The organism is Neobacillus terrisolis, from assembly GCF_051233475.1.
In the GTDB taxonomy this organism is placed as follows: domain Bacteria; phylum Bacillota; class Bacilli; order Bacillales; family Cytobacillaceae; genus Bacillus_BU.
Genome location: NZ_JBKFGH010000011.1, coordinates 173,015 through 271,726, shown reverse-complemented (window position 1 = coordinate 271,726; position 98,712 = coordinate 173,015). Strand labels below are relative to the sequence as shown.

General features: G+C 40.2%; 92 protein-coding genes, 1 tRNA gene, 1 riboswitch and 2 other annotated features. Of the genes, 9 read left to right on the top strand and 84 right to left on the bottom strand.

Going from position 1 to position 98,712, the window contains the following annotated elements:
* Window positions 1–326: 326 nt before the first annotated feature.
* The 6 genes from dtd to ACI48O_RS08505 form a co-directional block, all read right to left on the bottom strand.
* Entirely contained in the window at window positions 327–767 is a 441-nt protein-coding gene (dtd, locus tag ACI48O_RS08530; RefSeq protein WP_435561328.1) for a D-aminoacyl-tRNA deacylase, read from the bottom strand.
* 14 nt (window positions 768–781) lie between these two features.
* On the bottom strand, window positions 782–2,977 hold the full coding sequence (locus ACI48O_RS08525) for a RelA/SpoT family protein (RefSeq protein WP_435561327.1): 2,196 nt from the start codon (window positions 2,975–2,977) through the stop codon (window positions 782–784).
* A 509-nt stretch (window positions 2,978–3,486) separates the two neighbouring features.
* On the bottom strand, window positions 3,487–3,999 hold the full coding sequence (locus ACI48O_RS08520; RefSeq protein WP_435561326.1) for an adenine phosphoribosyltransferase: 513 nt from the start codon (window positions 3,997–3,999) through the stop codon (window positions 3,487–3,489).
* Window positions 3,990–6,356 (bottom strand): single-stranded-DNA-specific exonuclease RecJ, encoded by a 2,367-nt coding sequence (gene recJ / locus ACI48O_RS08515; RefSeq protein ID WP_435561325.1) that lies wholly within the window; start codon window positions 6,354–6,356, stop codon window positions 3,990–3,992. The genes ACI48O_RS08520 and recJ overlap by 10 nt, the downstream gene beginning before the upstream one ends.
* A 319-nt stretch (window positions 6,357–6,675) precedes the next feature.
* Window positions 6,676–8,940: a protein translocase subunit SecDF gene (secDF, locus tag ACI48O_RS08510; RefSeq protein WP_435561324.1), complete on the bottom strand. Its 2,265-nt coding sequence runs from the start codon at window positions 8,938–8,940 to the stop codon at window positions 6,676–6,678.
* A gap of 173 nt (window positions 8,941–9,113) precedes the next feature.
* On the bottom strand, window positions 9,114–9,410 hold the full coding sequence (locus ACI48O_RS08505; RefSeq protein WP_435561323.1) for a post-transcriptional regulator: 297 nt from the start codon (window positions 9,408–9,410) through the stop codon (window positions 9,114–9,116).
* A gap of 128 nt (window positions 9,411–9,538) precedes the next feature.
* On the opposite strand from ACI48O_RS08505, the gene spoVB reads away from it, so the two are divergent.
* The gene (spoVB, locus tag ACI48O_RS08500) at window positions 9,539–11,101 is read left to right on the top strand and encodes a stage V sporulation protein B (protein ID WP_435561322.1); all 1,563 of its coding nucleotides are present in this window, start codon (window positions 9,539–9,541) and stop codon (window positions 11,099–11,101) included.
* A 38-nt stretch (window positions 11,102–11,139) separates the two neighbouring features.
* On the opposite strand, the gene ACI48O_RS08495 is transcribed toward spoVB, so the two are convergent.
* Complete coding sequence (locus ACI48O_RS08495; RefSeq protein WP_435561342.1) at window positions 11,140–11,799, bottom strand: DUF421 domain-containing protein; 660 nt, start codon at window positions 11,797–11,799, stop codon at window positions 11,140–11,142.
* Between the two features lie 197 nt (window positions 11,800–11,996).
* On the opposite strand from ACI48O_RS08495, the gene ACI48O_RS08490 reads away from it, so the two are divergent.
* On the top strand, window positions 11,997–12,389 hold the full coding sequence (locus ACI48O_RS08490; protein WP_435561321.1) for a TIGR04086 family membrane protein: 393 nt from the start codon (window positions 11,997–11,999) through the stop codon (window positions 12,387–12,389).
* 49 nt (window positions 12,390–12,438) lie between these two features.
* Here the strand turns inward: ACI48O_RS08490 and yajC are convergent, their stop codons facing one another.
* The 7 genes from yajC to ACI48O_RS08455 form a co-directional block, all read right to left on the bottom strand.
* Complete coding sequence (gene yajC, locus ACI48O_RS08485) at window positions 12,439–12,705, bottom strand: preprotein translocase subunit YajC (protein WP_435561320.1); 267 nt, start codon at window positions 12,703–12,705, stop codon at window positions 12,439–12,441.
* Window positions 12,706–12,734: 29 nt separating this feature from the next.
* On the bottom strand, window positions 12,735–13,874 hold the full coding sequence (gene tgt, locus ACI48O_RS08480; protein ID WP_435561319.1) for a tRNA guanosine(34) transglycosylase Tgt: 1,140 nt from the start codon (window positions 13,872–13,874) through the stop codon (window positions 12,735–12,737).
* Between the two features lie 26 nt (window positions 13,875–13,900).
* Entirely contained in the window at window positions 13,901–14,929 is a 1,029-nt protein-coding gene (gene queA, locus ACI48O_RS08475) for a tRNA preQ1(34) S-adenosylmethionine ribosyltransferase-isomerase QueA (protein ID WP_435561318.1), read from the bottom strand.
* Between the two features lie 62 nt (window positions 14,930–14,991).
* Window positions 14,992–15,198 carry a DUF2905 domain-containing protein gene (locus tag ACI48O_RS08470; protein WP_435561317.1) on the bottom strand — a complete coding sequence of 69 codons (207 nt, stop codon included), beginning with the start codon at window positions 15,196–15,198 and terminating at the stop codon, window positions 14,992–14,994.
* A complete protein-coding gene (gene ruvB / locus ACI48O_RS08465; protein WP_435561316.1) occupies window positions 15,195–16,199 on the bottom strand; it encodes a Holliday junction branch migration DNA helicase RuvB in 1,005 nt (334 codons plus the stop codon). Before ruvB ends, ACI48O_RS08470 begins: the two co-directional genes overlap by 4 nt.
* A 29-nt stretch (window positions 16,200–16,228) precedes the next feature.
* On the bottom strand, window positions 16,229–16,837 hold the full coding sequence (gene ruvA / locus ACI48O_RS08460; RefSeq protein WP_435561314.1) for a Holliday junction branch migration protein RuvA: 609 nt from the start codon (window positions 16,835–16,837) through the stop codon (window positions 16,229–16,231).
* A 237-nt stretch (window positions 16,838–17,074) separates the two neighbouring features.
* On the bottom strand, window positions 17,075–17,611 hold the full coding sequence (locus tag ACI48O_RS08455) for a BofC C-terminal domain-containing protein (protein ID WP_435561312.1): 537 nt from the start codon (window positions 17,609–17,611) through the stop codon (window positions 17,075–17,077).
* Between the two features lie 189 nt (window positions 17,612–17,800).
* On the opposite strand from ACI48O_RS08455, the gene ACI48O_RS08450 reads away from it, so the two are divergent.
* The 3 genes from ACI48O_RS08450 to ACI48O_RS08440 are packed head-to-tail and all read left to right on the top strand — an operon-like array spanning window position 17,801 to window position 19,984.
* On the top strand, window positions 17,801–18,337 hold the full coding sequence (locus ACI48O_RS08450) for a type IV pilus modification PilV family protein (RefSeq protein ID WP_435561310.1): 537 nt from the start codon (window positions 17,801–17,803) through the stop codon (window positions 18,335–18,337).
* Entirely contained in the window at window positions 18,334–18,822 is a 489-nt protein-coding gene (locus ACI48O_RS08445; RefSeq protein WP_435561309.1) for a prepilin-type N-terminal cleavage/methylation domain-containing protein, read from the top strand. The genes ACI48O_RS08450 and ACI48O_RS08445 overlap by 4 nt, the downstream gene beginning before the upstream one ends.
* A gap of 13 nt (window positions 18,823–18,835) precedes the next feature.
* Window positions 18,836–19,984 carry a hypothetical protein gene (locus ACI48O_RS08440; protein WP_435561307.1) on the top strand — a complete coding sequence of 383 codons (1,149 nt, stop codon included), beginning with the start codon at window positions 18,836–18,838 and terminating at the stop codon, window positions 19,982–19,984.
* A gap of 43 nt (window positions 19,985–20,027) precedes the next feature.
* On the opposite strand, the gene ACI48O_RS08435 is transcribed toward ACI48O_RS08440, so the two are convergent.
* The 4 genes from ACI48O_RS08435 to safA all read right to left on the bottom strand — a co-directional run bounded on the left by ACI48O_RS08435 (window position 20,028) and on the right by safA (window position 24,291).
* Entirely contained in the window at window positions 20,028–20,774 is a 747-nt protein-coding gene (locus tag ACI48O_RS08435) for a YhcN/YlaJ family sporulation lipoprotein (protein ID WP_435561305.1), read from the bottom strand.
* A gap of 91 nt (window positions 20,775–20,865) precedes the next feature.
* Window positions 20,866–21,606, bottom strand: a complete 741-nt coding sequence (gene nadE / locus ACI48O_RS08430) for an NAD(+) synthase (protein ID WP_435561304.1) — start codon at window positions 21,604–21,606, stop codon at window positions 20,866–20,868.
* Between the two features lie 32 nt (window positions 21,607–21,638).
* The gene (locus ACI48O_RS08425; protein WP_435561341.1) at window positions 21,639–22,610 is read right to left on the bottom strand and encodes a phosphotransferase; all 972 of its coding nucleotides are present in this window, start codon (window positions 22,608–22,610) and stop codon (window positions 21,639–21,641) included.
* Window positions 22,600–24,291 (bottom strand): SafA/ExsA family spore coat assembly protein, encoded by a 1,692-nt coding sequence (gene safA, locus ACI48O_RS08420; protein ID WP_435561303.1) that lies wholly within the window; start codon window positions 24,289–24,291, stop codon window positions 22,600–22,602. The genes ACI48O_RS08425 and safA overlap by 11 nt, the downstream gene beginning before the upstream one ends.
* 206 nt (window positions 24,292–24,497) lie before the next feature.
* Between safA and ACI48O_RS08415 the strand changes: the two genes are divergently transcribed.
* The gene (locus ACI48O_RS08415) at window positions 24,498–25,034 is read left to right on the top strand and encodes a transcription repressor NadR (RefSeq protein ID WP_435561302.1); all 537 of its coding nucleotides are present in this window, start codon (window positions 24,498–24,500) and stop codon (window positions 25,032–25,034) included.
* A gap of 556 nt (window positions 25,035–25,590) precedes the next feature.
* Here the strand turns inward: ACI48O_RS08415 and pheA are convergent.
* The 33 genes from pheA to ACI48O_RS08250 form a co-directional block, all read right to left on the bottom strand.
* Window positions 25,591–26,442, bottom strand: coding sequence for a prephenate dehydratase (gene pheA / locus ACI48O_RS08410; protein WP_435561300.1), 852 nt, complete (start codon window positions 26,440–26,442; stop codon window positions 25,591–25,593).
* Window positions 26,443–26,494: 52 nt separating this feature from the next.
* Window positions 26,495–26,950, bottom strand: a complete 456-nt coding sequence (locus tag ACI48O_RS08405) for an ACT domain-containing protein (protein ID WP_435561298.1) — start codon at window positions 26,948–26,950, stop codon at window positions 26,495–26,497.
* A gap of 24 nt (window positions 26,951–26,974) precedes the next feature.
* Window positions 26,975–28,267 carry a GTPase ObgE gene (gene obgE, locus ACI48O_RS08400; protein ID WP_435561297.1) on the bottom strand — a complete coding sequence of 431 codons (1,293 nt, stop codon included), beginning with the start codon at window positions 28,265–28,267 and terminating at the stop codon, window positions 26,975–26,977.
* Between the two features lie 71 nt (window positions 28,268–28,338).
* Window positions 28,339–28,878, bottom strand: a complete 540-nt coding sequence (locus ACI48O_RS08395) for a Spo0B C-terminal domain-containing protein (RefSeq protein ID WP_435561295.1) — start codon at window positions 28,876–28,878, stop codon at window positions 28,339–28,341.
* Window positions 28,879–29,360: 482 nt separating this feature from the next.
* On the bottom strand, window positions 29,361–29,654 hold the full coding sequence (gene rpmA, locus ACI48O_RS08390) for a 50S ribosomal protein L27 (protein WP_435561294.1): 294 nt from the start codon (window positions 29,652–29,654) through the stop codon (window positions 29,361–29,363).
* 12 nt (window positions 29,655–29,666) lie between these two features.
* Window positions 29,667–29,996 (bottom strand): ribosomal-processing cysteine protease Prp, encoded by a 330-nt coding sequence (locus ACI48O_RS08385; protein WP_435561292.1) that lies wholly within the window; start codon window positions 29,994–29,996, stop codon window positions 29,667–29,669.
* A gap of 12 nt (window positions 29,997–30,008) precedes the next feature.
* Window positions 30,009–30,317 (bottom strand): 50S ribosomal protein L21, encoded by a 309-nt coding sequence (gene rplU / locus ACI48O_RS08380; RefSeq protein ID WP_435561291.1) that lies wholly within the window; start codon window positions 30,315–30,317, stop codon window positions 30,009–30,011.
* Between the two features lie 167 nt (window positions 30,318–30,484).
* Window positions 30,485–31,957, bottom strand: coding sequence for an Rne/Rng family ribonuclease (locus tag ACI48O_RS08375; RefSeq protein WP_435561290.1), 1,473 nt, complete (start codon window positions 31,955–31,957; stop codon window positions 30,485–30,487).
* Window positions 31,958–31,986: 29 nt separating this feature from the next.
* Complete coding sequence (locus ACI48O_RS08370) at window positions 31,987–32,853, bottom strand: site-2 protease family protein (RefSeq protein WP_435561288.1); 867 nt, start codon at window positions 32,851–32,853, stop codon at window positions 31,987–31,989.
* On the bottom strand, window positions 32,846–33,622 hold the full coding sequence (locus ACI48O_RS08365; RefSeq protein WP_435561287.1) for a peptidoglycan DD-metalloendopeptidase family protein: 777 nt from the start codon (window positions 33,620–33,622) through the stop codon (window positions 32,846–32,848). Before ACI48O_RS08365 ends, ACI48O_RS08370 begins: the two co-directional genes overlap by 8 nt.
* A gap of 157 nt (window positions 33,623–33,779) precedes the next feature.
* Window positions 33,780–34,583, bottom strand: a complete 804-nt coding sequence (gene minD / locus ACI48O_RS08360; RefSeq protein WP_435561286.1) for a septum site-determining protein MinD — start codon at window positions 34,581–34,583, stop codon at window positions 33,780–33,782.
* Window position 34,584: 1 nt separating this feature from the next.
* Window positions 34,585–35,265, bottom strand: coding sequence for a septum site-determining protein MinC (gene minC / locus ACI48O_RS08355; protein WP_435561285.1), 681 nt, complete (start codon window positions 35,263–35,265; stop codon window positions 34,585–34,587).
* A 95-nt stretch (window positions 35,266–35,360) separates the two neighbouring features.
* Complete coding sequence (gene mreD / locus ACI48O_RS08350; protein ID WP_435561284.1) at window positions 35,361–35,879, bottom strand: rod shape-determining protein MreD; 519 nt, start codon at window positions 35,877–35,879, stop codon at window positions 35,361–35,363.
* Entirely contained in the window at window positions 35,876–36,760 is an 885-nt protein-coding gene (gene mreC, locus ACI48O_RS08345) for a rod shape-determining protein MreC (RefSeq protein WP_435561283.1), read from the bottom strand. The genes mreD and mreC overlap by 4 nt, the downstream gene beginning before the upstream one ends.
* Before the next feature lie 109 nt (window positions 36,761–36,869).
* Window positions 36,870–37,892, bottom strand: coding sequence for a rod shape-determining protein (locus ACI48O_RS08340; protein WP_435561282.1), 1,023 nt, complete (start codon window positions 37,890–37,892; stop codon window positions 36,870–36,872).
* A gap of 155 nt (window positions 37,893–38,047) precedes the next feature.
* Window positions 38,048–38,737: a RadC family protein gene (gene radC, locus ACI48O_RS08335; protein WP_435561280.1), complete on the bottom strand. Its 690-nt coding sequence runs from the start codon at window positions 38,735–38,737 to the stop codon at window positions 38,048–38,050.
* Window positions 38,738–38,808: 71 nt separating this feature from the next.
* Entirely contained in the window at window positions 38,809–39,381 is a 573-nt protein-coding gene (locus tag ACI48O_RS08330; protein WP_435561279.1) for a Maf family protein, read from the bottom strand.
* Window positions 39,382–39,592: 211 nt separating this feature from the next.
* Window positions 39,593–40,675: an SPOR domain-containing protein gene (locus ACI48O_RS08325; protein ID WP_435561277.1), complete on the bottom strand. Its 1,083-nt coding sequence runs from the start codon at window positions 40,673–40,675 to the stop codon at window positions 39,593–39,595.
* Between the two features lie 143 nt (window positions 40,676–40,818).
* Complete coding sequence (locus ACI48O_RS08320; protein ID WP_435561276.1) at window positions 40,819–41,658, bottom strand: hypothetical protein; 840 nt, start codon at window positions 41,656–41,658, stop codon at window positions 40,819–40,821.
* A complete protein-coding gene (locus ACI48O_RS08315) occupies window positions 41,655–42,305 on the bottom strand; it encodes a fimbrial protein (RefSeq protein ID WP_435561275.1) in 651 nt (216 codons plus the stop codon). Before ACI48O_RS08315 ends, ACI48O_RS08320 begins: the two co-directional genes overlap by 4 nt.
* Window positions 42,306–42,307: 2 nt before the next feature.
* Window positions 42,308–43,300: a type IV pilus biogenesis protein PilM gene (pilM, locus tag ACI48O_RS08310; protein ID WP_435561273.1), complete on the bottom strand. Its 993-nt coding sequence runs from the start codon at window positions 43,298–43,300 to the stop codon at window positions 42,308–42,310.
* A 16-nt stretch (window positions 43,301–43,316) separates the two neighbouring features.
* Complete coding sequence (locus ACI48O_RS08305) at window positions 43,317–44,072, bottom strand: prepilin peptidase (protein ID WP_435561340.1); 756 nt, start codon at window positions 44,070–44,072, stop codon at window positions 43,317–43,319.
* Between the two features lies 1 nt (window position 44,073).
* Window positions 44,074–44,544 (bottom strand): prepilin-type N-terminal cleavage/methylation domain-containing protein, encoded by a 471-nt coding sequence (locus ACI48O_RS08300; protein ID WP_435561272.1) that lies wholly within the window; start codon window positions 44,542–44,544, stop codon window positions 44,074–44,076.
* 101 nt (window positions 44,545–44,645) lie between these two features.
* Window positions 44,646–45,857, bottom strand: a complete 1,212-nt coding sequence (locus ACI48O_RS08295) for a type II secretion system F family protein (RefSeq protein WP_435561271.1) — start codon at window positions 45,855–45,857, stop codon at window positions 44,646–44,648.
* Window position 45,858: 1 nt separating this feature from the next.
* Window positions 45,859–46,899 carry a type IV pilus twitching motility protein PilT gene (locus tag ACI48O_RS08290; RefSeq protein ID WP_435561270.1) on the bottom strand — a complete coding sequence of 347 codons (1,041 nt, stop codon included), beginning with the start codon at window positions 46,897–46,899 and terminating at the stop codon, window positions 45,859–45,861.
* Window positions 46,900–46,910: 11 nt separating this feature from the next.
* Window positions 46,911–48,572 carry a GspE/PulE family protein gene (locus ACI48O_RS08285; RefSeq protein ID WP_435561269.1) on the bottom strand — a complete coding sequence of 554 codons (1,662 nt, stop codon included), beginning with the start codon at window positions 48,570–48,572 and terminating at the stop codon, window positions 46,911–46,913.
* Window positions 48,573–48,594: 22 nt separating this feature from the next.
* Window positions 48,595–49,872, bottom strand: coding sequence for a VanW family protein (locus ACI48O_RS08280; protein WP_435561268.1), 1,278 nt, complete (start codon window positions 49,870–49,872; stop codon window positions 48,595–48,597).
* Window positions 49,873–49,918: 46 nt separating this feature from the next.
* Window positions 49,919–50,944, bottom strand: coding sequence for a hypothetical protein (locus ACI48O_RS08275; RefSeq protein ID WP_435561267.1), 1,026 nt, complete (start codon window positions 50,942–50,944; stop codon window positions 49,919–49,921).
* Window positions 50,945–51,235: 291 nt separating this feature from the next.
* Window positions 51,236–52,567 (bottom strand): pilus assembly PilX N-terminal domain-containing protein, encoded by a 1,332-nt coding sequence (locus tag ACI48O_RS08270; protein WP_435561266.1) that lies wholly within the window; start codon window positions 52,565–52,567, stop codon window positions 51,236–51,238.
* Window positions 52,568–52,575: 8 nt separating this feature from the next.
* Complete coding sequence (locus tag ACI48O_RS08265; RefSeq protein ID WP_435561264.1) at window positions 52,576–53,013, bottom strand: prepilin-type N-terminal cleavage/methylation domain-containing protein; 438 nt, start codon at window positions 53,011–53,013, stop codon at window positions 52,576–52,578.
* On the bottom strand, window positions 52,998–53,444 hold the full coding sequence (locus tag ACI48O_RS08260; protein ID WP_435561263.1) for a hypothetical protein: 447 nt from the start codon (window positions 53,442–53,444) through the stop codon (window positions 52,998–53,000). The genes ACI48O_RS08265 and ACI48O_RS08260 overlap by 16 nt, the downstream gene beginning before the upstream one ends.
* 196 nt (window positions 53,445–53,640) lie before the next feature.
* Window positions 53,641–54,945 carry a bifunctional folylpolyglutamate synthase/dihydrofolate synthase gene (locus tag ACI48O_RS08255; RefSeq protein ID WP_435561262.1) on the bottom strand — a complete coding sequence of 435 codons (1,305 nt, stop codon included), beginning with the start codon at window positions 54,943–54,945 and terminating at the stop codon, window positions 53,641–53,643.
* A gap of 477 nt (window positions 54,946–55,422) precedes the next feature.
* On the bottom strand, window positions 55,423–58,068 hold the full coding sequence (locus ACI48O_RS08250) for a valine--tRNA ligase (RefSeq protein WP_435561261.1): 2,646 nt from the start codon (window positions 58,066–58,068) through the stop codon (window positions 55,423–55,425).
* Window positions 58,069–58,321: 253 nt separating this feature from the next.
* Window positions 58,322–58,552: a binding site (T-box leader), on the bottom strand.
* Between the two features lie 205 nt (window positions 58,553–58,757).
* On the opposite strand from ACI48O_RS08250, the gene ACI48O_RS08245 reads away from it, so the two are divergent.
* Entirely contained in the window at window positions 58,758–58,952 is a 195-nt protein-coding gene (locus ACI48O_RS08245; protein ID WP_435561259.1) for a hypothetical protein, read from the top strand.
* Window positions 58,953–58,969: 17 nt separating this feature from the next.
* On the opposite strand, the gene ysxE is transcribed toward ACI48O_RS08245, so the two are convergent.
* The 8 genes from ysxE to hemA form a co-directional block, all read right to left on the bottom strand.
* Complete coding sequence (gene ysxE, locus ACI48O_RS08240; protein WP_435561258.1) at window positions 58,970–60,019, bottom strand: spore coat protein YsxE; 1,050 nt, start codon at window positions 60,017–60,019, stop codon at window positions 58,970–58,972.
* A 121-nt stretch (window positions 60,020–60,140) separates the two neighbouring features.
* Window positions 60,141–61,370 carry a stage VI sporulation protein D gene (gene spoVID / locus ACI48O_RS08235; RefSeq protein ID WP_435561257.1) on the bottom strand — a complete coding sequence of 410 codons (1,230 nt, stop codon included), beginning with the start codon at window positions 61,368–61,370 and terminating at the stop codon, window positions 60,141–60,143.
* Window positions 61,371–61,566: 196 nt separating this feature from the next.
* Complete coding sequence (hemL, locus tag ACI48O_RS08230) at window positions 61,567–62,856, bottom strand: glutamate-1-semialdehyde 2,1-aminomutase (RefSeq protein WP_435561255.1); 1,290 nt, start codon at window positions 62,854–62,856, stop codon at window positions 61,567–61,569.
* Between the two features lie 98 nt (window positions 62,857–62,954).
* On the bottom strand, window positions 62,955–63,935 hold the full coding sequence (hemB, locus tag ACI48O_RS08225; protein ID WP_435561253.1) for a porphobilinogen synthase: 981 nt from the start codon (window positions 63,933–63,935) through the stop codon (window positions 62,955–62,957).
* A gap of 15 nt (window positions 63,936–63,950) precedes the next feature.
* Window positions 63,951–64,733 (bottom strand): uroporphyrinogen-III synthase, encoded by a 783-nt coding sequence (locus ACI48O_RS08220; RefSeq protein WP_435561252.1) that lies wholly within the window; start codon window positions 64,731–64,733, stop codon window positions 63,951–63,953.
* The gene (gene hemC, locus ACI48O_RS08215) at window positions 64,730–65,665 is read right to left on the bottom strand and encodes a hydroxymethylbilane synthase (RefSeq protein WP_435561251.1); all 936 of its coding nucleotides are present in this window, start codon (window positions 65,663–65,665) and stop codon (window positions 64,730–64,732) included. Before hemC ends, ACI48O_RS08220 begins: the two co-directional genes overlap by 4 nt.
* Before the next feature lie 15 nt (window positions 65,666–65,680).
* Window positions 65,681–66,514 carry a cytochrome C assembly family protein gene (locus tag ACI48O_RS08210; RefSeq protein WP_435561249.1) on the bottom strand — a complete coding sequence of 278 codons (834 nt, stop codon included), beginning with the start codon at window positions 66,512–66,514 and terminating at the stop codon, window positions 65,681–65,683.
* A 14-nt stretch (window positions 66,515–66,528) separates the two neighbouring features.
* Entirely contained in the window at window positions 66,529–67,875 is a 1,347-nt protein-coding gene (gene hemA, locus ACI48O_RS08205; protein ID WP_435561248.1) for a glutamyl-tRNA reductase, read from the bottom strand.
* Window positions 67,876–68,239: 364 nt separating this feature from the next.
* Here hemA and ACI48O_RS08200 point away from each other — a divergent pair, with 364 nt between their 5' ends.
* Window positions 68,240–68,725 carry a LiaF transmembrane domain-containing protein gene (locus tag ACI48O_RS08200; protein ID WP_435561247.1) on the top strand — a complete coding sequence of 162 codons (486 nt, stop codon included), beginning with the start codon at window positions 68,240–68,242 and terminating at the stop codon, window positions 68,723–68,725.
* Window positions 68,726–68,769: 44 nt separating this feature from the next.
* On the opposite strand, the gene yihA is transcribed toward ACI48O_RS08200, so the two are convergent.
* The 24 genes from yihA to ACI48O_RS08080 all read right to left on the bottom strand — a co-directional run bounded on the left by yihA (window position 68,770) and on the right by ACI48O_RS08080 (window position 96,243).
* A complete protein-coding gene (gene yihA / locus ACI48O_RS08195; protein ID WP_435561245.1) occupies window positions 68,770–69,354 on the bottom strand; it encodes a ribosome biogenesis GTP-binding protein YihA/YsxC in 585 nt (194 codons plus the stop codon).
* Window positions 69,341–71,674: an endopeptidase La gene (lon, locus tag ACI48O_RS08190; RefSeq protein WP_435561244.1), complete on the bottom strand. Its 2,334-nt coding sequence runs from the start codon at window positions 71,672–71,674 to the stop codon at window positions 69,341–69,343. The genes yihA and lon overlap by 14 nt, the downstream gene beginning before the upstream one ends.
* Window positions 71,675–72,144: 470 nt before the next feature.
* Complete coding sequence (lonB, locus tag ACI48O_RS08185) at window positions 72,145–73,812, bottom strand: ATP-dependent protease LonB (protein WP_435561243.1); 1,668 nt, start codon at window positions 73,810–73,812, stop codon at window positions 72,145–72,147.
* Window positions 73,813–73,932: 120 nt separating this feature from the next.
* Window positions 73,933–75,198, bottom strand: a complete 1,266-nt coding sequence (gene clpX, locus ACI48O_RS08180) for an ATP-dependent protease ATP-binding subunit ClpX (protein WP_435561242.1) — start codon at window positions 75,196–75,198, stop codon at window positions 73,933–73,935.
* A gap of 470 nt (window positions 75,199–75,668) precedes the next feature.
* On the bottom strand, window positions 75,669–76,958 hold the full coding sequence (tig, locus tag ACI48O_RS08175; protein WP_435561240.1) for a trigger factor: 1,290 nt from the start codon (window positions 76,956–76,958) through the stop codon (window positions 75,669–75,671).
* 167 nt (window positions 76,959–77,125) lie between these two features.
* Entirely contained in the window at window positions 77,126–78,148 is a 1,023-nt protein-coding gene (locus tag ACI48O_RS08170) for a tetratricopeptide repeat protein (protein ID WP_435561239.1), read from the bottom strand.
* Between the two features lie 340 nt (window positions 78,149–78,488).
* Window positions 78,489–79,073: a 3-isopropylmalate dehydratase small subunit gene (gene leuD / locus ACI48O_RS08165; protein WP_435561238.1), complete on the bottom strand. Its 585-nt coding sequence runs from the start codon at window positions 79,071–79,073 to the stop codon at window positions 78,489–78,491.
* A gap of 64 nt (window positions 79,074–79,137) precedes the next feature.
* Window positions 79,138–80,550: a 3-isopropylmalate dehydratase large subunit gene (gene leuC, locus ACI48O_RS08160; protein ID WP_435561237.1), complete on the bottom strand. Its 1,413-nt coding sequence runs from the start codon at window positions 80,548–80,550 to the stop codon at window positions 79,138–79,140.
* A gap of 17 nt (window positions 80,551–80,567) precedes the next feature.
* Window positions 80,568–81,686: a 3-isopropylmalate dehydrogenase gene (gene leuB, locus ACI48O_RS08155; RefSeq protein WP_435561236.1), complete on the bottom strand. Its 1,119-nt coding sequence runs from the start codon at window positions 81,684–81,686 to the stop codon at window positions 80,568–80,570.
* A gap of 86 nt (window positions 81,687–81,772) precedes the next feature.
* Window positions 81,773–83,320, bottom strand: a complete 1,548-nt coding sequence (locus ACI48O_RS08150) for a 2-isopropylmalate synthase (protein ID WP_435561235.1) — start codon at window positions 83,318–83,320, stop codon at window positions 81,773–81,775.
* Window positions 83,307–84,326: a ketol-acid reductoisomerase gene (ilvC, locus tag ACI48O_RS08145; protein WP_435561233.1), complete on the bottom strand. Its 1,020-nt coding sequence runs from the start codon at window positions 84,324–84,326 to the stop codon at window positions 83,307–83,309. The genes ACI48O_RS08150 and ilvC overlap by 14 nt, the downstream gene beginning before the upstream one ends.
* Before the next feature lie 37 nt (window positions 84,327–84,363).
* Window positions 84,364–84,882: an acetolactate synthase small subunit gene (gene ilvN, locus ACI48O_RS08140; protein WP_435561231.1), complete on the bottom strand. Its 519-nt coding sequence runs from the start codon at window positions 84,880–84,882 to the stop codon at window positions 84,364–84,366.
* Window positions 84,879–86,597 (bottom strand): acetolactate synthase large subunit, encoded by a 1,719-nt coding sequence (ilvB, locus tag ACI48O_RS08135; RefSeq protein ID WP_435561230.1) that lies wholly within the window; start codon window positions 86,595–86,597, stop codon window positions 84,879–84,881. Before ilvB ends, ilvN begins: the two co-directional genes overlap by 4 nt.
* A gap of 83 nt (window positions 86,598–86,680) precedes the next feature.
* Window positions 86,681–86,936, bottom strand: a binding site (T-box leader).
* A 600-nt stretch (window positions 86,937–87,536) separates the two neighbouring features.
* Window positions 87,537–87,610: transfer RNA gene (locus ACI48O_RS08130), tRNA-Arg, on the bottom strand.
* Between the two features lie 123 nt (window positions 87,611–87,733).
* Window positions 87,734–88,258 (bottom strand): metallophosphoesterase family protein, encoded by a 525-nt coding sequence (locus ACI48O_RS08125; protein ID WP_435561229.1) that lies wholly within the window; start codon window positions 88,256–88,258, stop codon window positions 87,734–87,736.
* The gene (locus ACI48O_RS08120; protein WP_435561228.1) at window positions 88,255–88,866 is read right to left on the bottom strand and encodes an XTP/dITP diphosphatase; all 612 of its coding nucleotides are present in this window, start codon (window positions 88,864–88,866) and stop codon (window positions 88,255–88,257) included. Before ACI48O_RS08120 ends, ACI48O_RS08125 begins: the two co-directional genes overlap by 4 nt.
* A 30-nt stretch (window positions 88,867–88,896) precedes the next feature.
* Window positions 88,897–89,637: a ribonuclease PH gene (gene rph / locus ACI48O_RS08115; protein ID WP_435561227.1), complete on the bottom strand. Its 741-nt coding sequence runs from the start codon at window positions 89,635–89,637 to the stop codon at window positions 88,897–88,899.
* A 347-nt stretch (window positions 89,638–89,984) separates the two neighbouring features.
* Window positions 89,985–91,058 carry a GerMN domain-containing protein gene (locus tag ACI48O_RS08110; protein ID WP_435561226.1) on the bottom strand — a complete coding sequence of 358 codons (1,074 nt, stop codon included), beginning with the start codon at window positions 91,056–91,058 and terminating at the stop codon, window positions 89,985–89,987.
* Window positions 91,059–91,160: 102 nt separating this feature from the next.
* Complete coding sequence (gene racE, locus ACI48O_RS08105; protein ID WP_435561225.1) at window positions 91,161–91,979, bottom strand: glutamate racemase; 819 nt, start codon at window positions 91,977–91,979, stop codon at window positions 91,161–91,163.
* An 11-nt stretch (window positions 91,980–91,990) separates the two neighbouring features.
* Window positions 91,991–92,440, bottom strand: coding sequence for a MarR family winged helix-turn-helix transcriptional regulator (locus ACI48O_RS08100; protein WP_435561224.1), 450 nt, complete (start codon window positions 92,438–92,440; stop codon window positions 91,991–91,993).
* A gap of 153 nt (window positions 92,441–92,593) precedes the next feature.
* A complete protein-coding gene (gene gerE, locus ACI48O_RS08095) occupies window positions 92,594–92,818 on the bottom strand; it encodes a spore germination transcription factor GerE (RefSeq protein WP_009796032.1) in 225 nt (74 codons plus the stop codon).
* 218 nt (window positions 92,819–93,036) lie between these two features.
* Window positions 93,037–93,795, bottom strand: coding sequence for a succinate dehydrogenase iron-sulfur subunit (sdhB, locus tag ACI48O_RS08090; protein WP_435561223.1), 759 nt, complete (start codon window positions 93,793–93,795; stop codon window positions 93,037–93,039).
* Between the two features lie 2 nt (window positions 93,796–93,797).
* Window positions 93,798–95,558 carry a succinate dehydrogenase flavoprotein subunit gene (gene sdhA / locus ACI48O_RS08085; RefSeq protein ID WP_435561222.1) on the bottom strand — a complete coding sequence of 587 codons (1,761 nt, stop codon included), beginning with the start codon at window positions 95,556–95,558 and terminating at the stop codon, window positions 93,798–93,800.
* Between the two features lie 76 nt (window positions 95,559–95,634).
* Window positions 95,635–96,243, bottom strand: coding sequence for a succinate dehydrogenase cytochrome b558 subunit (locus ACI48O_RS08080; RefSeq protein WP_435561220.1), 609 nt, complete (start codon window positions 96,241–96,243; stop codon window positions 95,635–95,637).
* A gap of 387 nt (window positions 96,244–96,630) precedes the next feature.
* On the opposite strand from ACI48O_RS08080, the gene ACI48O_RS08075 reads away from it, so the two are divergent.
* Window positions 96,631–97,086, top strand: a complete 456-nt coding sequence (locus ACI48O_RS08075; protein ID WP_435561219.1) for a YslB family protein — start codon at window positions 96,631–96,633, stop codon at window positions 97,084–97,086.
* Window positions 97,087–97,127: 41 nt separating this feature from the next.
* On the opposite strand, the gene ACI48O_RS08070 is transcribed toward ACI48O_RS08075, so the two are convergent.
* Window positions 97,128–98,366 carry an aspartate kinase gene (locus ACI48O_RS08070; RefSeq protein ID WP_435561218.1) on the bottom strand — a complete coding sequence of 413 codons (1,239 nt, stop codon included), beginning with the start codon at window positions 98,364–98,366 and terminating at the stop codon, window positions 97,128–97,130.
* A 137-nt stretch (window positions 98,367–98,503) separates the two neighbouring features.
* Window positions 98,504–98,682: riboswitch (Lysine riboswitch) on the bottom strand.
* Window positions 98,683–98,712: the final 30 nt, after the last annotated feature.

Sequence of the window (98,712 nt, the reverse complement as noted above, 5' to 3'; positions counted from 1 at the left end):
TAAGTAACCCTACCGAAGAATCGTTAATTCAAACCGATCAATTTCAGGAACAAGCTGCCAACGGCATCTTCCAAGGCTTAGCGAAATATTTTAAGAAGTAATAAGAAAAGCGCAAGCGCCCGGGTAGCGCACGACAGGACTGGAGCACATCGACTGAGATAAAGGAAACACGAAGAGCGATAGCGATTCGATGTTGACTTATCGTAGGGAGGTGGGCGAAGTTCACTAGTCGCTGGGCGCTGGAGCTAGACACTCAACTAACTTTTATACTATCTTTAATTGGATAAAAAAAAGGCTGGCATGAAATGTTCATGGCAGCCTTTATATTATTTACTTTCTACAATTAATGTTACAGGACCATCATTGATAAGTTGAACATCCATCATTGCCCCAAATACTCCGGTTTCTACGTTAATCCCTTTTTCGCGCAAAAGCTGGTTAAATACTTCATAAATACCGATAGCATGTTCCGGTCTTGCTGCTTCCATGAAGTTTGGCCGCCGGCCCTTTCGGCAATCACCATATAAGGTAAACTGTGAAACGGATAAAACCTCACCACCTACATCTAACAGCGACAAATTCATTTTCCCGCCATCATCTTCAAAAATACGAAGATTGGCTATTTTATCAGCTAAAAATGCAGCATCTGCTTCCTTATCCTCATGGGTAACGCCGACCAATAAGACAAAGCCCTTGTCAATCGCCCCGACCGTCGCCCCGTCCACTTTTACACTAGCTGCTTTACTACGTTGTACAACCACTCTCATCCTTGCTATACTCCTTAATTCATAATCCGTCTGACTGCATACACATCAGGGATTTGCTTAATACGGTCAACAACCTTTTGCAGGTGTGCCACATTGTGAATGGCAATCGTCATAATAATGGTTGCCGCTTTATTGCGATCAGATTTTCCAGTTACGGCTGAAATATTGGTTTTTGTTTCATTAACCGCTTGAAGAACCTCGTTCAATAGGCCGCGGCGGTCATATCCAGTAATTTCGATATCAACATTGTACTCTTTTCGATCATTAAGTGCCGTATCCCATTCAACCGGAATTAAACGATCTTTAGCATCATCGGTATTTATATTCGTACAATCGGCACGGTGCACTGAAACTCCTCTGCCCTTCGTAATAAAACCAACGATTTCATCACCAGGAACAGGGTTACAGCAGCGAGACAGCCGAATTAGTAGATTATCTATTCCAGTAACTCGAACACCAGAATCACGTTTTTTACTAGGCGCGAATCCTTTTAGCTCCGAAACGGCTTTTGTAACATTCGTCGCCTGCTCCATATCACGCTTTTTCCGCCATTTTTCGGTTAAACGATTGGCCACTTGCAGCGCCGTGATCCCATTATAACCAACAGCAGCGTACATATCTTCATCACTGGCAAAGTTGAATTTTTCAGCAACTCGCTTCAAATTCTCTGTTGTAAGGATTTCTTTCACATCAAAATCCATATTACGAATTTCTTTTTCAACAAGCTCTTTCCCTTTTTCCACGTTCTCTTCTTTGCGCTGCTTCTTGAAAAAGGCTCTGATTTTATTTTTTGCTTGTGAAGTTTGGGCAAGCTTTAGCCAGTCTTGGCTTGGCCCATACGAATGTTTGGAAGTCATGATTTCAATGATATCGCCCGTTTTTAATTTGTAATCAAGCGTAACCATTTTTCCATTTACTTTTGCACCAATCGTTTTATTTCCGATCTCCGAGTGAATTCGGTATGAAAAATCGATTGGAACGGAACCGGCCGGAAGTTCAATGACATCGCCCTTTGGTGTAAAAACAAACACCATATCCGAAAACAAATCTACCTTGAGCGATTCCATGAATTCTTCTGCATCGTCCGTTTCATTTTGGAATTCAAGAATTTCTCTGAACCAAGTAAGCTTTTCTTCATAAGAAGAAAGTTCTTGCGCAGATTTCCCTTCTTTATACGCCCAGTGGGCAGCAATCCCGAACTCTGCAATTTCGTGCATTTCTGACGTTCGGATTTGAACCTCAAGCGGTTCACCCTTCGGTCCAATCACCGTTGTATGCAAAGATTGATACATATTTGGCTTTGGCATTGCAATATAATCTTTAAATCGGCCCGGCATTGGTTTCCAGCAAGTATGAATGATTCCAAGCACGGCATAACAATCTTTTATGCTGCTTACAATAATTCGCACCGCCAATAAATCATAGATTTCATTGAATTGTTTATTTTGCTGGTTCATTTTCCGATAAATGCTGTAAATATGTTTAGGTCTTCCGGAAATTTCAGCTTTAATGGCGACCTCGTTCATTCTTGCGCGCACTTCTGCAATGACTTCTTCAAGGTATTGCTCACGTTCAGCGCGTTTTTTCTTCATTAAATTAACAATTCGATAATATTGCTGAGGGTTTAAATATCTTAATGCCGTATCTTCAAGCTCCCACTTAACCTTCGAAATCCCCAACCGATGGGCAAGCGGAGCAAAAATTTCCATTGTTTCATTAGAAATTCTCCGTTGCTTTTCGTGCGGTAAATGTTTTAACGTCCGCATATTATGAAGACGGTCAGCGAGCTTGATAAGGATAACCCGCATATCCTGTGCCATCGCTACAAACATCTTTCGATGGTTTTCTGCTTGTTGTTCTTCATGTGATTTATATTTAATTTTCCCGAGTTTCGTCACTCCATCGACAAGCATTGCCACTTCATCATTAAACGCGGCTTTAATATCCTCTAGTGAAACAGAGGTATCTTCAACGACGTCATGAAGAAAACCTGCTGCAACCGTTGCGGGATCCATTTCTAAATCAGCCAGAATTCCGGCTACTTGAATGGGATGAATAATATACGGTTCACCAGATTTTCGATATTGTTCACGATGAGCATCCTTGGCAAATTCATATGCCTTTTTCACCAGCTCAACATGCTCTTCGTTTAAGTATGCTTTTGTTCGGTCGATGACTTGTTCGGCGCTAAGTACTTGATCGTTCGCCATGTAATCACCTTTGTATTGTGCGTATTTTGTGAAAATTCCACTTATAAAAAAGCTATCCGTTTTAAAATGATTGTTACTATTATCAAAAAAAAAACGGCAGATGTAAAGTGAAAGGATTGTTATTTTTCTGGAAGATTAAAATGAATTAAAATAAATTATAAAGTTCTAAAGTTTAATTATATTATAAGGTGGGCTTTCATTCAAAAACTTTGTTAAATTTATCGCCAAATAAACAAAAAAATATTTTTCCAATCACATTTCGATGTCACATTTATAATATTTGCTCTGATATATTTGTCTGTTGATTTCCGCTCCAGGTGCTCGCTTTCCGCGGGGGAGTCCGGGAGCCTCCTCGGCGCAAGCGCCTGTGGGGTCTCCCGTGACACCTTCTCCCGCAGGAGTCTCGCACCTTCCGCTCCATTCAACAGAGTGCTCAAAATCAGCATTGTTCTTTAACATAGCCATAATATTAATAAAGAGCACCCGCTTGTGGGGTGCTCTTTTAGTAATTAGTATTCTAGCAATGTCAAGATGTCATAGTTGCTTAATTTGTTGCGTCCTTCAAGGTAAGAAAGCTCAATTAGGAAAGCAATTCCCGCTACTACCCCGCCAAGTTGCTCAACTAGGCGAATCGTTGCATCAATTGTTCCACCTGTTGCTAATAAATCATCGGTAATCAAAACTCGTTGTCCAGGTTTAATAGCATCCTTATGGATCGTTAAGATATCTTTACCGTACTCAAGTCCATATTCTGCTTTAACTGTTTCTCTAGGCAGCTTGCCTTCTTTACGGACAGGCGCAAAACCTACTCCTAATGAATAAGCAACCGGGCAACCGATAATGAAACCACGTGCCTCTGGACCGACAACTAAGTCAATTTGTTTCTCACGTGCATAATTTACAATTTGGTCGGTTGCATACTTATAAGCTGCACCGTTATCCATTAATGTAGTAATATCCTTGAATTGAATCCCTGGTTTTGGCCAATCAGGAACGGTTGTAATATATTGTTTTAAATCCATGCTTTCATTTCCTCCTCATTATTTACCGACCCTTGAATGACGTTATCAAACCAGCCCTTTAACTGCAGATATGGCGAATATAACAAATCATTTTCAAGGGAAAATTGTGCCAATTTTAACTGATATGTTTTAGATTCTGTTAAATCCCGTTTACTTGCACTTGCCGTAAGCGAAATGAATCCATTGTTTATTTTAACAAAGTCCAATTCAAAAAACACCTGTGACATAAAGTCGATCGTTTCTTTTGTCCAACCGCGATGCTTTGCCAAATCATGACCGTGTTGTTTAATATTAAATGCTCCCTTTTTGGAAAGGAACGCGTAGAACCACTTAAAATGATCCCGCGTTGGAATAGTACTAAAAAAGTCGCTATCATTTTTATAAAATTGAACATAAATCCTATCAGGCTGTTTTCTGGTAAACAGATGCTCCACCATTTCCTTTGAAGGTGGCAAGTCTACTAACACAACATTTTTTTCCTCAATGTCACATATTTTAGCTTGCTCTATTGTTTCAACACATATAACATCCTGATTTTGATAGTCTGGGATAATCGAAACATTTTCTTGATTAAAAACAATCCATTTCCGGTTTAAAGCAGGGATGGCTTCAAGATATTTATCACGTTTTTTAACCCCGCGATAATCAAAGAGCTGCCAAGAAGATACGGCAAGGTCTGCAAGGAAGATTTGCGGTTTTCTAATATTATTCCATTCGTTTATCGCTAATTCTCCGATTACGGACAGCTTTGTATTGGGAGAAATATGATCAAATAAATGCCCCAGACCAAACCCAACCCCGTCAAGAGTTGCTTGGGACTCTGTTAATGTTAACTTAAGATGGTTTTGTTCAGACCCAATTTTCTTCAGTCCTGAAAGCCCAACATTTTCGATCATTACCTTTGGCTTCGGATTATCGACGCCATAAGGAGATAACATTTGCATTTCTTCAATTGAGGTCAAATCAATATTTTCTAAAGAGACAGCACTATCAATTTTGACAATCGGGATAAAATCCTCTGCTGTTAGCTGCTCGGCAGCAAGTGCATTAAGGCTTTTGCGAAGCTCCTCTACATCATCGAGTTTCAACGTCATTCCAGCAGCCATTGGATGCCCGCCAAAATGAGGCAGAATGTCACGACAGGTAGATAAATTTTTAAAAAGATCAAACCCGGCAATGCTTCGCGCAGAGCCCTTTGCCAAACCTTTTTCTTCATCAAAGCTAAGGATAATAGTTGGTCGATAATAGCGTTCCACGAGTTTTGAAGCGACAATACCAATTACGCCAGCATTCCATCCTGATTTTCCAATAACTAAGACTGAGTTTTCGGAGACCGGAAAATGATCGTCTACTTCCTTAATTGCTTCTTCAGTAATTTTATTAACTATTGCTTGACGCTGCTTATTGAGGTCTTCCATTTCTTCGGCGATCCGGGTAGCCTCGTCCATATCCTCTGTTAAAAGTAATTCAACGGCAATATCTGCACTTTCTAATCGTCCCGCAGCATTAATTCGCGGAGCAAGTAAAAAGCCAATCGTTTCTTCATTAATAGTCGTTGGATTAACCCCTGTTAATTTAAACAAAGCCTGAAGCCCTACACATTTCGTAGCCTTCATTTTGCGTATTCCGGCTTTTGCAATTAACCGATTCTCACCCGTCAGTGATACAAGGTCAGCGATTGTTCCTATAACAGCAATATCCAATAAATGCTCTGGAACAAATCCATAAAGAGCATGGGATAACTTAAATGCAACACCTACTCCGGCCAATTCGCGAAACGGGTAAGTGCTGTCAGCCAATTTCGGATGAATGATGGCTAATGCATCAGGAAGAACTGGGCCCGGTTCATGATGATCAGTGATAATTAAATCCATTCCTAATTCTTTTGCTACTGCCGCTTCATGTAAAGCGGCAATTCCGGTATCAACGGTAATAATTAAACGGACACCGCATTCTGCTGCATATCGAAAAGCCGGTTCATTTGGACCGTAACCTTCTGTAAAACGGTTTGGAATATAATATTGAACGTTTGCCCCAAGATCCTGTAACGTCTTCATTAATACTGCTGTACTGCTAACGCCATCAGCATCATAATCTCCAAAGACGAAAATCTGTTCCTGTTGTTCGATAGCTGTTTTGATCCTGGTGACTGCCTTCTCCATGTCTTTTAGTAGGAAGGGGTCATGAAATGATTGTTCGTTTGTGAATAAAAAGGTGCGGGCCTCTTCAACCGAATCAATACTTCGGTTGACAAGCAATGATGCCACAAGAGGAGAAATGGCCAGTTCTTTCTGCAGGTCCTGAATTTTCTCTTCGTTTGATTGGCGAACTATCCATCGCTTTTTTGATTTTAACATTCGTTTTCACCCCTCAACCTTCTTATTATACAAAAGCCTGACTTCGGATTCAATGAAAGTTCAAGATGATACGAATCGTTTTTTTAAAGAAAGCTGTGTTAAAAAACAATGTTGATTTTGAGCACGCTGTTGATTGGAGCGGAAGGTGCGAGACCCCTGCGGGAGAAGGTGTCACGGGAGACCCCACAGGCGCAATGGCGCCGAGGAGGCTCGCGGACTCCCCCGCGGAAAGCGAGCACCTCTCGCTGCAATCAACAGCCCAATTTAACACAGCCAAAAAGAAAAGACAATCCAAACGTGGTCTGGATTGTCCAAACTTTTAAACTTGTGGTTGATCAGAGTTTTTACGTTTTTCCTTATACGTAATAAGCACACCTTTTTTCTTAAGTTCCTTATGTTTCCATTCAACCCATAATTGAGCAGCAATGTAAATCGAGGAATACGTTCCAACCACTAATCCCACCGTTAGGGCAATTGAAAATGGTCGAATCGTTTCGCTTCCAAATATTAAAAGCGCAATGACAGTTAATGTAACCATTAACACCGTATTAATAGAACGGCCTAATGTTTGACGAATACTTGTATTAACAACGTCGACAATCTCTTGATATGATTTAATCTTTCTTCTCTTCATCATATTCTCACGCATCCGGTCGAAGGTTACAATCGTGTCATTGATCGAATATCCGACAATCGTTAACAGGGCAGCAATAAAGGTGATATCGACTTCCATTCTTGTAATACTAAAGACTGGTATGACAAAGAAGGTCGCATAAAGTAAGGCAATAACTGCCGATACCGCCATTGGCAATTCGAAACGGAATGTAACAAAAATGATCATACCGATTGATGATAACACTAAAGCAATTAGTGCATTTTTAGCTAATTCCTTACCAACCGTTGGCGTTACACTGCTCACGTTCGGCTCAGAACCAAATTCATCTTTAAAATGAGTTTTTAGTTCAGAAATTTCCTGTTTAGACAAAATCCCTTTAAAACGAGCCACACCAATATTTTTTTCTTCACCAGAAATGACAATATCGTCCGTCTCAAGGTTTAACTGTTTAAGTTCAGTTTTAAACTCTTCTTTAGTTATCTTCTCTTTAGAAAGAACCTCAATTCGGGTTCCGCTCGTAAAATCGATTCCTAAATTCAAGCCTAAAACTAATAAAACAGCGATTCCTGCAGCAAGGAAAGCAGCAGAACCGATAAAGAATCTACGACGGTATTTTACAAAGTCAACAGAATCAAATTTTGTTGGTAAATCCAATGTATCGATATTATCTGACAGACTATACATTTCACTTTTCTTAACACCAAACCAACTTGGCTTATTTTTAAGCCAATTGCTGTTTACCCATAATCCAAGCAACCATCTTGAAAGGTAAACATTCGTGATAAAGCTGACTAGAATACTGATAATAATTCCTGTCGCAAAACCTTTAACAGAGCTAGTCCCGTACACAAATAACACAACGCCTGCAAGCAGCATCGTCAGGTTCGCATCCGTTACAGTAGAGAAGGAGTTATCGTTTCCTGCATGAAACGCAGATTTAATCGATTTACCGACTTTTATTTCTTCTCTGATCCGTTCATAAGTAATGATGTTGGCATCAACTGCCATCCCCACCCCGAGAATTAAGGCTGCAATCCCAGGCAATGTAAGGACCACATCCATTAAATCAAAGATTAGAACAGTAATATAGATATATACAGTTAAAGTTAACGTTGCGATGAAACCTGGGAAACGATAATAGGCAATCATGTACAAGAATACGGCTAAAATACCGATAATCCCCGCTAGAACCGTTTCGTCCATTGCCTGTTCCCCTAATTTGGCACCAACTGAAGTTGAATAAATTTCATCAAGCTTTACTGGTAATGCTCCAGAATTTAACAAAGCTGAAAGTTCTTTTGCTTCTTCAACAGTAAATGTTCCTACAATCGAAACTTCATCCTGATTGAAGACCTCATTAACACTTGGTGCAGAAAGGAACTTCGGATTTTCTTTCAAAACTTCCTCTTTAAATGAGTCCTTTCCTTCTTCAAAATCAAGCCAGATAACAAGAACATTATTAGGAGCCATTTTCAAAATTTCTTCTGTTACCTTACGGAATTTGTCCGAATCTTTCAACTTAAGCGAAACACTCGGTTTTCCGTTTTGATCAAAAGTCTGACTGGCACCACCCTCAACTAAGTCGGTCCCATCCATCATTAATCGATCATTTGCATCACGGAAAGATAGGTTTGCCTCTGTCGAAAGGATTTCCCTAGCTTTGTTTTGATCTGTTACGCCCGCAAGCTGGACACGAATACGGTTTTCTCCCTCAATTTGAATATTAGGTTCGCTAACACCTAATACGTTAACACGTTTGTCCAGTGCTTCGGCCGTATTGGCCAATACCTTCTCTGTAATTTTTTGATCTTTCTCAGCGGGACTTACATCATATAAAATTTCAAACCCACCTTGAAGGTCCAATCCAAGCTTAATATTGCCTAATATGTTTTTTGATGTTATCCCCATCACTCCAGCAAATACAACGATGAAGATAAAAAAGGCAATGATGCGACTCCGTTTTACCATTATGTATAAATCCTCCTTAGAAAAACCTGCCGAGAACTTTGGCCTTTGTTAATCGCCTTCGAAATAAGAAAAATGATTAATAAAAGTCAATATTGTCATTATGAAACAGTTTATATTTTAAGTCAATTTCAATAGGAAAAAGTCAAAAAACGTTAATAATAGCTTAATAAAGCTTATTTAAGTAATTGTTGACGGTCTTCCTCGTTTTCAAAGGAAAAATCAGGCAATTTGAACGCCTCTACTGTGGCATAGCTCATGTATTGACCGATTTGGACGGATAAAATATCCTGGACAATTTCATATAAGCGGATCTCTTCCTTTGTTTTTTTCCACTTCTTGTTCGTTAAATACCCCCATAATTCTTGCTCCGTTACTTCCTGATAGCCAAGGATTTTAAATTCTTCCGCCTTACTCTTTAAAACTGGATTTACTAGTTCACGAAACCGATCATATTCATGATTTAATACCATCTAAATCCGCCTCCAAGCTTGGGTCAATTTTTATACTGTTAACGAAACAACTTGTCATGCTTTGTCCACATGAGTGCATATAGTTAATTGTATATGATATCAGCATGTTTGAGAAGGCAGGGAGTGGGATGTCGAAGTTTTTAAGGGGAACTATAATTTTACTAATTGCCGGGTTAGTGACAAGGGTATTAGGGTTTATCAATCGAATTGTGATTGCCCGATTTATAGGAGAAGAGGGAGTCGGCCTCTATATGATGGCATTTCCGACATTAATCCTGGTTATAACAATAACTCAGCTAGGATTACCTGTTGCCATTTCGAAAAATGTTGCGGAAGCAGAAGCTAATGGGGATTATGGAAAAATAAAAAAGATTTTAATTGTTTCTTTATCTATTACTATTTTATTATCGCTCATCTTTACACCAGTCCTTTTCCTGTTAGCCCCCTATCTTGCTGATACCTTATTTACGGACGAGAGAACGCATTTACCGCTGTTAGCCATTGCTCCTATTGTTCCGATAGTGGCGATATCCTCGGTCCTTCGTGGTTACTTTCAAGGCAGACAAAATATGAAGCCAACGGCGATTGCCCAAGTATTAGAACAAATCGTTCGGATTGCCCTTATTGCCTTCCTTACTAAAGCGTTTTTGCCTTATGGCATTGAATATGCAGCCGCTGCTGCAATGTTTGCCTCCGTGATCGGCGAATTGATATCACTCATCTATTTAGTGACTTCATTCAAAATAAAAAAACGATTTAAACTTCGAACGGACTTTTTTAAATTTATGCATTCCGGAAAAGAAACCTTTCATGAGCTGATGAGCGTTGCACTGCCTACAACCGGCAGCAGGATGATTGGTTCGATATCATGGTTTTTCGAGCCGATTGTGGTTGCACATAGTCTTGCCATCGCCGGGGTTGCGACCGTTACCGCGACCAAACAGTATGGTGCCTTAACAGGATTTGCGATGCCTGTCTTATTGCTGCCTTCATTCGTTACCTTGTCGTTATCCACTTCACTCGTTCCAGCGATCAGTGAGGCTAATTCTCGCAATGATAATAAATTAATTGAATACAGATTGCAGCAAGCCTTACGATTTACCTTCCTGACAGGCGGAATATCTGTTGTTCTGCTTTATGTATTAGCTGAACCGCTTATGAAAGTGATGTACGGTTCGGAGAGTGGCGCCAATTTTATCAAAGTTATGGCCCCATTCTTTTTATTTTATTACTACCAACAACCACTTCAAGCCGTCCTGCAGGCACTGAATCTGGCAAGAGCGGCGATGATCAATAGCTTTATTGGCGCCGTTGTCAAAACAGTTGTCATTTTTTTATTAGCGAGTCAGCCTAGTTTCGGAATCACTGGGGCAGCATTGGGGATTATTACTGGTTTTGTCCTGGTGACATTTCTTCATTTTGCGACAGTCCTAAAAAAGATTTCCTTTTCATTTTATGTGCGGGAATATTTGAAAACCTTTATTGTCATCGGGATAACTACATGGAGCGGGCTATGGCTTATGGACCATTTTACCGTCGTTGCTCCGCTGTCCATTAAGGTGTTAGTCGGAGCCATTGAAATGACGATTCTTTATATCCTCCTTTTATTTGTTTTCAAGTTAGTATACAAAGAAGACATTAAGCGGATTCCATGGATTGGGGCCCCTCTCGCCAAATGGGTCTTCCGATAGTGTAGACATTAAATAAGGCACTTGAAGACAGCAGTGCCTTATTTCTCATCTTTTATATCAATAAAAAATTCCCCATCTTGATAACTGCAAAAAGAAATGTCCTTTATGTGGTTATAGCCCTTTTTCTTCAATTGCTGCCTTAGCCACAAATTCGTCTTATTGATCATCATAAGGTTTTGCTCCTGAATTGTCCCATCCATAATCAATGGGATCGTAAAGCCTCCATTTTCTGTTTTACCGGGATTATTTTGTTTCTCAAAAACGGACAACTTTCCTGAACTCTCCAATATCGCAAATTCTACATCCGCTATGTTTCGGATATTTTTTTCTCTTAATTGCAGAAGGAGATCATCAAAGTTATAGCGCTGTTTTCTCATCGATTCCTCATCGATCTTTCCATCGGAGATAATGACGGTTGGTTTCCCATCGATCAAATCTCGAAACTTTTTACTTTTTATTGATATAAAGGCAAATAGAATTTGGATCATCATTAAAAGAGCCATCGGTAAAATCGTGCGCCAAATGGAGTCATCCGTATTTTCTATCGAAACAGCCGCCATTTCTGCTATCATCATAAAAACCACTAAATCCAATAAACTTAATTCGCCAATTTCTCTTTTCCCCATTAGTCGAAACAGCATTAAGATGAGCAAATAAAGTACGAGTGTTCTAATAATAATGATTAAATACTCTTCCATCATTGCCCCTCCTAGAAAAAATATAACCATCATAGTTTGTACAAACGGTACGGATTTATAAATTGATTATTTTACCAATAAATTCCCCTTTTTAAAGCAATTTTTCATTCTAATCATGTATGTTCGAGAATATGCTTGTACTAGAAACCTGTTAACCATGGGGGCAGTCATCCTATAGGTTAAGAAGAAAGGGGAGGATGAACATCGCATCCAAACAATTCGGCATATCTGTTGCACACGGATTAATTGCCATTTTTTTATTGGAGATTGTTGGCAGCCTTATTTTTTCACTTATTTTAAGATTTTCCTCGGTACAGGAATCATCTCTTCAAGTAGTCCTAACAGCAGCTTCCTTTATTTCATTATTTGCCGGCGGATTTATTTCTGGGGGGAAAGGCAAAGAAAAGGGCTGGATGCTTGGAGGAGTCACCGGTTTGCTGTACTCTCTGGTAATCTTTCTATTTCAATATCTTGGCTATGACCGACTATTTAATGGGGAACAGTTAATCTATCACACCTGCTTTATGCTGATTGCCATGATGGGAGGAATTTTAGGAGTAAATCTAACTTCTAAATCAAGGACTGCCTAATCCCGTACAAAAGAAAAAGGAAGCAAGCACAAGCTCGCTTCCTTTTTTACTATTTATTTTCAGTTACTTCGCGAATTGCGTTCCGGTCATATGTAAGTCGGCTGCCATCGCCACACTTAATGACAACAGTACCTTCATCAATTGAATCGATAAATCCATGAAGGCCGCCAATTGTTACAATTTTGTCCCCTTTTTTCAAATCAGCTTGCATTTGATTTACTGCCTTTTGCCTCTTTTGTTGAGGACGAATCAGTAAAAAGTAAAATAAAGCAAACATGACCACAAGAGGACCTGCTGTTCCTAGTATGTTTTCCATTCTTTCCCCTCCTTTCAAGGTTACAAGATTTAAAAGTTCTTTGCATCAGGCTTATTAAAGCCGTATTTTTCAAAAAACTCTTCTCTAAAGTCCCCTAAACGATCTTCGCGAATCGCTTGTCTGACTTGTTCCATTAATTTTAACAGAAAATATAAGTTATGGTAAGTTGTTAATCGTATTCCGAATGTTTCGTCACAACGAATAAGATGTCGAATATAGGCCCGACTGTAATTTTTACATGTATAGCAATCACAATTTGGATCTAATGGCCCAAAGTCTTTTGCGAATTTGGCATTTTTTACAACCAATCTGCCTTCACTTGTCATTAATGTTCCGTTTCGGGCAATTCGAGTAGGAAGAACACAATCGAACATATCCACACCACGGATAGCACCGTCGATTAGTGAATCAGGGGAGCCCACACCCATTAAGTATCTTGGCTTATGATCAGGCAGTAAAGGGGTTGTAAACTCAAGGACACGGTTCATAATATCCTTAGGTTCACCGACCGATAAACCTCCAATTGCGTATCCTGGAAAGTCTAAAGATACGAGGTCTTTTGCACTTTGCTTACGAAGTTCCTCATATTCTCCCCCTTGAACAATCCCAAATAAACCTTGATCTTGTGGTCGTGCATGCGCATTTAAGCAGCGTTCTGCCCATCGTGAGGTTCGCTCCACAGATTTTTTCATATATTCAAATGTAGCCGGGAATGGTGGACATTCGTCAAAGGCCATCATAATGTCTGAACCTAGATCATTTTGAATCTCCATTGCATTTTCTGGTGATAAAAATAATTTGTCTCCGTTTAAGTGATTGCGAAAGTGAACCCCTTCCTCTTCAATCTTACGAAAATCACTTAAGCTAAAAACCTGAAATCCACCTGAATCGGTTAGGATGGCGCGGTCCCAATTCATAAATTTATGAAGACCGCCTGCTTCTTTAACAATTTCATTACCTGGTCGAAGCCACAAATGATACGTATTGCTTAAGATAATCCCCGCACCCATTTGCTTTAACTCTTCCGGTGACATCGTTTTAACCGTTGCGAGCGTTCCTACCGGCATAAAAACTGGGGTTTCAAATGAACCGTGCGGTGTATGGACCCGTCCAAGCCTCGCACCTGTTTGTTTACACGTTTTAATTAATTCATATTTAATCGCAGACAATTGCTTGTCCTCCTTCTAAGTCGCTATTACAAAATCAACATGGCATCGCCAAAGCTGAAAAATCGGTACTTTTCCTCAACTGCAAGTTTGTAGGCATGAAGTACATTTTCTCTCCCTGCTAATGCACTTATTAACATGATAAGAGTGGATTTTGGGAGGTGAAAGTTTGTGATCATCCCATCAATTGCCTTAAACTCGTATCCAGGGTAAATAAATATATCTGTCCAGCCGCTGTCACGAACAAATTTCCCGTTGTGTGCTGATGCAATCGTTTCAAGTGTTCTCGTCGAGGTGGTTCCAACGGAAATAATCCTGCCGCCCTCAGCGCGGACCTGATTTAATAATTCAGCCGTCTCACCTGTTATCTGATAATACTCTGCATGCATCTCATGCTCATGAATATCATCCACACTGACTGGGCGGAAGGTTCCAAGCCCAACGTGCAATGTGATAAACGCAATATGGACGCCCTTCTCCCTTAATTCAGCTAACAATTCTTCGGTAAAATGCAAACCAGCAGTTGGAGCCGCGGCAGATCCTCTCTCCCGAGCAAAAACAGTTTGGTAGCGATCGCGATCGTCAAGCTGCTCCTTTATATAAGGTGGAAGTGGCATTTCGCCTAAAGAATCAAGCACTTCATAAAAAATACCGTCATAATGAAATTCAAGCGTTCTGCCGCCATGTTCAGAGACCCCAACACAAACAGCCGTTAAACGGCCGTCACCAAAGACAATTTTAGTTCCAAGCTTGATTCTCTTTGCAGGCTTAACCAGCGTTTCCCACCGATCATCACCTTCCTGCTTTAACAATAATACCTCTACATTAGCACCGGTATCCTCTTTTAAGCCAAATAATCGAGCGGGTAGAACTCTTGTATCATTCAAAACTAAACAGTCACCTGCACGAAAATATTCAGCAATATGTTTAAATATCTCGTGCTTCACTTCACCGGTCTCTTTATTTAACACCATTAACCGGCTATCACTACGATTGACAAGCGGAACTTGGGCAATCAATTCTTCTGGTAGATCAAAATCAAATAAGTCAACTTTCAAGTTGTCACCTTCTTTAACCAATTACATTTTTTACAAATCTAATGAAAAATAACAATGATATTTTAACGAAAGCGCCCGATGATGAAAAAAACCACCGATAACAAGACACTCAACAAAATGGAAGTGACAACCGGAAAATAAAAAGTGGTATTCCCCTTTTTAATGATAATATCTCCGGGCAGCTTTCCTAAATGAATAAAATTCATCATAAACCCAATTACAAAGACAATGGCACCAATCAACATAATTGTTTTGGACAGACCCGTCATTTTTTATCGGGCACCTCCATATGAAAATGATGATAGACTAAATCGGTTACGACTCGTCCGCGTGGAGTTCGTTGCAAAAAGCCAATCTGTAATAAATACGGTTCATAAACATCCTCAATCGTTGCTGATTCTTCACCGATAGACGCAGCAATTGTATCTAAGCCGACGGGGCCACCGCGAAACCTTTCAATAATCCCTTTAAGTAATTTATGGTCAATATGATCAAGACCTAAACGGTCCACCTGAAGCCGTTCAAGCGCTTCATTTGCAAGAGCTGTTTTAATTTTTCCATCGCCGCTTACTTGAGCAAAATCTCTGACCCTTCTTAGGAGGCGGTTGGCAATCCTTGGTGTTCCCCTTGATCTTCTTCCAATTTCTTCAGCAGCCTGCGGGTCAATTTCTGTTTCTAAAATTTCCGCTGTTCTCGTTACGATTTCGGTTAACTGGTCCACCGTATAATATTCTAATCTTCCCAATACCCCAAATCGGTCTCGTAACGGCGCCGATATCGATCCGGCTCTAGTCGTTGCCCCGACTAAAGTAAACGGAGGCAAATCCAAACGAACAGATCTGGCGCTCGGACCTTTGCCGATGACAATATCCAAACAAAAATCCTCCATCGCCGGATATAAAACTTCTTCTATCGAGCGTTGCAGCCGGTGGATTTCATCGATAAATAATACATCACCAGGCTCTAATGCAGTTAGGATTGCCGCTAAATCACCTGGTCTTTCGATCGCCGGCCCTGAGGTCGTTCGAATATTGACGCCCATTTCATTAGCAATGATGGTGGCCAACGTCGTCTTCCCAAGTCCAGGAGGTCCATATAATAAACAATGGTCCAAAGTCTCTTGACGCAGCTTGGCAGCTTTAATAAAAATATCAAGGTTGGCCTTAATTTTTTCTTGCCCTATATATTGGTTTAATGTTTGTGGCCGTAAGACACGCTCATAAGAATCGTCCCGATCATCCGCTTCGGCAGAAATAAGTCTTTCTTCCATGACTATCTACACCCTTTTATGTGATAAATCTATTTCAATAATTTTTGCAGTGCCTTCTTTATGTACTGATCCGTTGAAAGCTTTTCTTTTTGAAGCTCACCGGCAATTTTTCTAATTTCTTTTTCCGAATAGCCCAATGCCTTCAATGCTAACTCAGCTTCTTCCCATTCTGCTAAAGTTGGTGGACTAAAACGATCATCCTCGGCAGAGAATAGATCAGGAAAATAGTCAGGGACAACCGCTTTTAATTTCCCTTTTAAATCAAGAATCATTTGTCGTGCAGTTTTCTTGCCAACTCCTGGGAATTTTACAAGGAAGGACTCATCCTCATTTTCTATTGCAAAAATAACTTGTTCAGGATTTCCCGATGCCAGTATCGCGAGAGCTCCCTTCGGACCAATCCCTGACACGTTTAATAGCTTTGTAAATAAAGTCTTTTCTTCTCGTGATTGAAAACCATAAAGAGACATTATGTCTTCACGGACATAGTGATACGTATAAATACGGACTTCTTTGCCAATTTGTTTTGAGAAATGAAATGGATTTGGAGTAATTAGTTGAAAACCGATTCCCTGATTCTCAACAACGATGTATTCCGGACCCACAAATTCGACTGTTCCTTTAATATATTCAAACAAGTGCTTTCTCTCCCTATTTTCTTGTGCAAGCGGCATAGCCCCCAAAAGCGGCTTCCCCTGTCATTAAACTGATACTCATTGTATCATACCATTTTTTCGCTTATGAACAAAAAGTTCAATTTTTCATGACAAAGAGGCTAACTTAATGAGCCAGCCTCTTCTTTAATGAAATCTTTTTCTATTAATTAAGCGCAATTAGCCATGCGCAAAGTACTTTTCAAACAGTTTCTAGCTTTTTTAATTCCATTCTTCCACCGAATAGGGTTTAAAGGTTTCCAAGACTTGATGGTAGCGATCCTTCGTTTTAATGGGAATCCCTTTTATTAATTGTTGTTTTTTTCTGCTTTCAAGCTTCCCAACATCGATTTGAAAAAATGAATGAATCACCTTTGAATTTTTCGGTTTCCCGTTAAAAATTGTCAGAATCCCTTCCTCTGTAATCCCAAAGTAACCATTCGCCTTAAGTAGTGGTGAAATATCGTCCATTGGATACCGGAATTTTAGTACTTGTCCTTGTTGACTCACAAACTGCCACTGTTTATATTTTTCTTTAATTTCGGGAATCGTTTTAGAAGTTTCTGTAATATACTCCTCACTTATATCTCCATCTAAATAAACCCTTTGCAAAATAATCAATGTTTGCACCCGAGTTTCTTGAATCTCTGCCTCATGTCTTGTCACTACTTTTTCTTCTGCGCTTCCAGTCAACCCATCACAAAATAATAGTTGAAAACTGGCTGCTGCCGTAATTAGTACGGACATTCTGGCATTCATAGACGACCACCTCTTTTAAAAATAGGAAACCAAAAATGTCAATTCCCTTACATATTTATAGTGACCATTTTGAGAAAGATTATCCATTTTCTAACATTATAACTTCGAGAAGTGATATAATTAGTGTTGAAATATGTCGAAATAGTTCGAAATACATAGGAAACTACTTAAACTTTGCAGGTGATCTGAATGAACTTCATTAAGGGGAATGAAAAAGGAGTAACATTAATTGAATTACTAGTGGCCGCTTCTTTATTAACGATTGTGTTAATCACTTTCATCGCTTTTTTCACGAATTCATTTCGGTACAATACGAAAACATCTGAAAAGGTTATCGGCGTTAATTTTATTAGGGAGAAACAAGTATCACTTAATGATAGCCCTGCTTTCGCCAATTTCATTATTAATATATCCGACACCGAGGTTACGGCTAGTGATTTGTCCAAAGATAATTCATTATATGTTGGATTGAATTTAATGGAAGATATCATGATCAACTCATCAACGTCAAGACCCGTGACATTGACAGACGGTTCAATTATAAATGAATCATATTACTTATTAAAACTTAACTCCGACGGAAAAAAGTTATCCGTTTATGTTAAAGAAAATCCTGATTATAACAACCTATACCGTGTATACATTGAAACGTATGACAAAAATGATAAATTGCTTTCTGAATCGTATATGTACTATGAAAAAAAGTCGTCAGGGGATGGAACATGAACAACAGATACTTTAATCAAAATGGACTGACCTTGATTGAATTACTGATCACCCTTGCTATTATGGCGTTTGTTGGCACATTGGTTTTCAGTGTATTTACAAATGGAATCAAATACTCAAATACAGCGAAAACAACTGTTAACCTTCAACAGCAAGCCAATATTGTATTAGCCGAGTTAACATCGTGGCATGAATCTCATAGTACATATGATATCACCCTTGATAAAAATCCCTATGGGTCTACTATTACGTTAATTCCTTATAATGGTAATGATGTTAAATTGGAAGGACAAAAGAAGATTATTTCTGATTCACGGTTTGAATATGTCATTTGTTTTGAACTAGACCAGTCATTTTCTTCTTGCAATGTGTTGACACAAAACATAAAAAAGACTCAAAAAAACTTACCTATTAAGCTCATCGTAAGAGATAAGAAAGACCATAAGCAATCATTTGAGGTAAAAACCATTCTTTCGCGGATATAGGGAGGAATTCGTTTTGAAAAAGCATCTTACCAACGAAAAAGGGATGGCACTGCTCACTGTCATTCTCATGTTTACATTATTCACAGCAATCGGCTTGATGATTTTCACATCGATCCTTAATAATATGAAACAAATCAACAAAACAGAGGGAAATATTCAATCTACAGACATTGCCGAAATGGGCGCGATCTATTTTAAAACCAAAATCAACGATACTATTGCCCTTCAGAATAACGCTGGAGCAGAAACGATCAATGATTATTTTACTACTATCAATAATCAATTAAATGTTATTGAAACAAAAAAGCCGATATCAAAAGATGACGTTTATTTTGAAATCAAAACAATTGGAGACATTAGTAAATATAGTTTACCGCCTACAGCTACCATCAAACTGCTTCCCAATAATATGACTACCTATTTAAATAAAGATGCAAGAATCATTGGAATTTTATTAAATAGTAAAGGGATTAAGAAGAACGAAACACGCTCACTAAGTATTCATTTAAAATACCTTTATAAACTCGATACCAATGGGAATTATGCTATTGCTCATCCTGGCAGCATTACCTCTCCGATTAAGTGCGGCGATCCTAGTCAAATTTCTGGAATACAATGTCTTTATACAACCCCTCAATCCTTTGAAGGAGATCTTCAAAATATTAAAGATTCCACCTTATATTTTGAAGATGATTTTAACGTTAGCGGAACCATCGTCAATGTTCAAGGCGGAAAAATACATGTTGAAGGAGATTTTGTCGCCAGTGAAATCAACAACTTCCAAGATATTACAGAGGATAAAGTTTCCGTTCCTTCAGAACTAGAAGTTGAGGGCGATGCACAAATTGGCATTATCAATAATACATTCAATGATTTCAAGCTTTTTGTCGGTGGGGACCTTACTGTCAATCAAATAGGGAATAGTGTAAGGGATTCTACTTTTATCGTATTAGGTACGGCGACGATTAAATCCGGATTAGAAAATATTAATGGAGATTGTAAACTTTGTGCTTATAACGGAGTAACAGGATATGTAAATGATCCAACTGATAAAATTTATGTCCCGGAAGATCCGGATTTTAATACACAATGTAGTTTATACGGTGGTCCGACTAAATACATTCTTCAAACGACCCCGGATGAGATGGTTGAGTATCATTAAATTGCTGAAAAAGCAGACTGCCGAACACGACAGTCTGCTTTTTTTATCGCGTTTGATTTTGATTTGACTCTGTTATCCTTCTTAGATTTACATCAAAGCCTTCCCGAAGCCTGCCATTCTCAATGTTATTATTGATATCGCGAATTCGGGTAAACGTTCCTTCATCTGCCACGACTGTAACAGAACGCCCTTTTACATAAGGCTGAACAGCTTGACGAATTTTTTGTCTCGTTTCTTGTTCATTTGTAATATTCGCTAAGTCCACTGCTATAATGACGCTATTTTGATACACAAGCGAGTGAACCCCTTGCACATTGGCTACCTTTGAAGCTTCAGCATCCAGTTTATTTGCAAGGTTCACATCATAGACCGTATCATTCGCACTGCGAATTCTGCTTTCTTTGTTGTCTAAATGGCCATGATAATTAACATCACTTGTACTAAAGCGATTATCTCTTTGGAAAAAATTTCGATCGTATGTGCTAAGCGGTTTGGTTGGGTTTGCAGGGTTGCCATTTACATCTCCGTTTTCAAGCACTTTGGTTCGCCAATTTCGTTCATTTACACCTTCCTCACCAAATGAATGGTCCATTATTTCCGTAACAGGGCCATCGTTATCGTCAAGGATTCGTACATTGCCGCCATTATTATGATCCTCATTGGAATAATATCCAAATGGCTGTACGTTCTCGCTATTCCTATTTTGAACGGCCGATTCATCATTATCGGCACAACCAACTAAGCCGAATGTCAAACTAATCAATGGTACCAGGAAGTGTTTTTTATTCAAACGAAAAACCCCCTTCGCCAGCATCTTGAGCTTATCGCTCATTTTTAGCTTGCGTGCAAGGAGGTTTTTTCATTCTGTTAATTAAGGCCAATTAAAACTTCGGAGGAGCTGCAGCGAGATTGCGCTTATGTTCTGAAATCGCATGCATCCGGTCAATGATTTTTTTATCCGTCTCAGGGATCTCTTCACCCTTCAAGTAACGGTCAATCATATCATACGTGGTGCCCATTTCATTTTCATCTGTTTGCCCTTCCCAAAGGCCAGCGCTTGGTGCTTTATTGATTACTTCTTCCGGTACGCCCAATATTTTAGCGAGCTCGCGAACTTCCCCTTTTGTAAAATGAACTAATGGTACTAAGTCCACTCCACCATCTCCATATTTTGTAAAATAACCCGTATGCCATTCCGCAGCATTATCTGTCCCAGCTACTAAATAGCCAAAATTATTTGCAACGGCATATAAAGTTGTCATTCGAAGACGGGCTCTTGTATTGGCGTCACCAAGTTTAGCTCTATCTTCATTCCAATCACCTGATTCTTTTAGTTGCTCTTCAATTTTTGAAAAAAGAGTACGATGTGTTTCTGATAATTCAATCGTTAAGTGTTTGATGCCACAGCTTTCGATTACCTTTAAAGCATCTTCACGGTCCTTTGGATTGCTTTTCAGCGGCATAATGACGCCTAGTGAATTGTCGGGAAACGCCCGTTTTATTAAATGGGTAACGACTGCCGAATCAATTCCGCCGCTAACCCCAACGATTAAACCGTTCATTCCAGCATCTTTTACCTTTTGCTGTAACCATTCAACTAATTTCTCGATCTTTTGCTCCATCTGTGACTTCCTTTCAAGTGCATATTTTCCTGTTATTTTACCACATTTTTTAGTTCTTTAATGAATTGTTTTCGTAATTGAAATTGTTCTGTCGTTAATTCAAGGACGGGCAGTAATTTATTTGGAAGGATGTAGCTCTTTTCCTTAATAATTCGGTTCCATTCCCTGAATATATCACTAGGATACATGAGTGCAAATAAAAACGTCCGATTTTGTAAATATTGATCAAAAAGAGGATATTCCGATAGCTGGGTAAAAGACCAATTGATAAAGGGCAAAATTCTGTTAGCATATTGTAGCAAATCGATACTTTCAGGACCTATTGAAATGAGGTCGAAATCAATTAGAAATAATCTTCCTGAAGTGGAGCGTAAATAATTATGATGAGCAACATCCCCATGAAGGATTACGGGTGGTTCATCTTCAATCCGCAACGTTTCATTTTTAATCCCGTTAAGGGAATCATTCCCCCACTCGAGCAGTTCATTCATCATTTCTTTTGGCAAGTAATTTTTAATAATTGAGGAATTTATCGTAAAAAGTTTTTTTCGTTCCACCCATTTTTCATAAAGATTAAACTGAGGTAAAATCCTTTCGTACTTTTTAGATATTCGCTTCGTAGTAAGATGAAAAGTATGCAGCAGATTTAACCCCTCAAGACGATCTGCAGCAGTTAAATATGAAAAGCGTTCACGGTGTGGTTCAATATACTCGATCAATCCATAATACTTTTTATTAAAATAGATTGGATCCTCAGTAAAACGGTAAAAAGAGTATGAGTTTACAAAACCTTCGCTTTTTAAAGACGAAGTAAAAGCTTCCTGAACTTGTAAGCGTGGCAGCGATGAAAATCCTTTTAAAATAAACGTTTTGAAACCTGTTTCAAGCAGGAAAACGGAGCCGCGGATTTTTTTTATTTTCTTAATGGAAAAAGGGACACTTTTATTCAAAATGGAAAGGAGACGATTGTTTACTAAATCGTCTCCAGTGTATCTACCCCTCATATTCACTGCTTTCATCTCTCATTGGAAATCCGCTGCCCATCGCGCCAGGTCCAAATGGGTTCATATATGGTGGCTGGGCTAACCCCTGTTCACCATATGGCGGTATATATACTTGCCCTCCCTGAGGGAATGGCATCCCAGGTTGTTGATATGGCATTCCTTCTTGCGGGAACGGCATTCCGCTTTGCGGATATGACATTCCACCTTGCGGGAACGGCATTCCGCCTTGCGGATATGTCATTCCTTCTTGCTGAAACGGCATTCCACCTTGCGGATATGTCATTCCTTCTTGCTGAAACGGCATTCCGCCTTGCGGATATGTCATTCCTTCTTGTGGGTACGGCATTCCGACTTGCGGGTATGGCATTCCAACTTGTGGGTACGGCATTCCGCTTTCGATTGGAGCTACCGTTCCTCCACAACCACAGTCAGCTGTACCTGCGACAGGCGGAGGAGTTGGAGCAGTCATAGGTTGAGCCATCGGATTTGAATATGACATCATTTCAGGAGATTCCATCCCTTGTATCATTGGCTGAGCTTGAGTTTGAGGATATGGAAAGCCCTGCGGTGGAGTTCCGTATCCTGTTGGCATTTGTCCGTACGGAAGTCCTGTCCCCGGTAAAACTGGTGAGATTGGCACAAGCGGTCCCGCTGGATATGGAGAGTATCCATATGGAGCCTGCATCATAGGTGCAGCTTGTGGATACCCAGGATATCCCATTGGAGCCTGTGGCTGCATAGACGGTTGAAATTCCATACCTGCTACAGCTTGCGGTGCAGATTGTACAGGCATTTGTGGCATAAATGAAGATGATGATTCTTCATACATTTGTGGATTAAATACTGGTCCCCCCATAGCCGGAGCGGTCATTCCTGCAGGTGAATAGTGCATTGCATGATGATCATGGTGATAAGGATGAGACGGATATGCAGGTGGACATGGTAAGCCAGAACCCGGCAATACTGGTGAAATTGGATATAAATATGGTGGACACGGATAAGGATACATAGGTTGTATACACCCTCCTTGAATTGGTTGCTCCATAGGTGGAAGCTCAACACTTTCGACGGATTCTTCTTTCATTTCTGGGAGAATTTCAGGCTTTGGCGGTTGCGGTGGTGGTTGCGGCGGCTGCTGGACAGTCATGTTTGCCATATTCATCATATAGTAGTTGTTTATGTCAATTTCCGGAATAATCGGCAACGGCATTTTCGGAATAAAAGGAGCCTTCGGTACTTCTTTAATAGGTTGTTCCATGATTGGTGCTTCTTTTACCGGCATTTCCTTTTTTGGAGCCTCCATCACTGGTAATGGCTGCTCTTTTACAATCGGCTGTTCCTTTACGATCGGTTGTTGCTTTACAATCGGTTGTTGCTTTACAATAGGCTGTTCCTTTATAATCGGTTGTTGCTTTACAATAGGCTGTTCCTTGGCAATTGGCTGTTGAGATATCGGCATTTCTTTTTTAGCGCCCATATTGATTTTTGCCGGCGCTCCTCCGAACGGGGTTTCTTTTTTTATGGTTCCCCCAGAAGTTGGAACTTTTATTTTCATACCGGGCATGATCATATCAGGGTTACTGAGCTGGGTATTCATTTTTTTCAGCTCTTCAAAATTCACGCCGTACTTCTTGGCGATTTTCCAAAGAGTATCCCCTTTCTGTACGATATGGATCTTCACACTGATTTCCCTCCTAAGATGGCATAAGTCCATACATTGTATGTCGAAATGGGCATTTTGCTAATCATCAACAAAAAAAATTAAGCAATTTAGTAAATAATATGTGATTCATATTTTTTTCATTACTTTTTAAGGCATTCATACTTAAGCAAACGTTTGAAGTATGATAAAATTTGAAATCATCAGGAGTAAGGGTGAACCATATTATGAAAGAACAAAAAAGGAGTTTGGGAGAAGCACGCCGTGCCTATCTTCTAGACTTATTAAAAAAAAGCAGTGAACCGATTACTGGCAGTGAGCTCGCAGCAAATGCTAAGGTTTCTCGCCAGGTTATTGTCGGCGATATTACGATTTTAAAAGCCAAGAGTGAACCGATTATTGCGACTAGCCAAGGATATCTTTATTTGAAGCAGCACTCGACAGAAACACAGTACGAGCGAACGATAGCTTGTTCGCATTCTCCGGAACGAACTGAAGAAGAATTAAATATTTTAGTTGATCATGGGGTTACGGTTAAGGATGTGAAAATTGAGCATCCTGTCTATGGGGATTTAACCGCGTCGATTATGGTTTCAAACCGAAACGATGTGAAACATTTCATGGAGAAGGTGCGCTCAACGAAGGCTGCCTATTTGTCAGAATTAACAAATGGAATTCATCTTCATACGATTGCAGCATCATCTAAGGCTGCATTGGATGATGCAGTTGATGCCTTAAAAATGGCTGGATTTTTGATGGATTAATCTGGTGCCGTTTTTTTGTACACAAAAAATTTGGCCAATCTGAAACTGGGATTGGTCTTTTTGTGTGCAGGCGGGCAGAAAAGGTTGTGATCGTTACCGCCTCTTTTGCTTTGATTCGGGCACGTTCAGGCTCTGATCGTTCCCTCTACCTCCCTTTTTTCTTTGTTGCGGGCACATTCAGGCTCTGATCGTTCCCTCCACCTCTCTTTTTTCTTTGTTGCGGGCACATTCAGGCTCTGATCGTTCCCTCTACCTCTCTTTTTTCCATGTTGCGGGCACGTTCAGGCTCTGATCGTTCCCTCTAACACCCTTTTTTCTTTGTTACGGGCACATTCAGGCTCTGATCGTTCCCTCTAACACCCTTTTTTCTTTGTTGCGGGCACATTCAGGCTCTGATCGTTCCCTCTACCTCTCTTTTTGCTACATTTCGGGCACAATCACGCTCTGATCGTTCCCGCTAACTCTCTTTTTGCTACATTTAGGGCACAATCATAAAATTCGCATCCACTTCCACTAAACAAAAAAGAGGTCCGCCTCAAGACGAACCCCTACTCACCTATTCCACATGATAGGAAGGATAACTTCCTAATAAGTTAACACCGCAGCCAACAGCCTCTAACTCGGCCATGGCGCCTGGAATCATCACTTCATCCATTTTCATTTCAATATCAATAATGAAGAAATAATTACCGAGTCCTGTCTTTGATGGGCGCGACTCAATTTTTGATAAATTAAGCCGGCGCCATGCAAATGCCGATAAGACAGTATGCAAGACACCCGGATGATCGGATGGGAGTGTAACCATTAACGTTGTCTTATAGTTATGGAAATACGGATGCTCCTCCGGCAATGAAAATGGCTTTTTAGCCAAAATAATAAACCGGGTATGATTAAAATCAGCATCATGAATATCCGACTTCACAATCGTTAGACCAAATTCCTTTGCCGCTAATTCATTGGCAATTGCTGCTGCCTTTATTTCCGGATGCTCATTAATATACTGGGCAGCGGCAGCTGTTGATGTTGTATTCTCACAAAAAACACCTTTAAACTGAGTATGCAAAAATTTGTGACACTGGGCAATAGCATGAGAATGACTCATAATTCGGTCAGTCTCTGTCCAATTTTCCGCATTGTTCGGATGAACCATAAAATGCTGACGAATTGGCACGGTAATCTCACCAAGAATCGGGAGGTCTACCTCATGAACTAAATAATCCAGGGTAATATTAACGGATCCTTCCAAGGTATTCTCAATTGGAACAACAGCAAGATCCACTTCGCCATCTTCAACAGCATCCATACATGCTGGTATTGTTAAATACGGGACTCCTGTATACTCAGGAAACATTTTACGAACCGCCACGTCAGTAAAGGTCGCCCGCGGACCCAAATAACCTACCTTCACAATTTCTCCCTACCCTCTAAAAAATAATCAGGTGACAATCCGGTATTTGTTTTTATAGGCCGGATCCTAACACCTCAACTTTTTCGACAAACTCAAGCCGCTTTAGTTTCGTAAGCAGCTCATCAATTTCTATCCCCATTTGTGCAACATTTAATGAAAGTGTAACGTTTGCCCTTCCCTGAATCGGTATGGTCTGATGAATCGTCAGAACATTACAGCCTGAGAATGCGACTACACCTAACAGCTGTGACAGTGTTCCCGAGCGATCCTCCAATTGAAAAAAAAGCGTAATCAATCTTTCTTTTACAATAGTATGGAAGGGAAATACCGTATCTCGATACTTATAAAAAGCGCTTCTGGAGAGATCCACTTTATTTACTGCATCCCAAACAGACTCGGCTTTGCCGCGTTCAATCATTTCTTTTGCCTCAAGCGTTTTCTTCATCGCTTCAGGCAAAACGTCCTCACGAACTAAATAAAATTTTTTGTCGAATTTATCATGTCTCATTTCTCCACCCCGTCTTGCAAAGGTCTATTCAATAAACTCGAATTCATAGTTCATTAACTTAACGGTGTCTCCATCTTTTGCACCCTTTGCCCTGAGCGCCTCGTCAATACCCATGCTGCGAAGCTGGCGAGAAAATCTACGAACTGACTCATCCCGTGAGAAATCAGTCATCTTAAATAATCTCTCTACTTTTTCCCCGGATATGACAAAGCTTCCGTCCGGTTCACGGGTAATAAAGAATTCCTCTTGCTCGGCCTCGTGTTTGTATACGACGCGATGAAGACCTGTTTCTTCCTCTTTTTCATCTGTAAGTGGGAATTCAGGTGTTTCTTCAAGTTTATCAGCGATGGCAAACAATAAATCTCGCAATCCTTTTTTAGTTAGAGCGGAGATTGGGAATATTGGGTATTCCTCCGTCAGCTTTTCCTTGAATACTTTCAAGTTTTCTTCAGCATCCGGCATGTCCATTTTATTCGCTACAATAATTTGCGGACGTTCTGTTAACCGTAAATTGTATTGAGCCAATTCCTTATTAATCGTTAAATAATCCTCGTATGGATCTCGACCTTCTGTAGCTGCCATATCGATAACATGAACGATTACCCGTGTTCTTTCAATATGTCGTAAAAACTGATGCCCTAGACCGACACCAGAATGGGCCCCTTCGATTAGTCCCGGTAAATCTGCCAATACAAAGCTTCTCCCATCAGCCGTTTCAACCATGCCTAAATTAGGAACGATTGTTGTGAAATGGTATTCAGCAATCTTTGGTCTAGCCGAGGAAACAACGGATAGAAGGGTTGACTTTCCGACACTTGGAAAACCAACTAACCCTACATCGGCTAATAGCTTCAGTTCCATCATGATATTGCGTTCCTGACCTGGCTCACCATTTTCGGAGAGTTCCGGTGCTGGATTGGCAGGAGTTGCAAATCGTGAGTTCCCTCTTCCACCTCGGCCGCCTTTAGCAATGACTGCCCTTTGACCATGCATGGTTAAGTCAGCAATGACTTCCTTTGTATCCTCATCAGACACAACCGTGCCGGGCGGGACCTTAACGATAAGATCTTGAGCGTTTCTACCGTGCATATTTTTGCTCATCCCATGTTCTCCGCGAGGTGCTTTAAAATGGCGCTGATAACGGAAATCCATCAGTGTGCGCAATCCTTCTTCTACCTCAAAAATAACATCGGCACCCTTTCCGCCATCTCCACCAGCAGGACCACCTTTTGGGACATACTTTTCACGGCGGAATGCAACCATTCCATTTCCGCCGTCTCCACCTTTTACATAAATTTTTACCTGATCGACGAACATTCCTGTTCCTCCCGTCTGTTATTTGTTTCATACATTTTCTTTCAAGACGAGAATCGCTCTTTTCATACCTGTTAGCTTAATGGCATAAAAACCTCTATTGCGAGTTCCTGTTGAGAGAATTCTAATACTTTAACCGTTAGCTGCTCAGAAAAATTAAAGTCTAGAAACTGTTGTAATACGTCATTATCCTTTATTATTCCGCTAAAATCAAAAAAGAAACGAATTCCATTTTTTTGCGTTTCGATTGAGACAGAAAGATGATTATCACCGAAAGTATCGATTGCAGTATGTAATGATGTGAAAAAAGATTTTGTCCAGTCAGCTAGAAGTGTATCATTTATGTTTACTACTTTCGGATCATTTATGACTTCATATTCAAGTTGAAAGGGATGGGCTTCCCAGTTTGCTGTTAAAATCAAAGCGGCAAAAAGAGGAAGTTTTAAATTCGATAATTTTGCTTCCTGTTGGGCTTCGATAACGATCTCTTCAATTAATTGTTTAACCCGATCGGTTTTATTTAAATCAAGATTGCCTTTAATTAATTGGATTTTATTTAACCAGTCGTGCCGTGCATGGCGCAAAATATCGACTGTATTCCATTCTTTTCTCATACATGCACTCCCACACAGCATTTTATTGTTGAAAACTGCTTGCTGATAGTATATCAAAAAACCGACAAACCGTAAGCAAAAAATGAAAAATTTAGTAAACGGGGGCATTCAACTAAGTTATATGGAGTGCTATTTTTAGGGGTTAAGTGACCGGATCCTCAAAAAAAAGTTCATTCGGGGCGCAATGTGTTAGCCGCTATTAGATAGTGACCTGAATTCTGCGATGAATCATAAATTAGGGTACTAATCCACCTTTTAGTGACCTGAATTCTGCAATGAATCATAAATTAGGGCACTAATCCACCTTTTAGTGACCTAAATTCTGCATACCTTCACAAATCAGGGCACTAACCTCCACTTAATGACCTAAATTCTAATCAATCCTAACCCAGGGCACCAAACATCAAGCATGCAAACACAAAAACCGTCCCTAAAAAAGAAAACCCTAACCACTCGAATGGTTAGAGTTTTCGAATAAAAGCTTACGCTTCTTGTGCTGCAGGATATACGCTCACTTGCTTACGGTCACGTCCTACGCGCTCAAATTTAACAACGCCGTCAACTTTCGCGAATAGAGTGTCATCACCGCCGCGGCCAACGTTTGTACCTGGATAAATCTTAGTACCACGTTGACGGTAAAGGATAGAACCACCAGTAACGAATTGGCCATCTGCACGCTTAGCACCAAGGCGCTTAGCATGAGAGTCACGTCCGTTCTTTGTAGAACCTACTCCCTTTTTAGATGCGAACAACTGAAGATCTAATTTTAATAACATGAATTCCACCTCCTACTGGTTGAAGGTAATTTTTATGTGCTTTCCGTACTCTTCCTCAATCGATTGTAAAGAAATAACCATACCTTCGAGAAGAAGTTGAACTTTCTCATTAACGTCCTCCGGAAGTTCTTCCGGTATAACACAGCGGAGAAAGCCGTCTCCTTGTTCAATTTCTGGAGTGACACCTAAAAGGGCATGCACTGCATTAATTGTCCCAACCGATACAACGGATGCGCCTGCACAGACAATATCCTTGCCCCGGTCAGCAAAAAAGGCATGACCACTAATAACAAAAGAATGAATATTTCCGGTTTCAGTACGATTAATCGTAATGTTAATCATCTAAATCAAACCTTACGCGTTGATTGCTTCGATCACAACTTTAGTGTATGGTTGACGATGACCTTGCTTTTTGCGGTTGTTTTTCTTCGCTTTGTATTTGAAAACGATGATTTTCTTACCGCGGCCATTTTTCTCAACTTTAGCTGTAACAGTAGCGCCAGCAACTAGTGGGCTTCCTACTTTTACATTTTCTCCGCCTACGAAAAGAACTTTATCAAAAGTAACTGTTTCGCCTGCTTCTGCGTTAAGCTTTTCGATGTAGATAGCTTGACCAGCTTCTACCTTTACTTGCTTACCGCCAGTTTCGATAATTGCGTACATGAACTGCACCTCCTTAAAATTGGGGACTCGCCATAGACAGGCGTTTTGCATCTAAATGCAAAAGCTTACTACCTGAAATGTGCGGTTTGCTATAAACATAACATGAAAATACTATCATAATTTGCCTAGGGGTGTCAATCAAAAGTGTGACTAGTTTAAGTGTACAATTACTTGATTCTAGCCTCTAAATCTCTGACAGTCCCAAATTGCCGAATCTCGTAGAATGGCTTCGCCCACTCTTTAACAGTAAGAAAGATTTTAATACCTAACATTTCTTGAAGACGGTTAAGATGAACATCCTTTTCCCCTGAAAAAACCGTTCTGACATCCTCTGTAGCTTCAATCCAAACGGCATCATGATCTGTATTTCGGTGCTCCCAAAGCTCGCGCTCAAGGCGAAATGCCATCGTCTCCGGACTCAAAACCCTTCCTGCACCAGCACAAACGGGACATTCCACCATCAATGCTTCCGAAATCGCTTGCTTCGTCCTTTTTCTTGTCAGTTGAACAATCCCAAGCGCTGAAAAACCAAGTAACTTTGTTTGTTTTTCATCCACACTAATCTCTTTTTCTAATGTTTTTAACAGCTGCTTTCGGTCCTGTTCGCTTTTCATATCGATAAAATCAATCAAGATAATGCCGCCAATATCCCGTAACCGCAGTTGTTTTACCACTTCAACTGCTGCTAAAAGATTGGTTTGCAGAACGGTTTCAGCAAGCTTGTTTTTCCCGGAGAACTTTCCAGTATTTACATCAATCACGGTCAGTGCTTCTGTTTGATCAATAACCAAGTAAGCTCCATTGCTAAGCTTTACTTTTCTTAGTAAGGCTTGCTCCGTTTCATGCTCAATATGATGAGCAGAAAAGATATTCTCTTTTCCTTGATAATATGTAATCTTTGCATTAGGAATCTCGATTGCTTCGAGCTGTTGTTTGAGTTCTAAATGATCAACGAAAACCTCAAGTGATTGATGCGATCCGCATTCATCCTTGATAAGTTCGAAAAAGGAGTTGTTTTTCCTAATCAGCCCTGGCTTTTTTTGCAATTCTGCAGCTTTGACAAGATGGTGATACTCCATTCTTAGCTGTTCAATCTGAGTTATGACCGTTTCCTTTGCTTGACCCGCAATCGCAGTTCGAAAGATAAAGCCTTCCTTCTCAGCCTTAAGCTCGCGGGCCAACTTCTCCCATTGCTGCCGTTCAGCTTCATCAGCTATTTTCTTGGAAACAGATACTGAATTACCATTTGGAACGTAGATTACAGATTCTCCGTGCAGCTCAATCAGACCTGTCAGTCTTGGTCCCTTATCCCCTGTTTCATCCTTTTCCACTTGGACAAGAAGCTTTTCCCCTTGGAAAACAAAGCTGGACACAGACTTCAACTTCCTTGTGGCGATTGATTCTTGGGAACAGACAAAGGACGGCAGTTTATCCCGATGGAGAAAACCGTTTTTATCCTCGCCAATATCAACGAAGACGGCATTCATTCCAGGAAGCACTTTTGTAACCGTCCCTAAATATATATTTCCGACAGCAGACTGTTGCTGCGGCTGCTCAATCACGAGCTTTTCGACAACTGCCCTATTCAACAAGGCAAAACGTTTTTCTCTTAACGAATAATTTATGATTAATTTTTTCACAATCTGGCCTCTCTTTTTTGCTAGTACGATTAGTATGAATATAGTAAATCACGAATTTTGGCCGTTAACAATTTTTCTGCAAAAATAGCATGTAATATTTCATTTTCATCGAGGATTCCTTTTTCTTTACCATTTTCTTCGATAATGATTGGATGCTTGCAGCCCCGGCAAAATCGTTCGAGAACATGAACAACCAGCTCTTCTTCCGCAACCTTAAGCGGTCTTAACATACGAACATCACTATTTTTCCCATAATAGCGTTCCAACAAAAAGCGCATAAATACAAAACGATGCTGTTTCCATTCATAATAAAGCGAAAATAATAAAAATGCCAGGATGATCCAAACGTTCAGATTATTAGGCATATAAATAATCGTAAATAAAGTAAACAGCAGCATGCTTAAACAGGATGTATACATAGTCATTCGGTGCGCAGAAGGAAATGGTTTAAGATAGGACCAAAGTAAAAACACAAGCTTTCCGCCATCCAGCGGCCAAATTGGCAGCAAATTAAAGAGCAGGATCATCAAATTATAGGAAAGGAAGAGGGAAAAATGCTCACCACTTAGCCAAGAAAGTTGATAAAAACAAAAAGCGCCCCCGATCAACCACAGATGCTGCAAAGGGCCTGCTAAAATGACAATTGCCTCTTCTATTAACGGACGGTTTCCGTGCTCATCCATCTCTGCAACCCCGCCAAACGGCAGCAGAGTAATGTGTTTGATCCGCCATGAAAAGATTGTTGCTGCCGCTGCGTGTCCTAATTCATGAATCAAAATAATCGATAATAAAATTATCACTTCCAGAAAGCGTGCGGTCAAAACAGCCAGTGCAATAACAAGCCACAGGAGCGGGTGAATTTTCACTTGCGTTAATAAAATCGAGAGCTTATTCAAATTGGATCACCTGAATCGGATCAATAAAGTTTTCATCTTTTTTTATCGCAAAATAAAAAGACCCTTTTTCACTTGAATCGCTATTTGTCACGGTCCCTACCTGTTTCCCTTTTTCAATAAAATCGTAAAGGTTAACAGAGATATCGCTTAAGTTTCCATACCAGGACTCACTTTTATCCGCATGTTGGATGACAACCGTTTTTCCAAAGCCTTCTTTTTCACCAACAAAACGGACCATTCCTTCCCCCATCGCTTCGACAGAAGCATCTTTTGCCGTTTCAATCATCACTCGTTGACCACTTTCTTCAAAGTCTTCTAAAATTTTACCTGAAGCCGGTAGTGCATAATGGAGGCCGTTCTCTTCCTCTGCTTTATTACTTTCGCCGTTCGGTACTGGAAAAAGAGCAAGCGGTTTTCCAAATTTGCCCTCATACCAATCGGAAACGGCAGCAAACTGAAAATCTTTATCCAGTGACTGTTTGACAAAATTTCGAGCTGAATCTAATGATGAAGTTTCATTTCGAAATAAAATCGCTAGACCTAAAAATAAACAGGCTGCAGCTAACAATTTAAATAAAAAAACTTCCTTACGAAAAAGTGGATGATTCCCCTCACCAGGCCCTATCTCATAGCTTGGGAGCTGGTCAAAGCCATATCGTTCTTCCTCATCAGTATTAATCAAACGGCTATGAAGAGGTTCCACCTGCTTTTCCCGGCCTTTCCTTCTATTTGCAATTCTTTTTCGTACGTCATCCGCTCTGGAACGCATTTTCTCCCCACCATTTCAAAAAAACAATTTGTACAAGTGTATGAGTTGTCCAAAATAAGTATGACTACGAAATCATAACGAGAACACTTTAGCCATTGAACTGGGTACAAGAAAAATAAAAAGCCTGTTTTCGATAAAACTCGAAAACAGGCGGGGATTATTTTGCACCAAAGAACCGCTTTATTTTTGAAAAAACACCCTTTTCATCAACCTCAAGAGATTGAAGTGGAATGGACTCTCCTAAAATTCTTCTCGCTATATTACGGTAGGCAATCGATGCTTTACTGTTTGGATTTAGAGCAATCGGCTCACCATGATTGGAAGCTTTAATGACTTCATCATCATCCGCGACGATTCCAATTAAATCAACAGACAAATGAGTGGTAACCTCATCAACATCAAGCATATCACCATTTTTCATCAAATGATTCCGAATTCGATTGATGACTAATTTAGGTGATTCAATGCCTTCTTCTTTTTCTAATAAACCAATAATACGATCCGCATCCCGGACAGCAGAAACTTCAGGAGTCGTAACAACAATTGCCTTGTCCGCTCCAGCGATTGCATTCTTATAACCGTGTTCAATGCCGGCTGGACAATCAATAATAATATAATCATAGTCCTGCTTTAATTCAGTGATTAAATTTTTCATTTGTTCCGGAGTAACGGCAGTCTTATCAAGAGTTTGCGCTGCTGGTAATAAATAGAGGAGGTCATCAAATCGTTTATCTTTAACAAGGGCCTGGTGAATTTTACATCTTCCTTGAATAACGTCCACCAAATCATAAATAATTCTATTTTCAAGCCCCATTACAACATCTAGATTTCGAAGACCAATATCTGTATCAACTAAACATACACGTTTTCCTTGTAAGGCTAAAGCAGTTCCTACGTTCGCCGAGGTTGTTGTTTTACCAACTCCGCCTTTTCCAGAAGTTATGACAATTGCTTCTCCCATTCTAGCGTCCCCCTTCCAATCTTGTTAAGTTAGGTCTTAGTTGCATTAAAACTTGTATTCTATCAACGACAATTTGTCGATTATCATCAATATAAGCACATTCCAAAACTTTTCCTTCATTATCTAAGCTTAAATCGGGTGCTCTGTTGATTAATTCACTGATCCGAAGTTGTGACGGTTTCATGACTGCAGCAGAAATAACCGCTTGCTCATCACCGTAACAGCCAGCATGTGCGATTCCTTTTAACGTTCCCATAATAAAAATATTTCCGCCCGCTTTAACGGTTCCTCCAGGGTTCACATCGCCGACCAATAATAAGTCCCCTGGAACCTCCAATACTTGTCCAGAACGGATAATTCGGGAAACAGAAACGATCTCAGATTCTTCCTTCAGCCTTTGGGCTTCATCAATGGTTATGACATTCGTGACGATCTCTTCTACGACCAAGTTTTTTTTGCGCCGAATAAGGTCCTTGATTTCCTCATGCTGTTCTTCTGTTAAATATCGATTTCCCATTTGAACCTTTACGGAAATAAGCGGCTGCCCCTCATTTAGACGAGAATTAGCAGAGAGTTTCTGGTCCAGTTCTCTTTTAAGCTCTTGATAAGAGCATGAATCATCGAGATGCAGGGTTATTCCGTCTTTTGTACCTTTAATGGTTACGTTTTGCGTTTTTTTCATGGTAGAATGTTCACCTCAATGGAAAAAGAATTCGACAGGAACATGAAAAATCCTTTTTAATCTCACAGATAAGATTGTATTTTTCCCAACAAAGCTTATTCGTTCCGCAACTGGTCCGCTAATTGTTCAAATTGTCTCTTTAATGGATAAGCGACAATAATCGTGAAAACTAAATTTAACAGAAGAGTGGGAAGCAATCGAGATTGATTGAAACTTGAAAAGTCCATACTTGTCTTATGGATCAGGAAATTCATCTCATAAACCCCAAACTCTAACAGTGTGATTCCAAACAGAGTTACAACTGTCATAATCAGCAAGTTAGTTTGGAGCACCTTCATGATCTTTGAAACAATATACGAAATTAACGGAAACATGAAAATATAAATCCCAATAATTTCAGTGTATACGACATCAAATAAGAGCCCGAATATAAAACTGTAGATAATCCCTAAGTTTCTGCTGCCGTATATGGTTAGAAAAAAAAGCGTAATGATTAATAAGTGCGGGACCAAAATTCGTTCATGGCTAAAGAATTTAGATGGCATTAATTCTAGGAATATACTTTCAAAAATAAAGCAGGCTGTGAAAATAATCGGAAGAAGGAATCTTCTCACAGTTCCTCCCCCTTGTCATCAGCCATATCAGAGCTTTGCGGCTGGGCAATCACTCTTTCAATCACGATCACATGCTTAATATCATAAAAGTCAGCGCCTGGTTTAACATACGCTGTTTGGGTTAGCCCGTATTCATCCGGCACCACTTCGACAACCTTACCAATTGGCAGGCCAAGCGGAAACACACCACCCATGCCCGATGTTACGACACTCTGATCCTTGCTCACCTTTGCATCAGCAGGGATTTGTTTCACTAATAACAGCTCTTTTTTCTCATCATAGCCCATTAAAAGCCCAGAAATCTCGACATCTCCCCCCAAAATGGCGGCGGAAATACGATTTTTCGGATCATTGGCACTTAATAATTGAACCGTCGATGTGAATTGATTGACCGTTTTCACTTTTCCAATTAAGCCTTTGGCAGTAATAACAGCCATGTTTTTCGTAATTCCATCTGTTTTCCCTTTATTAATAATCACTTGTTCATGCCAGCGATCAGGGTTCCGAGCAATGACTGTTGCTTGAGTAGATTCATAATCTCGAAGAGTTTCCTCTTTGTCTAAAATTTCATTTAAACGCTTATTTTCTTTCTCAAGCAATTGAACCTCGGCTTCGAGGCGAGCGATTTGATCCACTCGTTTTTTTAATTCTTTGTTTTCATGGTATGTATCCTGTAAATCATTTAAGTTCTCGAAGAAGCCAGCAACATAATTGGCAGGCCTTGAAACAAGGGATTGCACAAATCCGGTTGTATCTTTCATGAACTGCTCTGGCCAAGTGAGTTGCTTTCTCTCCCTTAAAGAAAAACCAATCAATGCCACGAGAATAATCATGCTGACAAGTAAGATAATCAGTCTTTTATTTAGAAAAAACTGTGGCATGATCTACACCTCTTTTATAGTATCTTACTGCGGTAGTCTACTTCTTTAAAATACGTGTCGAATTTCCGATTTTTTTAAAAAAGTATGATTACCGCAGCCTAACAATTTTTTATCTAGAATCTCTGGCTTTATTTTTAAACAAATGAATGTGATCGAGCGCTTTTCCTGTTCCAATCGCTACGCAATCGAGTGGATTTTCAGCAATCAGAACCGGCATTTTTGTTTCTTCACTAATAACCTTGTCCAAATTGCGAAGTAATGCACCACCGCCCGTTAAGACGATTCCGCGATCCATAATATCAGCGGCAAGTTCTGGCGGAGTTTTCTCCAAGGTTACTTTAACCGCATCGACAATCGCGTAAACCGTATCATGAAGGGCTTTTGAAATTTCCGCTGCGGTAATTTCAATCGTCTTAGGAAGACCGGTTAACAAATCACGACCGCGAATTTCCATGTTATCGATTCCTTCTGGATCTCCTGCTGAACCGATTTCCATCTTAATAATTTCTGCCGTTCTTTCCCCAATCATTAAGTTGTAATTTTTACGAATGAAGTGAATAATCGCTTCATCCATCTCATCGCCGGCAACACGAATCGATTGGCTTGTGACAATCCCACCTAGTGAGATAATCGCAACTTCAGTTGTTCCTCCACCGATATCAACAACCATGCTTCCTGTCGGTTCCCAAACAGGTAAATTAGCACCAATTGCTGCCGCAAACGGCTCTTCAATGGTATAAGCATCACGCGCTCCTGCCTGACGAGTCGCATCAATAACAGCGCGTTCCTCAACAGCAGTAATGCCTGATGGTACACAAACCATTACGTACGGCTTCCCTGCAAACAGCCCCTTACTTTTTGTCGCTTGACGGATATAATATTTCATCATCGTCGCAGTTGTTTCGTAATCGGCAATGACCCCATCCTTCATCGGGCGAAGCGCCACAACATTACCAGGTGTACGTCCGATCATATTTTTTGCATCATTTCCGACAGCGACGATTTGTTTCGTATCAGTTTGAAAGGCCACAACTGATGGCTCCCGTAACACAATACTTTTCCCTTTAACATAAACAAGTGTATTAGCAGTTCCTAGATCAATCCCAAGATCCTTTGTTCCAAATCCAAACATGGTTGTATCTCCCCTTTTGAAAAGCAATGTAAAGATAAGCTTAACTATTTCACGAATATTTGCATATGATTTTCGTTATAATGTTCATTTTCTGCCTACTCGAGTCAAAAAATCATAAATAATATTATAACGTAACGATACCCAAAATCATAGTGCTATAAATAACCTTTTTCCTTCAAGCTGACATATTTATTTTCACCAATTATCAGATGATCTAAGAGGTCAATCCCAATTATTTTTCCACATTCAGCGAGGCGCTTTGTCACCTCAATATCCTCGCGGCTTGGCGCAGGGTCTCCGGAAGGATGATTATGCACGGCTATGATCGAAGCGGCCGAGCGGCGCAGAGCTTCTTTAAATACCTCGCGCGGATGAACGATCGAGGCATTTAGACTGCCAATAAAGACCGTTTGTTTATGCAACACTTGGTTTTTTGTATTTAGATAAAGACAAACGAAGTGTTCCTGAGTTAGAAACCGCATTTCGTTCATCATCAGCTTCGCACCGTCTTCTGGTGAGCGAATCACATAGCGATCCTCATGAACCAAGTTGGCAATTCTTCTGCCGATTTCCACCGCTGCCAAAATTTGAATCGCTTTGGCTGATCCAATTCCCTTAATAGCGGTGATCTCTTCTAATGTTGCATCCTTCAATAGCCTTAATCCTTCAAAGTGGGTCAACAATCGGTTCGATAATTGCAGCACTGATTCGTTCTTCGTGCCGGTCCGGAGCATAATCGCTAGCAGCTCGTGATTTGATAGACTAGTGGGCCCGTGTTGAATAAACCGTTCGCGCGGCCGCTCATCCTGTGGAAAATCGCGAATCATTAGTGAATCTGTTTTCAATAGGACTCCTCCCTTTCAAACGGGGAGCCTATGTTACGAGTCTCGATTATGTGGCGATATGGCCGAGCATTTTAATAAGGTAAAATATACCCAGCCTTTTGCAGTTCTCGAACTGTTTTTGATACAGGGAGGCCGACTACAGTAAAATAGTCACCGGAAATTTGCTTCACCAGCATGCTGCCAAAGCCTTGTATTCCGTAGGCACCCGCCTTATCAAACGGCTCCCCACTCCTAATATAGGCTTTTATTTCTGTTTCTGTTAAATTCCAAAACGTCACATCTGTTTTTTCATAAAAACGAACCAGTTGTTCATCATGCACAATCGTCACACCTGTATAAACCGAATGGGTTGTTCCTGAAAGCATTGTCAGCATTTCGGTAGCTTCCGTTTCGTCCTTTGGTTTACCAAGCACTTGATCGTTGGCAAACACGATCGTGTCTGCACCAATCACAAATGATGATTGATTTCTTGAGGCGACATCCTTTGCCTTCCGTTCTGCCAGGTCCATGACAATTTCTTCTGGTAGTGTTCCTGGAATAAAGCTTTCATCTGCTTCACTGCTGGAAATATCGAATGTTAAATGAAGATTTTCAAGAAGTTCTTTTCGCCGTGGAGATGATGAGGCTAAAATGAGGTGTTGCATGAATTCATCCTACCTTTCATTGCTTCAAATTGGGGAGATACAAGTTCATCGTACCAAAATTTGCTACCGCAAACAATTTTTATTCTAATAAAGTAATCAAATAGTTGAATTTAACATAAAAAAGGAGCCTGCCGTAACCATCCGAACAGACTCCTCTAGTATCAGTTATTCCCCGGAAAATATTCGACATTTTCCCACTCTTTTATTTTTGTCATAAAGCTTGATAGGCTGCCAAAATGGATAATAAATGCTGTTGCAGTGATGTAAGCTCTTTTTTGTCTCCGGACTTATGATAAGCATTAATATTTTTTACGGCTGCTTCAGTGTCCTTCATTATAGCTTTAATACGTTCGTTTTGAATGTCATCGGTGGCTTCGAGCTTCTTTGATTGCTCATTCACATTATTGACAAGTGTTTGTGATGGAGAATCTGCAGCCGCTGCTTTTGACATCGATTCAAAAAGAAGCGGTAATTGACTAAGGAACATTTTTTCTTGTTCATTTAAACCGGTTATCTCCTTGCCTCCTACACTCACTTCTTTTGGATAAGGTTCATTTTCTATCGAAACTTTTAATGTTGCCCCGATCTCTTTGGCGTGGTCCTTTGTATCCGCCACACTTAATAATAAGAAAGAACGCTCACTCGTTTCGAATACCGAAGCAGATAATCCCTTTTCCTTTAATGTTGCTTCCATTTGTTTGGCTGATTCTTTATTCGTATAGGCTCCTTCTTGTACGACCCAGGTGGAGATGGCCGGCAAAACTAAAGAGAGTGTACCGCTTTGATTCTGCACAGGATTTTTTTGCGTTTGAGGTTGAGTTGACGTCTCCTTGGCTGGAGATATTTCTGCAGGTTTTTCTATGAAAACGAGCTTAAGCATAGTAAATCCAAAGCTTGTCCCGAGTAATACCGCTAAGAAAACGGCCGTAAAAATCGTCGCAAACACACCGCGGTTCATTTTTAGTTTTCCGATTCCCGCTTTTTTTGCTGATTTTTTATTTTCTTTTTTCGGTTTGACCCCTAGTTTATTTTCTGTTGAATCTGGCTCTACTACTGATTCTGGAAGAATCCAGTCAAAATCGTCGTCTATTTTTTCTTCCCCGGCAGCCTCTTCTCCGTGAAGATTCGGCAGGGGAGATCCGTTTATCGTAACTCTTTCAAGTGGAGATTCCTCAACTCTATCATCTATTAACGGGCTCTTTTTTCGGTCTGATTTCTGTCGAGATTCTTCGAAAGCCTGATGTTTTCCGTTGATTTTAATCGTTATCGTTTTCCCAGTTTCCCGCTTTTCCACCTGTATCCCTCCTAACGCATGCGGTGAATTGGTTTCATCCTAACATATTGGACAAAAAAAATAACAAGACTTTTGTCGTCTTGTTATCGAATGCTTTCGCCAAATTTTTCACTAGATTTTGGTATTGATTTGGATATACCTTATTATTCCGTAACGTTTGGAAAGGAGGAAAACGGATACGTTTTATTCGCTGGAGGCGGTGTCACCAATTCCGGCAGCTTGTCTTGTAAATCTGTCAGTGCCGGCATATAAAAGGCTGAAATGGTTAAGGAATAAGATAGTTTCTTATTCTCAGAGTCTAAATTTGTTACTTCCCCTCCGCCGCTAAAGCCAACCGTTTCAATCACAACAGCACGCTGCAGATTTTCTAACGTTTCAAGAAACGCTTTTAGCTCATCATAATTGTCTGATTCTACTTGAAGCGTAACCGTAAGCTTTTTAATCCCTGCTGGCAGTGGAGTTGCCGCCACGGGCGCGGTGCCTGTCTGCCCGGTTTGGTCTGCCTGTTGATTAGTTTGATCTGTCTGTTGAGTTCCTTCTGCCTGCTGAGCGTTGTTCTGCTCATCAGCTTCTCCGTTTTCTTCACTTTTTGCCGCATCATTGTTACTTTGATTCGTTTCAGTTGTTTGTGGAGGAGTGGCTGCGGCCACATCTGCTTCGGCAAATGTCATATTTTTTATGACCGTTCCCGATACAACCTCTGCTTTTTCTAAATCAAGAATAAGCTGTTCCAGCTGCGCCTTAACCGGAACCTTACGCTGCAGGACTGCGATATTTTCAACGGTTAACGAACTTTTATCAGTTTGTTTTTGTTGAAGCGCAGCAAGCACATCCTGTTCTGATTTGAGCGATGCCGTTTTTGTTTCGACATCCTTTTGTTTCGGGTTCAGGTAATAAGTGTACCCCACGAAAATAAGTATTGCCGTTAACAATAGGGAAAGAACTAGAATCAAAATTTCCTTTTTTGTAAAGCGAAAGGTCATAGCTCATTCCCTCCCTGCCCGCCTGCTGAAGTATTCGTTAATCGTTCTTCCTGGTTGATGACATCACGATTAAGCTTTATTTCATATTGACCGGTATAGCGCGGGATATACTGTTCTTCATTTGTTGTATTATTAGAGTCCGTCTCGCTTGACTCTTTATTTTCAGTAGTATTGGTAGCCAAAGATGATAGTTTTGCTTCTGAAATCCATTTTGAATCTAGCAATGTTTTGTAAAAATAGGCAGCATCCCGACTCGTATCAAATTGAACGGTCAGGCTGATTGTTCCAACCTCTGCATAAGATATGGTTTGAATGAACCCACGTTGTGGTAAGAGCGCAATCACTCTTTTTAAAATTGGGGCCGATTTTAACGGTTCTTCATTAGCCCACTGTACGGCCGATTCAAGCACGGCAAGCGATTCGGTACTTTGACTTGTACTCGCTTGCTTAGCTTGTTCCACCTCGACAAGTTTCTGGGTTGTTTTAATCTGATTATTTAAACTGGTGATTTTACTTTCATAGCTGGTGCCCTGCCAAAAAAAGACGATTCCTGCTACCAGTATAATGAAAAGTGAACTGATTAAGATCACGAGAATGGCTATGTTTTTCGGTTCTTTTTTGGGTAACAGGTTAATTTCAACTAGCATGGCTACACCTCTTTTAAAGCTAGTCCAAAGGCCAGATAATGTGATCTTGGCAATGGTTTATTTTTCTCTGTTTCTAGCTTATTGACATCTAGTATTTCTACTTCAATTTCAAATCGAGTATGCAGTTGATTGCGAACCGTTTCAAGCAATGGATGGTCTCCAACTAATACAATTTTTGAAATTTCATTTTTTCCTTGGTGCAGAGAAAATTGATAAAATTCTATGAGCTTATTGATTTCTTTAAAGGCTTCAGTAAAATGCTCGTTTAATTCCTCTTCGTCCCCAATAAAGGAAAGCTGTTGGAAGCCGCTGCGTCCAATATAGATATCCCAATCTTTTTCGTTGTAAGGAAGATAGTGGTGACGCATAAAAAACGGTATTTCATTTTCAAAAATACTCATCACGACTAAATCTAAATCAAATTGAAGAACGAGAATTTTCTCCTCCGCTTTCTTCTTTCTTAATAAATCATATAAACGATAAAGTGCTAACGAAGATAGGTCTGCTGCCTCTGGTTTCAGTTTTAAATCTGCAAACAGATCAGAAAACTGCATGACATATTGCCGGTTTGCAGCAAATAAGAGAATTTCCCGCTTATCCTCTTTTTCCGGAAGAGCAAGATAATCAATTACAGGATCTTCAAACGGCAAGTGGATGGTTGAGCCCATCTCTAAATAAAGATAGCCAGTAATTTCACTGTCAAGGACATCTGTTGGTATAGTAATCTTACGGATCGTCACATAAGGATCAGGCGCCAAGAAGCGGACCTTCCGCCTACGGATTTTCCAAATATCAATACATTCATCAAGAATAACCGACAATGTATTTGCATCAATAATTTTGCCTTCCTTCACCACACCAGGAGGTAAATACCGTTCCCCCCATCGAAGTGGAAGGGGCGGATTACCGGGTTTCATTTCAATATAGCGGATACTATGATCATTAATGATCATATCAATTGGCCTGCTGCTAACTGTGAGGAGGGGTAGTGCCATAATGAAACCCCCTTTATTATGAAAAAAATAAATTGAGATAGGCTTGAATTAAATAATCCCCAAAGTAATAGGAAATCATCGTCCCTACTGCAATAAACGGACCGAACGGAATCGGCTTCCCTTTTTTAACAAGCTTGAACGCCATTCCAATGAGCCCAAACACTGCTCCGAACAGGGTCGATAAAAAAAATGATAAAAATAATAATTTGACCCCCACAACCATCCCGATGAGTGCGAATAGTTTAATGTCACCACCGCCCATGCCGCCTTTTGACACAATGGCAATGACGAGCAGGAGCGAAAAACCGATTCCTGCACCCAGTAACGAATCCCACCATGGGGTAAGGGGAATAAACAATCGTTCTAATAAAAAAAGCCCTGTGAAAAACAGTAAGACTTTATCAGGGATAATCATATAGGCTACATCTGATACTAGAATAATGATGAACAGCGAGATCAGGGTCAACGCCACAATTAGTTCACTGTTCCAGCCAATCACGAGCGGAGCCGTTGCAAACAAAACCCCTGTGAAAAACTCAATAATAGGATAAATGGGCGAAATGCCCGTCTTACAGACGCGGCATTTCCCCCCTTGAAATAGATATGATAATACAGGTATTAGTTCCCAGGCTTTTAGCTTATGTCCACACGACGGACAAGCGGAGCCTGGTGACACGATTGATTGTCCGGCTGGTACCCGGAGACCGACTACGTTGTAGAAGGAGCCTAGGGTAGAACCATAAGCAAAAAACAATATTATTACTTTCAACATATTATCGAATTTCGACTGTATCTCTTGAAACATCAGTTGGATCACTTGGATCTCCATCCAGTACCAAACCTTCTGCTGCATCAGTATCACTAGTTGTTAAATGAACGGTATAGTTGTAGGTACCTGAACCAGTTGAAACTTCAGATCTGGTAACAGTACTTTTAGATTTACTATAATCAGCAGAGCCTGGGCTTTTCACTGGCTCTAAATAGCCTGTATTTTCTAGTTCATCAAGTGTAACAGTGCTATCAGTATTCCAAATAGGATCATTAGCCGCAATAGAAGTTCTTGCAGCACTAATCATTTGTTCTGCATTAGCAATATGTGCATCCTTCTTTGAATTCCCAATAATTCCAGAAATAGCAGGAATTGCAATCGCTGCAATAATCCCTAAAATAACGATAACTGCTAAAAGTTCGATTAATGTGAATCCTTTTTGATTCTTAAGACGTTTTTTAATCTTTTTCAACATGATTTGTCTCTCTCCCTTTAAAGTTATTTTGTTTTTTCTATGTTACAAAAATAATTATACACGAATGTTCGACAAAGAAAAAATGAATATTTTACATCTTTCTACATTTGATCAACATGTTGGAACATATCAAACATTGGCATCATGATCGATAACACGATCGTCCCGACAATTGCTGCTAAAAAAACAATCATCACCGGTTCGATCAACGCTTTTAGGGCGTCCGTGCTGTTTTCTACTTCCTTCTCATAAAAGTCAGCTACCTTCGTAAGCATCGCATCCAATGATCCCGTTGTTTCGCCAATCAAGATCATTTGCGTAATCAGGGGTGGAAAAGCCCAGTGTTGACGCATCGGTCCCGTTAACGAATTCCCTTTACCAAGTTCTTCCCTTGAGGCAATGACTACTCGACCAATTACATCATTTTCTACGACCTTTTCCACCACTACTAAAGCCTGCAAAATTGGAACACCACTTGAAAATAAAGAACTAAGCGTTCTAGTTAACCTTGCTAACGCAGCTTTTTGCTGCATCTTCCCAAACAAAGGCATTTTTAAGATTGCATAATCTAAATAATATCTTGTTTTATCATTTCGCTTCAGGCCAATAAACCCAAAGATGATACCGACAATCAGCAAAATAACGAGCCACCAATACTTCTGCATAAATTCACTGGCGTTTAGCACAAATTTCGTAAGAGCCGGTAATTCTGCCCCCATATCGGCGAACATCGAGACAAAGGTTGGCACAACGGATGTTAATAAAAAGATCACAACAGCTACCGCAATAATCGCAATTGCTACCGGATAAGACATCGCTGATTTTACCTTTTGCCGGGTGTTATGCTGCTTTTCGAAGAAAACTGCTAATCGCTCCAAAGTATCCTCCATGTTTCCTCCTGCCTCACCGGCTTTGATGAGATTTATAAACATCGAGGAAAACACTTTCTTGTGCTTTTCAGCCGCTTCGGAGAACGGTCTTCCCATCCGCAGCTCACTTTCGATATCCAATAACGCTTTTTTCAGCACCTTGCTTTCGGTCTGCTCAGCAAGAATGCTGGTTGCATCGACGATCGTTACGCCCGCTTTGATTAAGGTCGCAAATTGCCGCAAATAAATAACTAAATGTTGCAGCTTAACCGGACTGCCGAACGAAATATCCTTTGTTAATGCCGTCTCAGCAACCTCGGTCATTTCAAGGACGCGAATCCCGTCGCCCCTGAGCTTTTCAATCGCTTCTCGTTTCGATTCGGCATTAATCATGCCGGTCCGTTTTCCTTTTCGGTCTCTCCCCGAGTATTTAAAGCGCGCCATTTTACATCACCGGATCCTTTAAGTAAGGCTGGGCTGCTTCTTTTGTAATCGCACCTGTTCGCACCAGCTCTTGTATACTAGCTTCAAGCGTCGTCATCCCTTGCGCCTTGGACGTTTGCATAACAGACTCAATTTGATGAACTTTATCATTCCGAATCAGGTTCCCGATCGCCGGATTATTGATAAGAATTTCCAGTGCAGCCCTGCGCCCTTTTCCATCCGCTGTTTTAAACAATCGTTGCGAAATAATCGCTAACAGTACGGTTGACAGCTGAGTACGAATTTGCGGCTGATGGGCCGGCTCAAATACGTCGATAATCCGCTCAATTGAAGCAGGTGCACTTGAGGTATGAAGTGTTCCAAATACTAAGTGCCCTGTTTCCGCTGCTGTAATCGCAATTTGGATTGTCTCCAAATCACGCATCTCACCGACAAGAATTGCATCCGGGTCTTGACGCAGCGCGGCCCGCAAGGCATTGGCAAAGTTTTTCGTATCGAAGCCAACCTCACGCTGATCAATAATCGAGTTCCCGTGTTTGTGCAGAAATTCGATTGGATCCTCAAGCGTAATGATGTGTTCCCGCATCGTTTGGTTCATATGGTTAATCATCGCAGCTAATGTTGTTGATTTCCCGCTTCCTGTCGGTCCGGTTACCAAGATCATTCCCTGTGGTTTTTCCACGATTTTTTTGAGGATTTCAGGCATGTTTAGCTCTTCAATCGTTGGAATTTTAGTTGGAATGGTCCGAATCGCGAGCGCTACACTGCCCCGCTGCCTAAAAGCATTGACACGAAACCGGGAAACGTTTGGAATCGAATAGGAAAAATCGAGCTCGCCCATTTCTTTGAATTGGGCCCACATTCCATCGGGAACAATCGATTTTGCCATTGCCTCCGTATCCTCAGGAGTAAGGATATCTTTACCGTATCGTCTCAGTTCACCATGAATCCTCATGACCGGCGGTACCGAAACCGTCAAATGGATATCGGATGCTTTCAGTTCAAAGGCAGCTCTTAATATATGATCCACTCTATCTTTCACTTTTTGCACCTCTATTCAGAAATTGCCACTCGTAATACTTCTTCAGTTGTGGTTAATCCTTGTTTTACTTTTAGAAGTCCATCATCAATAAGGAAAATCGTTTTATTTTTTATCGCGATCTGTCTTAGCTTCGGAATCGAATCATCCGTCATGATCGCTCTCTTCATTTCTTCGTTTACAACGACCACTTCGTGAATGGCAATTCGGCCGCGATAACCGGTCATATTGCAAGAAGCACAGCCTTTGCCGCGCATTACTTTGTCAATCTTTAAACCACGCCTTGCAAAAATGTCAATTTCCCGCTGTGACGCTTCATGCGGTTCGGCACAATCCCGGCACACTTTTCGAATCAAACGCTGTGCGACAATGCCTGATAAGGAAGTGGCAACGAGAAATGGCTCCATTCCCATATCGACAAGGCGGGTAATCGAACTTAACGCATCATTCGTATGAAGCGTGCTTAACACTAGGTGACCTGTTAAGGAAGCACGGATCGCCACCTCAACCGTTTCTTTATCACGGATTTCCCCCACCATAATAATATTCGGGTCTTGTCGTAGTATCGAACGCAGCCCTGTCGCAAAGGTCATGCCTACATTTTGATTGACTTGGATCTGGCTGATTCCTTCTAGCTGAAACTCGACCGGATCTTCAATCGTAATAATATTGACCGATTCATCATTTAAACTATTTAAAGCCGCATACAGTGTCGACGATTTTCCGGATCCGGTTGGACCCGTGATTAGAACGATCCCATTCGGCTTTTCAATCATTTGCGTAAACCGCGTTAAGTTGACCTTATTAAAGCCGATTTTATCAAGATCAATTAGCGCATTTCCTAAATCCAAAATCCGCAGCACTATTTTTTCCCCATATACGGTCGGCAAGGTAGATACCCGCAAATCGACCGGATAAAAATTTAGATTTACCTTGATTCGTCCGTCCTGCGGGATACGGTGTTCGGTAATGTCTAGATTGGCCATGATCTTAATTCTCGCTGTTAAAAAGCTTTGCATATTTTTCGGTAACACCCGTTCGACCCGCAACAAGCCGTCGACACGATATCGAACAACCACTTTTGTTTCCTGCGGGTCAATATGGATGTCACTTGCCTTTTGCGATACAGCGTTAGAGAGGATTTGATTTACAAGCCGGACAATCGGGGAATCCTCGTCGGTTATCGTCTCATCGCGTGACTTTTCCCCTTTCTTTCCGCCATCAAGCAGATCATCGAACTCTTCATCAATGTCATAGTATTTGTTAATCGCCCGAACAATATCGTCTTTCGTGGCAATAACGGCCTCAATTTGAAATCCTGTTGAGAGACGCAGGTCATCGATCGCAAAGAAATCCATCGGATCAGCCATCGCCACAAACAGCTTATCCCCGTCCTTCTTAATCGGAATTAACAAATTTCGCATTGCTGCTTCTTTAGAAACGAGCGAAAATAAATTCGTCTCGAACGGATAGCCATATAGGCTTATATGTGGAATCCCAAGTTGAACCTCAAGAACTTCAATAAGCTGCTGCTCTGTAATATAGCCTTTCAGTAATAAGGCATCCCCAAGCTTTTGACTAGGTGCTTTCTCATTTAAGGTAGCAAGAAGCTGATCTTCTGTAATCAGACCAGCTTCTACTAATAAATCCCCTAAGCGTTTTCTAGTATGTTTCATAACGGCTCACCCGCTTAAAATCTTATTTTGTTTCTTCGTTTGGTTTTCCATATAGGTCGTCTTCGGTGTTCGGTGCTGGTTGTGTTGGTGAAGTACTGTCGGTAGTACTTGTATTATTCGTTCCAGTATCGGTGGTGCCTGTATTGTTGGTTGTTGACTTCAGAGCCCGGACTTCAATTGTTGGAATCGGAGGATAGAAATCCTCTGAAATCAATTCATTGCTTAACCAAACATCATTTTCACCGAACACTTCCCGATAAACTTTAATCATCAGACCGTTTCCGCCACTTTGTTGAATTTTTACCTCGTCAGGCGATAAAAGCGGGCTGTATTGAATAATCGTTTTCGGCTTAAATTCCTGTTTATTCGAGAGCTTTACTTTATAGTTGTAAAGGAATGGGCTGCCTTTCAGCGTTGCTGTAAGGGTGTGATCCACTAATTTCAGCCCAATCTCATAATTCAAATCGTTCGGGTTAACAAACACGAAATCGAGATGGTTCGTATAATCAACTTTTGCTTCTAATCCTAACTCAGCATAATCCGGTAATACTTGTCCAATATGTTTTTCGACAATTGTAAAATTGCTGGCTAAAATAGTTTTAAAGATTACTGTACCAACCATACTCGCAGCCTCAGAAGGAAACGTTGTAAATTTACGTTTTTCTAATAGTTGTAAAAGAGATATTTGAGATTGCGGTTCTATTTTAATAGGCGACAGTTCCTCCACTAAAATCCCTAGCTCAATCGGGACAGTTGCAGGGGAAAGCGCAGCTTCACTTATGACTTCATTGTTATTCGCTACAGACAAAAACTTATCAACCTTTAGCAGATATTGATTCGGTGTTAAGTTAGCAGCATACATGATTAATTCAGAAACGAGCGGATCCATATCTACCTTCGAACTATCAAGTTTCGAGGACATTTGTTTCATATACTGATATAGATCTCCAGATTTAAAGGTTACGACAACGTCATTTTGATGACCATCCTTGGCATTTTCTACCGAGGCTTCTAAGTCAAATTGATATTGGGCAATATCCAATGGAACACTTTTCTCTTTATATTGGATCGTCACCTTCGTTTCCGAGCGCCATTTTTGTAATTGTTCATTTAATAAGGCAAGCGCCTCAGCTTTTGATTTATTCGAAACATCTATTTGGGCAATCGTTGTCCCTTTTTTAAATCCTGTACTATCCTCGGTTAAGGCATTATAAGCTTTTGCACCGAAATGGGAAAAACTAAAAATAAATGCTGTAGATAGCAATAAAACAATAAAGAGCTTAATTTCTCGTTTTTTCACAAACCCACCCCTATGCCAGCAGTTACATTTTATTAAATGAAGGATTTTATTGGTTTACGATTTTTTCTTCAAGTGCCGTTTTTGTTTCTTTCTCTGGCTCCTGTTCGTCGTCTTGATCAAAAAAGAAAAGTTCTTCAAGATCAAATAGATCCTCGTCTTCTTTTATCAAGTTGTTGTTGGTGTTGTCGGTTGTATGATTGGGAAGATCATCTAATTGTAATTCTTCCAGCTGAAATTCATCATCCAACAAATATTCTTGCTCTTCTATATTTCCAAGTGAAGTATTTTGTTCTGCATCGAACTCTAATATAAGTTCGATTGTATCTTCATTGCTTGCCTCTAAAATCGTGTCTTTTTTCATACTGTCAAAATCAATCTCGTCCACTTCTAATAATTTTTCAACTTCTGCTAAATAAGAATAGTCCTGTTCATCAGAGGACGGCATCTCGACCTCACCAGTCGGCTCTTCACTTTTAATGAAGGACTCCATATCCAATTTGCTTTCAACAGGTTTCTCCTTGGCAGAATCTTTCTGTAAAGCCCCTGTTTTGACAGTATCATTCATGACGATAACTGCCTCATCCAGGTCTTCTGACATATCGGTTTCTTTACTAATAAGCGAAATATCTTTTTCATTGTCGGAAACGAGTTTTGCTAGTATGCTGATTGGTTCGGATTTTTGTTTTGGATTGGATTGATGCTCTTTCTCTACAATCGATTTTTTCGGTGACTTGTCAGAGAAAGCTATATAGGAATAGGTATCTTTTATTTCATTTATTGGCTGTTCTTGCTTTTCCTCTTCAAAAACGAATGGCTGATTGTTCTCGACCAGATAAAGCCATTGTTTACCTGTCTTCATTAGTAAATAAGCAGAAGCAGTAACCAACAATAAGAGGATAAGTCCTGTTTGCCAAATCGGAAAAACAAGCGAGGCACCTAGCCCAACGAGGCTGAGCAAAAAGGAAGCAACAACAATAAAGACTTTGCCTTTGACGGTAAAGCCGATTGGTAGGAAATAAATTATCGGAAGCAGGATGAGCAATGAAATACCTGTAAAAATTAAATTCTCCATTTCTCCACTCCTGTAAATAGTTTCAATAATTCGACAAGAAAATTCTATAAAATTTGACAATATACGACTAATATTATTTATTTTATTATATTTACTACTATTTTTAAAGAATAATCTCGAGGAATTTGTGGAAGAAAAGATAAATATTATGAATTTTTTTCCAACAATTCAAAGATTCATACGTGATAAGCGTTTATTCCCTATTCAGCATCGGTAAACTTGACAAAACAAGGGCGCCTGATTGTCAAAATAGGCGCCACTTAATAAAGATTTTTTCTATTTTAGTAATACTTAATTTTCGCGAACAGGTTCTCCGATAATCATATCCCGTACCGGGGTAAGTCCCGATCCGTTATCAACAAACAAAGGTGAATTATCATAGTTAATTTGAACGAATTTGAAAATAAAATTATCATCATTACCGCTAGAGGATAGCGTTTTCGCAATAATTGAACCTGAAAAAGAGGCATTTACATTAACAACAGCATTCGGAGCATAAATCATCTTCGGCAAATTGGCGGTTCCAGCTCCCGTAATAGAAATAGAAGTTCCCGCCGTGATGATATGACCTTGGACACCCGATACATAATTATTAACAACCAAATTGGCATCTTTAGCAAACATCGAGCCTTGAATTAACCCAGCAATATTGGACGCCGTACCCTCCAAAAAGATATATACCTTTTCGATATCCCCGCCAGTATTAAGAATGCTTCCTGATGCCATCGTGATATTTTTGGCATAAATCGCAAGCTTACCACTTCCGATGATTTCAATTTTTGCACCACTCGCTAGATTAAGATTATTTACCACTATGTTTTTATTAATATAGCCAACGTCAATCTTTAATGTTTGATTGGCACCAACTGTTAGGCTGTTAAATACCATATCTTGTTCCATTACAAGTGAGTTGCTCGTATAGTTTACGCCATTCGTTGGAGCTGAGAATATCGGGAACTCCGGAATCGGCAAAGGGGTTCCGACATTCGTATAAACATTCCCCGTAACAATTGCCTTGCTTCCGTTTAAAGTGACTTCCGTTAACGAGCCATTTGTTCCGATTGATCCGTCAACCGGAACGTTCTTTAAGGTTAGGTTTTCTTTTACAAACAACACAGTACCTGCGGGAATGGTTACTCCGCTCTTCGGTTTCCAAGTAAGATAAATGATTTTCGTAACCTTCCGAGTACGGTTATTGATTATCCCTTTAGATGTAATTTTATATTTGTTACTATAAGAAACTACAGAATCATTAGGAAGTTTTTCGATCTTAATTTTTACCACAGGTTTGCTTCCAAACGATTCTTCAAAATAATTTTCGATAACCTTTTCTTGCCCTAATTCCATCAACCCTTCGACTCTGCTAAAAAAATCACTAGCCGATAAAGATTGACCATAAACAGAAGCAATTCTACTACTTATATCATTTATTTTGTAAGTAATGCCCGATTCAGCAATGTAATAGGATGATTGATAATTTCGTTCTGTAGAAGTCATTTTTATATTGTTGACAGAAAGCCCCATAACGGCTAACCCCAAAATAGAAATGACCACAAATGCTAATAATACGGCTACTAAGGCAATTCCTCTTTCATTATTTACTTTGAGAAACCATTTTTGCATTGAATCACCTATTTTCTTAAATAAATAGTCGTTGAAAGCGTTGTTTGTGGATGATTATTGGATGGTGTATTGGCAATTTTTACGGTTAGTTTTTCATCTGTTTTTGTTATCGTGAATTGTTGGATATTTGAAATCAACGTTTGGTTATTTTTTTTAAGAATATTATTTTCAAGCTTATAAACATCAGTCCCATTGATCGTCAACACATTATTTGCCACACTCACACTTGAAGCCTTCCTTATTTCCTTTGTGACAATATTCAACGCCAATCTTACATTCGATTGATTTTGAACTTCATTTGATTGGCTATTCATTTGTTTTTGGCCAAACAGGTGAACAGACGTTGCCATCAACAGTACCATGGATACAAGAGCTAGGGTAATTAATAATTCAAGCAGCGTAAGTCCTTTTTCATTCTTTTTAAGTAGGGTTACTGTTTTTTCCATGATAGTAAAATCTCCATTTGCGCTTTTTTGTCCGCTTTTGAACGATCCTTATAAACCTTAACTCGAACCTTTACTAATGAACTATTAGGGGTTGGAACTAATTCAATATATACATAGTGGCCCGCTTCATTTTTTTCAAAAAAGGCATTCGTGCTGGTCTTGCTTAATTGGGTATATCCCTTACTTGTAACCGCGGCTGTCGCGATATCATATGAAGTAGATGAAACCACAATATTATAGATTTCTTCCATATTTGCTTCGGCAACATAAGTGGCGTCCATCATATTTTTTGAAACACTGTTCGTACGGGATGATTGGATAAACATAGTAATGAGGGAAATAATAATTATAGATAGGATGACAATCGAAGCTAATATTTCTACTAAAGAGACCCCTTTATCAGAGGTATAATAAGAAGCCCATTTATTCATGCAAATACATCACCTCTAGGTTGCTTTGGATAAAATCTGAGATTTTTTTTACATATTTCGACCATTATCGACATACCATTAGTTTAACAGGCTAATAGACTTATTACAATAATCAAAGTGTTAACAGGATTAGACTGTTTATTATGATAAAAAAAGAGGATCCAACTTACTCTTAGTAGGTTAGATCCTCTTTTTGTTAATTTAGTAATTTTAGTAGAAATGGCTTTAAACTCGAAAGGAAGTAAAGTGAACCAGTAATGACCAAGAGTTCATTTTCCTTCATTTCAGGTATTGTTTTTGTTAAAAATTGCTGCCAGTTTTGCGCAATATGTTTATTTTCTGAAGAGCTGAGATCATATAATGATTGCGCTTGTGAGGCACGTGGGAAATCGAATTCTGTAAACGTAATCTTGTCCGTTACTCCATCCAAAAGATGAATCATCTTATTCAGATCTTTATCGGCAAGGGCGGTAAACAAGATTTGGATTTGTTTATTGGAGTAACGTGCCTTTAGCTCCTGTACTAATGCTCCAATTCCCTCTTCATTATGGGCGCCGTCCATCATAATGAAAGGCTGGTCTGAAATTAATTCCATTCTGCCTGGCCAGTATGCACGGTGAAGTCCTTTGCGAATATCATCTTCTTCGATTAAGAACGCAAAGTACTGTTTTAATATTTGTGCAGCCATAATCGCCAGGGAAGCATTCTCGACTTGATGCTGTCCCAACATTGATATTTGAATTTCCTGTAAGCTTTGAAAAATGGAACGGAAGCTAAATTCTTCGCCTCTCGTCAAAGATTTATGGTTAGACACGGAAAACTCTTTTCCCAATTGGTAGAGAGCTGCCTTCAGCTCCTTTGCTTTTGTTTCAATAACATTTAGCGCTTCTGGCTGCTTTACTGCTGTTAAGATCGGGGTTCCAGATTTGATGATGCCCGCTTTTTCAGTAGCTATTTTTTCATATGTATCTCCAAGAATATTCGTGTGATCCATGCCAATGCTGGTTATAATCGACAGCAGCGGGTGAAGAATATTCGTTGAGTCGAATCTGCCTCCGAGACCCACTTCGTAAAGCACGATGTCAACTGGGTTCTTTTTAGCAAAATAGTACAGTGACATCGCGGTGATCACTTCAAATTCTGTCGGTCCGCCAAGCTCGGTTGACTCCAGTTCATCTGCCAACGGCTTAATGATGTTGGTGAGTTCGAGCATCTCTTCATCAGAAATTGCCTTTCCGTTCACACTTATCCGCTCATTAAATTGCTCGAAAAATGGGGACGTAAACGTGCCCACCTTGCAGCCGGCTTCTTCTAAAATGCAGCGTAAGAAGGTCAGCGTTGAGCCCTTTCCATTTGTCCCGCCGATGTGAATCGTTTTAATTCTCCGTTCTGGATGGTTGAGACGCTCCATCATCCACTCCATTCGCGCGAGTCCTGGCTTGATTCCTAAGCGGAGCCGGGCGTGGATCCAGGTTAATGCTTGTTCATATGTTTGAAACATGGGAAGTTCACCTCCAAATGTTTAAGTAGTTTCGGTTTGCGTTTGTCGTTGGTTTTTATAATAAGTTTAATATACGGATAAAAGTGCTGAAGCCACGGATAGAACATCGAAATCTACGGATAACCGGACATAATTCACGGATAAAACTTCAAAATCTACGGATAAAGCGCCGAAATCCACGGATAGACCTAGAACAAAGCAGTCAACTTTAACGATTTCTTCATTTTTAGCAAGTTTTTATTCAACTTGATGCCGGTTTTAATCGTCTATTTGCCGATTTCGCCTGTTTATTTGCCGATTCTATCGTTTTATTTGCCAATTTCGTCTGTTTTTTTGCCGATTTCCAACTTCTATTTGCCAATTTCACAGTTTTATTTGCCAATCAACGAATTTCGGCGAGTTTCCGTAGTACTCATTGCACAAATGAAACGAACCCGATACACCGGGTTCGCTTTTTTTCACACATCACACTGTCAATTATAGACTCTTTAATTCATTTAAGCGCACTTCAACGGCAGCGCGTTTCTCCATATAATCCTGTTCCTTGGCACGCTCTTCTTCGATAACCTTTGCTGGTGCCTTGCTTACAAAGCCTTGATTGCTTAATTTCTTCTGTACTCGTTCAACCTCTTTAGTCAATCGGTCAAGCTCTTTCTCAAGACGAGCACGTTCTTCATCGAGATTAATCAGGCCTGCAAGTGGAAGGATAATCTCTGCTCCTGTTACTACAGCGGTCATCGCCTTATCTGGTGCTTCGAGATCCACTGCAATGACAAGCTCTTCAGGATTACAGAAGCGCTCGATGTAGCCGCTGTTTTTCTCTAGAACAGCAAGCACACCAGCATCCTTTGCCTTCAGCATGATCTTAATTTTCTTACTTAATGGTGTGTTCACCTCAGCACGGATATTTCGAACCGAGCGGATGATTTCAACCAACAGCTTCATTTCCGAAGCAGCTTGCTCATCAACCATCGCTGGATCCACTACCGGCCAGCTTGCGGTTGTAATCGATTCGCCGCTATGAGGAAGGTTCTGCCAAATTTCCTCGGTAATAAATGGCATGAATGGATGCAACAGGCGCATCGTCTGATCTAATACATAGGCTAAAATCGAACGAGTTGTTTTCTTTGCCGCTTCATCGTCACCGTACAATGGCAGCTTCGCCATCTCAATATACCAATCACAGAAATCGTCCCAAATGAAGTTGTATAACGCACGGCCCACTTCACCGAACTCATAGCGATCAGACAAGCGCGTTACATTTTCAATCGTTTCGTTTAAACGAGTTAGGATCCACTTATCGGCAACGGATTTTTCTCCGCTTAAATCGATCTCATCATAAGTCATGCCGTTCATATTCATTAACGCAAAACGAGATGCGTTCCAAATTTTATTAGCAAAATTCCAGGTTGCTTCAACCTTCTCCGTGCTATAGCGTAAATCTTGACCTGGTGAGCTTCCAGTCGATAGGAAGTAGCGTAAGGAATCTGCACCGTACTGATCAATAACCTCCATTGGGTCTACACCGTTGCCAAGAGATTTACTCATCTTACGGCCTTGTGCATCGCGAACTAGGCCATGAATCAATACATCATTAAATGGACGTCCGCCTGTGAACTCAATCCCTTGGAAAATCATGCGCGATACCCAGAAGAAAATGATATCGTAGCCTGTTACTAGTGCCGCGGTTGGATAGTAGCGTTTAAAGTCCTCAGCATCTGCATCTGGCCAGCCTAATGTTGAAAATGGCCATAGTGCTGACGAGAACCATGTATCCAAAACGTCATTGTCTTGAACCCAGTTTTCACTGTCTGCTGGAGGCTCGTTTTCAACGTAAATTTCACCTGTTTCTTTATGGTACCAGGCCGGAATCCGGTGACCCCACCAAAGCTGACGTGAAATACACCAGTCACGGATATTTTCCATCCAACGTAAATACGTCTTTTCAAATCGATCCGGTACGAAGTTAACCTTTTCCTCCTCTTGCTGAAGAGCAATCGCTGCATCTGCTAATGGCTGCATTTTAACAAACCATTGTGTTGAAAGGTAAGGCTCAACAACCGCGCCACTGCGCTCAGAGTGTCCAACTGAATGAAGATGCTCTTCAATTTTGAATAGAACACCAGCTTCTTGTAGGTCCTTTACGATTTGCTTGCGGCATTCGAAACGATCCATGCCTTGGTACTTGCCAGCACGTGCGTTCATTGTTCCGTCTTCATTCATTACTAAAACGCGCTCAAGATTATGGCGATTTCCTAACTCAAAGTCATTAGGGTCATGAGCAGGAGTAATTTTAACCGCACCTGATCCAAATTCTATATCAACATAATCATCCCCAACGATTGGAATTTCTCGGCCAACGATTGGTAAAATAACGGTTTTGCCAATCATATCCTTGTAGCGCGGATCCTCTGGATGAACCGCAACTGCCGTATCTCCAAGCATCGTTTCCGGACGAGTTGTTGCTACTTCAATATAGCCCGATCCATCGGCAAACGGATATTTCATATGGTAAAACGCACCTTGTACGTCTTTGTAAATAACCTCAATATCAGAAAGTGCTGTTTTCGTAGAAGGATCCCAGTTGATGATGTATTCACCGCGGTAAATTAACCCTTTTTTATAAAGGTTTACGAATACTTCTTTAACAGCATCTGACAGGCCTTCATCAAGTGTAAAGCGTTCACGGCTATAATCGAGTCCAAGACCTAGTTTCGACCACTGCTCGCGAATATGGCCGGCATACTCTTCCTTCCACTTCCACGTTTCTTCAACAAATTTCTCACGACCAAGGTCGTAGCGACTTTTTCCTTCTCCACGAAGCTTTTCCTCTACCTTCGCTTGAGTGGCAATTCCGGCATGGTCCATTCCAGGGAGCCACAAAACATCGTACCCCTGCATCCGCTTCATTCTTGTTAAAATATCTTGAAGCGTTGTATCCCATGCATGGCCTAAGTGAAGCTTACCAGTTACGTTTGGCGGTGGAATAACAATTGTATAAGGCAGTTTATCAACATCATCCTTGGCTTCAAAAAATTTCCCGTTTAACCACCAATCATAGCGGCCCTGCTCAATTGCCCGGGGATCATATTTGGTCGGCATTGATAGTTCTTTTGTTTCCATTACACTTTCCTCCATTTTTTAAAAAATAGATCCGTTTCGTTAAACGCATTTTTTTAGGCTCTGTTAACCTTGTGTTGATTTCCGCTTCAGGCACTCGCTTTCCGCGGGCAGTCCGGGAGCCTCCTCGGCGCTTTTGCGCCTCCGGGGTCTCCCAAGACTTGCTTTTCCCGCAGGAGTCTCGTGCCTTCCGCTCCAATCAACAAGTGCTCAAAATCAACAGCCTTTTTATAAAACAAAAAACTCCATTCGTCATGAAAAGGACGAATGGAGTATGCTTCGCGGTACCACCTTTTTTCCAATTAGAAAAAGACATAATTGGCGCTTAAAACAATAACGGATGCTCCGTCTCCAACTACTGGAAAAATCGTTCGCAGGAGATGCTCAAGGGCGACCTTCCAATGGTCTGTATAGGAAGCTCTCAGCAAAATGCTTCCCTCTCTTTAACACAGATTTACACTGTACTCTTCCCTATCTTCGCTTTTATTTTCAATTATTTTCGGGTAGGCTTTAACCCCAGCCGATGACTTTATTCATAAGCTATACTACCTAAAAAAGGGGACTATCGTCAATCATCTTTACCGATTTTTTTCTAGTATATACATTTTTGGAGGAATGTTTCATATCTTGATAGCACTTTTACAAGAAATTGAGCATAGAATAGTAAAACAAAGTTGTGTGAAGGGGGAAGAATGTTGAAGCGCAGATATAATCCATACAAACTTCCACCATGGCTTCGAACCGTTCGCAATGTGTGCTGCCAATTTGTCATCCCATTCTGTGTTTTTCAAGGGATCCGAACGATATTCCTGCCGACGACCTTTGATGTTTTGCTGTTAACCATTCTGATCTTATTAGCGCTAGCCTTTCAATTTGAATTTTTATGATAAAGAGAAGGAGCCCATTATCCATTCTGGGCTCCTTCTTGTTGTTGTTGGGCGGCTGCTTCTTGCTGTCTTTGAATTTCCACCAGCCTGCTCACAACATATTCTATGTTTTTCAAAAGCCAATATTGGCGTTGAAGCTGCTGCGAGAATTTCCTTTCCTTTTTGCGATTATTTCGTGTGTGATATTTTTGGACAACATTTATTAGAGAGGACGGATGAGTAAAATAGCTCAGCATTAAATGTCTTTCCTCCTGTTTAAGCGGAAAATATTTAAGATAAATAAGCAGCCATTCAATACAGTCTTCACTCCGTTTTGGAAATCCCTTTAATGCCTGGGTTAAATAGGGAAGAAGGTCTTGGTAAGGCGAACCTTGCTTCGCCCTTTCAAAATTCATAAAATATCCGTACCCTTTATCATCAAATAGGAAATGATCTGAGGAAAATTTTCCGTGAATTAAAACAGATCTTATTTTTTCCTCTTCCTTTGTTTTTTCATACCAAGCTTCAAGCTGTTCCTTAGAGAACCGGAGTGCTTGGGAAACATCATGATAATAAAGACAAAATTGTAATTCAAACGGAGACATATATGGTTTTTTTTCGCACTGTTCAAGAAATCCTTTTAAAAATTCCTCATCCTTTTCCAACAAAAGCAAAGTGTTTTCATAATGTTCTTTCCGGTCTTCTTTTTTAATTGGAAATTCATAAGTTGATAGTGTATGAAGACGAGCGAGTTCACGAAATAATTTTTTGTTTTTCTCGGACGGGTCATCCTTTACCTCACCTGCAAGCCAGGGCATTAAATAATACAACGCATTTTGATAAAGAACCGCATACCTTCCATCCAAAGTCGGATAAATGGGAACAACCCGGTTATAACCTTTTTGGTAGAGGGATTGGATGTGGCGGATAAACTCAGTCCCATAAGTGGGCGGCACCATTTTCAAGGCAAAAACGCCTTTATTGGAATAGACCTTCTTCACTTTTCCCATATCCTCTACAAAATATGGTTCAACCCCATAAGGACGAAGAATCGCTGAAGCCTCTACAAGAATCTTATTATTACTCATCAATTTCACTCTCTTTCGAAACGAAGAGCTGCATTAGAAAAACGCCTTTTCACTGAGCTAATACTCAGCGTAATCAAAAAAGCAGGAGAGCAGGCTATGAAAACCTGCTCAAGCAAATTTATTAACTGCTGGCTGTCTCAGGAATATAGAGGACTTGCCCCTCGTAAACATCCTGATTAGCCTCTAAATGGTTAACTCTAACGATTTGTTGCACGGATAAATGATAGCGACGGGACAGGCTATCAAGAGTATCCCCATTCTGAACGATACAAACTCTTAACTTTGCCTGCTGTTCATTTTCTGCCTTACGCCCTAGAAACTCAGCAATCGACATACTCTTTTTCTTCGTGAATTTCTTTAGCAGTCCTATTTGTGCTGGCGAGGAAGAGGATGACTCCTCATGCTCGATTCCCGACTCTATTGCCTTTTGGACGACATCTTGCCCACCCATTTCATAAACCGGTTCCAGAGCTTGTTCTGGTTCCTGTGGCGGGACATCGGACCGATTAGCCGCCAGCGTAAAATCAGGTATTTTTGGGATCAATTTTTTCTGTGTTGGATCGGGTACTCCCCAGGCGAACTCGGCAGATTCTTCTATATGCGGCTGTCTCTTCGCCTCAGCGGAGAATGGCTTAGAATATTCAAAATTACCCGATTCGTCATCCAATTGATTGCTATGAGATTCAATCGGGTTGGACAAGATAAAATTAGGTGTATACATTTGCGGTGCCTCTTGATTTTCCTCATGCTCTGAGCGATAAAGCGGCTCCAGTTCCGGAACTTCTTCCGTTTTGCTTTGGGCCGAATAGGATTCCTCCTCTTTACGGGCAGCCTCGACATCAATATTTATTCCCGCTACCTCTTCGGCTTCATTCCGTGGAACATCCAACGGAACCTCTTCCTCAATGGGAACATTTTGCTGCTCTCCATAGAGTCCTGAAATCGTTAAGTCAGCCACAAGCTTTAAACAGCTCCGCTCCGGGACAGCATAATCAAATGAATCGACTGTCACATCAATATCATAAACACTTTGGATGCGATTATTTGGGATGGTTATATCAACCGGAAAACGATGTAAAAATTCATAAATACCTTCTTCTCGTTCTTCGACGGATTGGACAAATTTTGGCGCAGATATAGCCTCTTCCTGTTCTGTTGTTTCATCTTCGAATCTCTTATATTCGCCTGTTAGTTCAAGCGAGCCGCGAATGGCAACGTACTGATCATTTTCGATAATGGTTATATTCGGATCCAAAGAGATCGACACTAATTCAGCGACTTCCTGTCCTTTTTGAAACCACACAGATTCTTCTAAGGAAAATCGTAGGTGCGATTGATTTTCTTGAGACAAAGCGACTCCTCCCTTCATATCCCTATACGTTAATCACCATGTCATTAACACTGTATGAAGTAGAAGATTTTTTTATGATAAAAATAAAAAGAAAGAAGTTGTTGTTGAGAAACTTAAATTCCGGACCTATCCAAAACAAAAAAACAGCCTCAAATCGGTAAAATACCAGATCCGAGGCTGTATTTTTTCTAAAATATTACCCGCGCAGCTTTGAAAATGCCACTTCAGCGGCTGCAATTGTCTTTTGAATGTCTTCATCGCTGTGTGCAGTCGATAAGAAGATTCCTTCAAACTGAGATGGCGGCAAGAATACGCCTTCGTTCGCCATTTCACGGAAGTAGTTCGCAAAAAACTCTAAATCAGAGGTCTTTGCTGTCTCGTAATTAATTACGTTTTCGTTTGTAAAGAAGAAGCCAATCATGGAGCCGGCACGATTACATGTTAATGGAACATCATACTTTTCAGCTGCCGCTTTAAACCCTGCTTCGAGCATGTCAGCTTTACGGCCAAACTCAACATAATTTTCAGGACTAAGCTGGCTTAACGTTGCAAGACCCGCAGCCATTGCCAATGGGTTACCAGATAACGTTCCCGCTTGGTAAATCGGTCCGCTTGGAGCGATCTGCTCCATAATTTCACGCTTACCGCCGTACGCTCCTACAGGAAGTCCGCCGCCAATTACTTTGCCTAAGCAAGTTAAATCAGGGGTAATGCCAAAATACCCTTGGGCACAATTATAACCAACGCGGAAGCCGGTCATAACTTCATCAAAAATCAATAAAGCACCGTATTGAGTCGTAATTTCGCGCAAGCCTTCTAAGAAACCAGGTTGTGGCGGAACAACACCCATATTGCCGGCAACAGGCTCAACAATGATACATGCGATATCTTCGCCAAATTGTTCAAACGCATATCGAACACTCTCTAAATCGTTGTAAGCCACCGTAATCGTGTTTTTTGCAACACTTTCAGGGACACCAGGGCTGTCAGGTAAACCAAGCGTAGCGACCCCGGAACCTGCTTTAATCAGCAAGGAATCACCATGACCATGGTAACAGCCTTCAAATTTCAAAATTTTATTGCGGCCAGTATAACCGCGTGCTAAGCGCAATGCGCTCATCGTTGCTTCTGTACCAGAAGAAACCATTCGAACCACTTCGATTGAAGGCACACGCTCGCGAACGAGCTTAGCCACTTCGTTTTCGATTAACGAAGGTGCACCAAAACTTGTCCCAAGTTCGGCAACCTTCTTTATCGCTTCGACCACTTTGTCATTCGTATGACCTAAAATAAGCGGTCCCCATGATAATACGTAGTCAATATATTCATTGCCATCAATATCATAAATTTTGGAGCCTTTTCCGCTTGCCATGAAAATTGGATCCATGTTAACCGATTTAAAGGCACGCACAGGTGAATTGACACCGCCAGGCATTAACGTTTTTGCTTCTTGAAAAGCTGCGATTGATTTTTCGTAAGAGCGCATGTTTATCTCCTTATTATCGTTTTTTAACCGCTGCGAAACGCAGACGAAATCGTACAAAATAGGATTATTAAAATTATCGTTTACTCAATAAACTAAAATTATTGCTCTCGCAACCACTTAGCTGCATCCTTAGCAAAATAAGTAATGATTAGGTCGCCACCAGCACGCTTCATGCCAGTTAGCATCTCCATTACTGTATTTTTTTCATCAATCCAGCCGTTTTGGGCTGCAGCCTTAACCATTGAATATTCTCCGCTCACATTGTAAATGACAACTGGTAAATTAAAGTTGTTCTTCACATCGCGGACGATATCTAAGTATGGCAGACCCGGCTTAACGATTAAGAAATCGGCACCTTCGATTACGTCTGATTCCGCTTCGCGAATCGCTTCAAGGCGGTTGGCTGGATCCATTTGATACGCTTTGCGATCACCAAATTGAGGTGTGCTTTCTGCTGCCTCACGGAACGGTCCATAAAATGCAGATGCATATTTAACTGCATAGGACATAATTGGAATATTTTCAAAGCCCGCTTCATCCAGGCCAGCACGAATTGCTGCAACAAAGCCATCCATCATATTAGATGGAGCAATGATGTCTGCCCCTGATTTAGCTTGGCTGACAGCTGTTTGAACGAGCAATTCTAAAGATGGATCATTCAATACGGTACCATTTTCAATCACACCACAATGACCATGACTGGTGTATTCACAAAGGCATGTATCAGCAACCACAATCACTTCAGGATAATGCTCTTTAATAAAGCGGGTTCCTTCCTGGACGATTCCGTGATCGTGGAAAGCACCTGTACCACATTCATCCTTTTCAGCCGGAATTCCGAACAGCAATACGGATTTAATCCCTAAAGCCACTACTTCATCCATTTCAGCTTTAAGATTATCAAGGGATAGCTGATAGATTCCAGGCATTGATGAAATTTCATTGCGAATATTGTTTCCTTCGATTATAAAAATCGGATAAATTAAATCATTCACGCTTAAATGATTTTCACGAACTAAGGCACGCATATTGGCACTTGAACGCAAACGACGATGGCGTGTGAATTGTAATTCTTTCATAAAAAAACCTCCTGTTTATCGAGTAGCTTGATTCAACTTATCAATAAGAGCTAGGATCATATCTTTGACGGTATATTCAGCGGGGGAGACATCAACAGTCAACCCTGCGGATAACGCTTTCTTCGTTGACACAGGCCCGATACAGGCAACCAGACAAGTCTTAATCTTTTCCTGCAATTGATTTTCAGTGACTATTTCCATAAAATGCTCGATCGTCGATGGGCTTGTAAACGTTAAGATATCGAGCTCGTCATTTTTTAACATGTCTACTAATTTAGATTTACTTTCTTCAGGTGCATAGGTTTCATAAATAATAGATTCAGTTACTTGTGCCCCTGCTTCCATTAATGAGGCAGCAATAAAGTCCCTGGCCAGATTTCCCTTCGGAATAAAAATCTTCATGCCGGGCGTGATCAAAGGCAGGAATTCCTTTACAAATCCCTCAGCAACATATTCGGTTGGTGTAAACTCAACCGAAATTCCTTTTTCCAACAAGACTTGCTTTGTCCTTGCACCGATTACCGCAACCTTAGGTAAACTCGGTTCTCCTTGTTGGCTCGCTAGACTGAAAAATGTATCGACCGTAACATTACTTGTGAAAATGATCCAATCATATGTATGAAGCACGTTAAAAACTTCTTTTAACTCAGCATTTACCGGGACAGGTCGAAATGCAATCATCGGAATTTCGACCGGAACCCCACCGTATTTTTTCACCAAATCGGAAAAGGGCTTTGATTGCCCTTTTCCTCTTGGAACTAATATTTTTTTCCCTTGCAAGGGGGATGGGTCCATCATTCCTGATCAAGCTCCTGCTTCACTTGGTCGATTAAGTCTTTTCCGCCCTTTGCAGTTAATCGTTCAGCAACAATCACGCCAACATCTTCTGGATTTTGGCCAGTTTCTTGCTCTTTATAAATAATATTTCCATCAGGAGAGGCAACCAACCCTGTTAAAACAATCTCATCTTGGTCATTAATATAGGCATAACCTGCAATTGGAACCTGACAGCCGCCTTCCATTTTTTGAAGAAAAGCACGTTCTGCGCGCACTGCACGTTCTGTATTTTTACAAGTAAATTTCTCGAATAATGCTAATAATTCCTCATCATCACCGCGGCACTCGATTGATAAAGCCCCTTGTCCAACAGCCGGTACACAAAGGTCAGCATCAATAAATTCAGTGATAACATCATCTGCCCAGCCTAAACGCTTTAATCCAGCTGCAGCAAGAATAATCGCATCGTATTCGCCGTTGTTTAGCTTTTCTACTCGTGTATCAATATTTCCACGGATCCATTTGATTTCTAAATCAGGACGCTTTGCTAGAAGCTGAGCACTGCGACGAAGACTGCTTGTGCCAAGAACCGCTCCTTGCTTCAATTGGTCAAATGGAACATTATCCTTAGAAATAAGGACATCACGATGGTCTTCACGGTAAGGAATTGAACCAATTACTAATCCCTCTGGGAGAACAGCAGGCATGTCTTTCATACTATGAACGGCCATATCGATTTCTTTATCAAGCATTGCTTGTTCTATTTCTTTTACAAATAGGCCCTTCCCTCCGACTTTTGAAAGAGTAACATCCAGAATGCGGTCACCCTTTGTTACAATTTCCTTTACTTCAAATTCGAAAGAAGGATCCAATTTCTTTAATTGGTCGATTACCCAGTTCGTTTGTGTTAACGCCAGCTTGCTTCTTCTTGAACCTACAATAATTTTTCTCATGACAGCCTCCTAGTATTATGCGTACCAAAAATGAAATGATGATAGCTTTCCAAAAAAGAAGAAATTTAATAACACAATTAAAAAAGCTCCAATATTCCAAAGCGCTAGTGTTTTGCCGTAAAGTCCTTTTCCGACACGTAAATACAAGTACACACTATATAAGCAAAGGACGATAAATGAACCTAATACTTTCGGATCATACCAAGTCATATTAGGTACTTTAATAAACGCCCATTGCAAGCCAAGGACTAAACCTAAAAACAGGATCGGAACTCCTATCACATTTAAAATATATGACAGTCGTTCAAGCTTTGAGAGGTCAGCAATTCTTAGCAGCCTCGTCCCCCATTTTTTCTGTTTCAATAAATTATATTGAATTAGGTACAATAGGGAAAATACGAAAGATAAAGAAAACGCCCCATATGAAAGGATCGCCATTGTAATATGAATCAGCAACAGTTCGGATATGAGCTGTTTTGCCATGATCACTGAATTATACTGAACAGGAGCAAACGTATGGATGGCCATAATGACAAAGCCAAGGATATTGGTAAAAAAGACGATAAAATCCATGCGCAACAACTTATTAATTCCAAGGGACAGCGACACCAGCACCCATGCATAGAAATAAAGCCCCTCAAAAACAGATAAGACTGGAAATCTACCTGTTTTTACAATATAGAAAAGGAAGAAACTTGTTTGCAACACCCATACAAATGCAAGTAACCAGAAGGCCACTTGATTAGCCTTCCGGTTATTTTGTACAAAATCAATAAAATATAAGAGCACACTTAAGGCGTACACAAGAACGGTTAGTTCGTGCAGCCGGGTCATATATAAGTCAAACATGGACAGAACCTCTCTTATACTTGGAAGGAAGCCTGTGGTGCGTGAACCTTTTCCTGTCTAGTTTCGGCTGCTTTTTTATCGAGTTGTTGTTCTACTAATTCCTCGATATTAAATATTTTCACAAAAAGATCCAGTGCCTCCGCTCCATTTGGTTCGCTCGCAAGCTCCTTCGCTTGAAGAATTGGATCCTTTAGCATTTGATTAATAATACTTTTTGTATGCTTATTGATCACTTTTATATCACGATCGGAAAGGTGGGACAGCTTTCTTTCCATGCTGTTCATCGTTTCCGATTGAATCATAATCGCTTTTTCACGCAAAGCAGAGATTACAGGAACAACTCCAAGAAGGTTTAACCATTGCTTGAAATCAACGATCTCTTTCTCGATCATCAGCATAATCTTTTCAGCAGCTTTTTTGCGTTCTTGAAGATTGGCCTCAACGATGCCTTCCAAATCATCAATATCGTATAAAAACACACTTTCAAGTTCTGCTATTTTCGGATCGAGGTCACGAGGAACCGCAATGTCCACCATGAACAACGGTTTCCCTTTGCGTAATTTCGTAATATTTTGCATCATGTCTTTTGTGATGACAAATTCAGTTGCTCCAGTTGAACTGATTAAAATATCAGCATCGATTAACGAGCATTGAAGCTCTTGAAGTGATTTTGCCTCACCAGCAAAACGATCGGCTAAATCCTGAGCCTTCTCAAAGGTCCGGTTAATAACCGTCACCTTGCTTGCTCCATTAGAATGGAGATTTTGAATCGCAAGCTCACCCATTTTCCCTGCACCAAGTACAAGTACATGCTTTTGTTCAAGCGTTCCAAAAATTTTCTTTGCTAGTTCAACAGCAGCATAGCTGACTGAAACAGCATTCGCGCCGATATCTGTTTCGGAGTGCCCGCGCTTTGCTAGGGTAACAGCTTGTTTGAAAAGCTGGTTGAACACAGTTCCGGTAGCGTTTTCTTGTTGGGCCAATAAAAAACTAGAACGTACTTGTCCTAAAATTTGTGTTTCACCTAATACCATGGAGTTTAGACCACAGGCTACTTTGAATAAATGCTCAACTGCGCCATCCTGCTCATAAATAAATAGGAATGGAGTGAACTCCTCCTGCTCGATATGGAACCATTCGGAGAGAAACTCCTTAATATAGTAACGGCCAGTGTGTAACTGATCAACGACCGCATATATTTCCGTACGGTTACACGTAGAAATAATAACATTCTCTAAGATGCTTTTCTTCGATCTTAATGTGTGCATAGCATCTTTGATATTTGCCTCATTAAACGTTAAACGTTCACGAATTTCTACAGGGGCAGTTTTATAATTAAGACCGACTACTATAATATGCATTTTCTAATTGACACCCCCAAGTAAAATTGCATATTTGCCTAACTCATTATAACATGTGTGTTTTTTTCTTCTGCTTAAGAAATGTGAACAGAAACCGAAAAAAGAGTGATAAAAATTGGTCTAAAAATCCCCTTTTTTTAGGACAATTTTACAGGATTCAATTCCCCTTAAACACTCTAAAATTCTTAAGCAAAGCTCGTTCTTATAAATTATAATTAAATTTATAATTGCAGTTGACCGATGATGTCCGGCAATGTACCTTAATGTTAGATAATGTTAGCTAAAAATCGACATATACTTTCTTTTGTACATTATCAAAAATTTGGATATTTTTCAAGTAACCTTTGTTGGAAGTGGTGGTAAAGTGAAACATCAACGATATTTTCCCGGAATTATTTTAATTGGCTTTGGAGGTTATTTTCTCCTTCAGCACACAAATATTTCATTCCTTCAACAATTTTCTGGATGGCCAACGTTAATGATGATTGTCGGGCTCGCGATGCTGTGGCAGGGATATGGGGGAAAAGAAAGCGAAATGATTTTTCCTGGTGTGATTCTTTTTGGCTTCGGTCTCCATTTTCATGTTGTCACAAACCTACATATTTGGCCGGATCATATCGGCATTTTTATTTTAATCGTTGCCCTGGCCTATATTCTTAAATACCAGAGAACCGGCGTTGGTCTCGGTTATGGTATTTTCTTCTTAATCCTCGCAGCGGTGCTACTGTTTCAAGACCGCCTTACGGGATGGTTAGGGACGCTTGAGTCAAGCACCTCGTTCATCCTTAACTATTGGCCCATCCTATTGATTGGATTTGGACTTTATTTTCTTTTAAAAAAGAAAAGATAAGAGGGCAGGATTCAATATCCATGCCCTCTTCCTTTTGGCTTTTGTCAGCGCATATAGCTTTCCAAAATTGCCCACGCTTTATCTTTACCTTCTCCCGTTTCGGAAGAAAACATAACTAACGGGTCACTCTCATGTAATTCCAATGTCTCTTTCGTTATTTTCACATGCTTTTGCCATTTTGACTTTGGAATTTTATCCGCTTTGGTCGCGACGATGATGCAAGGGATGTTATAATGCTTTAAAAAATCATACATCATCCGATCATCGGCTGTTGGTGGATGCCGTAAATCAACTAACAGGACAACAGCTTTTAACTGTTCTCGAGTTGTGATATACGTTTCAATCATCTTTCCCCATGCTTCCCGCTCTTTTTTCGAAACCTTCGCATATCCGTAACCTGGAACATCTACAAAGTGGAATTGCTCATTGATTAAGAAAAAATTTAGCGTTTGTGTTTTACCAGGCTTTGAAGAAGTCCTGGCCAAAGCTTTGCGGTTTAACATCTTATTGATGAATGACGACTTCCCCACATTAGACCTTCCTGCTAATGCAATCTCTGGAAGGGGTGTATCAGGATATTGTGCCGGTCTGACGGCACTAATCACTATATCTGCACTATTTACTTTCATTTCCTACCTCTTTTAATGCATGCTTCAGAACTTGATCGATACTCGATACAAGGACGAATTCCAGCTGTTCTCGAACACTTTCTGGAATATCATCGATATCCTTTTCATTATCCTTCGGCAAAATTATTTTCGTTAATCCGGCACGATGTGCACTTAATGTTTTTTCTTTTAACCCGCCGATTGGCAATACCCGTCCTCTTAAGGTAATCTCGCCAGTCATTCCAACCTCTTTACGAATTGGCTTTCCTGTTAGGGCAGACACAAGGGCAGTTGCGATCGTAATCCCGGCAGATGGACCATCCTTTGGAACAGCTCCTTCTGGTACGTGGATATGAATGTCATGTTTCTCGTGAAAATCTTGGTCTATTCCAAGCTCAACCGCTTTTGAACGGACATAGCTGAAAGCTGCCTGTGCCGATTCTTTCATGACATCCCCAAGCTTACCGGTTAAGACAAGCTTTCCTTTACCAGGGGAAAGTGATACTTCGATTTGCAGTGTATCGCCACCAACGGTTGTATAGGCCAATCCTGTCGCGACTCCGACCTGATCCTCCAACTCTGCTTGACCGTAACGGAAAATTGGTTTTCCAAGGAATTCCTCGACCACTTTATCTGTAACCACCACTTTTTTCTTTTCACCAGAGACGATAATTCTCGCTGTTTTCCGGCAGATGGTTGCTAATTGGCGTTCTAGACTTCTTACGCCAGCTTCCCGCGTATAATATCGAATGACCTTCATAATACCATCATCACGTACTTGAAGCTGGCCTTTCGATAAACCATGCTCCTTTATTTGCTTTTGCAGCAAGTGATCCTTGGCAATATGAAGCTTCTCTAGTTCTGTATAACCTGCAATCGTGATGATTTCCATTCTGTCCCGCAACGGACCAGGGATCGTTGATAAATTATTAGCTGTTGCGATAAACATAACCTTGGATAGGTCATAGGTCTCTTCAATATAATGATCACTAAAGTTATAATTTTGTTCAGGATCTAATACTTCCAGCATCGCAGCTGAAGGGTCCCCGCGGAAATCACTGGACATTTTATCAATTTCATCAAGCAGGAATACTGGGTTAATCGTTCCTGCCTTTTTCATTCCTTGAATAATACGGCCCGGCATCGCCCCAACATATGTGCGACGGTGTCCTCGAATTTCGGACTCGTCACGTACACCGCCTAGAGAAACACGGACAAAATTTCGATTTAGCGATGTAGCGATCGAGCGGGCAAGACTTGTTTTACCGACCCCAGGAGGACCTGCAAGACAAAGAATTGGGCCTTTTAAGGAGTTGGTTAACTTCTGTACTGCCAAATACTCTAAAACGCGTTCCTTGACCTTTTCTAAGCCATAATGATCTTGATTCAGGATTTTTTCAGCCTTATGAATATCAAGGTCATCCTCGGTAGCATTGGTCCAAGGCAAGGAAATGAGCCATTCTATATAATTTCTAATCACGGCGCTTTCAGCGGAGCTTGCTGGAACCTTTTCGTACCGATCCAATTCCTTTAACGCCACTTCTTTAATGTGATTAGTCATTCCGGCGTTTTCGATTTTCTCAGTGAGTTCAGCAATTTCGCCAGTTTTACCTTCTTTATCGCCTAATTCCTTTTGAATCGCCTTCATTTGCTCCCGCAAATAATATTCCTTTTGAGTACGTTCCATTGAACGTTTAACACGCTGACCGATTTTTTTCTCAAGATTCAATACTTCTTTTTCATTATGAATAATATCAATTACTCGGTTCATTCTCTCTTTAACATCGACAGACTCAAGAATTTCTTGCTTATCCTTTAGTTTTAAAGGAAGGTGGGAAGCAATGATATCGGCCATTCTGCCGGGTTCATCAATATCCGCAACAGAAGTATACGTTTCTGCCGATATTTTTTTTGACATTTTTATGTATTGTTCAAAATGTTCTAGCATCGTTCTCATTAAGGCTTGTGCTTCAACATCTTTATCCTGATCATCCTCAAACGTTTTCAAACTGGCAACATAATGATTTTCTTCATCTTGCAATAGTACAATCTCTGCTCGCTTTAACCCTTCAACCAGCACTCGTATCGTGCCATTTGGAAGCTTGAGCATTTGTTTCACCCGTGTTAGTGTTCCCATGTGATAAAGGTCTTCTTCGGATGGTTCGTCAATCGAAACATCCTTTTGAGTTGTTAAAAAAATTAAATGGTCATCTACCATTGCTTTTTCAAGGGCTTGCACCGATTTCTCCCGACCAACATCTAAATGAAGGACCATGGATGGATATACCAGTAACCCTCGAAGCGGCAGGAGGGGAACGATAAGCTCTTTTGTTTTCGTCATACAATAACACCTCCAAATGAAAAAATCTTTACCCACACATTCATCATAATTCAGATAAAGTCTTTGTACAATCTTAACGTATAAAAAATGATATGGAAAGCGAAAGCATCTAAAAAAGCCCAAGGAGATTGTTCATCGCTTCTTACCCCAAAATATACCTTATTTTCTGTACAAACTTCAAAGAAAAACTTCGGTTTGTCAGTGACGGCAAACCGAAGTCCATTTCTATTTTTGGGTGATTTCCGTTTCAGGTGCTCCCTTTCCGCGGGGGAGTCCGGGAGCCTCCTCGGCGCAAGCGCCTGTGGGGTCTCCCGAGACACCTTCTCCCGCAGGACGTGAATAATCATCCATGAATGAACACCGCACGATAAAATGCCTAAGCATTTTAGAGGAGTGTCGCACCTTCCACTCCAATCAAAATCAACATTGCTTCTTAACATAGCTCTTGTTAATAAAGAAAACATTTTCCTTTATACACTTTCCTTTTTGGAAAGATCGATTGTTGCGGTGATGATTTGGTCGCGGGATGTTTCCTTTAAGAATGCTCGCTCGAATACTTCGTGCAGTTGAGTGACTGGGATAATTTCAATTCCTTTAATCTCTTTAAGAATCGACTGCATATTTTCCTTTGGAATAATAACCGCCTTTGCTCCCGCTTTCTTAGCAGCCTTCACCTTCGGATACACACCGCCGATCGGCTTAACATTCCCGTGAATGCTGATCTCTCCTGTCATGGCAATCGTATGGTCAATCGGTATTTTATAAATTGCCGAATAAATACCTGTTGCCATCGCAATCCCTGCTGACGGGCCATCGACAGGAACACCACCCGGAAAATTCACATGTATGTCATATTCATCAGCTGGAACACCAATGGAGCGGAGCACAGTGATCACATTCTCGATTGAGCCTTTTGCCATACTTTTTCGACGGATCGACTTGCTGCGGTCACCAATGCTTTCCTCTTCTACAATTCCTGTAATATTAATGCTTCCCTTGTCCTTAGCAGGAATAACGGTTACTTCTATTTCTAATAATGATCCGGAGTTTGGACCATGAACAGCCAAGCCATTCACCAACCCGACCGTCGGGTTTGAATTGATTTTTTTCTCCATCCTTGGCGATAGCTGACTTGACTGAATTACCCACTCAAGATCATCATCTTTAATAAAGCTGCGATTTTCTTGAATGGCAATCCCGGCAGCGATTTGAATCATGTTAACTGCTTCCCGGCCATTACGAGCATATGAAGATAAAATATGTAAGCCATTTTCACTGATGGCTAGATTTACTTTTTCCGCCGCTTTTCTGGCAACACTCGTAATTTCCTCCTGAGTTAACTCCCTGAAGAAAACCTCCATACAGCGGGATCGAATCGCCGGAGGGATTTCATTAGGTGTTCTCGTTGTTGCCCCAATTAAGCGAAAATCCGCTGGGAGACCATTTTTAAAAATATCATGAATATGGCTTGGAATTTGTGGATTTTCCTCGTGATAATAGGCGCTTTCAAGAAAGACTTTCCGATCCTCTAAAACTTTAAGAAGCTTATTCATTTGAATTGGATGCAATTCGCCAATTTCATCGATAAAAAGAACGCCACCGTGAGCATTTGTCACGGCTCCTTGCTTTGGTTGAGGGATACCTGCCTGCCCCATTGCCCCCGCACCTTGATAGATGGGATCATGAACAGAGCCAATGAGTGGATCAGCAATTCCCCTTTCATCAAACCGAGCGGTTGTCGCATCTAATTCGATAAACACGGCCGCCTTATGAAAAGGAGATTTTCCATTTTTCTTTGCTTCCTCAAGGACTAAGCGAGCCGCTGCCGTTTTACCCACTCCAGGCGGACCATAAATAATCACATGTTGAGGGTTGGGGCCACAAAGAGCTGCCTTTAACGATTTGATTCCATCCTGTTGCCCAACGATATCTTCAAAGCTTGCAGGACGCACTTTTTCAGATAGAGGTTCAGTTAAGGAGATGGCTCTCATCTTTCGTAATTGCTCCATCTCCTTTCTCGATTCTCTATCTATTGAAATTTTTTGACTCCGCTGGTTTTTTAATAAATTCCAAAAATAAATACCGATTACTATGCCGAAAAAGAGCTGGATAAATAAGGCAATCCCCGTCCAATTCATCGTATTCCCTCCTGGAGTAATATACTTATGATATTAACTAGTATCCCCGAGGGTAAGACGGAATAAACAACAATTTAATGAAAAAATCCAACCGTAAATTATACAGTTGGATTTTTTGAACTATGCAGATGTCTTACGTTTTTCATTCACAATCGTGCCATCTTCAAGAACTAATTTTGGTACCTCGTTTTCAATAACCGTTTCGGCCGTAATAATACATTTAGAAATATCATCACGAGAAGGAAGATCGAACATAACATCCAACATGATTCCTTCAATGATAGAACGAAGTCCACGAGCGCCTGTTTTCCGTTCAATCGCCTTTTTAGCAATCTCTTTTAGTGCTCCTGGTTCAAATTCTAATTCAACATCATCAAGCTCGAGCATTTTTTGATATTGCTTAACAAGTGCATTTTTAGGCTTTGTTAAGATTTCAATCAATGCATCTTCATCTAATTGCTCTAAGCTCGCAATAACTGGAAGACGACCAATAAATTCAGGAATTAACCCAAAACGAAGCAAATCTTCAGGCAGTACCTTTGATAATAGCTCCTTTTGACCAATTTCCTGCTGTTTGATGTCCGAACCGAAACCAATTACTTTTTGACCTAATCGACGCTTGATAATTGGTTCAATTCCATCGAATGCTCCACCGCAGATAAACAAAATGTTGGTTGTATCAATTTGAATAAATTCTTGATGAGGGTGTTTTCTGCCACCTTGAGGAGGAACGCTCGCCACTGTACCTTCTAATATTTTTAGAAGCGCTTGCTGTACACCTTCACCGGATACATCTCTTGTAATCGAAGGATTTTCCGACTTGCGGGCAATCTTATCAATTTCATCAATGTAAATAATTCCTTTTTCTGCTTTTTCAACATCATAATCAGCTGCTTGAATCAATTTTAAGAGGATGTTTTCAACATCTTCCCCTACATATCCAGCCTCCGTTAAGCTTGTTGCATCGGCAATCGCGAAAGGAACATTTAAGATACGTGCTAAAGTTTGAGCTAATAAGGTTTTTCCGCTACCAGTCGGTCCAATCATACAAATGTTACTCTTAGACAATTCAACATCATCAATTTTACTGTTTGAATTGATCCGTTTGTAATGGTTGTATACCGCGACCGATAAAGATTTCTTAGCTTGATCTTGACCAATAACGTACTCGTCTAGTATTTCACGAATTTCCTTCGGCTTTGGAACGTCTTTAAATTCAACTTCCTCTTCGGTACCAAGCTCTTCTTCTACGATTTCAGTGCATAACTCAATACATTCATCACATATATATACACCTGGACCGGCAACTAATTTACGTACTTGATCCTGTGTCTTGCCGCAAAAAGAACATTTCAATTGCCCTTTTTCATCATTAAATTTAAACACTGACTTCACCCCTCGATAAAAACTAAAAACTATATAGTTTGGATCAAATCAATAGAACTTTGATTAGCCTTTTCTTAATATTCCTACAGTTATGTATATTGGATTGTAACACACTTTTTCTTCATACATGAAATAATAACACTTGAGTGGAAAAATTTTTCAATTTAGCGAGGCTAATCAAGGTTCAAAAAAGAAAATATGTACTAATTAAGCTTAACCATAATTCAACAACTTAAATCCGACCAACAGGAACTACCTAAAAAAAATTTATGGAAATTCCTTTTAAAAAAAGAAAATATATCGATTTCATAAAAGGAGTTTTTCCATACCTCTATTATAATATATGTATGTGTAATTTGTATAAAACAAGGCACGATAAAATCGCGCCTTGTTTTATTTAAATAAAGTACGTATAAAATTTTAATATGTGATTTAGAAAAGACTTTTACGTTACTTCTGCTTTTGAAAAATTATTCAGCCTTTGTTGTGCTATTTTCAACAAGGAATTCAACTGTTTTTCTTAGACGAAGATCAGCTTTAATTCCTTCAGCTCCACCAATTGCCTTTTTAATATCTTCAACAGACATTTTATACATTTCAGCCATTTTATCTAACTCTGCGTTAACATCTTCGTCAGAAGCTTCAATGTTTTCTGCAGTAGCGACTGCTTCTAATGTTAGGTTTCCACGAACACGTTGTTCAGCTTCACCTTTCATTTGTTCACGAAGAGCTGACTCATCTTGTCCAGAGAATTGGAAGTAAAGGTCAAGATTCATGCCTTGCATTTGCAGACGTTGCTCAAATTCATTCAGCATACGGTCTACTTCATTATTGATCATTACTTCTGGAACTTCCATTTCAGCATTAGCAGTTGCTTTTTCAACTACTGAATTTTGAATATGGTGCTCTTCTTGGTGCTTCTTGTCATGCTCAATACGGTTTTTGATTTTTTCTTTTAACGCATCAAGAGTTTCTACTTCATCATCTACATCTTTTGCAAATTCATCATCAAGAGCCGGAACTTCTTTGCCTTTGATTTCATGAATTTTTGTTTTGAAAACAGCAGGTTTACCAGCAAGTTCAGCAGCATGATACTCTTCAGGGAATGTAACTTCTACATCTTTCTCTTCACCTGTAGCAAGACCAACTAATTGCTCTTCGAATCCAGGAATGAAAGAACCTGAACCAAGCTCTAATGAATAGTTTTCAGCAGTACCGCCTTCGAATGCTTCGCCATCAACATAGCCAGCAAAGTCAATTACAACAGTATCGCCTAGTTCTGCTGTACCTTCTTCTTTAACTACAAGCTCAGCATGGCGCTCTTGAAGCTTTTTAATTTCAGCGTCAACTTCTTCGTCTGTTACAGTTGTATCAAATGCTTCGATTTCAAGGCCTTTGTATTCGCCAAGCTTTACTTCTGGCTTAACTTGAACAGTTGCTTTGAAAATAAAGCTTTTGCCTTTTTCGATTTGTTCAACATCAATTTCAGGGCGGTCGATTGGCTCGATACCTGTTTCTTCAAGAGCTTTTGTGTAAGCTTCAGGAAGAAGATAATCTACTGCTTCTTGATAAAGTGCTTCTACACCGAAACGCTTTTCAAACATTTGACGAGGCATTTTTCCTTTACGGAAGCCAGGTACATTTACTTGCTTTACTACTTTTTTGAATGCAGCGTCTAAACCTTCGTTTACTTTTTCTGCATCTACTTCAACTGTAAGAACCCCTTGGTTCCCTTCTAACTTTTCCCACTTTGCAGACATACTCATTTTTCCCTCCAACAATCTATTCTCATTTTTCATTCTTCACGAATATGTAGGAATCCTCTTGACGTACAAGTTTATCCCTTGAAATAAGCATTTTTTGTGTTTTATGCACATTACAACCACTACATTATAACATAGGATTCTTGTGTTTCAACAGCTAAGGCTTAATTATGGGCAAGAATTTCTTCTATTTTGCCGATTAAGTCTGCCGCTGTAGTGACCTCTGTTTCCTCTACATGATAGAGATCGATGATTTGATCAAAATCATTTTCCTGGCCAAAATAGGCAGATGCAGTATAATGAAATGCCGCCGCCCAGACCACTGGTTTCCCAGCTTCTATCCTTAGTGGATATAAAAGAAAAAAATAACGGTCAAGTAGTTGTTTAATGCTTTCAAATAATATAGGATTTTCATTTTCAACCACACCACGAACGCGATCTGTTATAGCAAGCAAATCAGGGTGCTCATGAACATCAAATAATTGATCTGGCGTGCACAATACTTGTCTAGCAAACTTTTCCACTAAAATTTCCTTTTCATAATCTTGTTCCTTTAAGACATTTAACAGCATTGTTTTAAAAAACGGATCTCCCTTTTCAGAAGAAAGAAATTCTGTTAACTCTGTCATATAGGCACGAACATTAGAATGTGATAGTTGTCCGGCAATTTGCACCTGCTCCCCAGGATCCGTGTATGAATACAAGTCCAGCTCAACATTTTCCACCTGCTGTTGCCGCTCATTTTCAAAACTTTCTGGTGCGGAATCGGCCATTTTCCGGCTGAATTGGAGCAATTTCATAAAATGATCGAGTTTATCTGTTGGAACTTGTTTTTCCTCCAATAATGCTTCAATCGTCATCACAATTTCATCATGCTTGTGTTGCTGAACTAAGATCATTATGTACATATCAACAATTTTGAAGTATTCACCGATACCTATTTGGAGCATTTCTTTGGCAAGCTGGTTTGCTTCGGTTAAATTACCTGATTCAAAGTAGGCAAGGACAAGCCCTACATTTACTTCCTCGCTGTCAGGATCTAGATATCTTGCACTCTGCAATAATTCGATTGCTTCACGATATTTCTTCTGTTTTAACCGATCGAGACCCTTTTCCAATAACCTTTTATCTAAATCGGGAAAGAGAATAACATTGTCTTCTTTTTTGATTCGCTCCCGTTTTTTCATCAAAATACTCCCCTAAACAAGTTTGAGGTTAGTTTAGCACGGGGTGAAGAAAAAAACAAAAAAGTTTAGACTACTAAATGGAAGCGTTAAAGAACAATAGTGATTTTGAACACGCTGTTGATTGGAGCGGAAGGTGCGAGACTCCTGCGGGAGAAGGTGTCACGGGAGACCCCACAGGCGCTATGGCGCCGAGGAGGCTCCCGGACTCCCCCGCGGAAAGGGAGCACCTGGAGCGGAAATCAACAGCCAAATTTAAAGTATTTTAATTAATTTTGATTTCCGCTCCATAGCAAAAAAGATTCACAGACTCTTCGCTGTGAATCTTTTCATGCTACAAATTCTAGAAATTAATCTTTTCATACTCAGCAATTTTATCGTCTAACTGAAGTGTGATTTCGATTTCATCCCAACCATTTAAAAGCATATGCTTCCAATACGGATGAATTTCAAATGAAGCGCTAAAGCCCTTTTCATCCTTCACCAATTGCTTTTCAAGGTCAATTGTCAAATTATAAGGCTGGTTTTTAGCTGTTTCTAATAAATACTTTATTTCCTCTGCAGTTAGCTTTATTGGTAACATACCATTCTTCAAACAATTTTGATGAAAAATATCGGCAAAAGAAGTTGATATTACGACTTGGAAGCCATAATCCAACAACGCCCATGGTGCGTGTTCACGAGAAGATCCACACCCAAAGTTTTCATTCGTAATTAATATAGAAGCCCCTTGATTTTCAGGGTAATTCAATTCAAATTCAGGGTTTAATTCGCCGTCAGACTTGAAGCGCCAATCGTAAAATAGAAATTGTCCAAACCCTGTTTTTTCGATTCTTTTAAGAAATTGTTTCGGAATAATTTGATCCGTATCAACATTTACTCGATCAAGCGCTACAGCTTTGCCATTTATCTCTTTAAATCCGCTCAAAATAGCGCCTCCTCTCAATCATTTTCTTCAGCAGTTTGCGTGCTTTTCAGCTTTTTAAATTGAATTAACGCACCTCAGAAGCGGCAAGATTACGAACATCTGCAAAATGACCGTAAATCGCTGCGGCAGCAGCCATAGCCGGGCTCACTAAGTGTGTACGCGCGCCACTTCCTTGTCTACCCTCGAAGTTACGGTTAGAAGTAGATGCACAATGTTCCCCAGGAGGGACAATATCCGCATTCATACTTAAACACATACTGCATCCTGCATGTCTCCATTCGAAACCTGCTTCAGTAAATACCTTGTCTAATCCTTCAGCTTCAGCAGCCGCTTTCACTGCCTGTGAACCAGGTACAACAAGGGCTCTTACGTTTGGATGGACTTTCTTACCTTTAATGACTTCAGCTGCGGCACGTAAATCTTCGATGCGCGAATTTGTACAGGAACCGATAAACACGTGCTGTACTGCGATGTCCTCAATGGATTGTCCTTCTTTAAGACCCATATATTGAAGGGCACGCTCAACCGCTTTGCGGCTGTTTTCTGTTTCGCATTCAGATAATAATGGAGTTCTACCATCTACCGGTGCCGTCATCGAAGGGTTTGTTCCCCAGCTAACCATTGGTGCAATGTCAGCACCATCAATTTCGATGATTTGATCATAGGTTGCATCCTCATCAGAAGCAAGAGCTGCCCATTTTTCCACCAATTGATTAAATTCCTCGCCAGCTGGTACATACTTTCTTCCTTTAAGATAAGCGAAAGTCGTTTCATCAGGACTAACTAGCCCAGCTCTTGCACCGCCTTCAATCGACATGTTACATACCGTCATTCTCTCATCCATTGACATATTGCGAATGGCTTCTCCGCAATATTCAATCACGTATCCAGTTCCAAATCCAATCCCATATTTTGCAATTATATAAAGGATGACATCTTTAGCGGTTACACCAAGTGCTAATTTGCCATTAACCTCTAGCTTTAATGTTTTTGGCTTGGTTTGCCACAATGTTTGTGTAGCTAGCACATGCTCTACTTCACTTGTACCAATCCCAAACGCAAGAGCTCCAAAAGCACCATGAGTAGATGTGTGGCTATCTCCACAAACAATGGTTTTACCAGGCTGAGTTAAGCCTAATTCAGGACCGATAACATGAACAATCCCTTGTTCTGGACTTTCTAAATCAGCTAAAGTAATCCCAAATTCTGCACAGTTGCGTTCTAGTGTGGTAATTTGGTTTAGGGCAACCTGATCTTTGATATCAAAAGGATTATCAGTCGGAACGTTATGATCCATCGTGGCAAACGTTTTGTCTGCTCTTCTTACTTTCCGGTTCTTTAATCTTAATCCAGAAAATGCCTGTGGAGAGGTCACTTCATGAACAAGATGTAAGTCAATATATAATAAATCCGGTTTTCCTTCTTCTTGATGAACGATGTGATTTTCCCAGATCTTTTCGATAATTGATTTACCCATGTACTTTCCTCCTCGCCTTATGAATAACAATTCTGGATTTTAAGAAGTGCTTCTGTATCAAGAATTGCCGCCTTAATTTCCTCAATCATTTCAGTTGTTGAAACCTTCTTAACATCAGTGCCTGCACCAGCAATATCAGCTGTACGATAACCACAATCAAGCACATGGTTAACAGCTGCTTCAATTGCATCAGCTTCTTTCGTTAACCCGAACGATACACGTATCATCATCGCCGCTGAAAGAATCGCACCGATTGGGTTAGCAAGATTTTGTCCTTCAATATCAGGTGCGGACCCGTGGATTGGTTCATATAAATATGGACCACTCTCAGAGATACTTGCTGAAGGCTGCATTCCAAGCGAACCTGTTAAAACAGAAGCTTCATCACTTAAAATATCACCAAACATATTTTCCGTAACGACAACGTCAAACTGTTTTGGATTTTTAATAATTTGCATTGCAGCATTATCAACAAGCATATGCTCTAATTTCACTTCTGGGAATTCCTTCGCAATTTCCTCAGCTACTTCACGCCATAATCTGCTAGATTCTAAGACATTTGCTTTATCAACAGAAGTTACCTTTTTATTTCGAGTACTGGCGAGTTCGAAAGCAGTGCGAACCACTCTTTCGATCTCTCTACGAGAATAGTATAAAGTATCCAATGCACCATCTTCGCCATCACGCTGTGTCCGTTCTCTTGGTGTACCAAAATAAATGCCGCCTGTTAACTCGCGAACCATTAAAATATCGATACCCTCAATGATTTCTTTGCGAAGTGGAGAAGAATCCGCTAAACTGCGATAATAGTTTGTTGGTCTTAGATTTGCATAAAGTTCTAATTCTTTACGAATTTTCAATAACCCTTGCTCTGGTCGAAGTTTCACTTCAATACGGTCCCATTTTGGTCCACCGACTGCTCCGAGCAAAACAGCGTCACTTTCTTTACAAAGCTTAATTGTTTCGTCCGGTAATGGAGTACCGTCAGTATCTACAGCATTTCCGCCAATTTTCCCATATGAGAAATGAAATTGATGATTGAACCGCTCTCCAATTGCATTAAGGACTGCAACTGCTCCGTTGGTTACTTCTTTACCAATTCCATCTCCAGGTAAAACCGCAATACGTTTTTCCACGGAAGTCCATCCCCTTTTTATAATATTTAAAATAGAAGGCGCCACCGACTATTTTCCGAAGAAGTCTATTTGCGGCGCCTTTCTTATTATCTTGAACCTTCAGTTATTACTTGAGATTGCTCTGCTAAATAAATAACACGATTAACTGCATTTAAGTATGCTTTTGCTGATGCTTCGATTACATCTTGCGCCAGACCGCGTCCACTTGATTCTTTGCCAGCATAATTTAATTTAACAAAGACTTGCGCCAATGCATCACGCCCCGCACCAACAGATTGGATGCGATAATCAAGCAAATGAACCTGCTCCTTAACACAGCGTTCCAATGTGTTATATAGCGCTTCAACGCTTCCTGCACCGTTTGCTGTTTCTTCAATAAGCTCATTATTCCGACCAGACAAGGTCACAGTAGCTGAATGAACTTGATCAGTAGGATTTTGAACTTGAACAGACTTTAATTGATAGAAATGATCTTGATCCTTTGAAAGTCGTTCATCTAGAACGATGGCCACTAAATCATCATCTGTCATTTCTTTCTTCCGGTCAGCCAGTTCCTTAAAGATACTAAATAAATGTGGAATATCCTCATCTGGAACATTTAGACCTAGCTCTTGTAAACGAATCTTAAACGCATGTCTGCCTGAATGTTTTCCAAGAACTAACGAGTTGGATTTAACCCCAACTAACTCTGGAGAAATGATTTCGTATGTTGATTTTTCCTTTAATACACCATCCTGATGAATGCCTGATTCATGAGCAAATGCATTTCGACCTACAACGGCTTTGTTAGCCGGAATTGGCATACCCGTCAACTTACTGATCAACGTACTAGTTCGGAAAATTTCATTCAACACAATCCGTGATTCTGCTTTATAGAAATCTTTGCGAATATACAGGGCCATAATCACTTCTTCAAGTGCAGCATTTCCTGCGCGTTCACCGATTCCGTTAAATGTACCCTCAACCTGTGTGGCACCATTTTCTACAGCCGCTAAGGAGTTGGCTACCGCCATCCCTAAATCATCATGACAGTGTGTTGACAAACTTACCTTATGAATCGATGGAACATGTTCGCGTAAATAGGCAAACATTTGACCATATTCTTGCGGTGTTCCATATCCGACAGTATCTGGCAGGTTAATAACATTCGCTCCCGCTTGAATCACCGCCTCAACGATTTCAGCAAGGTAAGGCAATTCTGTTCGGCTAGCATCTTCTGCAGACCATTGGATTATCGGAAACCTTTGCGCAGCATATTTAACAGCTGTAACAGCAGTTTCGATAACCTGCTCTTTTGTTTGTCTTAATTTATATTCCCGATGAATCGGGGAGGTTGCAATAAACGTATGCAACCTCGGTTCTGCTCCGTCCTTTAAGGATTCCCAAGCAGCATCGATATCGCTAATGACTGAACGAGCTAACCCAGTGACCGAACAACCTCTAATGGTTTGGGCAATTTTTTGAACAGAAAGGAAGTCACCCTTTGAAGCAGCAGGGAATCCTGCTTCAATAATATCTACGTTGACACGCTCTAGTTGCCTGGCAATTTCAAGCTTTTCTGATAGGTTTAAATTGACACCGGCAGATTGCTCTCCATCCCTTAACGTTGTATCGAAGATTTTAATTTTTTGCACCGGCAACCACTTCCTTATTCTTTTGGTTAACGAATGGCATCATTTTTCTTAATTCTTTACCAACTACTTCGATTTGGTGTTCGTTTTCTCTTCTATTGATAGAAGTAAATTCAGGACGACCAGCTTGGTTTTCTAAAATCCAGCCTTTAGCGAAGCGTCCTTCTTGAATATCTTTTAATACTTCTTTCATTTCAGCTTTAACAGCAGCTGTTACGATACGAGGGCCAGTTACGAAATCGCCCCATTGTGCTGTATCAGAGATTGAATAGCGCATGTTCGCTAATCCACCTTCGTACATTAAGTCAACGATTAATTTTAATTCGTGTAATGTTTCAAAATAAGCCAATTCTGGTTGGTATCCTGCTTCAACAAGAGTTTCGAAACCAGCTTTAACAAGTGCAGTAGTACCGCCGCATAGAACTGCTTGCTCACCGAATAGATCTGTTTCTGTTTCTTCTCTGAATGTAGTTTCTAGAGCACCTGCTCTTAATGAACCGATTGCATATGCATAAGCTAATGCTAATTCACGAGCTTCACCGGTAACGTCTTGATAAATTGCAAATAATGCAGGTACACCAGCGCCTTCAGTGTATGTACGGCGCACTAAGTGTCCAGGACCTTTTGGAGCAACTAACAATACATCGCTTTCTTTTGGAGCAACGATTTGATTGAAGTGGATGTTAAATCCATGTGCGAACATTAATGCTTGATTTGTAAGATTTGGTTTGATTTCTTCATTGTAAACCTTTGGTTGTAGCTCATCTGGAAGCAAAATCATAACTACATTTGCTTTTGCTGTTGCTTCACCAACTGATAATACTTCAAAGCCGTCTTCTACTGCTTTATCCCAAGATTTCCCTGGTCTTAAACCGATAATTACGTTAACTCCGCTTTCTCTCATGTTTTGCGCATGTGCGTGACCTTGAGATCCATATCCGATAACTGCTACAGTTTTTCCTTGTAAATATGATGGGTTTGCGTCTCCGTTATAGTACATTTTTGCCATTGTAATCTTCTCCTTTAATTTGTAAAATTTTTAGTTTTTATAAAATAGATATATTTTTTTGGCTATTAGAGGTCCGCTGTGTTCCACGAGGGAATGCAGTCGTTCCAGTTCTAGCTAATTCCTTAATTCCGTATGGTCGGATCAACTCGATAAATGCTTCAATTTTATCGGATTCACCAGTTATTTGAATCACCATACTATCCTTGCTGACATCAACCACAGCAGCGCGGAATGGTTCAATTAATGGATAAATCTCTCCGCGAGTGCTTGGGGTAGAAACCACTTTAATTAGTGCAAGCTCTCTTGATACAATTGATTGTTCGGTAATGTCCGTTACCTTAATAACATCAATTTGCTTGTTAAGTTGTTTCGTAATTTGCTCAATAATGCCATCATTATCAACATTTACAACACAAGTAATTCTAGAAATATCCTCCTGCTCTGAAGGGCCAACCGTTATGCTTTCAATATTATAGTTCCGTTTTGAAAACAAGTTGGTAATGCGATTCAGTACCCCAGGGCGATTCAAAACAGTTAATGAAATTATTCGCTTCATTCCTTAACACCTACCATTTCGTGAAGTCCTTTACCAGGTGCAATCATCGGATATACTTTTTCTGTTGGTGAAATTCGGAAATCTAACAGGACTGGTTCAGGACTGTTGATTACTTCCGATAGGATGCGCTCAGCTTCCTCCTCAGTTGTAATACTGTATCCTTTAATTCCGTATGCTTCCGCTAATTTAACAAACTCAGGCTGTTTTGGAATTTGGCTATAAGAATATCTTTCTTCATAAAATAACTCTTGCCATTGTTTAACCATTCCAAGTGACTGATTGTTTAGTAATACGATTTTGATTGGTAAGTTTAATTCTGAAATTACCATTAATTCTTGAGTACACATTTGGAAGCCGCCATCGCCACAAATCGACAATACGGTTGCATCACGATCGGCAAGCTGAGCTCCAATACTTGCTGGAAGTCCAAATCCCATTGTTCCAAGTCCGCCGGAGGTCACCCATTTATCAGCTTGATTAAATTTATAGTATTGGGCAGCCCACATTTGATGCTGTCCAACATCCGTAACGACGATTGCTTCACCTTTGGTTTTTTCATAGAGCATTTCAACAACTCGTTGTGGCTTTAATTCTTGATCCTTGTCGTAATGGTATGGATGCTTTTCTTTCCAAGCATTCAATGTATCGATCCATTCCTGATGATTTGGCGCGGTTCCGTTTTGTTCAATCAGCTGTTTTAACGCTTCTCTTGCATCTGCAACAATCGGAATTTCAGTCGGAACATTTTTACCAATTTCAGCTGGATCAATATCAATATGAGCGACCACTGCTTTAGGGGCAAAATGTTGCAGGTTCCCGGTTAAACGGTCGTCAAATCTTGCACCGATATTAATGAGCAAGTCTGACTCATATAATGCCATATTGGCTGTATAACAGCCATGCATGCCTCCCATACCAAGAAATAACGGGTGCTCTGCAGGGAAACCACCAAGCCCAAGCAAGGTGTGCACAATAGGTAATTGCTGCTGCTCAGCATATTCCTTTAAAAGTGATGATGCTTTTGAATGAAGGATTCCGGCTCCTGCTAAAATAACTGGACGTTTTGCGCGACTTACAGCTTCTGTTAACTTTCGGATTTGCAAATAGTTCGGCTGAAGATTCGGCTGATACCCAGGAAGATTTACTTCTTCCTCTGCTGGAATTTCCTCAACGATTGTTGCAGCGATGTCTTTCGGTACATCAATAACAACTGGACCTGGACGTCCGCTTGAGGCAATGTAGAAGGCTTCCTTGATTATTCTCGGAATATCTTCAATATTTCGAATTTGAAAATTATATTTAGTGATTGGGGTAGTGATCCCTAATATATCGGCTTCCTGAAACGCATCTGTTCCAATTACACTTGTTGCCACTTGCCCTGTAAAAACAACGAGTGGCAAGGAATCCAAAAACGCATCCGCTAAGCCAGTAACAACATTGGTTGCGCCTGGTCCGGAGGTTGCAATCACAACGCCTGGTTTTCCAGTAATTCTGGCATAGCCCTCAGCCGCGTGAATACCGCCTTGTTCATGTCTAGGTAAGATATGAAGAATGTTCGCATCGTAAAGTTTGTCGTAAATTGGAAGGACTGCACCACCTGGATAGCCAAAAATGACTTCAACATTTTCCTTTTTTAACGCTTCTAGTAAAAGATCAGCACCAGTTAACGTTTTTTTGTTTGCCCCTGTTTCTGTAAAGGCTGCTCCTTGCAACATCGTGAGTTGACCCCCTCTTTTCAAATCCTTTTTTTTCAATATAAAAAGCCCTCCCATCCCTCAATTCGCCTATTTTGTTTAGGCAAAGGGATGAAAAGGCTTTGCAACCTGTTCCACGGTACCACCCTTGTTCACGCTTTTATTCGCGTGCGCTTATGAACATTCTGTTCCTTTTTAGTAACGAGTGTGTGTGACACCCGATCATCCCTAATCGAATACTCTTTCAGGATGATACTCAGAGGTGAGTTCATTTTATGCGGAATTACTGGTTCCCAGCTTAACCCAGCTCTCTGTGAATTCCCTTTCCACAAAACTACTTATCCTCATCATCGTTTTCGTTTATTCAGTTATTCTTGATTGCCTATATAAACCCAATTAATGAAAATTCTGAAAATAACGTTTGATATATTTCTACAAATTTTTCGGTTAATTGTTTTAGGATTTAAAATATTTTGTTTATATATTTGAGGATTATCTTACGCCCATTTTACGCCTTAGTCAACACCATTTTAACTAATTTTTTGATAATTATAATTAGTCAAACGAAATGAATCCGCTTACATTGTTGGTATATTCACATTCTTCCGATTTTAAAAAAATTAGATTTTTTTTACTTATCTGTATAAATCGCGAGCTATTTTTTCTTTGTTTTACGGCTTTTAAAAATTTTTGTGTGTTCCTGTTTTTTTAAAATCCTCTTTTAAAAATTGTCTACAGGAGGGTCCCAAAGGAGATCTGGGTATAAGAAATACCCAACTTATTTATCACTTAAATGGTTTAAGAAAAACAGATGAAATATATAATAGAAGAAACACGTCGAAGTATGTGAGATTTCCTTACATAAACATGTTATTTAATCATAACAGAATATAATTAGTATTTTTAATTTGTAACACAAAAACGCCATGTCATAATTGACATGGCGTTTTCTTTTTTTAGCGTCCCAGGAGAGATTCGAACTCCCGACCGACGGCTTAGAAGGCCGTTGCTCTATCCAGCTGAGCTACTGGGACATGTTTAACTTCGCTAATGTAGCGAGGACATTTTTTATTATATGGGTTTAACAAACATATGTCAACACTATAATAAATATTTTTCAGAGGAAAGTTATACTCTTTCCTCTCTATTATAAAAAATTACTTTTTGGTGGAAAGCGGAAACCTTTGTCTTAACTCCGCGATTTCCCCTTTTTGCAGATCATACACCAATATTTCTACTTCGTCCTCTTTAAACTCTAATACACAATAGCTTCGTTCTTTTCTTCCACGAGGCAATCGGATACTGCCTGGATTAATAAACAGCATTCCATCAATCATTTCCATTCCTAGAATATGCGAGTGACCGAAGCAGACGATATCCGCTCCGACCTCCTTAGCACGGTAATAAAGGTTCATTAACGTCGACTTTACCCCAAAAAGGTGACCATGGGTAACATACACCTTAAAACCGTCGATTTCAACCTGTGCCTCTTCTGGAAACTGCTTTTCATAATCACAATTTCCCCTTACAGTTACAAAACCGGATATTTCTGGTTGATCCGCAGCTAGCTCTGAGTCTCCACAGTGGACCATTAAATCAACTTCTGCTACATGCCGTTGTTTAATTGCCTCCAATTCATCACTCCAACGGTGACTGTCACTTACAATGAGTATTTTCGTCATAGGCCATTTCCCTTTTCAAGGAGGGTATCCAATTGCTCTTCAAGTTTTTTCAGAGCCTTTCCCCGATGACTTATTTTATTCTTCTCCTCCGCTGACAGTTCAGCCATTGAACGATTTTCTTCTATTGAGTAAAAAATTGGATCGTACCCAAAACCGTTTGAACCCCTGCGTTCATGTAAAATCCTACCTTCACACGTTCCAAAAACCGTTACCGCTTCCTGACCTGGTAAAGCAATTGCTAAAGCACAATAAAACCGTGCCGTTCTCTTCTCATCCGAGACTCCTATCAACTCTGTTAACACCTTATCGATATTTGCTTCATCATTCTTAGCCTCGCCTGCATAGCGAGCAGAATAAACGCCGGGCTTACCGTCTAAGGCATCTACAACTAGTCCGGAATCATCCGCAATGACCATTCTTCCTAATTGTTGAGAAAGGGACTTTGCCTTCAAAACAGCATTTTCCTCAAAGGTGGTTCCCGTTTCCTCAATTTCAGCTATTTCGGGAAAATCTAACAAAGTAAGCACTCGAAACCCTCTCCATGCAAACATTTGCTCAAACTCCCGCGCTTTTCCTTTATTTTTCGTAGCGATGATTATTTCCTTCATTCTCGATCTCCCCTGTGAAAAGAGTTTGGTTTAGCCAATATTTTTCACAATACTTTCTCCTAGAGCAGATTTTTGAAATTCAACCAATTCAGCCAGTCCACTTTGAGCGGCTTTAATGAGTTCCTGTAACTGATTATAGCTGAAGGTTGATTCTTCTCCTGTTCCTTGCAGCTCGACAAATTCACCTTTGCCAGTCATGACTACATTCATGTCAACGCAGGCACTTGAATCCTCTATGTAATTTAAGTCTAAGATAACATTTCCATCAGGTAAAACGCCAACACTTGTAGCAGCCAAATAATCTGTTATCGGTAGTTTAGCCAGTTTTTTCTCCTGAAAAAGCTTGTTTAATGCAAGGGACATGGCTACAAAAGCCCCGGTAATCGAAGCAGTACGGGTACCGCCGTCAGCTTGAATGACATCACAATCAATCCAGATCGTTTTTTCACCTAAAGCCTCTAAATCGACAACCGCTCTCAATGCTCGTCCAATTAAGCGTTGAATCTCCATTGTTCTTCCTGTTACCTTTCCTTTAGAAGATTCTCGAATATTTCGTTGTTCTGTCGCTCGAGGAAGCATGGAATATTCAGCTGTAATCCATCCTTTTCCCTCTCCTCTCATAAATGGAGGAACCCGATCTTCGACGCTGGCGGTACAAATCACCTTTGTATCCCCAACTGAAATTAGCACCGAGCCTTCTGGGTGTTTTAAATAATTTGGTTCAATTGTTACCGGCCTTAGCTGGCTATTTTCACGTCCATCAAAACGCACTTGTTTTCCTCCTCAAAATCAACATTTTCAAGCATCACAACATTACGGAACCCTGTATGTTTCCGTAACAGGTCATTTTTAACTAAAGGCTCTGTTGTATTGATCTGTTGATTTCCGCTCCAGGTGCTCCCGCACCTTAGGGGGAGTCCGGGAGCCTCCTCGGCGCAAAGCGCCTGTGGGGTCTCCCGTGACACCTTCTCCCGCAGGAGTCTCGCACCTTACGCTCCAATCAACAGAGTGTTCAAAGTCAACACTGTTCTTTAACACAACCTAACTAAAAAAGGAAGGGTCAGCAAAAGATGCCAACCCTTTCCTATGCCACTATATAGTATATCAAAAATTGATTTTTAAAAACTACCAGTATTCACTTTTTCAGGACGAGCAACTGGTGCTGATAGTTTTTCGCCTTTTTCGGTCACGAGTTCCGCCTTTCCTTTAACAAGGATGGAAACAGATTCAATTCCCTTTTGCTCCGTTAAGGAAAGAACAATCGAATTTAACAGATGATCCGAAATGATTTTTTCTTTAAAGCTTCCAAAGATCGCTTCATTAAAGTTTAAAGTTACCTTCCCATTCTCAATCTTTGGTTTATCAAGTAATTTCACATTAGAATCAAACTCGGATAGTAAATTTGAAGCATAATTAGGTCCCTCAACTAATTCATTAATCGCAGCTTCTATATTATTTTTCACTTCATTATCGACTCGGCGGGTTACAGGGACATAGTAATATTCTCCTTCGTCTCCACCAACATAATAAACGGTAACCGCCTTTGTATTGGCAATATCGACAACATCGTTTGTATCAATATTTATTCCATTTGCCCGGCTTAGTTCCTTGCTAACAGGAGTTCCGTTTACCGGCATTTCATTAAGTTCTTTCCCGTTCATTTGAAGTTTTACTGTTTTAATAGAATCAAACTGTGTAAGAGTCCAAGTAATCGATTCAAGAATTTTTAATTCCTGCTCCTTCTTATAATTGGCAAACTCTTTGGAGAAATCCACTGTTGCCGCCCCGTCTTTTATATCTACCGAAACTTGCGTATCAGCTGGAATAACCGCTTGGAATCCATTTGGCAGCATTTCTGATACAGGACCGTTTATAACTAAGTAATCTAAAGCCTGCTTCGCAATGCCGGCTGTTTTTGGAAGAGCTAACGTTTGTGGAACAACATACCCTTCTTTATCAAGTAAATATAGTTCTGTTAGCACTGTTTTTTCTTTTGCGCTCTTTTCCTTGGCAGACTGTTTCTTTGTTGCTGATGTTTCTTCCGTTCCAGCCTTTCCGCTATCTTCGTATGTCACTTCCTTCGGAGGATCCATTTGCTTTTTTTCCTCTCCCCCTAGCAAACCGCAGCCAGTCAAGAGCGTAGCAAAAATGAAGACAGCAGAAAATAGTAATGCTCTTTTATTTAAAGACATTTATCATTACCTCCTAAGACAGTTTGTACTACATGTATACGAGCCTATTTTAAAATTAGACCGTCTTAGGAAAGAAAATTTAATTCAAAAAAAGGCTTGAACTCATCGTTCAAACCTTTGATCTCCACCAAGTCTTATCGTTTCAACTATTTCTATTGGTCTCTCAAGCCACTCGGAGGCAATTTTAGCAAAAATAGTGCTGGATCCCGTCGTATAAAATTCATGCTTCGGCTCCACTTCATTGTCATTTAGGATTCCCTTATACGAAAGAATTGTACTCACTTCCCTCGCTGTCTCTTCACCAGAACTGATCACGCTTACCGATTTTCCCATAATATTCTTTATGACTGGTTCAAGGAGAGGATAGTGAGTGCACCCCAAAATTAATGTATCCAGACCTTTATTGCGCAAAGGCTGCAACGTCTCTGCCACGATTTTCTTTGCGACTGGACCTGAATACTCCCCACTTTCTACTAAAGGTACAAATTTTGGACAAGCTAGACTCGTAACGTTAACCCGTTTATTAATAGATTTCAACGCTTTATCATACGCCCTGCTTTTCACTGTGCCTTCTGTTCCGATAATCCCAACTTTATTGTTATAAGTATGCTTCAGCGCTGCTCTAGCACCTGGATTAATAACCCCTATAACAGGAATAGGAAGCTGATTACTAATTTGTTCTAGTACAACAGCTGTCGCCGTGTTACAAGCGATGACAAGCATCTTAATATTTTTTCTCAATAAAAAATGGGTCATTTGCCAAGTGAAAAGCTGAACCTCTTCGCTTGGTCGTGGCCCATAAGGACAACGAGCTGTGTCGCCCAAATAAACAATTTCTTCATATGGAAGCTGCCGCATTATTTCTTTTGCAACGGTTAAACCGCCTACTCCCGAATCGATAATCCCAATAGGTGTATTCAAAACTTATCGCCTCATTCTTCTCGCATACCTTGGTGCAATTTAATTAAATTCTTTTTTAAAAGACAAACCTCTTCATTTGAAAAATTCCTTAGAACTTCTTTTAAATAAAGCTGTCGTTTCTTAATCACTTCATCAATAATTCGCGTTCCCTCTTCCAATAAATGAATCCGAACGACACGCCGATCACTAGAATCTTTTACTCTCATAACTAATTGATTTTTTTCCATTCGATCAACTAAATCGGTAGTTGTGCTACAAGCTAAAAACATCTTATTTGAAAGTTCCCCAATCGTCATATCACCCTCTTCAAACAACCATTGAAGGGCAACAAATTGCGGTGGTGTAATCGTATAGTTACTTAAGATTTCCCGTCCCTTTTGTTTGATAATGCCTGATATGTACCTCAGATCCTTCTCAATCTCAGCGACTATTTCCCACTGATCTTTTTCATCGCATTCCATTTTTTATCCCCCATTTTTACTTTTATGAAATCCGACATTTTCTCTTATTTTCCGCCTTTTATAATAAAATTTCAAGCAACAATAATAGGTAATGTTAACTTTCGTTCGCAAAATATGTTAACCGGCCCCCCGAAAAAGGTAAGCCGGTCTTCATTAAAGTTCTAGCTCTCCCATACGAAGGAGCTCTACAACTGCTTGTGATCGCCCCTTAACACCAAGCTTTTGCATGGCATTCGAAATATGATTCCGAACCGTTTTTTCGCTTATAAATAATTCACCAGCGATTTCTTTTGTCGTTTTATCTTGAACTAACAGTTCGAACACTTCTCTTTCTCGTTTGGTGAGTAATGGCTTGTGAGTATATTCATTCTCCTTCAAGTACTGTAACCCTCCTTGCCTTCGCCAGCTATGAACCGCGGGGTGGGTATATATTTAGTCACCATATCATATGTGAATTTAACTAAGGTAGTGACTATAATTCCTTGATGGAGAATGGTTTTTATAAAAAAGACCAGAAAATTTAATCCTTTATGCCGGTTAAAGGACTATTACCATAAAAAAGCCCCTTTCCAACATTGGAAAAGGGCATCATTTCATTAAACTTCGTCACTACCAAAGAAATTGCGGAATGCTTGAACCGTAGTAGCACGGTTTAAGGATGCAATCGAAGTAGTTAATGGAATACCTTTTGGACAAGATTGAACACAGTTTTGTGAATTACCACAATTCGTTAATCCACCTTCGTCCATAATGGCTTCTAAACGTTCGCCACGATTCATAGCACCAGTTGGATGCGCATTAAATAAACGAACCTGTGACAATGGCTGTGGTCCGATAAAAGCAGATTTACTGTTTACATTCGGACATGCTTCTAAGCAAACACCACAAGTCATACATTTTGATAACTCGTAAGCCCATTGACGTTTCTTTTCAGGCATACGTGGTCCAGGACCTAAATCATACGTACCATCAATCGGAATCCATGCTTTAACCTTTTTCAAGGAATCAAACATCCGGCTTCGGTCTACCTGTAAGTCGCGAACAACTGGGAATGTACGCATTGGCTCTAATCTGATCGGTTGCTCTAACTGATCAACTAGAGCTGTACATGATTGGCGAGGTTTCCCATTAATCACCATAGAACATGCACCGCAAACTTCTTCCAAACAGTTCATATCCCATGCAATAGGCGTTGTTTTTTCACCTTTTGCATTGACCGGGTTACGACGAATTTCCATTAGAGAGGAAATAACGTTCATATTCGGACGATAAGGAAGCACGAATTCTTCCGTATAAGGGGTAGAATTAGGACCATCTTGTCGGCTGATGATAAAACGAACTGTTTTTTCAGACATTTTTAATTCTCCCCTTTCTTCTTAGAATAGTCACGCTTACGTGGCTGGATCAATGAAACATCAACTTCCTGATAGCTAATTTCTGGAGCTTTGTCTGGCCCAACGAATTTAGCCATAGTTGTTTTTAAGAAATTCTCATCATCACGGTCTGGGAAGTCCGGCTTATAGTGAGCACCGCGGCTTTCGTTACGGTTTAACGCACCGAGTGTGATTACACGGGCAAGCTGAAGCATATGCCCCAATTGACGTGTAAATGCTGCACCTTGGTTACTCCATTTCGCAGTATCATTGATATTGATGTTTTTATATCTTTCAAGAAGCTCTTGAATTTTAGCATCCGTTTGCTTCAATTTATCATTGTAGCGAACAACTGTTACGTTATCAGTCATCCATTCGCCTAACTCTTTATGAAGAACATAAGCATTTTCTGTTCCGTTTAGAGACATAATGTTGTTCCATTTATCTTCTTCTTGTTTTACAAATCCATCAAATAATGAAGAAGGTAAAGAATCAACACTCTTAGCTAATCCATCGATATATTTCAATGCACTTGGACCAGCTACCATTCCACCGTAAATTGCTGATAATAATGAGTTTGCACCTAAGCGGTTACCACCGTGCTGAGAATAATCACACTCACCGGCAGCAAATAAACCTGGTACATTCGTCATTTGATCATAATCAACCCATAATCCACCCATTGAGTAGTGAACAGCAGGGAAGATTTTCATTGGTACTTTACGAGGGTCTTCACCCATGAATTTCTCGTAAATTTCGATAATACCACCAAGCTTAATATCAAGCTCTTTTGGATCCTTATGAGAAAGGTCTAGATAAACCATGTTCTCACCGTTGATGCCAAGCTTTTGATTTACGCATACATCGAAAATTTCACGAGTCGCAATGTCCCTAGGTACAAGGTTTCCGTACGCTGGATATTTTTCCTCTAAGAAATACCAAGGCTTACCATCTTTATATGTCCAAACACGTCCGCCTTCCCCACGAGCAGATTCACTCATTAAGCGAAGCTTGTCATCGCCTGGGATGGCAGTTGGGTGAATTTGGATAAACTCACCATTCGCATAATAAACACCTTGTTGGTAAACTATTGACGCCGCAGACCCTGTATTGATAACAGAGTTTGTTGATTTACCAAAGATAATTCCTGGTCCGCCGGTTGCTAAAATAACGGCATCAGCAGCGAAGGAACGAATCTCCATAGAAGCAAGGTTTTGCGCAGTAATCCCACGACAAACGCCTTCATCATCGATAACAGCTCCAAGGAATTCCCAGCCTTCGTACTTTGTAACAAGCCCGTCCACTTCATGTCTTCTAACCTGCTCATCAAGTGCATATAAAAGCTGTTGTCCAGTCGTTGCTCCAGCAAACGCTGTTCGGTGATGTTGAGTACCACCGAAACGACGGAAATCAAGCAATCCTTCCGGAGTACGGTTGAACATAACCCCCATACGGTCAAGCATGTTAATGATACCAGGTGCAGCATCACACATTGCTTTTACAGGAGGTTGGTTTGCAAGGAAGTCTCCACCATACACGGTATCATCAAAGTGTTCCCATGGAGAGTCGCCTTCCCCTTTTGTATTTACAGCTCCATTAATACCACCTTGGGCACAAACAGAGTGAGATCGTTTAACCGGAACCAAAGAGAATAATTCTACTGGAGTTCCATGTTCTGCAATCTTTATTGTAGCCATCAAGCCGGCTAAACCACCACCGACTACAATTACTTTTCCTTTACTCATTGTGGCTCACTCCCTTAATTCCTAGTAAAGTCTTTTTCCATATTGGTCTACTAAACTATGAAACAGTAAAAAACGATTAAATAAACGCAAATATAGCGCGTAAACCAACAATGGATAAGGCAACAAAAATTCCGAGCGTTACGTATGTAGAGATCTGTTGAGAACGTGGTGAAACTGTAATGCCCCAGCTAACAAAGAAGCCCCAAAGGCCGTTCGCAAAATGGAAAATTGCCGAAATGACACCCACAATATAGAACACTAACATGAATGGATTCGATAGAATATTAGCCATCATGTCAAAGTTCACTTCAGCGCCCATTGCAGCTGCAACCCGGGTTTCCCATACATGCCATGCTAGGAAAATAAGGGTGATAACCCCAGATACCCGTTGAAGGGCAAACATCCAGTTGCGGAAGAATCCAAATCTACCAACGTTGTTTTGAGCTGTGAATGCAATATAAATCCCGTAGATTGCATGAAACAATAATGGCAAAAAGATAATAAATGTTTCTAAGAACCATTTAAATGGTAGATTTGCCATAAATTCTGATGCTTCATTAAATGCATCTACCCCTTTGGTCGCAAAATGGTTGATCACCAAATGCTGTGTTAGGAAAAGTCCTACTGGAATGACCCCTAGTAATGAATGCAATCTGCGATAAAAAAATTCTCGATTCTCTGCCATGAACTTACCCCCCCTAATGATATATAATGGCGTTACGAATTTCTTTATCATTTTCAAAATAGTAAAAATAGTCGATTTTGAAAACGATTCAGGTATTTCTAACAATTTTGTAACATATACATTTTAACCCTGTCTTTTCGACGCGTCAAGAAAACGTATTCAAAAATTTGTTGAAAAATAATTTTTTTTAGAATAATTTGTTATTCGAAAAATTCAGATTTTTACACCTTGCGATAAATTTTTCCTTATTCTCTTATCGATTTTAAAATATTATTCGGCAAATTTTGTGATGATTAAAAATTCAATAATCACTTGAACTGGATTAAAAACTCATGACTGTTTTTATTGAAAATGTATATAATAGAGCTAGAGAAAGAGGGGAGACCATTGAGTGAACTTACAATACAAGAAAAATTAATCCAAAAGGAGACTCTCTCTGTCCCAATCTTTGGATATAACCTTATTCGTGAGGATTTACTTCAAGATTTACTTGGCAAAGATACTCCTGAGCTTCTATATTGGGCTGGAAAGAGAATAGCACGTAAGTACCCGTTAAATACAAGCGACGAGATCACCGCATTTTTTCATCAAGCTGGCTGGGGAACACTGACCATTAAATCAGAATCAAAACAAGAAAAACTTTTTGAGTTACAAAGTGATGTCATTACTGAACGTCTGAACAGTTATCCTGACAGCACCTTTCATCTTGAAGCTGGCTTTTTGGCACAACAAACGGAGCACCAAAAAGGGGTTTTATCAGAGGCATTTGAACATCCGCGTAAAAAGGGCGCAAAAGTTCAATTTACTGTGAAGTGGGATTTAAAAGACAAAATTGAAGACTGATTAATGGATTGGGCTGACTCGACCGAGTCAGCCCGATTTTTTTAACGATACTCAGACAAAAGGAGTGCTTCCGATAGCTGAAATGCACGATGAAGCGAGTTTACTGCAGGAATCATTTGCTTTTCTGAAACGACGGCTGAAACTTTAATTTCGGATGTACTAACCATTTTGACCTCTATATTATTTGAAGCTAACACTTCAAACATTTCGGCTGCAACGCCTGGATTTGAGATCATGCCTGATCCGACAATAGAAACCTTTGCCAGCTCTTGCTCCGACTCGATTCTTTCATATCCAAGTGTTTCTTTTACTGCGGACAAAACGGATAGGGTCTCTTCTAAATCTGAGCTTTTTATTGAAAAAGATAGATTAGCCCCATTTCCTTCAATTGTACTTTGAATGATAATATCTACATTGATCCGGTTTGTTGCCAATGTTGTAAAAATAGTTGAAAGACTCTTCAATGAATTTGGTAACCCAATAACAGATACTCTTGTAATTTCATCCTCAAATGCTACGCCACGGACAACTAAGTTTTGCTCCACTGATACTTCCTCCTCAATGATTGTTCCCGATTCCCTTACCAAACTTGAACGAACTTCAAGCGGGACTTGATAGTTTTTTGCATATTCTACTGCACGTGGATGCAAGACCCCGGCACCGAGGTTTGCTAACTCCAGCATTTCATCATAAGAGACTGACGCTAATTTTCGAGCATCCTTAATAAAACGCGGATCGGTCGTAAATACTCCTGTTACGTCTGTATATATATCACATTTATCCGCTTTAAGAGCAGCGGCCAATGCTACCGCTGTTGTATCGGAGCCGCCTCTCCCTAAAGTGGTAATTTCTCCGTCAATTGTTACTCCCTGAAAACCTGCGACAATCACTATTTTTTCTTCATTTAAATTCTTCTTGATTTTCTCGGTCTCGATGTCCATGATTCTGGCACTGCTATGAACCGATTCTGTAATGATTCCTGCTTGCCATCCCGTATAGGAGATTGCTTCATATCCTTTTTCCTGTAAGGCAATAGACAGCAAAGCGATGGTAGTTTGTTCACCCGTTGTCAGCAGCATATCCATTTCACGCTTGCTCGGGTTTTTGGAAATTTCCTTGGCCATGCTGACAAGGTGATCGGTTGTTTTCCCCATTGCAGAAACAACCACGACAACGCCATTTCCCCTGTTTTTTTCTTCAATTACACGGTCGGCAACGTTTAAAATACGCTCAATGCTTCCAACTGAGGTTCCGCCAAATTTTTGTACAATAAGCCCCACGTTTTCTCCTTCTTTCTACGAAAATTATCCTTCTTTGTTTGACTGCTTTTTCATAGAACCCTTTTCAAGGCAAAAGAAAAAGCAATGAGAATCATATCTCATTGCTGTGAAAACGTTTAAAAACATATACGTAACCACAGTGAGATAGCTCTCCAAGACATGAGTCTTGACAGTCCTAGCACTTATTCAATGCAGAACCAGCAAAAAAAGCAATGAGTACTTCTTTCACTTCGGCGAACTTTCCTTTCAAAGCTTTTCCTTGAAGCTCATTCTTCTCCAAGCTTTTACTGATAAAGTTCGCACCTCTATCTTCACTTTAACGCTCTAAAGTGTCGATCATTAAGTT

Bases quoted from the DNA above. Each gene is read 5' to 3' on its own strand.
- ACI48O_RS08405 (WP_435561298.1), bottom strand. From the start codon at position 26,950: ATGAGACATGATAAATTCGACAAAAAATTTTATTTAGTTCGTGAGGAC.
- sdhA (WP_435561222.1), bottom strand. From the start codon at position 95,558: ATGAGTAAAGGAAAAGTAATTGTAGTCGGTGGTGGTTTAGCCGGCTTG.
- ACI48O_RS08080 (WP_435561220.1), bottom strand. From the start codon at position 96,243: ATGGCAGAGAATCGAGAATTTTTTTATCGCAGATTGCATTCATTACTA.
- ACI48O_RS08100 (WP_435561224.1), bottom strand. From the start codon at position 92,440: ATGGAATGCGATGAAAAAGATCAGTGGGAAATAGTCGCTGAGATTGAG.
- ACI48O_RS08245 (WP_435561259.1), top strand. From the start codon at position 58,758: ATGTTGAAGCGCAGATATAATCCATACAAACTTCCACCATGGCTTCGA.
- hemA (WP_435561248.1), bottom strand. From the start codon at position 67,875: ATGCATATTATAGTAGTCGGTCTTAATTATAAAACTGCCCCTGTAGAA.
- ACI48O_RS08255 (WP_435561262.1), bottom strand. From the start codon at position 54,945: ATGTTTCAAACATATGAACAAGCATTAACCTGGATCCACGCCCGGCTC.
- ACI48O_RS08415 (WP_435561302.1), top strand. From the start codon at position 24,498: ATGAAAGAACAAAAAAGGAGTTTGGGAGAAGCACGCCGTGCCTATCTT.
- hemL (WP_435561255.1), bottom strand. From the start codon at position 62,856: ATGCGCTCTTACGAAAAATCAATCGCAGCTTTTCAAGAAGCAAAAACG.
- hemC (WP_435561251.1), bottom strand. From the start codon at position 65,665: ATGAGAAAAATTATTGTAGGTTCAAGAAGAAGCAAGCTGGCGTTAACA.
- ACI48O_RS08125 (WP_435561229.1), bottom strand. From the start codon at position 88,258: ATGACGAAAATACTCATTGTAAGTGACAGTCACCGTTGGAGTGATGAA.
- ACI48O_RS08220 (WP_435561252.1), bottom strand. From the start codon at position 64,733: ATGATGGACCCATCCCCCTTGCAAGGGAAAAAAATATTAGTTCCAAGA.
- ACI48O_RS08315 (WP_435561275.1), bottom strand. From the start codon at position 42,305: ATGCTAGTTGAAATTAACCTGTTACCCAAAAAAGAACCGAAAAACATA.
- ACI48O_RS08520 (WP_435561326.1), bottom strand. From the start codon at position 3,999: ATGGATTTAAAACAATATATTACAACCGTTCCTGATTGGCCAAAACCA.
- yajC (WP_435561320.1), bottom strand. From the start codon at position 12,705: ATGGAAAACATACTAGGAACAGCAGGTCCTCTTGTGGTCATGTTTGCT.
- ACI48O_RS08490 (WP_435561321.1), top strand. From the start codon at position 11,997: ATGAACATCGCATCCAAACAATTCGGCATATCTGTTGCACACGGATTA.
- ACI48O_RS08455 (WP_435561312.1), bottom strand. From the start codon at position 17,611: ATGAATGCCAGAATGTCCGTACTAATTACGGCAGCAGCCAGTTTTCAA.
- ACI48O_RS08395 (WP_435561295.1), bottom strand. From the start codon at position 28,878: ATGAGAAAAGAATGGAATACAGTCGATATTTTGCGCCATGCACGGCAC.
- yihA (WP_435561245.1), bottom strand. From the start codon at position 69,354: ATGAAAGTAAATAGTGCAGATATAGTGATTAGTGCCGTCAGACCGGCA.
- rpmA (WP_435561294.1), bottom strand. From the start codon at position 29,654: ATGTTATTAAAATTAGATCTTCAGTTGTTCGCATCTAAAAAGGGAGTA.
- ACI48O_RS08450 (WP_435561310.1), top strand. From the start codon at position 17,801: ATGAACTTCATTAAGGGGAATGAAAAAGGAGTAACATTAATTGAATTA.
- ACI48O_RS08295 (WP_435561271.1), bottom strand. From the start codon at position 45,857: ATGGCGCGCTTTAAATACTCGGGGAGAGACCGAAAAGGAAAACGGACC.
- pilM (WP_435561273.1), bottom strand. From the start codon at position 43,300: ATGGCACTACCCCTCCTCACAGTTAGCAGCAGGCCAATTGATATGATC.
- minC (WP_435561285.1), bottom strand. From the start codon at position 35,265: ATGAAAAAAACGCAAAACGTAACCATTAAAGGTACAAAAGACGGAATA.
- hemB (WP_435561253.1), bottom strand. From the start codon at position 63,935: ATGAAAGAATTACAATTCACACGCCATCGTCGTTTGCGTTCAAGTGCC.
- rplU (WP_435561291.1), bottom strand. From the start codon at position 30,317: ATGTACGCAATTATCGAAACTGGCGGTAAGCAAGTAAAGGTAGAAGCT.
- ACI48O_RS08365 (WP_435561287.1), bottom strand. From the start codon at position 33,622: ATGCGTTCCAGAGCGGATGACGTACGAAAAAGAATTGCAAATAGAAGG.
- ilvC (WP_435561233.1), bottom strand. From the start codon at position 84,326: ATGGCAAAAATGTACTATAACGGAGACGCAAACCCATCATATTTACAA.
- ACI48O_RS08300 (WP_435561272.1), bottom strand. From the start codon at position 44,544: ATGTTGAAAAAGATTAAAAAACGTCTTAAGAATCAAAAAGGATTCACA.
- ACI48O_RS08210 (WP_435561249.1), bottom strand. From the start codon at position 66,514: ATGTTTGACTTATATATGACCCGGCTGCACGAACTAACCGTTCTTGTG.
- ACI48O_RS08265 (WP_435561264.1), bottom strand. From the start codon at position 53,013: ATGGAAAAAACAGTAACCCTACTTAAAAAGAATGAAAAAGGACTTACG.
- nadE (WP_435561304.1), bottom strand. From the start codon at position 21,606: ATGGAGCAAAAGATCGAGAAATTAGTTGAATGGTTACAGCAAAAGGTA.
- ilvB (WP_435561230.1), bottom strand. From the start codon at position 86,597: ATGTTGCAAGGAGCAGCCTTTACAGAAACAGGGGCAAACAAAAAAACG.
- lon (WP_435561244.1), bottom strand. From the start codon at position 71,674: ATGACGAAAACAAAAGAGCTTATCGTTCCCCTCCTGCCGCTTCGAGGG.
- ACI48O_RS08340 (WP_435561282.1), bottom strand. From the start codon at position 37,892: ATGTTTGGATTTGGAACAAAGGATCTTGGGATTGATCTAGGAACTGCT.
- dtd (WP_435561328.1), bottom strand. From the start codon at position 767: ATGAGAGTGGTTGTACAACGTAGTAAAGCAGCTAGTGTAAAAGTGGAC.
- ACI48O_RS08305 (WP_435561340.1), bottom strand. From the start codon at position 44,072: ATGTTGAAAGTAATAATATTGTTTTTTGCTTATGGTTCTACCCTAGGC.
- obgE (WP_435561297.1), bottom strand. From the start codon at position 28,267: ATGTTCGTCGATCAGGTAAAAATTTATGTAAAAGGTGGAGACGGCGGA.
- ACI48O_RS08470 (WP_435561317.1), bottom strand. From the start codon at position 15,198: ATGACGGGTCTGTCCAAAACAATTATGTTGATTGGTGCCATTGTCTTT.
- minD (WP_435561286.1), bottom strand. From the start codon at position 34,583: ATGGGAGAAGCAATTGTCATAACTTCTGGAAAAGGCGGAGTTGGTAAA.
- ACI48O_RS08120 (WP_435561228.1), bottom strand. From the start codon at position 88,866: ATGAAGGAAATAATCATCGCTACGAAAAATAAAGGAAAAGCGCGGGAG.
- mreC (WP_435561283.1), bottom strand. From the start codon at position 36,760: ATGCCACAGTTTTTTCTAAATAAAAGACTGATTATCTTACTTGTCAGC.
- ACI48O_RS08170 (WP_435561239.1), bottom strand. From the start codon at position 78,148: ATGAAAAAACGGGAGCGAATCAAAAAAGAAGACAATGTTATTCTCTTT.
- ACI48O_RS08425 (WP_435561341.1), bottom strand. From the start codon at position 22,610: ATGAGGGGTAGATACACTGGAGACGATTTAGTAAACAATCGTCTCCTT.
- ysxE (WP_435561258.1), bottom strand. From the start codon at position 60,019: ATGAGTAATAATAAGATTCTTGTAGAGGCTTCAGCGATTCTTCGTCCT.
- sdhB (WP_435561223.1), bottom strand. From the start codon at position 93,795: ATGTCTGAAAAAACAGTTCGTTTTATCATCAGCCGACAAGATGGTCCT.
- ilvN (WP_435561231.1), bottom strand. From the start codon at position 84,882: ATGAAGCGAATAATTTCATTAACTGTTTTGAATCGCCCTGGGGTACTG.
- tig (WP_435561240.1), bottom strand. From the start codon at position 76,958: ATGTCTGCAAAGTGGGAAAAGTTAGAAGGGAACCAAGGGGTTCTTACA.
- ACI48O_RS08285 (WP_435561269.1), bottom strand. From the start codon at position 48,572: ATGAAACATACTAGAAAACGCTTAGGGGATTTATTAGTAGAAGCTGGT.
- ACI48O_RS08110 (WP_435561226.1), bottom strand. From the start codon at position 91,058: ATGTCTTTAAATAAAAGAGCATTACTATTTTCTGCTGTCTTCATTTTT.
- secDF (WP_435561324.1), bottom strand. From the start codon at position 8,940: ATGGTAAAACGGAGTCGCATCATTGCCTTTTTTATCTTCATCGTTGTA.
- ACI48O_RS08260 (WP_435561263.1), bottom strand. From the start codon at position 53,444: ATGAATAAATGGGCTTCTTATTATACCTCTGATAAAGGGGTCTCTTTA.
- recJ (WP_435561325.1), bottom strand. From the start codon at position 6,356: ATGTTAAAATCAAAAAAGCGATGGATAGTTCGCCAATCAAACGAAGAG.
- ACI48O_RS08525 (WP_435561327.1), bottom strand. From the start codon at position 2,977: ATGGCGAACGATCAAGTACTTAGCGCCGAACAAGTCATCGACCGAACA.
- ACI48O_RS08495 (WP_435561342.1), bottom strand. From the start codon at position 11,799: ATGGAAGAGTATTTAATCATTATTATTAGAACACTCGTACTTTATTTG.
- ruvB (WP_435561316.1), bottom strand. From the start codon at position 16,199: ATGGAAGAAAGACTTATTTCTGCCGAAGCGGATGATCGGGACGATTCT.
- ACI48O_RS08275 (WP_435561267.1), bottom strand. From the start codon at position 50,944: ATGGAGAATTTAATTTTTACAGGTATTTCATTGCTCATCCTGCTTCCG.
- ACI48O_RS08385 (WP_435561292.1), bottom strand. From the start codon at position 29,996: ATGATTAACATTACGATTAATCGTACTGAAACCGGAAATATTCATTCT.
- ACI48O_RS08270 (WP_435561266.1), bottom strand. From the start codon at position 52,567: ATGCAAAAATGGTTTCTCAAAGTAAATAATGAAAGAGGAATTGCCTTA.
- ACI48O_RS08505 (WP_435561323.1), bottom strand. From the start codon at position 9,410: ATGGTATTAAATCATGAATATGATCGGTTTCGTGAACTAGTAAATCCA.
- spoVB (WP_435561322.1), top strand. From the start codon at position 9,539: ATGTCGAAGTTTTTAAGGGGAACTATAATTTTACTAATTGCCGGGTTA.
- ACI48O_RS08250 (WP_435561261.1), bottom strand. From the start codon at position 58,068: ATGGAAACAAAAGAACTATCAATGCCGACCAAATATGATCCCCGGGCA.
- ACI48O_RS08330 (WP_435561279.1), bottom strand. From the start codon at position 39,381: ATGCAACACCTCATTTTAGCCTCATCATCTCCACGGCGAAAAGAACTT.
- ACI48O_RS08445 (WP_435561309.1), top strand. From the start codon at position 18,334: ATGAACAACAGATACTTTAATCAAAATGGACTGACCTTGATTGAATTA.
- leuC (WP_435561237.1), bottom strand. From the start codon at position 80,550: ATGGGTAAATCAATTATCGAAAAGATCTGGGAAAATCACATCGTTCAT.
- ACI48O_RS08320 (WP_435561276.1), bottom strand. From the start codon at position 41,658: ATGACCTTTCGCTTTACAAAAAAGGAAATTTTGATTCTAGTTCTTTCC.
- lonB (WP_435561243.1), bottom strand. From the start codon at position 73,812: ATGAATTGGACGGGGATTGCCTTATTTATCCAGCTCTTTTTCGGCATA.